General features: G+C 64.1%; 106 protein-coding genes (1 of these 106 only partly in view). 54 read left to right on the forward strand and 52 right to left on the reverse strand.

Annotation, left to right across the window (positions count from 1 at the left end):
- The first annotated feature begins 394 nt into the window (after positions 1 to 394).
- A complete protein-coding gene (locus ASE49_RS13060; protein ID WP_082456469.1) occupies positions 395 to 2,071 on the forward strand; it encodes a cryptochrome/photolyase family protein in 1,677 nt (558 codons plus the stop codon).
- On the opposite strand, the gene ASE49_RS17870 is transcribed toward ASE49_RS13060, so the two are convergent.
- Together ASE49_RS17870 and ASE49_RS13070 are read right to left on the reverse strand one after the other, a co-directional pair.
- A complete protein-coding gene (locus tag ASE49_RS17870; protein WP_082456470.1) occupies positions 1,955 to 2,866 on the reverse strand; it encodes a CPBP family intramembrane glutamic endopeptidase in 912 nt (303 codons plus the stop codon). The genes ASE49_RS13060 and ASE49_RS17870 overlap by 117 nt on opposite strands.
- 68 nt (positions 2,867 to 2,934) lie before the next feature.
- Positions 2,935 to 4,005: a bifunctional transcriptional activator/DNA repair enzyme AdaA gene (locus ASE49_RS13070; protein ID WP_056773285.1), complete on the reverse strand. Its 1,071-nt coding sequence runs from the start codon at positions 4,003 to 4,005 to the stop codon at positions 2,935 to 2,937.
- A gap of 226 nt (positions 4,006 to 4,231) precedes the next feature.
- Here ASE49_RS13070 and ASE49_RS13075 point away from each other — a divergent pair, with 226 nt between their 5' ends.
- The 5 genes from ASE49_RS13075 (at position 4,232) to ASE49_RS13095 (ending at position 9,213) form a co-directional block, all read left to right on the forward strand.
- Complete coding sequence (locus tag ASE49_RS13075; protein ID WP_056773289.1) at positions 4,232 to 4,786, forward strand: F0F1 ATP synthase subunit delta; 555 nt, start codon at positions 4,232 to 4,234, stop codon at positions 4,784 to 4,786.
- Between the two features lie 13 nt (positions 4,787 to 4,799).
- The gene (gene atpA, locus ASE49_RS13080; protein ID WP_056773292.1) at positions 4,800 to 6,329 is read left to right on the forward strand and encodes a F0F1 ATP synthase subunit alpha; all 1,530 of its coding nucleotides are present in this window, start codon (positions 4,800 to 4,802) and stop codon (positions 6,327 to 6,329) included.
- A gap of 234 nt (positions 6,330 to 6,563) precedes the next feature.
- Positions 6,564 to 7,439: a F0F1 ATP synthase subunit gamma gene (locus tag ASE49_RS13085; protein ID WP_056773295.1), complete on the forward strand. Its 876-nt coding sequence runs from the start codon at positions 6,564 to 6,566 to the stop codon at positions 7,437 to 7,439.
- Between the two features lie 57 nt (positions 7,440 to 7,496).
- A complete protein-coding gene (gene atpD / locus ASE49_RS13090) occupies positions 7,497 to 8,954 on the forward strand; it encodes a F0F1 ATP synthase subunit beta (RefSeq protein WP_056773298.1) in 1,458 nt (485 codons plus the stop codon).
- Position 8,955: 1 nt separating this feature from the next.
- Positions 8,956 to 9,213, forward strand: a complete 258-nt coding sequence (locus ASE49_RS13095) for an ATP synthase F1 subunit epsilon (protein ID WP_056773300.1) — start codon at positions 8,956 to 8,958, stop codon at positions 9,211 to 9,213.
- Positions 9,214 to 9,307: 94 nt separating this feature from the next.
- Here the strand turns inward: ASE49_RS13095 and ASE49_RS13100 are convergent, their stop codons facing one another.
- Positions 9,308 to 9,754, reverse strand: a complete 447-nt coding sequence (locus ASE49_RS13100) for a DUF6265 family protein (RefSeq protein ID WP_056773304.1) — start codon at positions 9,752 to 9,754, stop codon at positions 9,308 to 9,310.
- A gap of 140 nt (positions 9,755 to 9,894) precedes the next feature.
- Between ASE49_RS13100 and ASE49_RS13105 the strand changes: the two genes are divergently transcribed.
- A complete protein-coding gene (locus tag ASE49_RS13105; protein ID WP_056773307.1) occupies positions 9,895 to 11,382 on the forward strand; it encodes a hypothetical protein in 1,488 nt (495 codons plus the stop codon).
- A 214-nt stretch (positions 11,383 to 11,596) separates the two neighbouring features.
- Positions 11,597 to 13,264, forward strand: a complete 1,668-nt coding sequence (gene leuA, locus ASE49_RS13110) for a 2-isopropylmalate synthase (protein WP_056773310.1) — start codon at positions 11,597 to 11,599, stop codon at positions 13,262 to 13,264.
- 42 nt (positions 13,265 to 13,306) lie between these two features.
- Here the strand turns inward: leuA and ASE49_RS13115 are convergent, their stop codons facing one another.
- The gene (locus tag ASE49_RS13115) at positions 13,307 to 14,317 is read right to left on the reverse strand and encodes a glycosyltransferase family 4 protein (RefSeq protein WP_056773313.1); all 1,011 of its coding nucleotides are present in this window, start codon (positions 14,315 to 14,317) and stop codon (positions 13,307 to 13,309) included.
- A gap of 5 nt (positions 14,318 to 14,322) precedes the next feature.
- Entirely contained in the window at positions 14,323 to 15,930 is a 1,608-nt protein-coding gene (locus ASE49_RS13120) for an alpha-amylase family glycosyl hydrolase (RefSeq protein WP_056773316.1), read from the reverse strand.
- A 130-nt stretch (positions 15,931 to 16,060) separates the two neighbouring features.
- Between ASE49_RS13120 and ASE49_RS13125 the strand changes: the two genes are divergently transcribed.
- Entirely contained in the window at positions 16,061 to 18,121 is a 2,061-nt protein-coding gene (locus ASE49_RS13125; protein ID WP_056773319.1) for an AsmA family protein, read from the forward strand.
- A gap of 17 nt (positions 18,122 to 18,138) precedes the next feature.
- On the forward strand, positions 18,139 to 18,330 hold the full coding sequence (locus tag ASE49_RS13130) for a DUF3008 family protein (RefSeq protein WP_056773322.1): 192 nt from the start codon (positions 18,139 to 18,141) through the stop codon (positions 18,328 to 18,330).
- A gap of 2 nt (positions 18,331 to 18,332) precedes the next feature.
- Here the strand turns inward: ASE49_RS13130 and ASE49_RS13135 are convergent, their stop codons facing one another.
- Entirely contained in the window at positions 18,333 to 19,067 is a 735-nt protein-coding gene (locus ASE49_RS13135) for an extensin-like domain-containing protein (protein ID WP_056773326.1), read from the reverse strand.
- Between the two features lie 35 nt (positions 19,068 to 19,102).
- Positions 19,103 to 19,300: a hypothetical protein gene (locus ASE49_RS13140; RefSeq protein ID WP_056773899.1), complete on the reverse strand. Its 198-nt coding sequence runs from the start codon at positions 19,298 to 19,300 to the stop codon at positions 19,103 to 19,105.
- A gap of 187 nt (positions 19,301 to 19,487) precedes the next feature.
- Between ASE49_RS13140 and ASE49_RS13145 the strand changes: the two genes are divergently transcribed.
- Positions 19,488 to 20,381, forward strand: coding sequence for an alpha/beta fold hydrolase (locus ASE49_RS13145; RefSeq protein ID WP_056773329.1), 894 nt, complete (start codon positions 19,488 to 19,490; stop codon positions 20,379 to 20,381).
- Positions 20,382 to 20,501: 120 nt separating this feature from the next.
- Here ASE49_RS13145 and ASE49_RS13150 read toward each other — a convergent pair whose 3' ends face one another.
- Positions 20,502 to 22,019: an amino acid permease gene (locus tag ASE49_RS13150; protein ID WP_056773330.1), complete on the reverse strand. Its 1,518-nt coding sequence runs from the start codon at positions 22,017 to 22,019 to the stop codon at positions 20,502 to 20,504.
- A 161-nt stretch (positions 22,020 to 22,180) separates the two neighbouring features.
- Here ASE49_RS13150 and panB point away from each other — a divergent pair, with 161 nt between their 5' ends.
- On the forward strand, positions 22,181 to 23,050 hold the full coding sequence (gene panB, locus ASE49_RS13155) for a 3-methyl-2-oxobutanoate hydroxymethyltransferase (RefSeq protein ID WP_056773902.1): 870 nt from the start codon (positions 22,181 to 22,183) through the stop codon (positions 23,048 to 23,050).
- Positions 23,051 to 23,063: 13 nt separating this feature from the next.
- Here the strand turns inward: panB and ASE49_RS13160 are convergent, their stop codons facing one another.
- From ASE49_RS13160 to ASE49_RS13185, 6 genes are all read right to left on the reverse strand, one after another.
- A complete protein-coding gene (locus tag ASE49_RS13160; RefSeq protein ID WP_056773334.1) occupies positions 23,064 to 24,317 on the reverse strand; it encodes a class I SAM-dependent RNA methyltransferase in 1,254 nt (417 codons plus the stop codon).
- A gap of 32 nt (positions 24,318 to 24,349) precedes the next feature.
- Entirely contained in the window at positions 24,350 to 25,762 is a 1,413-nt protein-coding gene (locus tag ASE49_RS13165) for an NAD(P)H-hydrate epimerase (RefSeq protein ID WP_056773337.1), read from the reverse strand.
- 81 nt (positions 25,763 to 25,843) lie between these two features.
- A complete protein-coding gene (ilvD, locus tag ASE49_RS13170; RefSeq protein WP_056773339.1) occupies positions 25,844 to 27,700 on the reverse strand; it encodes a dihydroxy-acid dehydratase in 1,857 nt (618 codons plus the stop codon).
- A 104-nt stretch (positions 27,701 to 27,804) separates the two neighbouring features.
- A complete protein-coding gene (locus ASE49_RS13175; protein WP_056773342.1) occupies positions 27,805 to 28,539 on the reverse strand; it encodes an N-formylglutamate amidohydrolase in 735 nt (244 codons plus the stop codon).
- Between the two features lie 64 nt (positions 28,540 to 28,603).
- Entirely contained in the window at positions 28,604 to 29,413 is an 810-nt protein-coding gene (locus tag ASE49_RS13180; protein WP_056773345.1) for a 4-(cytidine 5'-diphospho)-2-C-methyl-D-erythritol kinase, read from the reverse strand.
- A 9-nt stretch (positions 29,414 to 29,422) separates the two neighbouring features.
- Entirely contained in the window at positions 29,423 to 31,075 is a 1,653-nt protein-coding gene (locus ASE49_RS13185; RefSeq protein ID WP_056773347.1) for an electron transfer flavoprotein-ubiquinone oxidoreductase, read from the reverse strand.
- A 90-nt stretch (positions 31,076 to 31,165) separates the two neighbouring features.
- On the opposite strand from ASE49_RS13185, the gene ASE49_RS13190 reads away from it, so the two are divergent.
- The 3 genes from ASE49_RS13190 (at position 31,166) to moaB (ending at position 34,273) form a co-directional block, all read left to right on the forward strand.
- Positions 31,166 to 31,915 (forward strand): uracil-DNA glycosylase family protein, encoded by a 750-nt coding sequence (locus tag ASE49_RS13190; RefSeq protein ID WP_056773349.1) that lies wholly within the window; start codon positions 31,166 to 31,168, stop codon positions 31,913 to 31,915.
- A 68-nt stretch (positions 31,916 to 31,983) separates the two neighbouring features.
- On the forward strand, positions 31,984 to 33,762 hold the full coding sequence (locus ASE49_RS13195; protein ID WP_235522999.1) for a lytic transglycosylase domain-containing protein: 1,779 nt from the start codon (positions 31,984 to 31,986) through the stop codon (positions 33,760 to 33,762).
- Entirely contained in the window at positions 33,746 to 34,273 is a 528-nt protein-coding gene (moaB, locus tag ASE49_RS13200) for a molybdenum cofactor biosynthesis protein B (RefSeq protein WP_056773355.1), read from the forward strand. The genes ASE49_RS13195 and moaB overlap by 17 nt, the downstream gene beginning before the upstream one ends.
- Positions 34,274 to 34,295: 22 nt before the next feature.
- Here the strand turns inward: moaB and ASE49_RS13205 are convergent, their stop codons facing one another.
- A complete protein-coding gene (locus ASE49_RS13205; protein ID WP_056773359.1) occupies positions 34,296 to 35,069 on the reverse strand; it encodes a helix-turn-helix transcriptional regulator in 774 nt (257 codons plus the stop codon).
- Between the two features lie 147 nt (positions 35,070 to 35,216).
- On the opposite strand from ASE49_RS13205, the gene ASE49_RS13210 reads away from it, so the two are divergent.
- Positions 35,217 to 36,338: an acyl-CoA dehydrogenase family protein gene (locus tag ASE49_RS13210; protein ID WP_056773364.1), complete on the forward strand. Its 1,122-nt coding sequence runs from the start codon at positions 35,217 to 35,219 to the stop codon at positions 36,336 to 36,338.
- A 37-nt stretch (positions 36,339 to 36,375) separates the two neighbouring features.
- Here ASE49_RS13210 and ASE49_RS13215 read toward each other — a convergent pair whose 3' ends face one another.
- Both ASE49_RS13215 and ASE49_RS13220 read right to left on the reverse strand, forming a co-directional pair.
- Positions 36,376 to 37,152, reverse strand: coding sequence for a ThuA domain-containing protein (locus ASE49_RS13215; RefSeq protein ID WP_056773367.1), 777 nt, complete (start codon positions 37,150 to 37,152; stop codon positions 36,376 to 36,378).
- Between the two features lie 4 nt (positions 37,153 to 37,156).
- Positions 37,157 to 38,590, reverse strand: coding sequence for an aromatic ring-hydroxylating oxygenase subunit alpha (locus tag ASE49_RS13220; protein WP_056773369.1), 1,434 nt, complete (start codon positions 38,588 to 38,590; stop codon positions 37,157 to 37,159).
- A 146-nt stretch (positions 38,591 to 38,736) separates the two neighbouring features.
- Here ASE49_RS13220 and ASE49_RS13225 point away from each other — a divergent pair, with 146 nt between their 5' ends.
- The 5 genes from ASE49_RS13225 (at position 38,737) to ASE49_RS18320 (ending at position 42,095) form a co-directional block, all read left to right on the forward strand.
- Positions 38,737 to 39,516, forward strand: coding sequence for an SDR family NAD(P)-dependent oxidoreductase (locus tag ASE49_RS13225; protein ID WP_056773905.1), 780 nt, complete (start codon positions 38,737 to 38,739; stop codon positions 39,514 to 39,516).
- The gene (locus ASE49_RS13230) at positions 39,513 to 40,331 is read left to right on the forward strand and encodes a glucose 1-dehydrogenase (protein ID WP_056773372.1); all 819 of its coding nucleotides are present in this window, start codon (positions 39,513 to 39,515) and stop codon (positions 40,329 to 40,331) included. The genes ASE49_RS13225 and ASE49_RS13230 overlap by 4 nt, the downstream gene beginning before the upstream one ends.
- Before the next feature lie 25 nt (positions 40,332 to 40,356).
- On the forward strand, positions 40,357 to 41,136 hold the full coding sequence (locus tag ASE49_RS13235) for an SDR family oxidoreductase (protein WP_056773375.1): 780 nt from the start codon (positions 40,357 to 40,359) through the stop codon (positions 41,134 to 41,136).
- Positions 41,137 to 41,158: 22 nt separating this feature from the next.
- Positions 41,159 to 41,659 carry a VOC family protein gene (locus tag ASE49_RS13240; RefSeq protein WP_056773380.1) on the forward strand — a complete coding sequence of 167 codons (501 nt, stop codon included), beginning with the start codon at positions 41,159 to 41,161 and terminating at the stop codon, positions 41,657 to 41,659.
- A 151-nt stretch (positions 41,660 to 41,810) separates the two neighbouring features.
- Entirely contained in the window at positions 41,811 to 42,095 is a 285-nt protein-coding gene (locus ASE49_RS18320; RefSeq protein WP_156370316.1) for a hypothetical protein, read from the forward strand.
- A gap of 19 nt (positions 42,096 to 42,114) precedes the next feature.
- Here ASE49_RS18320 and ASE49_RS13245 read toward each other — a convergent pair whose 3' ends face one another.
- Together ASE49_RS13245 and ASE49_RS13250 are read right to left on the reverse strand one after the other, a co-directional pair.
- Entirely contained in the window at positions 42,115 to 42,912 is a 798-nt protein-coding gene (locus ASE49_RS13245; protein ID WP_056773383.1) for a sugar phosphate isomerase/epimerase family protein, read from the reverse strand.
- Between the two features lie 6 nt (positions 42,913 to 42,918).
- The gene (locus ASE49_RS13250; RefSeq protein WP_082456472.1) at positions 42,919 to 44,097 is read right to left on the reverse strand and encodes an aromatic ring-hydroxylating oxygenase subunit alpha; all 1,179 of its coding nucleotides are present in this window, start codon (positions 44,095 to 44,097) and stop codon (positions 42,919 to 42,921) included.
- Between the two features lie 130 nt (positions 44,098 to 44,227).
- Here ASE49_RS13250 and ASE49_RS13255 point away from each other — a divergent pair, with 130 nt between their 5' ends.
- The 4 genes from ASE49_RS13255 (at position 44,228) to ASE49_RS13270 (ending at position 50,082) form a co-directional block, all read left to right on the forward strand.
- Positions 44,228 to 45,856 (forward strand): AMP-binding protein, encoded by a 1,629-nt coding sequence (locus ASE49_RS13255; RefSeq protein WP_056773385.1) that lies wholly within the window; start codon positions 44,228 to 44,230, stop codon positions 45,854 to 45,856.
- 125 nt (positions 45,857 to 45,981) lie between these two features.
- On the forward strand, positions 45,982 to 46,740 hold the full coding sequence (locus tag ASE49_RS13260; protein WP_056773388.1) for an SDR family NAD(P)-dependent oxidoreductase: 759 nt from the start codon (positions 45,982 to 45,984) through the stop codon (positions 46,738 to 46,740).
- A gap of 196 nt (positions 46,741 to 46,936) precedes the next feature.
- Positions 46,937 to 49,225 (forward strand): TonB-dependent receptor, encoded by a 2,289-nt coding sequence (locus ASE49_RS13265; RefSeq protein ID WP_056773391.1) that lies wholly within the window; start codon positions 46,937 to 46,939, stop codon positions 49,223 to 49,225.
- Between the two features lie 92 nt (positions 49,226 to 49,317).
- Positions 49,318 to 50,082, forward strand: coding sequence for an SDR family NAD(P)-dependent oxidoreductase (locus tag ASE49_RS13270; protein ID WP_056773393.1), 765 nt, complete (start codon positions 49,318 to 49,320; stop codon positions 50,080 to 50,082).
- A gap of 53 nt (positions 50,083 to 50,135) precedes the next feature.
- Here ASE49_RS13270 and ASE49_RS13275 read toward each other — a convergent pair whose 3' ends face one another.
- Entirely contained in the window at positions 50,136 to 51,143 is a 1,008-nt protein-coding gene (locus tag ASE49_RS13275; RefSeq protein WP_056773396.1) for an NADP-dependent oxidoreductase, read from the reverse strand.
- Between the two features lie 145 nt (positions 51,144 to 51,288).
- Between ASE49_RS13275 and ASE49_RS13280 the strand changes: the two genes are divergently transcribed.
- Together ASE49_RS13280 and ASE49_RS13285 are read left to right on the forward strand one after the other, a co-directional pair.
- On the forward strand, positions 51,289 to 53,742 hold the full coding sequence (locus ASE49_RS13280) for a TonB-dependent receptor (protein WP_056773398.1): 2,454 nt from the start codon (positions 51,289 to 51,291) through the stop codon (positions 53,740 to 53,742).
- Positions 53,743 to 53,889: 147 nt separating this feature from the next.
- Positions 53,890 to 55,962, forward strand: a complete 2,073-nt coding sequence (locus ASE49_RS13285; RefSeq protein ID WP_056773402.1) for a M13 family metallopeptidase — start codon at positions 53,890 to 53,892, stop codon at positions 55,960 to 55,962.
- A 65-nt stretch (positions 55,963 to 56,027) separates the two neighbouring features.
- Here the strand turns inward: ASE49_RS13285 and ASE49_RS13290 are convergent, their stop codons facing one another.
- Together ASE49_RS13290 and ASE49_RS13295 are read right to left on the reverse strand one after the other, a co-directional pair.
- Entirely contained in the window at positions 56,028 to 56,456 is a 429-nt protein-coding gene (locus tag ASE49_RS13290; protein ID WP_056773405.1) for a nuclear transport factor 2 family protein, read from the reverse strand.
- Between the two features lie 80 nt (positions 56,457 to 56,536).
- Positions 56,537 to 56,887 (reverse strand): Rieske (2Fe-2S) protein, encoded by a 351-nt coding sequence (locus ASE49_RS13295; RefSeq protein ID WP_056773409.1) that lies wholly within the window; start codon positions 56,885 to 56,887, stop codon positions 56,537 to 56,539.
- A gap of 111 nt (positions 56,888 to 56,998) precedes the next feature.
- On the opposite strand from ASE49_RS13295, the gene ASE49_RS13300 reads away from it, so the two are divergent.
- A complete protein-coding gene (locus ASE49_RS13300) occupies positions 56,999 to 57,418 on the forward strand; it encodes a nuclear transport factor 2 family protein (RefSeq protein ID WP_327195764.1) in 420 nt (139 codons plus the stop codon).
- An 86-nt stretch (positions 57,419 to 57,504) separates the two neighbouring features.
- Positions 57,505 to 58,455 (forward strand): NAD(P)H-dependent flavin oxidoreductase, encoded by a 951-nt coding sequence (locus ASE49_RS13305; RefSeq protein ID WP_056773412.1) that lies wholly within the window; start codon positions 57,505 to 57,507, stop codon positions 58,453 to 58,455.
- Between the two features lie 14 nt (positions 58,456 to 58,469).
- Here the strand turns inward: ASE49_RS13305 and ASE49_RS13310 are convergent, their stop codons facing one another.
- Positions 58,470 to 59,051 (reverse strand): ribonuclease HII, encoded by a 582-nt coding sequence (locus ASE49_RS13310; protein WP_442946029.1) that lies wholly within the window; start codon positions 59,049 to 59,051, stop codon positions 58,470 to 58,472.
- 178 nt (positions 59,052 to 59,229) lie between these two features.
- Between ASE49_RS13310 and ASE49_RS13315 the strand changes: the two genes are divergently transcribed.
- The 5 genes from ASE49_RS13315 (at position 59,230) to ASE49_RS13335 (ending at position 62,854) form a co-directional block, all read left to right on the forward strand.
- Entirely contained in the window at positions 59,230 to 59,760 is a 531-nt protein-coding gene (locus ASE49_RS13315) for a GNAT family N-acetyltransferase (protein WP_056773415.1), read from the forward strand.
- 64 nt (positions 59,761 to 59,824) lie between these two features.
- The gene (locus ASE49_RS13320; RefSeq protein ID WP_056773417.1) at positions 59,825 to 60,379 is read left to right on the forward strand and encodes a DUF1285 domain-containing protein; all 555 of its coding nucleotides are present in this window, start codon (positions 59,825 to 59,827) and stop codon (positions 60,377 to 60,379) included.
- Positions 60,376 to 60,981, forward strand: coding sequence for a CoA pyrophosphatase (locus tag ASE49_RS13325; RefSeq protein ID WP_056773419.1), 606 nt, complete (start codon positions 60,376 to 60,378; stop codon positions 60,979 to 60,981). Before ASE49_RS13320 ends, ASE49_RS13325 begins: the two co-directional genes overlap by 4 nt.
- Positions 60,974 to 62,146: a CCA tRNA nucleotidyltransferase gene (locus tag ASE49_RS13330; protein ID WP_056773422.1), complete on the forward strand. Its 1,173-nt coding sequence runs from the start codon at positions 60,974 to 60,976 to the stop codon at positions 62,144 to 62,146. Before ASE49_RS13325 ends, ASE49_RS13330 begins: the two co-directional genes overlap by 8 nt.
- 54 nt (positions 62,147 to 62,200) lie before the next feature.
- Positions 62,201 to 62,854 carry a retropepsin-like aspartic protease family protein gene (locus ASE49_RS13335; RefSeq protein ID WP_056773424.1) on the forward strand — a complete coding sequence of 218 codons (654 nt, stop codon included), beginning with the start codon at positions 62,201 to 62,203 and terminating at the stop codon, positions 62,852 to 62,854.
- A gap of 10 nt (positions 62,855 to 62,864) precedes the next feature.
- Here the strand turns inward: ASE49_RS13335 and parC are convergent, their stop codons facing one another.
- On the reverse strand, positions 62,865 to 65,174 hold the full coding sequence (gene parC, locus ASE49_RS13340) for a DNA topoisomerase IV subunit A (RefSeq protein ID WP_056773427.1): 2,310 nt from the start codon (positions 65,172 to 65,174) through the stop codon (positions 62,865 to 62,867).
- Between the two features lie 103 nt (positions 65,175 to 65,277).
- On the opposite strand from parC, the gene ASE49_RS13345 reads away from it, so the two are divergent.
- A complete protein-coding gene (locus tag ASE49_RS13345) occupies positions 65,278 to 65,823 on the forward strand; it encodes a type 1 glutamine amidotransferase domain-containing protein (RefSeq protein WP_056773429.1) in 546 nt (181 codons plus the stop codon).
- A 49-nt stretch (positions 65,824 to 65,872) separates the two neighbouring features.
- Here ASE49_RS13345 and ASE49_RS13350 read toward each other — a convergent pair whose 3' ends face one another.
- From ASE49_RS13350 to ASE49_RS13360, 3 genes are read right to left on the reverse strand one after another with little or no spacing between them, the layout of a single operon-like run.
- Positions 65,873 to 66,205 carry a 2Fe-2S iron-sulfur cluster-binding protein gene (locus tag ASE49_RS13350; protein WP_056773432.1) on the reverse strand — a complete coding sequence of 111 codons (333 nt, stop codon included), beginning with the start codon at positions 66,203 to 66,205 and terminating at the stop codon, positions 65,873 to 65,875.
- A 1-nt stretch (position 66,206) separates the two neighbouring features.
- Entirely contained in the window at positions 66,207 to 67,286 is a 1,080-nt protein-coding gene (locus tag ASE49_RS13355; RefSeq protein ID WP_056773434.1) for a cysteine desulfurase family protein, read from the reverse strand.
- Complete coding sequence (locus ASE49_RS13360; RefSeq protein WP_268778255.1) at positions 67,283 to 68,320, reverse strand: cysteine desulfurase family protein; 1,038 nt, start codon at positions 68,318 to 68,320, stop codon at positions 67,283 to 67,285. Before ASE49_RS13360 ends, ASE49_RS13355 begins: the two co-directional genes overlap by 4 nt.
- Positions 68,321 to 68,473: 153 nt before the next feature.
- Here ASE49_RS13360 and ASE49_RS13365 point away from each other — a divergent pair, with 153 nt between their 5' ends.
- Positions 68,474 to 69,130 (forward strand): alpha/beta hydrolase, encoded by a 657-nt coding sequence (locus tag ASE49_RS13365; RefSeq protein WP_056773439.1) that lies wholly within the window; start codon positions 68,474 to 68,476, stop codon positions 69,128 to 69,130.
- Positions 69,131 to 69,155: 25 nt separating this feature from the next.
- Here ASE49_RS13365 and ASE49_RS13370 read toward each other — a convergent pair whose 3' ends face one another.
- Entirely contained in the window at positions 69,156 to 69,359 is a 204-nt protein-coding gene (locus ASE49_RS13370) for a hypothetical protein (RefSeq protein WP_056773445.1), read from the reverse strand.
- A 99-nt stretch (positions 69,360 to 69,458) separates the two neighbouring features.
- Between ASE49_RS13370 and ASE49_RS13375 the strand changes: the two genes are divergently transcribed.
- Positions 69,459 to 71,291, forward strand: a complete 1,833-nt coding sequence (locus ASE49_RS13375) for a DUF885 domain-containing protein (RefSeq protein WP_056773447.1) — start codon at positions 69,459 to 69,461, stop codon at positions 71,289 to 71,291.
- A 49-nt stretch (positions 71,292 to 71,340) separates the two neighbouring features.
- Here ASE49_RS13375 and ASE49_RS13380 read toward each other — a convergent pair whose 3' ends face one another.
- Both ASE49_RS13380 and ASE49_RS13385 read right to left on the reverse strand, forming a co-directional pair.
- Positions 71,341 to 71,694 (reverse strand): hypothetical protein, encoded by a 354-nt coding sequence (locus ASE49_RS13380; RefSeq protein ID WP_056773449.1) that lies wholly within the window; start codon positions 71,692 to 71,694, stop codon positions 71,341 to 71,343.
- A gap of 276 nt (positions 71,695 to 71,970) precedes the next feature.
- Positions 71,971 to 73,572 carry a phosphoenolpyruvate carboxykinase gene (locus tag ASE49_RS13385; protein WP_442946009.1) on the reverse strand — a complete coding sequence of 534 codons (1,602 nt, stop codon included), beginning with the start codon at positions 73,570 to 73,572 and terminating at the stop codon, positions 71,971 to 71,973.
- Between the two features lie 246 nt (positions 73,573 to 73,818).
- Here ASE49_RS13385 and ASE49_RS13390 point away from each other — a divergent pair, with 246 nt between their 5' ends.
- The 7 genes from ASE49_RS13390 (at position 73,819) to ASE49_RS13420 (ending at position 79,164) form a co-directional block, all read left to right on the forward strand.
- A complete protein-coding gene (locus ASE49_RS13390; protein ID WP_056773452.1) occupies positions 73,819 to 74,586 on the forward strand; it encodes a response regulator transcription factor in 768 nt (255 codons plus the stop codon).
- Positions 74,576 to 76,141, forward strand: coding sequence for a sensor histidine kinase (locus ASE49_RS13395; protein ID WP_056773455.1), 1,566 nt, complete (start codon positions 74,576 to 74,578; stop codon positions 76,139 to 76,141). The genes ASE49_RS13390 and ASE49_RS13395 overlap by 11 nt, the downstream gene beginning before the upstream one ends.
- Positions 76,138 to 76,569: an HPr kinase/phosphorylase gene (locus ASE49_RS13400; protein WP_056773458.1), complete on the forward strand. Its 432-nt coding sequence runs from the start codon at positions 76,138 to 76,140 to the stop codon at positions 76,567 to 76,569. The genes ASE49_RS13395 and ASE49_RS13400 overlap by 4 nt, the downstream gene beginning before the upstream one ends.
- Before the next feature lie 73 nt (positions 76,570 to 76,642).
- Positions 76,643 to 77,641 carry an RNase adapter RapZ gene (rapZ, locus tag ASE49_RS13405; RefSeq protein WP_056773460.1) on the forward strand — a complete coding sequence of 333 codons (999 nt, stop codon included), beginning with the start codon at positions 76,643 to 76,645 and terminating at the stop codon, positions 77,639 to 77,641.
- On the forward strand, positions 77,638 to 78,042 hold the full coding sequence (locus ASE49_RS13410; protein ID WP_056773462.1) for a PTS sugar transporter subunit IIA: 405 nt from the start codon (positions 77,638 to 77,640) through the stop codon (positions 78,040 to 78,042). The genes rapZ and ASE49_RS13410 overlap by 4 nt, the downstream gene beginning before the upstream one ends.
- Positions 78,039 to 78,317: an HPr family phosphocarrier protein gene (locus ASE49_RS13415; RefSeq protein ID WP_056773465.1), complete on the forward strand. Its 279-nt coding sequence runs from the start codon at positions 78,039 to 78,041 to the stop codon at positions 78,315 to 78,317. Before ASE49_RS13410 ends, ASE49_RS13415 begins: the two co-directional genes overlap by 4 nt.
- A gap of 13 nt (positions 78,318 to 78,330) precedes the next feature.
- Positions 78,331 to 79,164 carry a TrmH family RNA methyltransferase gene (locus tag ASE49_RS13420; protein ID WP_056773469.1) on the forward strand — a complete coding sequence of 278 codons (834 nt, stop codon included), beginning with the start codon at positions 78,331 to 78,333 and terminating at the stop codon, positions 79,162 to 79,164.
- A 28-nt stretch (positions 79,165 to 79,192) separates the two neighbouring features.
- On the opposite strand, the gene rmuC is transcribed toward ASE49_RS13420, so the two are convergent.
- From rmuC to recR, 3 genes are all read right to left on the reverse strand, one after another.
- Complete coding sequence (rmuC, locus tag ASE49_RS13425) at positions 79,193 to 80,743, reverse strand: DNA recombination protein RmuC (RefSeq protein WP_056773471.1); 1,551 nt, start codon at positions 80,741 to 80,743, stop codon at positions 79,193 to 79,195.
- A gap of 70 nt (positions 80,744 to 80,813) precedes the next feature.
- The gene (locus ASE49_RS13430) at positions 80,814 to 81,383 is read right to left on the reverse strand and encodes a peptide deformylase (protein WP_056773475.1); all 570 of its coding nucleotides are present in this window, start codon (positions 81,381 to 81,383) and stop codon (positions 80,814 to 80,816) included.
- Positions 81,384 to 81,446: 63 nt separating this feature from the next.
- Entirely contained in the window at positions 81,447 to 82,043 is a 597-nt protein-coding gene (gene recR / locus ASE49_RS13435) for a recombination mediator RecR (protein WP_056773479.1), read from the reverse strand.
- Between the two features lie 91 nt (positions 82,044 to 82,134).
- On the opposite strand from recR, the gene fmt reads away from it, so the two are divergent.
- The 3 genes from fmt (at position 82,135) to ASE49_RS13450 (ending at position 85,210) form a co-directional block, all read left to right on the forward strand.
- The gene (gene fmt, locus ASE49_RS13440; protein WP_056773481.1) at positions 82,135 to 83,043 is read left to right on the forward strand and encodes a methionyl-tRNA formyltransferase; all 909 of its coding nucleotides are present in this window, start codon (positions 82,135 to 82,137) and stop codon (positions 83,041 to 83,043) included.
- Positions 83,040 to 83,786, forward strand: coding sequence for a tRNA pseudouridine(38-40) synthase TruA (gene truA / locus ASE49_RS13445; RefSeq protein WP_056773484.1), 747 nt, complete (start codon positions 83,040 to 83,042; stop codon positions 83,784 to 83,786). The genes fmt and truA overlap by 4 nt, the downstream gene beginning before the upstream one ends.
- Before the next feature lie 104 nt (positions 83,787 to 83,890).
- The gene (locus ASE49_RS13450) at positions 83,891 to 85,210 is read left to right on the forward strand and encodes a glycoside hydrolase family 130 protein (protein ID WP_056773922.1); all 1,320 of its coding nucleotides are present in this window, start codon (positions 83,891 to 83,893) and stop codon (positions 85,208 to 85,210) included.
- Positions 85,211 to 85,282: 72 nt separating this feature from the next.
- Here ASE49_RS13450 and cobS read toward each other — a convergent pair whose 3' ends face one another.
- On the reverse strand, positions 85,283 to 86,281 hold the full coding sequence (gene cobS / locus ASE49_RS13455; RefSeq protein ID WP_442946012.1) for a cobaltochelatase subunit CobS: 999 nt from the start codon (positions 86,279 to 86,281) through the stop codon (positions 85,283 to 85,285).
- A gap of 187 nt (positions 86,282 to 86,468) precedes the next feature.
- Between cobS and ASE49_RS13460 the strand changes: the two genes are divergently transcribed.
- From ASE49_RS13460 to ASE49_RS13470, 3 genes are read left to right on the forward strand one after another with little or no spacing between them, the layout of a single operon-like run.
- On the forward strand, positions 86,469 to 86,891 hold the full coding sequence (locus ASE49_RS13460; RefSeq protein WP_056773487.1) for a VOC family protein: 423 nt from the start codon (positions 86,469 to 86,471) through the stop codon (positions 86,889 to 86,891).
- Between the two features lie 21 nt (positions 86,892 to 86,912).
- Positions 86,913 to 87,593 (forward strand): glutathione S-transferase family protein, encoded by a 681-nt coding sequence (locus tag ASE49_RS13465; protein WP_056773927.1) that lies wholly within the window; start codon positions 86,913 to 86,915, stop codon positions 87,591 to 87,593.
- Positions 87,594 to 87,639: 46 nt separating this feature from the next.
- On the forward strand, positions 87,640 to 88,266 hold the full coding sequence (locus tag ASE49_RS13470) for a glutathione S-transferase family protein (protein WP_056773491.1): 627 nt from the start codon (positions 87,640 to 87,642) through the stop codon (positions 88,264 to 88,266).
- A gap of 37 nt (positions 88,267 to 88,303) precedes the next feature.
- Here ASE49_RS13470 and ASE49_RS13475 read toward each other — a convergent pair whose 3' ends face one another.
- Positions 88,304 to 90,460 carry a ComEC/Rec2 family competence protein gene (locus tag ASE49_RS13475; RefSeq protein ID WP_235522987.1) on the reverse strand — a complete coding sequence of 719 codons (2,157 nt, stop codon included), beginning with the start codon at positions 90,458 to 90,460 and terminating at the stop codon, positions 88,304 to 88,306.
- A 123-nt stretch (positions 90,461 to 90,583) separates the two neighbouring features.
- On the opposite strand from ASE49_RS13475, the gene gltX reads away from it, so the two are divergent.
- From gltX to ASE49_RS13490, 3 genes are all read left to right on the forward strand, one after another.
- On the forward strand, positions 90,584 to 92,026 hold the full coding sequence (gene gltX, locus ASE49_RS13480) for a glutamate--tRNA ligase (protein ID WP_056773497.1): 1,443 nt from the start codon (positions 90,584 to 90,586) through the stop codon (positions 92,024 to 92,026).
- A 15-nt stretch (positions 92,027 to 92,041) separates the two neighbouring features.
- Positions 92,042 to 93,325: a citrate synthase gene (locus ASE49_RS13485; protein ID WP_056773500.1), complete on the forward strand. Its 1,284-nt coding sequence runs from the start codon at positions 92,042 to 92,044 to the stop codon at positions 93,323 to 93,325.
- 190 nt (positions 93,326 to 93,515) lie between these two features.
- Positions 93,516 to 93,713 carry a hypothetical protein gene (locus ASE49_RS13490; protein ID WP_056773503.1) on the forward strand — a complete coding sequence of 66 codons (198 nt, stop codon included), beginning with the start codon at positions 93,516 to 93,518 and terminating at the stop codon, positions 93,711 to 93,713.
- Between the two features lie 2 nt (positions 93,714 to 93,715).
- Here the strand turns inward: ASE49_RS13490 and ASE49_RS13495 are convergent, their stop codons facing one another.
- The 4 genes from ASE49_RS13495 to ASE49_RS13510 all read right to left on the reverse strand — a co-directional run bounded on the left by ASE49_RS13495 (position 93,716) and on the right by ASE49_RS13510 (position 97,637).
- Complete coding sequence (locus ASE49_RS13495) at positions 93,716 to 95,092, reverse strand: sensor histidine kinase (protein ID WP_056773506.1); 1,377 nt, start codon at positions 95,090 to 95,092, stop codon at positions 93,716 to 93,718.
- On the reverse strand, positions 95,089 to 96,024 hold the full coding sequence (locus ASE49_RS13500) for a hypothetical protein (RefSeq protein WP_056773509.1): 936 nt from the start codon (positions 96,022 to 96,024) through the stop codon (positions 95,089 to 95,091). The genes ASE49_RS13495 and ASE49_RS13500 overlap by 4 nt, the downstream gene beginning before the upstream one ends.
- 35 nt (positions 96,025 to 96,059) lie before the next feature.
- On the reverse strand, positions 96,060 to 97,241 hold the full coding sequence (locus ASE49_RS13505) for a hypothetical protein (RefSeq protein WP_056773512.1): 1,182 nt from the start codon (positions 97,239 to 97,241) through the stop codon (positions 96,060 to 96,062).
- 93 nt (positions 97,242 to 97,334) lie between these two features.
- Entirely contained in the window at positions 97,335 to 97,637 is a 303-nt protein-coding gene (locus ASE49_RS13510) for a hypothetical protein (protein WP_056773516.1), read from the reverse strand.
- A gap of 68 nt (positions 97,638 to 97,705) precedes the next feature.
- Between ASE49_RS13510 and ASE49_RS13515 the strand changes: the two genes are divergently transcribed.
- Positions 97,706 to 100,345, forward strand: coding sequence for a hypothetical protein (locus ASE49_RS13515; RefSeq protein ID WP_056773519.1), 2,640 nt, complete (start codon positions 97,706 to 97,708; stop codon positions 100,343 to 100,345).
- Positions 100,346 to 100,394: 49 nt separating this feature from the next.
- Here ASE49_RS13515 and ASE49_RS13520 read toward each other — a convergent pair whose 3' ends face one another.
- The 13 genes in view from ASE49_RS13520 to ASE49_RS13580 are tightly spaced (at most 15 nt apart) and all read right to left on the reverse strand, a layout consistent with a single transcriptional unit that may run on beyond the window.
- Entirely contained in the window at positions 100,395 to 100,685 is a 291-nt protein-coding gene (locus ASE49_RS13520) for a DUF1467 family protein (protein WP_056773930.1), read from the reverse strand.
- An 11-nt stretch (positions 100,686 to 100,696) separates the two neighbouring features.
- Positions 100,697 to 102,322 (reverse strand): ribonuclease J, encoded by a 1,626-nt coding sequence (locus tag ASE49_RS13525; RefSeq protein ID WP_056773521.1) that lies wholly within the window; start codon positions 102,320 to 102,322, stop codon positions 100,697 to 100,699.
- Positions 102,319 to 103,098: a type III pantothenate kinase gene (locus tag ASE49_RS13530; protein WP_056773524.1), complete on the reverse strand. Its 780-nt coding sequence runs from the start codon at positions 103,096 to 103,098 to the stop codon at positions 102,319 to 102,321. The genes ASE49_RS13525 and ASE49_RS13530 overlap by 4 nt, the downstream gene beginning before the upstream one ends.
- 15 nt (positions 103,099 to 103,113) lie before the next feature.
- Positions 103,114 to 103,839, reverse strand: a complete 726-nt coding sequence (locus ASE49_RS13535) for a biotin--[acetyl-CoA-carboxylase] ligase (RefSeq protein WP_056773527.1) — start codon at positions 103,837 to 103,839, stop codon at positions 103,114 to 103,116.
- A 10-nt stretch (positions 103,840 to 103,849) separates the two neighbouring features.
- Positions 103,850 to 105,313: an NADH-quinone oxidoreductase subunit NuoN gene (gene nuoN / locus ASE49_RS13540; RefSeq protein ID WP_056773531.1), complete on the reverse strand. Its 1,464-nt coding sequence runs from the start codon at positions 105,311 to 105,313 to the stop codon at positions 103,850 to 103,852.
- Positions 105,313 to 106,845, reverse strand: a complete 1,533-nt coding sequence (locus ASE49_RS13545) for an NADH-quinone oxidoreductase subunit M (RefSeq protein ID WP_056773931.1) — start codon at positions 106,843 to 106,845, stop codon at positions 105,313 to 105,315. Before ASE49_RS13545 ends, nuoN begins: the two co-directional genes overlap by 1 nt.
- Before the next feature lie 4 nt (positions 106,846 to 106,849).
- Complete coding sequence (gene nuoL, locus ASE49_RS13550) at positions 106,850 to 108,901, reverse strand: NADH-quinone oxidoreductase subunit L (protein ID WP_056773533.1); 2,052 nt, start codon at positions 108,899 to 108,901, stop codon at positions 106,850 to 106,852.
- Between the two features lie 4 nt (positions 108,902 to 108,905).
- Entirely contained in the window at positions 108,906 to 109,211 is a 306-nt protein-coding gene (gene nuoK, locus ASE49_RS13555) for an NADH-quinone oxidoreductase subunit NuoK (protein WP_056773536.1), read from the reverse strand.
- A gap of 13 nt (positions 109,212 to 109,224) precedes the next feature.
- Complete coding sequence (locus tag ASE49_RS13560; protein WP_056773543.1) at positions 109,225 to 109,842, reverse strand: NADH-quinone oxidoreductase subunit J; 618 nt, start codon at positions 109,840 to 109,842, stop codon at positions 109,225 to 109,227.
- 13 nt (positions 109,843 to 109,855) lie between these two features.
- Positions 109,856 to 110,341 (reverse strand): NADH-quinone oxidoreductase subunit NuoI, encoded by a 486-nt coding sequence (nuoI, locus tag ASE49_RS13565; RefSeq protein WP_056773546.1) that lies wholly within the window; start codon positions 110,339 to 110,341, stop codon positions 109,856 to 109,858.
- The gene (gene nuoH / locus ASE49_RS13570; RefSeq protein WP_056773547.1) at positions 110,338 to 111,384 is read right to left on the reverse strand and encodes an NADH-quinone oxidoreductase subunit NuoH; all 1,047 of its coding nucleotides are present in this window, start codon (positions 111,382 to 111,384) and stop codon (positions 110,338 to 110,340) included. Before nuoH ends, nuoI begins: the two co-directional genes overlap by 4 nt.
- Positions 111,381 to 113,399: an NADH-quinone oxidoreductase subunit NuoG gene (nuoG, locus tag ASE49_RS13575; protein ID WP_056773550.1), complete on the reverse strand. Its 2,019-nt coding sequence runs from the start codon at positions 113,397 to 113,399 to the stop codon at positions 111,381 to 111,383. The genes nuoH and nuoG overlap by 4 nt, the downstream gene beginning before the upstream one ends.
- 3 nt (positions 113,400 to 113,402) lie before the next feature.
- Positions 113,403 to 113,565, reverse strand: the end of a protein-coding gene (locus tag ASE49_RS13580; RefSeq protein WP_162234252.1) for a hypothetical protein. 461 nt of this gene lie beyond the right edge of the window; only the last 163 of its 624 coding nucleotides appear in the window; its start codon lies off the right edge, out of view — the gene reads right to left on this strand; its stop codon occupies positions 113,403 to 113,405.

A 113,565-nucleotide genomic window follows, 5' to 3' on the forward strand; every position in this document is an offset into this window, starting at 1 on the left:
AAACCAGAAGAAATCCGCCATCCGCCATACCTCCTTGCTGGAGGATGGTGAATCATATCCCGGCGCTGCTGGGAATCCTGTTTATGGGTCCGGACCCTAGGATCATTTCACCGACCTCTTTGGTCTGAAGCCAGTTGTTGGCCCAAATCAAGTTTGCTTTGACTACTGTGCGCCGTCCCTGCCGTTTGTTGCGGGATGGATTGGCATCACTGCCTTTATCAGCGGGGTTATGGTACTAGCGTTCGCGTGGTGGCGACCGAAGCAATAATTGTTAGGCTCATCCGAAAGTCCGACTCTGGGCGCAACCGGACATCTGAAAATTTATCCGTTGCCCCCGCCCCCCCTGTCTTCGCATTTAACCGCATCTCCGCCGCGCTTCGCGCGTTCCACGCGGATGGCTGGAAAAACCCTTGTCCCGATCCTTGGCGATCAGCTGACTCATACGCTTGCCTCGCTGGAGGGCTTGGATAAGACCAAGGCGATCGTGTTGTTGATGGAGGTCTGGGACGAGACTCGGTACGTCAAGCATCACAAGCAGAAGATCGCGCTGATCTTTTCCGCGATGCGCCATTTCGCCGCCGAGATGGAGGAGCGGGGCTGGACGGTGGACTACGTCAAGCTGACCGACACAGCCAACACCGGCAGCTTCTCCGGTGAAGTGCAGCGCGCCGCCAAGCGCCACAAGGCTGGCGCGGTGCGCGTGGTGGAGCCGGGCGAGCTGCGGGTGCGCCAGATGATGGACGGCTGGGCGCAGGCGCTGGGCATCCCGGTCGACATTCTGCCCGATACCCGGTTCGTATGCGCCATCGACGAGTTCCGCGAATGGGCCGACGGGCGACGCGAACTGGTGATGGAGACGTTTTATCGCACCATGCGCCGCAAGACCGGGCTGCTGATGGCCGGCGATGGTCCCGAGGGCGGCGAATGGAACTACGATGCGCAAAACCGCGCCGCGCCTGACCGCCATCTGCGTCCCCCGCCTGTGCCCGACTTTGCGCCCGACGCCATGACGCAGGACGTCATCGCGCTGGTGGAGGAGCGCTTTGCCGACCATTTCGGCGATCTGGCGACGTTCAACTGGCCGGTCACCGCCGCGCAGGCCGATGCGGCGCTGACGGCCTTCATCGACGAGCGACTGGCGGGCTTCGGCAAGTATCAGGACGCGATGGTGTGGGGGCAGGACGACCTGTTCCACTCGCTGCTGTCCACCTCGATCAACCTGGGGCTGCTCGATCCGCTGGACTGCTGCCGCCGGGCGGAGGCGGCGTATCAGGCCGGGGACGCGCCGCTCAACGCGGTGGAGGGGTTCGTCCGCCAGATCATCGGCTGGCGCGAATATATCCGGGGCATGTACTGGCTGGAAATGCCGGCTTTGCGCGAGGCCAACGCGCTGGATGCCACCCGCCCCCTGCCCGAGTTCTACTGGACCGGCGAGACCGACATGCGCTGCATCGCCGATTGCGTGCGGTCAACGCGGGAAAATGCCCATGCCCACCACATCCAGCGGCTGATGGTGCTGGGCAATTTCGCGTTGATCGCCGGCATCGTACCTCAACAGGTCGAGGACTGGTTTCTGGTCGTCTATGCCGACGCGTACGAATGGGTGGAGCTGCCCAACGTGGCCGCCATGGCCTTGTGGGCGGACAAGGGCCGGCTGGCGTCCAAACCCTATGCGGCCAGCGGCAACTACATCAACAAGATGTCCGATTACTGCGGCGCGTGCGCGTACACCGTGTCGCGCAAGTTCGGCCCCGGCGCGTGCCCGTTCAATCCGCTGTACTGGCACTTCATGCACCGCCACCGCGCCCTGTTCGAACGCAACCGCCGGATCAGCCGGGTCTATGCCAACTGGGACCGGATGGGCCCGGAAAAGCAGCAGGCCTATCTCGACAGCGCCGAGGCATTCCTGGCGACTTTGAAGCCCGCCAGCTCCGGCTGGGCTACGGAATGCAGCTCATCGCATGATAGCAGCCTGCCGCTTCCAGCGCGGCGGCAGGAACTGGCCTTTGCGATGGACATACGCCAACAGCGCGATGCCCGCCGTGCTTGCTACCACCAGCGCGATGACTGACGCTTCGAGGCCGAACGCGCCGCCGGTCAGCCATTCCGGCCCGGTCAGGCGGGTGTCGAACAGGCCGAGCGGCGGCTTGCTGCCGGATACCGGGATTGACCAGATCCACCCTTGCGTGAAGTTCCAGCCCATGTGCAGGCCGATCGGCACCCACAGGCGGCGCGTCACCAGATAGGCCGCCCCCAACAGGATGCCCGCCTCGCACGCGATAGCGAAGGCCGCAAAGGGCGTGGCGTCCGGGTTCATCAGATGCGCCAGCCCGAAGAACGCGGACGTTGCGGCCAACGCGGCCCAGGTCCCGAACAGGGCCTCCAGCTGGCGCTGCACTACGCCACGAAACAACGCTTCTTCCATCATCCCGCTGGACAAGGCGATGCCCAGCCACACCCACAGCTGACCCTGACCGCGCACGCCGACGATAGTGAACCCGCCCAGCAGCGCGACAATGCCGGTGACCAGACTGAACAGCAGCACGCCCGCCAGGATACCCGCGCTTAGTTCTCCTGTAGCGCGCTCAGGGCGCATTGGCGTGGGCCGTATGCGCTCCACCCAGCGCGTGAATGCCAGATACCCTAGCAGGCTGCCGATCCCTATCAGGAGCCCGGCCACGGCCTTCATCGGCGAATCCCGATGCACCGGAAACGCATTGAATACGATCCCCGGCAGCACGCCGCCCAGAATCACCATTACCGCACCGATTGGGAGCAGTATCAAAGGATGGGCGATGAACCGCCGCAGCGGTGTCGGCCGTTCCGTTCCGATGAGCGCATTATCTTCGCTCGAAATGCTCGTCATCTGCCCGCACCCCTTATGTTCTGGACGCGCGTTGAACCCGATTTCGCCGGCGCTGTCGAGATCGACCGTTATTCGCGCTCGCGGCGCAGCAGTTCGCGCTTGATCGCATCGCCATAGGCATAGCCGCCAACCGTCCCGTCTGACCGGATCACCCGGTGACAGGGGATCAGCACCGCCACGGCGTTGGCGCCATTCGCGCTGCCTGCGGCGCGCACCGCGCCCGGCCTGCCGATCGCCGCCGCGATCTGGCCGTAGGTGCGGGTCTCACCGGGCGGGATACGCTGCAGCTCGCGCCAGACCGCTTCCTGAAAAGCGGTGCCCTGCACGTCCAGCGGAATGTCGGCCGCGTGGCCGGGACGCTCCACCGCGTCCACGACCTGGGCCACCAGCGCCGCGAACACCGCATCGCCTTCTACAAGCGTAGCGCGGGGAAAACGCGCTGCCAGATCGTCGCGCCATTCGCCAAAGGATACCCGGCATACGCCCTTGTCGGTCGCGGCCACCAGCATCGCCCCCAGCGAGGTTTCCACCACCGCCCAGCGGATGGTCACGCCCCTGCCCCCGTCAGCCCAGGCCGATGGCGCCATCCCCATTTTCCCCCTGGTCGCATCATAAAAGCGTGACGGCGCGCCGAACCCCGCCGCGTAGATCGCCTCGGTCACACTGCCCGTGTCACGCAACGCATCACGGGCACGCTCTTCCCGGCGGACGCGCGCATACTGTGCCGGGGAAAGACCCACCGCCTGCGTGAACACGCGCTGGAAATGCGTGGCGCTGTAGCCGGTGATCTGTGCAAGCGTTTCCAGCGACAGCACAAGGTCCGTGCCATCCAGCGCAGCCAAAGCCGTTGCAACAGCCTCCGCCTCACGCGAAACCTCGCCTGGGCGGCAGCGCAGGCAGGCCCGCAGCCCGAACCGCTCCGCATCCTCCACCGTATCGAAAAACCGCACGTTCTCGCGCAGGGGATGGCGGGCCGAGCAGGACGGGCGACAATATATCCCGGTGGACAACACCCCGGTGATGAAACGGCCATCGAAGCGCCGATCGCGCTCCAGCACTGCCTGCCAGGCCCACGCGTCATTCACACGCCCATTGGCGGCTTGCGGCCCATCCAGCGTCTGCGCGATTCGGTCGATCATCTGACATTCCCTTAGCCGACATTGATCGCGCTGTGCCCCATCGTTACCGATCGCGCATCCCGGACCTTGCGTTCAAACTAGATACTTCCCGCTTTGTCCTCAAGTTCATGGGCGCCTTGCATCATGACAGTATCGTCGCTATGCGCGCCTCGTCAGCGGGCTGGGGGAGCACGCTGTCGTGGTGCGCCCCCAGGTTCGACAAAACCGAAGTAAGGATAGGACGCGCGTGGAGAATTCCGGGGGCATCAAAGCCAGCCTGCAAGGCCGTTACGCCTCTGCGCTGTTCGATCTTGCCAGTGAAAACGGCACCGTCTCGGCGGTGGAGAACGATCTTGATGCCATCGGCCAGGCCCTTGGCGAAAGCGCCGAATTCGGCTCTCTGATTCGCAATCCGCAGGTCAGCCGCGAAGCCGCCACCCGCGCGATCGACGCCGTGGCGAACGTTCTGGGCACCTCCACGCTGACCCGCAATTTCCTGGGCGTTCTGGCTGGCAACCGCCGCCTGTCCGCATTGCCAGAGATCATCCGCGCGTTCGCCGCCATCGCCGCTGCCCAGCGCGGCGAGGCCACCGCGCAGGTTACCTCCGCACACGCACTGACCGACGAACAGGTCGAACAGCTCCGCCAGAAGCTGGAAGTGCGCGAAGGCCGCAAGGTCACGATCAAGACCAGCGTCGATCCGCAGATTTTGGGTGGCCTGGTCGTCACCATCGGCTCCAAGCGCATCGACAGCTCGATCCGCACCCGTCTCAATTCGCTCGCCCAGGCCATGAAGGGCTAAGAAAGGCAGAACAATGGATATCCGCGCAGCAGAAATCTCGAAGGTCATCAAGGACCAGATCGCCAGCTTCGGCACCGAAGCGCAGGTTTCGGAAGTCGGTTCGGTTCTGTCGGTCGGCGACGGCATCGCCCGCATCCACGGTCTCGACAAGGTCCAGGCCGGCGAGATGGTCGAATTCTCGAACGGCGTGCAGGGCATGGCCCTCAACCTCGAAGCCGACAACGTCGGCGTCGTGATCTTCGGCTCGGACGCCGAGATCAAGGAAGGCGATGTCGTCAAGCGCACCAACACCATCGTCGATGTGCCGGTTGGCAAGGGCCTCCTGGGCCGCGTGGTCGATGCGCTGGGCAACCCGATCGACGGCAAAGGCCCGATCGTGGCCGAAAAGCGTTCGCGCGTCGAAGCCAAGGCGCCCGGCATCATCCCGCGCAAGTCGGTGCATGAACCCGTGCAGACCGGCCTCAAAGCGATCGACGCGCTCGTGCCCGTGGGCCGCGGCCAGCGCGAACTGATCATCGGTGACCGCCAGACCGGAAAGACCGCCGTCGCCATCGACACCTTCATCAACCAGAAGGAAGCCAACGCCGGTACCGACGAGAGCAAGAAGCTGTATTGCATCTACGTCGCGATCGGCCAGAAGCGCTCGACCGTGGCGCAGATCGTGCGCCAGCTCGAAGAAAACGGCGCGATGGAATATTCCATCGTCGTGGCCGCCACCGCTTCGGAGCCTGCACCGCTGCAGTACCTCGCGCCCTACACCGGCGCCGCCATGGGCGAATTCTTCCGCGACAACGGCATGCACGCCGTCATCGTGTATGACGATCTTTCCAAGCAGGCCGTTGCCTATCGCCAGATGTCGCTGCTGCTGCGTCGTCCTCCCGGTCGCGAAGCCTATCCCGGCGACGTGTTCTATCTGCACAGCCGTTTGCTTGAGCGCGCCGCGAAGATGAACGACGAACAGGGTGCCGGCTCGCTCACTGCATTGCCGATAATCGAAACCCAGGCGGGCGACGTTTCGGCGTACATCCCGACCAACGTGATCTCGATCACCGACGGGCAGATCTTCCTGGAAACCGGCCTGTTCTATCAGGGCATCCGCCCGGCCATCAACGTCGGCCTCTCGGTGTCGCGCGTTGGCGGTGCGGCTCAGACCAAGGCGATGAAGAAGGTTGCCGGCTCGATCAAGCTGGAGCTGGCGCAGTACCGTGAAATGGCTGCCTTCGCGCAGTTCGGTTCCGACCTCGACGCCTCGACCCAGAAGCTGCTCAACCGCGGCGCGCGCCTGACCGAACTGCTCAAGCAGAAGCAGTTCTCGCCGCTCGCGTTCGAGGAACAGACCCTGTCGATCTTCGCGGGTACCAACGGCTATCTCGACAAGCTGCCGGTGTCGAAGGTCACCGAGTACGAGACCGAGATGCTGACGTACATGCACACCGAACATGCCGATGTGCTGGACCTGATCCGCACCACCAAGGACTTCGGTGACGAAGCCAAGAGCAAGGCCAAGGCCGCGCTCGACGCTTTCGCCAAGCAGTTCGCTTGAGATTTCACGAGAATCAACGCGTCAGGATAAACCCTCATTGGTTGTGGCCAGATGGTGGATCGGGACGCGTTGCTTCAAGTGATATCGTCAAGACTTTGAAGGGACCAGTGAGGCAGTACTGGGTGTGGTTTGACGAGGAGCTATCCGATGGCAGCGACGACGGCCCTTACGCCGCAGGAACTGTTGACGAAGAATTTCTCTCCGCTCTCAATGACTGACATTAGGGTAAACTAAATGGCCAGCCTTAAAGAACTCAAGGGCCGTATCAACTCGGTCAAGTCGACCCAGAAGATCACCAAGGCCAAGCAGATGGTCGCCGCGGCCAAGCTGCGCAAGGCGCAGGCCGCTGCCGAAGCCGCGCGTCCCTATGCCGCGCGTCTGGCCGAGGTGATGGCCTCGCTCGCCTCGAAGATCACCGTGACGGACAATAGTCCGAAACTGCTGGCCGGAACCGGCAGCGACAAGGTGCACCTGCTGGTGGTCGCCAACTCGGACAAGGGCTTGGCCGGCGCATTCAACGCCAACATCGTCAAGGCCGCCCGCGTCAAGGCGAAGGAACTGGAAGCGCAGGGCAAGACCGTCCTGTTCTACCTGATCGGCCGCAAGGGCCGCCCGGTGATCCGCCGCGAATATCCCGACCAGATCGCGCACATGTTCGACACCTCGGACGTGCGCTATCCCGGCTTCGACGAGGCCGAGCGCGTGGCGGACGAACTGGTGACGATGTACGAGGCCGGCAAGTTCGACGTGGCGCATCTGTTCTACTCGAAGTTCCGGTCCGCGCTGGTGCAGGAACCCACGCACCAGCAGATCATCCCGGTGCCGCCGCCCAAGGTCGCCGCCGTCAAGACCGACTCGGTAACCGAGTACGAGCCTGACGAAGAGGAAATCCTCGCCGCCCTGCTGCCGCGCTACCTCAAGACGCAACTGTTCGGCGCGCTGCTGGAAAACGCGGCATCCGAACAGGGCGCCTCGATGACCGCAATGGACAACGCCACACGCAATGCGGGTGACCTGATCCAGAAGCTGACCATCCAGTACAACCGCAGCCGCCAGGCCGCGATCACCACCGAACTCGTTGAAATCATCGCTGGCGCGGAAGCGCTGTAGCATAACCGTATTCGCTGGCGCGGAAGCGCTCTAAGAAACGCAGGCAAGGACACCATAATGGCCACCGCACCCGTGCTTAACCAGACCACTACCGGCAAGATCAGCCAGGTCATCGGCGCCGTCGTCGACGTGACTTTCGAAGGCGAACTGCCCGCTATTCTCTCCGCGCTGGAGACCAGCAACAACGGCCAGAAGCTGGTGCTCGAAGTGGCCCAGCACCTTGGCGAGAACACAGTTCGAACTATCGCCATGGACGGCACGGACGGCCTGACGCGCGGCCAGGACGTGCGCAGCACTGGCAAGCAGATCACCGTTCCGGTCGGCCCCAAGACGCTGGGCCGCATCATGAACGTTGTCGGCGATCCCATCGACGAGCGCGGCCCGGTCGGTTCGGACATGTTCGCGCCCATCCACGCGCAGGCCCCTGCCTTCGTTGATCAGTCCACCGAGGCGGCGATCCTGGTCACCGGCATCAAGGTCATCGACCTGCTCGCCCCCTACGCAAAGGGCGGCAAGATCGGCCTGTTCGGCGGCGCCGGCGTTGGCAAGACCGTGCTGATCCAGGAGTTGATCAACAACATCGCCAAGGGTCACGGCGGCGTGTCCGTGTTCGCCGGCGTGGGTGAACGCACCCGCGAAGGCAACGACCTGTATCACGAATTCCTCGACGCCGGCGTTATCGCCAAGGACGCCGAAGGCAACGCCACCTCGGAGGGCTCCAAGGTCGCGCTCGTGTTCGGCCAGATGAACGAGCCGCCGGGCGCCCGCGCCCGCGTCGCCCTGTCGGGCCTGACGATGGCCGAATACTTCCGCGACCAGGAAGGTCAGGACGTGCTGTTCTTCGTGGACAACATCTTCCGCTTCACCCAGGCTGGCGCCGAAGTGTCGGCGCTGCTGGGCCGTATTCCTTCGGCCGTGGGCTATCAGCCCACCTTGTCCACCGACATGGGCCAGTTGCAGGAGCGCATCACGTCCACCACCAAGGGTTCGATCACCTCGGTGCAGGCGATCTACGTTCCCGCGGACGACCTTACCGACCCCGCGCCTGCCGCCTCGTTCGCGCACCTTGACGCAACGACGACGCTGAACCGCGCGATCTCGGAACTGGGTATCTATCCGGCGGTCGATCCGCTCGACTCTACCTCACGCGTGCTGGAACCGCGCGTCGTGGGTGACGAGCATTACCAGACCGCGCGCCGCGTTCAGGAAACCCTGCAGAAGTACAAGTCGCTGCAGGACATCATCGCCATTCTGGGGATGGATGAACTGTCGGAAGAGGACAAGGTGACGGTCGCCCGCGCCCGCAAGATCCAGAAGTTCCTGTCGCAGCCGTTCCACGTGGCCGAAGTGTTCACCGGCATTTCCGGCAAGTTCGTGCAGTTGGAAGACACCGTGAAGTCGTTCAAGGCCGTCGTCGATGGTGAGTACGACCATCTGCCGGAAGCCGCGTTCTACATGGTCGGCGGCATCGATGAAGCCGTCGAAAAGGCCAAGAAGCTTGAGGCGGACGCCTGATATGCCGCTGCACTTCGAACTCGTCACGCCTGCGAAGCTGGTTCGGTCCGAGGACGTCCACATGGTGGTCGTGCCCGGCACCGAAGGCGAGTTCGGCGTGCTGCAGGGACATGCGCCCTTCATGTCGACTATCGCCGACGGCGCGTTGAAGGTCTACAAGACCGAGAACGGCGCGCCCGAAGAAATCCGCATCGTTGGCGGCTTTGCCGAAGTAGGCGATGCCGGGCTGACGGTGCTGGCCGAGCACGTCGAAGGCTGATCGGCTTTCACGCTGGTTGGCATTCACATGATAGAGAAAGGCGCTGCCGGGCAACCGGGGGCGCCTTTTTCGCCAGACGCGTTGGTAGCGTGATTCAGCGCGCTGCCCTGCTGAAAATCCAGTTCACGGCCTTGCTGCCGTCGGCCAGCGAAATCTGCGCGCGCAGCGTATCAGCGTCTCGCCAATAGCGGATGCGTTGGGGGTAATCGTGGCCGGTGTTGACGAACGTCACCTCGCTGCCTTTCGCAACGGTCGCCCGGAACGTGGTCCGTTCGCTGCCGCGCGGCGATGCCCGAAACACCAAACGACCGTTATCCCTAGCGATCTGCATCGTTTCCCAGCCGGCAGGTACGCGCGGTTTGCCGGTATCGCCACTGACGTTGGTGCCCATCATCACCCCGCCGCGTTCGGGCGACCAGCACTCCTCAGACCATTGCGTCCCGTTTTGGCTGAGCCAGCAGCCGGTCATCCATGTCGGCAGCGTGGAAGGCTCGGCTCCCGCAAGCGCAGCGCCTGAAGCCAGCAAAAACACCGCGATCATGACCTATCTCTCCACCCCTGGAACGCAGCAGCGTTGCATCCGGGATGCAGCAAGTCCAGCGCAAAGCGCTTTGCGAAATCGTAAGACCTCGTTGACTATGAAGCGACGTGCGTTTTCGGGGATCTTGGAAGGCAGGCGGGGTGCCTGAGGCTGGGGCTGGGGCTGAGGCTGGGGCCAATGCCATCACGCGCCGCCGCCTGGTGCAATTCGCATGCCTGCTGGCGTTCGCCGTCCTGATCCGGTGCCCCGCTTGGGGCGAATGGAATTTCGGCATCGACGACCAGTTCTATGCGCTGGTGGGCGAACGGCTGGCCAAGGGCGATCTGCTGTACGTCGATATCTGGGATCGCAAAGGGCCCCTGCTCTATCTGATCTTTGCGCTCATCGCGCTCGTCTCGCCAAGCATGCTGGCGTACCAGATAGTGGCGACAGTATCAGCCGCGCTGGGTGCCTACGGCATCAACCGCATCGCCCGCACCATCGCGACACCGGCGAGCGCGATGCTGTCCGGCCTGGTCTATCTCGCGCTGCTCAGCCGCTTCGAAGGCGACAATCTGGAAGCCGGCGTATTCTTCAACACCCTGACGATCGCGACCGTTTGGCTACTGATCGCACGCCTTGATCTGCTTCGGCAAGGTCGCATCGATGCCGGACTGGTCCTGGGTTTTTTCTGTGCCGGGCTTGCCATCGCGATCAAGCAGACGGTGGCGCTGGAAGGCGCGCTGTTCGGCCTGATCGCGAGCGTTCTTTTGGCCCGATCCGGGCGGGCGTGGCCGCACATCGCATGGCGGATCGGCGTGCTTGCGCTCGCCGGTGCCACACCGATGCTCGTGACGAGTGTGTTCTATTGGGCCGAAGGGCATTTCCCCGCCTTGTGGAACGCCATGGTCACCTCGAACTTCGCACGCGGCTATGCGGACCCGGCGATCCGGGTGAAGCGGATCTTCATAATGGCCGGCATGCTGGGCATCCCGCTGGTTTTTGCAGCGCTTGGGGGGCATGCGGCCTGGCGGGCGATGGCGCCAAGACTGGTCGTTGCGATCATCGTGTGCTGGGGGGCTGCGGCGCTGGCGCTGATATTCTCGTTTCCCAATATTTACGTGCATTATGCGCAGTCCGCCCTGCCGCCGCTGGCAATCCTGTGCGCGGCCTATTTCACGCATCGCCGCCCGGCATGGCCGGCACTGGCAGCGCTGATCGGCCTTAGCCTCGTGCTGTCCGGCACGTTTCATCGGGGGGACCGATGGCGCGCGCGGCCCGCCGCGCAGGCGCTGGTCGAATATGTGCGCACGGTAACCCCGGCCAGACGGCTGCTGGTATGGGGTGCGCCGAGCTATCTCTACGCCAAAGTCGGGGCCGTGCCCGTCAGTCCGCTCGCCTTCGCGCCGCATCTGTACGAAGGGCGCGAGTGGACCGGGCTGGACGAGCAGCGCGAAATGCGCCGCATCCTGGCCGCGCGGCCCGAAACGGTGGTGGCGCAAACCCCGCTTCCCTCCGCCCCCCTCAACGCAAGCACGGTGGCTATGGTCGACACGTATACCCGTGCTTGCGCCCACGCGCGGCGTTTCACGATCTATGACCACAACGGCGAACAGGTGCACACGGTATTCAGCGGCTGTGCGCCCTGACCAGCCTTGCGCGATCGGGCACCTTGGCCGCATTGCCTCTTTACATCGGCTTTCGCGCTGCCCATAGGCTTGGGGCATGACCTTTCGTCTCGGCCTAACCCTGCGACTTATCCGCCCTTGGGCGTGAGATGATGCGTCGTGCTGCGGCGCCTCGGCGCCCAAGGGACCTGATCGATATCCCTGCAGACGACATTACCCGAGCGAGAATACCCGTATGACCATGCTGAAAGACCCTTCGGTCAAGTATCGCCCGTTCCCGCAGATCGCCCTGGCGGATCGCCAGTGGCCATCGCGCACGATCACCCGCGCGCCGCGCTGGCTGTCCACCGACCTGCGCGATGGAAACCAGGCCCTCATCGACCCGATGGGTGCAGAAAAGAAGAACCGCTTCTTCGACCTGCTGGTGAAAATCGGCCTCAAGGAAATCGAGGTCGGCTTCCCAGCTGCCGGAGCCACCGAGTTCGATTTCATTCGCGGGCTGGTGGATCAGGATCGCATCCCGCAAGACGTGCTGGTGCAGGTGCTGACCCAGTCGCGTGAAGACCTGATCGAGCGGTCGTTCGAAAGCCTGATCGGCGCGCACTCGGCCATCGTCCATCTGTACAATGCGGTGTCGCCGCTGTGGCGCACGGTCGTGTTCGGGATGGAGCGCCATGAGATCCGCGCCATCGCCGAAAACGGAGCGAAAGTGCTGCGCGATCAGGCGGCGAAGTATCCGCAGACCCGCTGGCACTTCGAATACAGCCCCGAGACGTTTTCGACCGCCGAGCTCGATTTTTCGATCGAATGCTGCGAGGCGGTGATGGGCATTCTTCAGCCAACGCCGGAAAATCCGATCATCCTCAATCTGCCCGCCACGGTGGAAGCGGCAACGCCCAACATCTATGCCGATCAGATCGAGTATTTCTGCCGCAACCTGCCCAACCGGGATGCGGCGGTGATTTCGCTGCATACGCACAACGATCGCGGCACCGGCGTGGCGGCAGCGGAGCTTGGGTTGATGGCGGGCGCGGACCGCGTGGAAGGCTGCCTTTTCGGCAACGGCGAACGCACCGGCAACTGCTGTCTGGTGACCGTGGGCCTCAATCTCTACACGCAAGGCGTAGACCCGCAGTTGGACTTCTCGGATATCGACGAAGTGATCCAGACCGTGGAATACTGCAACCAGCTGAAGGTGGCGGAGCGGCATCCCTACGGCGGCGAACTGGTGTTCACCGCGTTCTCCGGCTCGCACCAGGATGCGATCAAGAAGGGCTTCGCGGCGCAGGAAAAGCGCAACGACGAGCTGTGGGCCGTGCCGTACCTGCCTATCGACCCGGCCGATCTGGGCCGCGATTACGAGGCAGTGATCCGCGTGAACTCGCAGTCCGGCAAGGGCGGTTTCGCCTGGGTGATCGAGCAGGACCAGGGCCTGAAGCTGCCCAAGCGGATGCAGGCGCACTTCTCCAAGCACGTGCAGGAACTGGCCGATACCCTGGGCCGCGAACTGCAGGCAGCGGATATCTGGGAGGTGTTCCGTAAGGCCTATCGCCTTGATGGGACGCAGCGCTTCCAGCTGATCGACTGGGACGAAGCCAAGGGGCCGGATGGCAGTCGCATCTTTGCCGGCAAGATCGGCGTCGACGGGCAGGAACAGTCCGTCTCGGGCCGGGGCAACGGGCTTATCTCGTCCGTCACCGCCACGCTCGCCGATAGCTTCGGCGTCCAGTTGGACGTGAAGGATTACGCTGAACATTCGATGGGCAAGAGCAGCGATGCGCGTGCTGCCGCTTATGTGGAATGCGTGCTGCCCGATGGCCGTACGGTGTGGGGCGTAGGCATCGACGAGGACGTAGCGACTGCCAGCGTCCGTGCGGTGCTCAGCGCCGCAAACGCAGCCTGATATAAACCACGGCGCTTCGGTGCGAACCCGGAGTGCCGTGGTTTATTGCTCCAAGATGCGCTTATAGAGCGCGAGGTATTCGTCCGCCATGCGTTCCACCGAGAAGCGCTCGGCGACCGTGCGGGCGATGGCGGCACGGTCCAGTGATCCGGCCTCGTTAACCGCCGCGATTGCTTCATCAAGGGTGTCGACCAAGTAGCCGGTGCGGCCATGGTCGATGATCTCGGGCATCGAGCCGCGCTGCACCGCGATCACTGGCGTGCCGCAGGCCATTGCCTCGATCACCGAAAGCCCGAACGGCTCGTCGAAATTGATCAGATGCAGCAGCGCGTGGGCCTGTTGCAGCGCCCTCACCCGCTCCGCGCCGCCAACGGTGCCGTGATAGACAACCTGGTCTCCGTCAATGTGCGGCAATACCGCGCGCTCGTAATACCCTTCGTCCTGCACCAGCCCGTAGATATGCAGCCGCCGTCCGCATTGACGTGCCACGGTAATGGCTTCGCGTGTGCCCTTGTGCGGGTGGATGCGGCCGAAATACAGCAGATCGGGCGTGCCGACCGGGTCGAGCGGAAAATCGTCCACCACGATACCGTGATGAATGGTCGCGGCATAGCGCAGGGCTGGATGGCGGTCCGATGCGCTGATCGCCACGTAATGCACCCGGTCCTGATAGGGCTGGTACATCGGCAGGATGCGGTCGGACGAAAAGCCGTGAATGGTGGTGACCATCGGTGTCTTTACAAGCGGCGCAAAGGCGTGGGCGGGGAAATCGGCCTGGTTGTGGATCAGGTCGAACCGGTCCGCCTGCGCGAACAGATGCGACAGGTGCCGATGCTCCCACACCTTTGCGTCGATCGCCGGATCTTCGTTGTAGGACGCGGGCACCACGCCATCCAGCGTCGCTGCGGTTTCGCTATCCAGCGTCGCGAACAGGGTCACGTCCACGCCGCGCGCCACCAGCGCTTCGGTGAGCAGGCTGGTGACCAGTTCCCACGGTCCGTAATGGCGTGGCGGGGTGCGCCACGCGATGGGAGCAAGCATGGCGATACGCATGGTTTTTACATGTTCTCCAGGCGCAGGATAACGCCTTCGTTGGGCGCCAAAGTGCCGGGCAGCGATGGACTGTCGAGCGTGGAAAGCAAGCGGTGCGCGCCGGCAAAATCCTCCGGGAGTGCGAACGATCGTGGCTGTTCGCACAGGTTGAGCGCGACCAGGATCCGCTCGCTCTCGTGGCCCCGCTCATACACGAGAACATCAGTATCGGAAGACAATACGCGAATATCGCCCACGCTCAGCGCCCGGTATTCGCGCCGCAGCGCCAATAGGGCGCGGTACAGGCTGAGCATCGAGCGGGCGTCCTGTGTCTGCACTGCAACGTTACGGACAAGCCAGTCGTCATTGAGCGGCAGCCACGGCTCGGTTGCGGAAAAGCCGGCGTGGGCGCTGTCGTCCCACGGCATGGGCGTGCGCCCGCCATCCCGGCCAAGGCCGAGACCCGGCTGGCGCAGATCCTGGGGATCACGCTCACGGCCCGGCGGGATGGTGACGCGCCCGATCCCCAGCTCATCGCCTTGGTACAGCGTGGGGGTGCCGCGCAAGGTTAGCAGCAGCATCGCCGCAACCCGCGCCTGCGCCTCGCCCAGCTTGCCGGCGATGCGCGGTGCATCGTGGCTGCCCAGCACCCAGTTGGGCCAGCCACCGTGCGGCAAGGCGGCCTCATAATCGGCGATGATGCGGGCCAGACTGTGTGCATTCCACGGTGCATCCAGCAGCAGAAAGTTGAAAGGCAGTTGCACGCCGGGCCGATCGGGCGTGCCGTAATACGTCATCAATTTGGGCAGAGGCAGGACGATCTCGCCCACGAGCAGCCGCTCGCCATACTGGTCCGCGATCTGCCGGAATGCGTGGGCGATGTCATGGATTTCGGGCTGATCGGCAGAGTTGGTCTGCAACACCAGGAACTTTTCGCCCATACCGGGGCGGTAATCCGGATTGGGGGGATTGTCAGGCAGGCCTTGCGCCTTGATGCAATGCCACAGCACGTCGATGCGAAAGCCATCGATGCCGCGACCGAACCAGAACCGCAGCACGTCCAGCATCGCGGCGCGCACATCCGGATTGCGCCAGTTGAGGTCCGCCTGCTCCTTCAGGAACGTATGCAGATAATACTGGCCGGTCAGCGCATCGAATTCCCACGCCGCACCGCCCATGTCGCTGGTCCAGTTGTTGGGCGGGCCGTCACCGGGCGCAGGATCGCGCCAGATATACCAGTCCCGCTTGGGATTATCGCGAGAGGACCGGCTTTCCACAAACCAGGGGTGCAGGGTCGAGCTGTGGTTGGGCACGAAGTCCAGCAACAGCTTCAGTCCGCGCGCGTGGATGTCCGCCAGCAGCGCATCGAAGCTGGCAAGATCGCCGAACATCGGCTCGATCCCGCAGTAATCCGACACGTCATAGCCGAAGTCGGCCATCGGCGAGGGAAATATCGGCGATAGCCAGATTGCATCGACGCCCAGTTTCTGGACATAATCCAGCCGGCAGCGAATGCCGTCCAGGTCGCCGATGCCATCGCCATCGCTATCCTGAAACGAGCGCGGATAGATCTGATAGATGACCGCGCTTTCCCACCACGGTCTGATCCCGTGCTCTTCCGCCTGAATACCCATGCGCTGCACAACGGGCCGGACGCGGTTAAGTTCACCGGCTCATCGCGCAAAAATGCGGCTTTTCTGCCGCCGCGCCTGCGATACCTTGGCATCACGGAACCCAAGCGCCTTTCGCGCGCTTGACCATACCATGGAAGAACCCCGGTCTATACAGTCTGAGGGCAATGTCCCTGAACACCACCGGCGGCGAATTTTGCGCATAGTTCGCAACGTCGCATTGGGATTGGTGGTTCTGATCTTTGCCATATGGCTGGTTCTGTTCATCACCAAGGGCCGCTTTCTGAAACACCCGTTCGAACGGATCGCCGGATCGCTGATGGAGCGGCAGGTGCGCGTCGGCGGTGACTTCCAACTCTATTTCGCGCCGCTGCGCATCAAGTTTGTGGCCGAGCGGCTGGACATCTCCAATCCGCAGTGGGCCGGCAAGCCTTCGCTTTTTGCGGCAGAGCGGGTGGATGCGCGCATTGCGCCGCTGTCGCTCCTGTTTGGCCGTCGGCACTTTTATTCGCTGGATCTGGTGAACGGCAACGTCGATCTCGAATGGGACAAGGCGCACCGCAACAACACGTGGACGTTCGGCAGCAAGACGGGCGGCAAGCCGCTCGAATTTCCCACCATCGACCGCGCTACGGTGCGCGGCACGCAGGTGCGGTATCTCGATCCGCGCATGCAGCTGCTGGCAGACCTGAAGATCGATCCGATCGTGTCGCAGCAGGCCAACATCGGTCAGGCCGTGGGATTGACCGGCACCGGCCGGTTCCGCGACACGCCGTTCCGCATGGAAGCAAGCCTGCTGTCGCCGGATGCCACCGTCAATCGGGGCAAGAACGCTCTCAAACTGCGGGCATGGGCCGCGGACAACATCATCGATGTCTCCGGCATTCTGCCATCGCTGGCGGACGTGGAGGACGTGCCGTTGCGGGTGAAAGCGCAGGGCAAGGACTTGTCGCAGTTGCTGTGGATCATCGACGTGGCGATCCCGCACACGCGCCGTTATGCGCTCACCGCGCAAATGGTGAAGGACAAGAGCGAATATCGCTTCACCAAGCTTGCCGGCACCTTCGGCCAGTCCGATCTGGCCGGGCAGCTTACGGTCAAAAACGAAGAGCGTTTGCGCCTGGATGCGGTGCTGACCACGCGGCGGCTGGATATCATCGATGCCGCCCCGTTCATCGGTTATAACCCCGACGTGGTCGCCGCCAAGGGGGCGGTTGCCGCTGCGGCCGCTACCGGCGCAGCGCCGCAGCGGATCATGCCGGACGCCGAACTGCCGGTGGCTACCATGCAGCGCTTTGATGCCACGCTGGACTGGAGGATCGCAGTCGTGCGTTCACGCCACGTGCCCATTTCCGATATCGGGATGAAACTGGCGCTGGACCGCGGGCGCCTCACCCTGTCGCCCCTGACGTTCTCGATGGCGCGTGGTGATGTGCGCTCCGATATCGTCATCAACACCCGCCAGCGCCCTTCCGCGATCAGCTACGACATTCGCATCGCGCCCACCCCGATGAGCCGGCTGCTGTCCGGGTTTGGCGTGGCAGAAGCAGGAACCACCGGCACCATGAAAGGACGCATCCGGCTGGAGGGTCGTGGAGATTCGATCCACGATTCGCTGGCTACTGCTTCGGGCCGGATCGCGTTCATCATGCCAAAAGGCACTTTGTCCACGCGCAACGCGCAGCTTGCCGAGCTTGATGTGGGCACGTTCGTGTCCAAGATGCTGGAAGACAAGCTGAACAAGCCGATCGAGATCAACTGCGGCTTGATCGCCTTCACCGTGCGGGGCGGCACCGCTGCGACCGACCCGATCCTGATCGACACCAGCAAAAATGTCATCACCGGGCGGGGCGGATTCAGCTTCGGCACCGAAGCGCTCGACATGGCCTTCAAGGCAGACGGCAAGAAGTTCAGCCTGTTCTCCGGCCAGTCCCCTGTGGGCATTGGCGGGCATTTCGCCGCTCCCAAACTGCAGGTGATCAGCCCGCAACTGCTGACCCGGGCCGGTGCGGGCATTGGCCTTGCAATTGTCGCCACGCCGATCGCCGGACTTCTCGCGTTCGTCGATGTGGGCGACGCCAAGTCCGCCGCCTGCGGACCGGTACTGACGGGTGCCAGCGCCGCTGCGCAGCGCACGTCGAAGGGCAAGCCGCGTAAGGACGTAGGCAACGGAACCGCGTCCAAAGCAGATTGACGCCAGGGAGAGCATCGATGCCAGCCAAATCCGCCGCACAACAAAAAGCCGCCGGTGCCGCCTTGTCCGCCAAGCGCGGTGATACGCCCAAGTCCAAGCTGCAAGGCGCCTCGCGCGACATGGAAAAGTCGATGTCCGAAAAGGAGCTGGAGGAACTGGCCTCCACCAAACGGAAGGGAAAGCCCGAGCATAAACGCAAGGACGGTTAGCGCTATCGGCAGGCGCTCCATCCGCCCGTGCGGCGTGCCTGATCCAGATGCAGGTGGTTGGCATGCGCGGCGTTGTAGTCCGGGGAAAGGACGGTGGAGAAACTGCGGCAGGCGGCGTCGCGGGCCATGTGCAAAAACGCCGCGTCGTCCGATGATTGGCCGGGCACGGTTTTCCAATCACGCAGCACGCTGATCCGCTGCCCGTCCGCCAGAACGAATGCGGCTATGTCGATGGCGTTGCCGCGCGAATGCTCGCTCCAGCGGCCCGTGCTGCCATTGCCGATGCGGCGGCAATGGTTGGTTCCCAGATGCTCGATGCGCACCACCTGCTGCCCGAAGATGGCCTTTGCCGCAGGTTGCACACCGTGGCGCAACCACCACGCCAGGCCACCGTCCACCGCGCACGTCGCCTGGGGCTGTGCGGGGACCAGCGATACGTCGAGAAACGCGGGCGCTGACAAGACCTTGCGGTCATCGCGCCTGCAGGTGCCCTGCCCTTGGGGAGCAAGCGCCTCGAAATCGATGCCACTGCGTTTCAGGAAATTACGGCACAAGCCACGGTCATCGCGCAAGGCAGCGATCTTGCGGGATGTCGCCCAGCCTTCGGGCTGATCGAGCGTCAACGGCGCCCAAGGGTCGTGCTGGGGGTGATCCGCCAGCCAGCCCCGGCCGGCCAGCAGCACGCCGCCCATCAGCAAGGTGGCAAGGGCGATGCGGTCGAAGGCGGAAAAAGCCATGGCACGGTAAACTGCGCGCCGGCCTTTTCGTTGCCTCAATCCATGATCGTGAACAGACCCCATGCCAGCCCGGTGGCGGCGATGAACAGCGACCAGGACCAGTAGAAGCTGTGGCCCGCCATCGTGATATGTTCGATCGTCAGCATGCCGCCGCTCGATCCACGCGAACCGATCACACCGGCGACGATCCATGTCAGCAGTGCGCCGGGAAACAGCGCCTTGATAAATGCCATTGTGACCCGTCCCTGCAGTTCGATGCGGGTGACCATCGCACAACCCAGGTTAAGCCCGCGTTAGCGCGCGATACGGCACTGCGCCGCTCCATCCGGCTTCCGGCCACCACGCCGTACCGCATGCCGCCACGCTGGCGGAACAAGCCTCCCTGCCTGTCGATTGATACCGGCGAAGGAGCACATTGCCATGACCATGATCGAAACCCGCGACGGAACCAGATTGCGCACCAAGACCCTTGGCGAAGGCCGCCCGGTCGTCCTCATCCACGGCTGGCCACTGTCCGCCGATTCGTGGGACCCGGTGATGATCGCCCTGGCACCCGGCGGCTATCGCGCCATCGCCTATGACCGCCGGGGCTTCGGTCGATCCGATCAGCCGCCCACGGGCTATGACTATGATACTTTCACCGACGATCTGGCCGATGTGATGCAAGCTACCGGGGCAACGCAGGACGTGGCGCTGGTCGGCTTCTCGATGGGTGGCGGCGAGATCGCGCGTTACATGTCGCGCCACGGCGGGCGCGGCGTGACGCAGGCGGTGCTGGTATCCTCGGTAGTGCCGTTCCTGCTACAGACTGACGACAATCCCAAGGGCGTGCCGGAAAAGACCATCGAAGAAATGACCGACGGCATGACGTCGGACTTTCGCAAGTTCTTCACCGGCTTCTTCAAGCAGTTCTACGGCGTGGGCCTGCTGCAGCACCCGGTGAGCGACGAAGAACTGCAATGGGCTTGGAACACCGCGATGCAGGCCGGGCAATATGCCACCCTGCAGTCCGCCGCAGCCTTTGCCTACACGGATTTTCGGCCCGACCTGCCGCATCTGACAGTGCCCACGCTGGTAATCCACGGCACCGCCGATGCGACCGTGCCGATCGAGGCGACCGGTCGTGCGGTAGCCGCGCAAGTCCCCTCGGCGGATCTTGTCGAATACGAAGGCGAGCCACATGGGGTGTTCGCCACCCAGACCCAGCGACTGGCCGAAGATATCCTGAGCTTCCTCGATGGCGAAAAGATCGAGGGCCGTCAGGGCATGATCGACGCCATGACGGCCGACACGTTGGCGATCGGCACCTTGTGACAAGGCTGTGGATAAGCCCGGCATAAACCGGGACAGCTGGTGGATAAAAAAAGGGGACCGCCGCGGCGGTCCCCTTTTTATTTCGTGAGGCGGCAGGAGATTATCCCGCCGCTGAAACTGTCACTGGTCCATGATGCCGCGTCCCACGTGGCTCTTGCGATAGCCATACAGGAAATAAAACGCGAGCCCGAACGCGCCCCAGATCGGCAAGACGAGCATCGCCTCGGTTGGCAGATTGAAGAACAGGCCCACGCAGCCGAGCGCGGCCACCGGCGCCACCACCCAGATCAGCGGCGTGCGGAACGGACGCACCCGGCCCGGATCGCGAACGCGCAGGATCATCACCGCAACCGAAACCATGAAGAACGCGAACAGCGTGCCCGAATTGGAGATGTCGGCAAGTTGCCCTACCGGCAGCAGCGCGGCAGCGATCGCCACGAAGACGCCGGTCATCAAGGTGACGATGTGCGGTGTTTTCCACTTGGGGTGGATGGTGGCGAGCTTGGCCGGCAACAGGCCGTCCCGCGCCATCACGAAGAAGATCCGCGTCTGGCCATACAGCATCATCAGGATGACGGAGGGCAGCGCCAGATTGGCGGCAAGCCCGATCAGATCGCCCGCGCGGGTATAATTGATCGAGCGCAGCACGTGCGCCAGCGCCTCGTTCGAGCAGACCAGTGGCGTGCTGCCTTTCGCGGCCAGCGCGGCGCACTGGGCGGTAAATTCAGCAGAGCCTGGCTGAACGCCCAGCGCGGTGGGCTGCGCACCGATCGCACCGATCGCGCCGGCTGCCACCAGCAGGTAGAAGACCGTACAGATCGCCAGAGAGCCGATCAAGCCGATCGGCACGTTGCGCTGCGGGTTCTTGGTTTCCTCCGCCGCAGTGGAAACCGCATCGAAGCCTACGTAGGCAAAGAAGATCGAGGCCGCTGCGCCGATGATGCCCATGCCGCTGGAGCCAGCAGGGCCGAACCAACCGTTGGGGGCGAACGGCGCGAAGTGTTCCGCGTTCATGCGCGGCAGCGCCAGCACCACGAACATCGTGAGCGCGGCGACCTTGATCGCCACCAGGACGGCGTTGAACGTGGCGCTTTCCTTGGTGCCGCGCATCAGCAGCAGCGTAACCCCAAGCGCGACGACCACAGCGGGCACGTTGATGATGCCGTGGCTGAAATCAACGCCGCTCAGCGTCCACGTTGGTCCTGCTGCCAATTGCGGTGGCAACGTGAACCCGGTCCAGCTTTTGACCAGCCCCATGAAGTAGCCCGACCAGCCGACCGACACCGCAGAGGCGGCAACCGCGTATTCCAGGATCAGCGCCCAGCCCACCATCCAGGCCAGCAATTCGCCCACAACCGCATAGGAGTAGGTGTAAGCCGAGCCCGACACCGGCACCATCGAGGCCAGTTCGGAATAACACAGCGCCGCCACCGCGCACACGAAGCCGGCGATGACGAAGCTCCACATCATGCCCGGTCCCGCCTTTTGCGCGGCGGCTGCGGTAAGCACGAAGATGCCGGTGCCGATGATCGCGCCCACGCCCAGCAGCGTCAGCTGCACCGGGCCAAGCGATCGATGAAGAGATTTCTTTTCCGCCGTCGCCAGGATGGCATCCAGCGGCTTTACCCGTCCGAACATTATGGACCCCTCAATTTTGATGAACGGAGGCTAACGACAAGCGCTCGCTTGGCAAGAGCGATTGGCAGGAGATTCCCCAATATCGTAATATTGTTGCAGCAACCGTGATGGATGGCCCTGCCGATTTGCGCAGCGCGGCGCGCGCGGCTAGAGGTTTGGCCATGTCAACGACCTTCCAGCTCGACACCGCGACCAGCCGCGCCAACCCCACGCCCGCGCCGATGAAGCGCCTGACGATCCCGGCCATCCGCCGCCGCAAGCGCGATGGCGTGACGGCAGAGCCGATCGTGATGCTCACCGCCTACACTGCCCGCCAGGCGCAGCTGCTCGATGCGCATTGCGACCTGCTGCTGGTGGGCGACAGTCTGGGCCAGGTGATCTACGGCCTGCCGTCCAGCGTGCCGGTCACCCTGGACCTGATGATCGCGCACGGCGCGGCGGTGGTGCGCGGCAGCTATCACGCCGCCGTGATCGTCGACATGCCGTTCGGCGCGTATGAACAGTCCCCCCAGCAGGCATTCGCCAGCGCCGCGCGGGTGCTGAAGGAAACCGGCTGCGCGGGCGTGAAGCTGGAAGGCGGCGCGGCGATGGCCGAAACCGTGCGCTTTTTGACAGAGCGCGGCATCCCGGTGATGGGCCATGTCGGCCTCACCCCGCAGGCGGTCAACATCCTGGGCGGCTACAACGCGCGCGGCCGCAGCGACGCGGAGGCGGACAAGATCGTTGCCGACACGCAGGCGCTGGATCAGGCCGGCGCATTCGCCGTCGTGATCGAAGGCGTGGTCGAGCCGATCGCCATCGCCGCAACCAAAGCGGTGTCCTGCCCTACCATCGGCATCGGTGCGTCTGCCCGGTGTGACGGTCAGGTGCTGGTCACCGAAGACATGCTGGGCATGTTCGAGCGGGTGCCGCGCTTCGTGAAGCGGTACGCCGACGTGGCGTCCGTGGTGACCGAGGCAGCGGCGCAATACGCTGCCGAGGTTCGGGATCGCAGCTTCCCCGGTACCGAACAGACCTACCAGCCGAAATGACCGGATGCGCGCGTCAGTCCGGGTCTCGCACGAAGTAGCTTGCCAGCTCGACATGGGTGGACCACCGGAACTGGCCCACGGGGCGCAGCTCCACCAGCCGGAATCCCGCCTCGACCAGTCGGGCGGCATCGCGCGACCAGCTCGACGGATTGCAGCTGATATACACCACGCGGCCCACGGCGGACGCGGCGATGCACTCCACCTGCTCGCGCGCGCCGGCACGGGGCGGATCGAGCACCACGGCGGCAAAGCGGCTGAGTTCGTCGGGTTGCAGCGGGTTGCGGAACAAGTCCCGGTGTGCGCAGAAGATCGGCAACTGCGCACGGTCCGCGCCCGCCTTGCAGGCAAGATGGGCATCGCGCGCGGCTTCGGCGGCCAGCACCTTGGTATCCGGCCCGGCCAGCGCGAACGCGAAGGTGCCAAGGCCGGAAAACAAGTCCGCAACGGTGGGCGCGCCGGCCAGCCAGGTGCGTGCAGCGTCCACCAGCGCCGCCTGCCCATCCAGCGTGGCCTGCAGGAAGCTGCCGGGCGGGAATGGCACTTTTACGCTGCCGAGCGTCACGGTGACCGGCACCGGCTCCCACACCGTTTCGAAGCCGTAGCCGCCGTCCATCGTCAGGCGGGCCAGCGCGTGATCGCGCGCGAAGTCCAGCATCGCTTCGGTTGCGGACAGACCTTCGGCGGTAAGACCCTTGATCCCCAGATCGACACCCTGATCGACCAGCGTCATCTCGATATCGGCGGCCATGCGCGGGGTTGCGGCCTTGCCGGGCCGGCCCTTCTTCGCCGGCGCGGCCTTGCCCATAGTGATCAGCAGCTTACGCAAAGGGCCCAGCAGCACGGTCAGTTCCGGCGCCAGCACCGGGCACTCCTCAAGCTCGACCACCCGGTGCGACTTGGCTTCGCGATACCCGATGACAACCCGCCCACCCGAACTTTCGGCGCGCAGCGACGCGCGGCGGCGTGAGGCCGGGGGTGACAGGTGTGGCGGCGCGATCTGTTCTGCCCCCAGCCCCTGCCCGGTGGAGGCGTTGGCCACCCGGCTTTCGACGAAATGCACCAGGCTCGGCTCGTCAAGCTGCTGCAACTGGCAGCCCCCGCAGCGCCCGAAATGGCGACACGGCGGGGCCACGTGATGCGGGCCCCATTCCAGCGTGCCGTCGGACTTCAGGATATCGCCGGGCGCCGCGCCCCAGGCGAAGCGGCCGGACGCTGTAACGCCATCGCCCTTTGAGGCGATACGCAGGATTTCTTCAGATTCGGTCATAGTGTCCACCCAGCCGCGCCTAGCAGCGATGCTCAACCCTGCCCAGCCTGCACACAGCGCGCAAAGGCTTGGGCAATCGCCGCTGCAAGCCGCCCGGCGGTGAACGCAGGCGGGCACAGCCGGGCCGCTTCGCCGTGCAGCCATACGCCGCGCTGCGCGGCTACGGCGGGATCGTCCCCACAGGCAAGGCGGCTGGCGATGGTGCCGGCCAGCACGTCACCGGTGCCGGCGGTGGAGAGCCACGCACTGGCACGCGGCGCGCAGGTGGCAACGCCGTCCGGGCTGGCGATGACGGTATCCGGCCCCTTGGCCACAACCACCATGCCGCTGCGCCGGGCGAGTGCCAGCGCACGGTCGATCTTGCTGCCGACAGCGCCCAGCCCGAAGGCCGTTTCCAGCGCCGCAAGTTCGCCTTCGTGGGGCGTGGCGATGGTGGTGCCGGGCATGCGGTGGGCGATGGCGTTAGGCGTCAGCAGCATGAGCGCGTCCGCGTCGATCACCAGCTTGGCTTTGGACGCCACCGCCGCTTGCAACCGCGCACGGGCGGTATCGTCCCGGCCCAGACCCGGCCCGATCAGCAGCGCGCCAATCCGGTTGTCGTCCAAAGCGTGGTCGAGCGGCCGGGCATCGCGCACAAGGTCCAGCGGCACGTCGGCGCTTTGGTCGCTCAGCAGCTTGACGTAGCCGGCCCCCGCCCCTTGCGCGGCCGTGCACGCCAGCAGGGCCGCGCCGGGCATCGCCCCGCCCACCACGGCAAGCAGTCCGCGCCGATACTTGTGCGCGTCCGGCCCCGGCGGCGTGATGACCGGCTTTGCCAATGCCGTCACGCATGAGCTTGCCGCGATGCCGATCGGCACCAGGCGCAGTGCGCCCATCCGCGCCGTGGCCGGCATCAGAAAGTGCGCGCGTTTCCATGCCCCCAGCGCCAGGGTGAGATCGAAGGCGGGGATACTGTCGCCCAGAATAGCCCCACCGTCCGCCTCCACTCCGCTGGGCAGATCCACGGCGATGCGCTTTTCGTGGGACGCCGCGAGGGCATTCAGCAGCCTGCCGTGGTGATCCGATAGACACCGGGTGAGCCCATTGCCGAACAGGCAATCGACCAGCACCGCGCCCGAAACGTCCGTGCCGCCTTGCATGACCGTGCTCTGGAACAGCGCGCGGGCCGTGCGGCAAGCCTCGCTTTTCGGAGCGTCGGGGGCTACGACTCGCACGTCGCCGCCACGTTCCTGCAGCACTTGCGCGATGACATAGCCATCGCCGCCGTTGTTGCCCGGCCCGCACAACACGGTGACGCGGTGCTTGCCCGCGATGCGCCATACCCACTCCGCCGCGCCGCGCCCAGCCTGCTGCATCAGCGCATCCACGCTGACGCCTTGCGCGACCAGCGCCTGCTCAGCGCTCCGCATCTGCGCCACGGTCAGGATCGGATCGGCAGGCGGCATCAATGGTTCTCCGGCGGTAAGGGACAGGCCTTTTACGTCCGGCAGCCGCTTTGGTTGCGCAGGTCTGGCCGCGCCGCCGGTTCAGGACCGGCGCAGCAGGCTCACGTCCCGGACCGCGCCGCGTGCCGCGCTGGTGGTCATCGCCGCGTAAGCCTGCAATGCGGCGGACACTTTGCGCTTGCGCGGGTGTAACGGCGACCAGGCATCGGCCCCGCGTGCTTCTTGTTGGGAGCGGCGATGGCTGAGGATCTCGTCCGAAACCATCAGGTTGATGGTGCGGTTCGGGATGTCGATTTCGATCGTATCGCCGTTTTCGACCAGGCCGATCTCGCCGCCTTCCGCCGCTTCCGGCGAGGCATGGCCGATCGACAAGCCCGAAGTGCCGCCCGAGAAACGCCCGTCGGTGAGCAGCGCGCACGCCTTGCCCAGCCCCTTCGATTTCAGATAGCTGGTGGGATACAGCATTTCCTGCATGCCCGGCCCGCCGCGCGGCCCTTCGTAGCGGATCACCACCACGTCGCCCGCGCCCACCTGACCGCCCAGAATGCCGGCCACGGCGGCGTCCTGGCTTTCATAGACCCGCGCGGTGCCGGTGAACTTCAGGATGCTGTCATCCACGCCGGCGGTCTTCACGATGCACCCATCGCGCGCGATGTTGCCATACAGCACGGCGAGCCCGCCGTCCTGGCTGAACGCATGTTCCTTGGACCGGATGACGCCGTTCTCACGGTCCAGGTCCAGTTCTTCCCAGCGGCGGGACTGGCTGAACGCGGTCTGGGTGGGCACGCCGCCCGGCGCCGCCTTGTAGAACTGCTGAACCGACGCATCGTTGGTGCGGCTGATGTCCCAGCGGTTAAGCGCATCGCGCATCGTGCGGCTGTGAACGGTCGGCAGGTCTGCATGCAGCAGGCCGGCGCGTTCCAGCTGGCCCAGAATCGCCATGATCCCGCCGGCGCGGTGCACGTCTTCCATGTGCACGTCGCTTTTGGCGGGCGCGACTTTCGACAGGCACGGCACTCGGCGCGAAAGCCGGTCGATGTCAGCCATAGTGAAATCGATGCCGGCTTCGGAAGCGGCGGCCAGCAGGTGCAGCACAGTGTTGGTCGATCCGCCCATGGCGATATCCAGGCTCATCGCATTTTCGAAAGCTTCGAAGCTTGCGACATTGCGCGGCAGCACGCTGTCATCGTCCTGATCGTAGTAGCGATGGCACAAGTCCACCGCCACGCGGCCCGCTTCCAGGAACAGGCGTTCGCGGTCCGAGTGCGTGGCCAGTGTCGATCCATTGCCGGGCAGCGACAGGCCCAGCGCCTCGGTCAGGCAGTTCATCGAATTGGCGGTGAACATGCCCGAACACGACCCGCAGGTAGGACAGGCCGAACGCTCGATTGCGGCCACTTCCTCGTCGGTGTAGCTTTCATCGGCGGCGGCGACCATGGCATCCACCAGATCGAGCGCCTGCTCTTTGCCCTTGATGACGACCTTGCCCGCTTCCATCGGTCCGCCGGATACGAACACCGCCGGAATGTTGATGCGCATCGCGGCCATCAGCATGCCGGGCGTGATCTTGTCGCAGTTGGAAATGCACACCATCGCATCGGCGCAGTGCGCGTTGACCATGTATTCCACGCTGTCAGCGATCAGTTCGCGGCTGGGCAGCGAATAGAGCATGCCGTCGTGGCCCATCGCGATGCCGTCATCCACCGCGATCGTGTTGAATTCCTTGGCCACGCCGCCCGCCGCCTCGATCTCGCGCGCGACCAGCTGGCCCAGATCCTTGAGGTGGACGTGGCCAGGCACGAACTGGGTGAACGAATTGACCACGGCGATGATCGGCTTGCCGAAATCACCATCCTTCATGCCGGTGGCGCGCCACAGCCCGCGCGCACCTGCCATGTTGCGACCGTGGGTCGAAGTGCGCGAGCGATAGGCGGGCATTTGTGAGAACTCCGGACAAGTAGAGCGGCGTGGGGCACCTTCAGATGAACTGGCCCCTACGCTGCAATCAATTACAATTCAACGGCGATTTGAGACATTTTATTTCACGGCGCCATTGCCGCCATTACCGCGCTGCACAGCCCCGTCATGGTTTTCGCCCAGGCCTCCTGCCCGGATGCATCGCCGATCAGGTCTTGCCGGATCTCGATCGAAACGTACGGGATGCCGCTACCTTCGGCGTGGCGGTTCATGGATGCGTTGAGGAGCTTGCCCGAATAGGGCTGCTGATCGCCCACCACCAGGCCCCGCTGCTCCAGCCAAGGGATGGCGACGTGCGCGGTGGTCTCGTCCTGGTTATACAGCACGCCCACCTCCCAAGGCCGGGCCTCGTCGCTGGTGGCAAGGGCGGGCGTGAAGCTGTGTAACGACAGGATCAGCGCGGGGCGGTGCTGGCGCAGCAGCGCGGCAAGGCCATCGTGATAGGGCGCGAAAAAGCGCGCGGTGCGGGCCTGCCGGCCAGCCGCGTCGAGCCGGTTGCCGGGGATTGGGTGACCGTCGCTGACGTCGGGGATCATGCCGGGGGCATCGGGCGGGCGGTTGAAATCGCACACCAGACGGCTGACGTTGGCCAGCCAGGCAGCGGTGGGAATGGTGCTGGCATCTGCCACCATGCGCTCGGCAATGGCGGCAACGCCGATGTCGATGGCGATATGCTGGTTCAGCAGCGCGGGATCGATGCCCAGGTCGATATCCGCCGGCACGCGGTTGGATGCATGGTCGGCCACCACCAGCAGTCCGCCTGTTTGCGGCGTGCCCAGCAGCCTGCGAACCTCGGCCATCTCATCCACGTGTGCCAAACCTGCCTCCGTTTCCTCAAACCGCCGGGTGATACGCGCGGTAAGCTTAACGCAGGCTTCCCGCCAATTGCCACCACTGCGGGTGATCGCGGGCCAGTTTTTCCGCCGCTGCGTGCAACGCCTCAACACTATCGTACAAAGCGAAGCACGTGGCTCCTGAACCGGACATGCGGGCCAGGAACGGCGCGGTATCCTCCAGCGCCTGTAGAACGTCGGCAACGGCCGGGCAGATGGCGATGGCTGGGCCTTGCAGATCGTTGCGCCCTGCCAGCGCGATCGCGCGCACCGAGCCACCGGGCATCGGGCCCCGGTCGATCCCGTCCCACGCCTTGAACACCGGGCCGGTCGGGACCGCTTCTCTCGGGTTGACGAGCAGCACCGGGGTTCCGGCAAGATCGCTGGGGACAGGCACAAGGTCCGTGCCGGTACCGGTGCCGATGCAGGTGGTGGACAGGACGCAGGCAGGCACGTCCGCGCCCAGCTTTGCCGCGCGCGTCCGCCAGTCGTCCGGCAGGCCGTGGGTCTGTTCCACCATGCGGAAGATCGCGCCCGCGTCGGCAGAGCCTCCGCCCAGCCCTGCGGCCACGGGGAGGCGCTTTTCGAGTTCCACCGCCCACCCGGCGCCGTGCGCCAATGCGCCCAGCGCCTTGGCGACGATGTTGCCGAACGGGTCGTCAATTTTGCCGGCAAACTCGCCACGCGTCGTCAGCCGATCCGCACTGGCGGGGGCGGCGACGAGCCTGTCGCCATCGTCCACGAAGGCGAACAGCGTTTCCAGGTCGTGGTAGCCATCCTGGCGCCGACGGCGGACGTGCAGCGCGAGGTTGATCTTGGCGTAGGCGGTTTCGTTCAGCATCCGCCCCGATTACATGTTCGGGTAATTGGGTCCACCACCACCTTCGGGCGCGGTCCACACGATCTGCTGGCCCGGATCCTTGATGTCGCACGTCTTGCAGTGGACGCAGTTTTGCGCGTTGATCTGGAAGCGCGCCTCGCCCGTGCCGTCGTTCATCACGTATTCGTAGACCCCCGCCGGGCAATAGCGGGTGGACGGACCGGCATAGACCGGCAGTTCCACACGGGTGGGATACGTGGGATCCTTCAGCTTGAGGTGGACCGGCTGGTCCTCCTCATGATTGGTGAAAGAATAGGACACGCTGGTCAGCCGGTCGAAGCTGATAACGCCATCGGGCTTGGGATAGGCGATCGGGCGATACAGGTCGGCGCGCCCGGTGGCGTCACTGTCGCGGTGATGCTTCATCGGCTTGGCGATGCCAAAGCCGAACAGCGTGCGCAGCCACATGTCGGCGCCGGCCAGGATCGTGCCCAGTTCGCCGCCCCACTTGGCCACCAGTGGCTCCGCGTTCTGGACCAGCTTCAGTTCCTTTGCGATCCAGCTGGCGCGCACCGCATCGTCGTAGTCCTGCAGCGTATCGTGCGCGCGGTCCGCCTTGATCGCGGCGGCGATGGCTTCAGCCGCCAGCATGCCGCTTTTCATCGCGGTGTGGGTGCCCTTGATGCGCGGCACGTTGACGAAACCGGCGGAGCAACCCGCCAGCACGCCGCCGGGGAACGCCAGTTGCGGTACGGACTGCCAGCCGCCTTCGTTGATGACGCGCGCGCCGTAAGCCACCCGCTTGCCACCTTCCAGGATCGCGCGGATTTCCGGGTGCTGCTTCCAGCGCTGGAATTCCTCGAATGGGTAAAGGTAGGGGTTCTTGTAATCCAGTGCGGCCACGAAGCCGAGCGCAACCTGGTTGTTGGCCTGGTGATACAGGAAGCCGCCGCCCCACGCGTCGTTTTCGCTCAGCGGCCAGCCTTGCGTGTGGATGACCCGGCCCGGCACGTGCTTGTCCGCCGGAATGTCCCACAATTCCTTCATGCCCAGCCCGTAGACCTGCGGTTCGCAGTTCGCCTCAAGGTCGAACTTGGCCTTAAGGCGCTTGGTCAGGTGGCCGCGCGCGCCTTCGCAGAATACGGTGTACTTGCCCGTCAGGTTCATGCCCGGCTGGAAATCGCCTTTGGGATTGCCTTCCCGGTCAACCCCCATGTCGCCGGTCTGCACGCCGATCACCGCGCCGGCATCGTCGTACAGAACCTCCGCAGCCGGGAAGCCGGGGAAGATTTCGATCTCCAGCGCTTCGGCCTGCTCGGCAAGCCAGCGGCACAAGTTGCCCAGAGAACCTGTGTAATTGCCGTGGTTGGACATGAAACGCGGCTGGATCAGGTGCGGCAGCGCGAACTTGCCCTTCTTGGTCAGGTGCCAGTGCCAGTTGTCCGTCACCGGAACGTCGGCCAGCGGGCATCCATCTTCGCGCCAGGTGGGCAGCAGTTCGTCAAGCGCCTTGGGATCGATGGTCGCGCCCGATAGAATGTGCGCGCCGATCTCGGAGCCTTTTTCCAGCACGCAGACCTGGAGTTCGGGGTCCACCTGCTTGAGGCGGATGGCGGTTGCCAGCCCTGCCGGTCCACCGCCAACGACGACGACGTCGTAAGGCATCTCTTCGCGTTCGATCATGGCAGCCCCGTGTTTTTATTGTGCGTTAGTCGCTCGATTAAATCTGCAAATGCCTTGATTGCTAAGGCGCGGCAGGTCAAGACCCGCGCAATGGATCAGCGGCCAAATACGCCTTTTCTGGACGATGTAACAGGTGCGCTGGACTGGTGGCGCAGCGCCGGGGTGGACTGCGACTACCTGGACGAGCCGGTCACATGGCTGGCGTCGGCAGAGCCCGAGGCGGCGGCAGTCCCTCTGCCATCGCCTCGAACGGCGCCTGCCGATGTGATCCCGGCGCCTGCAGAAGCGAAGATCGATCCCGCTTCCCTTCCTGCAGATCTTGCCGCCTTCACGCCGTGGTGGCTGACAGAGCCGCTGTTGTGCGAAGGTGGCCCCGCCGCGCGCGTCGCGCCGCAAGGCCAAGCGGGCGCCGATTTGATGGTGGTGGTCGAGGAACCCGAAGCCGGGGACACCGAAACGCTACTGGCCGGTCCACACGGCAAGCTACTCGATGCCATGCTCACTGCCTTCGGGACCAGCCGCGATGCGATCTACCTGGCCAGTGCCCTGCCCCGCCACACCCCCGGCGCGGACTGGCGCGCTATGGTGGCAAAAGGAATCGGCCAGGTGCTTGCCCGTCACATCGAATTGGCGGCTCCGAAACGCGTCATGATCCTCGGTGGCAACGTCCTGCCGCTCCTTGGCCACGAATCACCGCATCGCCCTGCCGTTTTACGAAGTTTAAACCATGAGGGTGGATCGATACCTATGCTCACGGCCTGGGCGCTGCCGGCTCTGCTCGCCCAACCGCGCGCAAAGCCGGTTTTGTGGAAGGCCTGGCTGGAGTGGACCGCTGACTGACGTGCGGACCTTCGGTGATGGGGTACACGCGGTATCGCGCAAGGATTTGGGGACAAGACTTGAGGACAATTGCCAGGGTGGGTTTAACGGTGGGCGCCTGTCTTGCCGCTACCGTTTGCAGTGCACCGGCCTTCGCCAACAGCGCCGCCGTCGATTATTTCCGCAGCCGGGCCGATCGCACCGCCGTGCCCACCCTGCTCAGCCAGGACGAGCGCGCGTACTACAAGCAGGTGTTCCAGGCGATCGACGCCAAGGACTGGGCCACCGTTCAAAAGATGCTGGCGGACCGGCCCGACGGCCCACTGCACCAGCAGGCCCGCGCCGAATATTACCTGGCTTCCGGCTCGCCGAAGATTCAGCTGGCCGATCTGCAAAACTGGCTGGCGCAAGGGGCCGAACTGCCGGGTGCGGATCAGATCAGCCGCCTGGCGCAAAAGCGCGGCGCCACCAGCGTGCCCCAACTGCCGGCCGAGCAAAGCTTCGCCCGCCTGCCCTCGATGTCCAAGCGCGTGCGCCCTGCCTCGATTGACGACGGTACGATGCCCGCCGCGATATCCGCCGGCATCAACGATCGCATCAAGAATGACGATCCGATGGGCGCGCGGCTGCTGCTGGACGGGATCGACGCGAACCTCAGCCCCTCGTCACAGGCCGAATGGCGCCAGAAGGTGGCCTGGAGCTTCTATATCGAGAACCAGGACGCGCAGGCCTATCAGATGGCGCAGATCGCCGCCTTGGGTCAGGGGCCGTGGGTCGGCGAAGCCTGGTGGACCGCCGGCCTTGCTGCCTGGCGGCTGGGCGATTGCGACGGGGCGTCCGATGCCTTCACCAAGGCAGCGCGTGCGTCTGAAAACGCAGAGCTGACCAGCGCTGCGCATTACTGGAACAGCCGCGCGCTGGTGCGCTGCCGTAAGCCCGAACAGGCGGGCGCCGCGCTGCGCCTTGCGGCTGCGCGCGATGAAACGCTGTATGGCATGCTGGCCGCCGAACAACTGGGCCTGAAGCTGTCCGAGCAGCACGCCGGGGCTGACTTCACGCAGGCGGATTGGCAGCAGCTGCGCGCCAGCACCAACGTGCGCACTGCCGTGGAACTGGCGGAAATCGGTGAGGACGGGCTGGCGGACGAAGTGCTGCGCCATCAGGCGCGCATCGGCGATGCCTCGCAATATGCACCGCTGACCCGCCTCGCCCGCGATCTCGGCCTGCCCGGCACGCAGCTGTGGATGGCCTACAACGCGCCTTATGGTGGCCGGCCGGAGCCCGCATCGCGCTTCCCTACGCCCAAGTGGACCCCGGTTGGCGGCTGGAAGGTGGACCCCGCGCTGGTCTATGCCCACGCCCTGCAGGAATCGGTGTTCCGCGCCACGGTCGTCAGCCCTGCCGGTGCGCGCGGGCTGATGCAGATCATGCCCGCCGCCGCGCAGGACCATGCTGGCGCGCTGGGCGTGTCCGGTTCGGCCACCGATCTCAACAACCCGGAAGTGAATCTAGCGTTCGGCCAGCGGCATCTGCAGACCCTGCAGGCCGATCCGGGCACGCAAGGGCTGCTGCCCAAGGTTATCGCCGCCTACAACGCCGGCCCGGTGCCGATCTCGCGCTGGAACGCCGAGATCAACTGCCAGGGCGATCCGCTGCTGTGGATCGAGTCCCTGCCGTACTGGGAAACGCGCGGTTACGTGAACATCGTCATGCGCAATTACTGGATGTATGAGCGGCAGGCGGGCGGTCCTTCGGAAAGCCGCATGCAGCTGGTGCAGGGTATGTGGCCTACCTTCCCCGGCCTGACCGGATCGAAGGGCGTGCGCATTGCCGCAAACGGAGTGAGTGTGCGTGGCAATCGACCCTGAGCGGACGTTCAAGCCCATCGCCATCGCGCTGCTGACCGTTTCCGATACCCGCACTGCCGCCAACGACACGTCGGGCGATATCCTGGCGCAGCGGATCGAAGCGGCGGGCCATCGCCTGGTACGGCGTTCGATCGAGCGTGACGATGCGGATGCGATCGCCGCGCTGTTCGACACCTGGATCGACGATCCGCACGTGGACGCCATCGTCTCCACCGGCGGCACCGGCCTCACCGGGCGCGACGTGACGCCTGAGGCGCTGGGCAAGCTGGGCGGGCGCGAGATTCCGGGCTTTGGCGAACTGTTCCGCTGGCTAAGCTACAAGACCATCGGCACGTCCACCGTGCAAAGCCGTGCGATGGCGGTGGTGGCGCGCGGCACGTATCTGTTCGCGCTGCCCGGCTCAAACGGCGCGGTGAAGGACGGGTGGGACGGAATCCTGGCCGAGCAGCTCGACAGCCGCAACCGGCCCTGCAACTTCGTGGAACTGATGCCGCGCCTGCAGGAAGTCTGACGCCGGCGTAGCCCGGCAGGCATCAATTCTGCAGCGAGATGTAACCCAGCTGCGCCGCCTTGAACACGGTCTGGCTGCGGTTGACCGCGTTCAGCTTGGTCGCCGCGTTGTGAATGTGAAATCGCACGGTGGCCCGGCTGCGCGACATGATCATGCTGATCTCAAGGTCGGTCTTGCCGATCGCGGCCCAGCGCAGGCACTCCACTTCGCGCTTCGACAGCCGGGTTTCGGGCGGCAGCGCCTGGGTGCGGCCCATCACCTGCACATACGTGGCGATAAAGGTGCGGGCATAAAGGCCGAACGCGTCCGAATAGATCGCGAATTCCTCTGACAAGTCGGTCTTTTCGCGGTCCAGCGGATTGAAGCTGACTGCGCCGATCTGCCCGAACGGCAGGTGGACCGGCACGCCGATAGCCGCGCGGGTCATCGCCCTGACCTCGAAGTTGCCGATGTCGATCGAAGCGAGATAGGCGTTGGGTTCACGGGTGCGGAACCCCTGCGCGTTGGCCCAGAACGGCTGGCCTTCGAACCGGCAGGCGGTGGTGAGCGGGCTATCCAGCGCGATGCGCGAATTGCGCCACCACACGCGCTCCTCATCGCCCCAGCCGAACACTTCGGTGGCCAGCATCTTGCCGTCGGCATCCACGGGCGTGCGCTTGTCGGCGATGTCGTGCGCGGGGGCGACGCGCATGCCGCAATCCATGGCGATGCGATGCAGCGCCTCGGCAGCGGGCCGGATCCCTTCCGGCGACGTCACGCGCACAGCGTCGATCTTATCCTGGGATAGCAGCTGCATCGTATTCCTCTCGCGCACGTCTTAGACTTGTCGGTCTGACGGCACAATCACCCGCGCCCCGTTTGCCCGGTTTATGTGACTAGCATTTTGCGCAGCGGTAAACCTTGGCCGCCTGGTGATAAGCATGACCGGAAACGGGAGTGGAACGTGAATTTCGACCTCAGCGAAGACGAGGAAATGCTCAAGGCCCTGGCCGAGCGTTTCGTTACCGACCACTACGACCATGACAGCCGCCGGGCGTTCCTGGCCGAACCGACAGGGTTTTCGGCGGCCAACTGGGCGCTGCTGGGCGAACTGGGATTGATTGCAGCGCCTTTTCCCGAAGACATGGGCGGGCTGGATCTGGACGCAACCGGCATCGCCACCGTGTTCGAGGCGCTGGGCCGCGGGCTGGTGGTGGAGCCCCTGGCCGAAGCCGCCGTGCTGGCCGGGCGGATTTTCGCGGCTGCCGCGCCGCAAGAATTGCGCGATGCCTGGGCCGATGCCCTGGTCTCCGGCGAGAAGCGGCTTGCCTTGGCGCACGCCGAAGCGCGCGGACGCGGCGGCTTGCCGTGGATCGAAACGCGCGCCGTGCAAAGCGGCGATGGCTGGACGCTGAGAGGCGCCAAGCCCTATTGCGCAGCCGGCGCCGGCGCGGACGGCTATATCGTCTCGGCCCGTCTGGAGGGTGAGCCGGGCGATGCGGCAGGGGTCGCGCTGTTCCTCGTTACCGCCGATGCGCCGGGCCTAACCGCCCGCGAATGGCATATGGCCGATGGCAGCGTGGCGGTAACGCTTCAACTGGACGGCGTTGCGGTGCCGGCGAACTGCCGGCTGGAAGGCGACGGGTTCGCCCATGTCGCATCGGCGCAAGTCATGGCCACGCTGGCCCGCTGCGCCGAGGCGCTGGGCATCATGGAGCGCATGTTCGCCGACACGATCGACTATTTGCGCACCCGTACCCAGTTCGGTGCGCCGCTGGGTTCCTTCCAGGCCATCCAGCACCGCATGGTGGCGCAGTATGCCGTGATCGAACAGAGCCGCGCTCTGCTGAACCTGGCGCTGGTGTCCTGGCAGAGCGACGACTTTGCCAACGCGGTCCACGGTGTGCGGGCGTTCATCGCGCCGGCGTGCGTGGAACTGGGGCATGAAATGATCCAGTTCCACGGCGGCATGGGCGTGACTGACGAACTGGCCGTCGGCGGCGGCCACAAGCGCCTGCTCGTGTTGTCACGCTGGCCCGAAGACCCGCTGGCGGCGCTGGATCGCTACGCCGGAGTGCTGCACTGATCGCTACCTGTGAGGGGGAGCGATCGGTGTCGCTCCCTCAACGCTCCCGCTGCTTGAGCCAGCCTATCCCGCGCTCCAGCAGTTCGTAGAACACCGGCAGGTCCCACGCGCAGCGATCCACTGTGGGCCACCAGTCCAGCATCGGCTGCAGATCGTAATGCCCGCGGCAATGGCCCAGCGTGTTGTACAGCACGCCACCTTTGCCGTGGTCCTTCAGGTACATTACCGGGTGCGTTCCCGGCGCAGCGGCAGCCTCGACGAAACCGGTGCCCGGCTCGGAACATTCCGTTTCCAGCAGGACATGCAAGCGCCCGTGCGTCTCCAGATGATACAGCTCGTCCGTCGTCTCGAACGGCGCGATCCCGGCCACCAGCGGATGGTCCGGATCGGCGACCGTCACCGTGTACGGCGCGATCGGCGGGTGCGAGATGAACTGCGATCCCACCATGTCCATGAACAGCGGTGCCCAGCGCGGCGCGTCCCACAGCCCCGCATCGGGTCCGTCTGCCAGCAGGCGCAGCACGGAGTTGGTGCCGTGCAGCGCGTACCAGCGCCCGCCTGCCGCCAGCCAGTCCCGCAAAGCTTCCTGCGCGGTCAGCGAGGGGGTGACGTCACACGTGTAGGTTATCAGAATATCGGCGCTGCGAATCGCCTCGATGTTCTCGTAATCCTCGAACACGCGGGTACGCACAGCCAGGTCCTTCGCCAGCAGTTTGAGCAGTTCGAGCCGGGCGAAGTCCATATCGTGCCACACACCGCCGCATATCAGCACACAGTCTATGCGGGGCGGGTGCGTCTGATCGGTTTCAGCCAAGGCCTCAGTCCTCCTTCCAGCCGCCAAGTTCGCCGTTGATGTATTTCATCAGCGTATCCTGGAACTGGCGGATGCGGATTTCCTGATAATTGCCCAGGTTGATCCGCCCGGTCTTGGAAGCATGCAGGCCTTGCTGCACGTATGGCAGGTTATCCATGTCCTGTTCGAACACGTCGCCCAGGATGCCCAGTTCCGGCGCTTCGGTCCACTTCTGGTCAAGCGTCAGGAACTTGAGCGGGGCGCCGCGCGGGATCGGCTCGCCTTTGGGGATACGGGCAAGAATGCGCACTTCCATGATACAAGTGTCCGGCGTCTTGCCCGGCAGCCAGTTGTAGACGATGTTGGGCATGAAGCCGCCCCACGGCCCGAAATTGGGGAACACGTTGTAGACCAGCGCGTCGAGCAGTTCGGCATCGGTGGCGTCTTCGTGGTCGTAGCCCGTGCTTTGCGTGTAAGCCTGACGCATCGCCGCCCCTAGCGCTTCGCGGGCGGTCATGCCTTCGGGCACTTTGACCGCCATCGGGTTGTCACGCGCGGCCTCTTCGTAATTGTCAGCAGAGCGGCCGTTATATTTGATGAACTCGTCAACGATCCACTGCTGGCCCTGCCCCTCCTGGATGTGCGGGCTCATCACCCCGAACGGCACCAGGTTGACGTTCACATTGTCGCCCCAGGTCCAATAGGCGGCGTTCGAATCGCCCGTGAAAGGTAGAAGCTGCGGATGCGTGACGATGGTGTGCCAGGCCTCCATGAAGGCCTCCATCACCACCTTCCAGTTGGCCGGCACTTCCTTGGCGACGCGCATCACGCTGGCGCATTCTTCGTGCCGCCAGCGCTTGAAGTGTTCGGGCAGCGGGGCAAGGAATTCCTCAAGGGTGGGGCCGCCCTTCTCCTCGCGGATGAAGACGTAGCCGGCCCAGCGGCCCACTTCGGCTTCCGGCAAGTGGAGGTTCTGTTCCTTCAGGTGGGGAAAGTCCCACTGGCACGGCATCGAATTGAAGCTGCCGTCCTTGTTCCACGCAAAGCCGTGGAAGGGGCACGTGAACGTATCGGCGGTGCCTTCGTGGGTGCGCAGCTTGCGGCCGCGATGCAGGCACACGTTGTGCATCGCGCGGATCGTGCCATCGTCCTGCCGGCTTACAAGGTAGGAGCGGCCTGCGTTTTCATAGACGATGAAGTCGCCAGGCTCGGGCAGATCTTCCTCGCGTCCGACGAACTGCCATACGTACGGCCACATGCGTTCACGCTCAAGCCGCGCGAAATCCTCGCTGATATAGCGTTCCGCCGGGATCGGGTCGGAGCCGCGATAGGCGTAGCTCTCCTGCGTCAGCATATCGGGAGCGGGGCGCGAATCCTGGGCCATCAATTCAGCCCAGGTTATGCCCTCGCTGCGATCTTCGCCCAGCGCGGCGGCGACTTGCGGATCGCGATCGGCCATTGTTTCAGTCTCCCAAGCACGGATTTTCCGGTTTGTCGTCCTGTCTGGACCTTTGGGCAGCGCAAGTCACCTTGCTCAAAATCATAGGTTGCCGCCCCTTGTGGATCGGCCATGCTGCGGCAAATTTCGATAATCGGGAGAATGCCGTGAAGCGGCTTGAAGGCAAGGTGGCGCTTATCACCGGCGGTACGTCCGGGATTGGCGCAGGCACCGTGGAGCGGCTGTGCGCCGAAGGCGCGCAGGTGATCTTCACCGGCTCCAACCAGGCGGCGGCGGACGCGTTGTGCTCGTCCACCGGCGCGCATTTTGTAAAGCACGACGTCACCGATGCCGCAGCATGGACGGCGCTGATGGAGCAGATCCACAGCGCGCACGGGCGACTGGACATCGCGTTTGCAAATGCCGGCACGGAATCGGGCGATGGCAGCATCGAGGATATCACCATCGAAGGCTGGAACACGGTGATCGGCGTGAACCAGACCGGCGCGATGCTCACCGTGCAGCATGCGATGCGGGCGATGGCCGCCAATCCGCATGGCGCGGAAGGTTCCATCATCGTCAACTCCTCGATGAACGCGCACCGGGCGATGGGCAACTTTCTGGCGTATTCGGTGTCGAAAGCGGCGGTCGTCGCGCTGGTAAAGTCTGCCGCCGTGCATGCGGGCAACCGCAAGTACAAGATCCGCGTCAACGCGGTGCTGCCGGGCGTGGTGGAAACGGCACTGATCCGCAACCTGATCGACAAGTCCGCGGACCCCGCCGCAACGCGCGGCGCCTACGAAGGCCTCTCGCCGATGGGGCGTATGGCCACGGTCGAGGAAGTGGCCGGCATGGTTGCCTGGCTGGCCAGCGATGAGGCGCGGTTCTGTTCGGGTGGCGAATTTATCATGGACGGCGCGTCCACAGCAGGGATGAACGGGGTATGAGCGATCTGGACGCACAGCGGCTGAAGGGCCGCGTTGCCCTCGTGTCCGGCGGTCTGCGAGGCATCGGCCTTGCTTGCGTGGAACGTTTCCTGGCCGAAGGCGCCGAAGTGGTGCTGACCGACCTGGAAGCGCCCGAAAGCGACCTTGCTACCGCCACGATGGCTAGGCTGGGCCAGGCGGCAAGCTATGTGCGCGCCAACGTGACGAGCGAGGACGACTGGGCTTCGGTCGTCGCCGCCGTGACCGAGCGGCACGGCGCGCTGCACATCCTGGTCAACAATGCCGGCACCGATCTTACCGGCCCGGTCGCCAGCACCTCGCTCGAAGCGTGGCGCCGGATCATGAGCATCAACGTCGATGGCGTTTTCCTGGGCGTGCGTGCGTGCGTGCCGCTGCTCGAAAAGGGCGGGGCCGATGTGAAGGGCGGTGCTTCGATCATCAACGTCAGCTCGATCATGGGCCTGGTCGGGATGAGCGAAGTGTCGGGCTACAATGCCAGCAAGGGCGCTGTGCGTTTGTTCACCAAGTCCATCGCGCTGGAATTTGCCGAAAAGAAGATGCCGATCCGTGCCAATTCGCTGCATCCCGGCTTCGTCATCACCCCGCTGCTGCAGGCTGGATTCCAGCGCTGGGTGGATAGCGGTGCGGCGCAAAAAACGCAGGACCTGATCGACGTGATGGCCAGCCGCACGCCGATGGGCCGGCTTGCCGATCCCGCCGAACTGGCCAGCGCCGCGTTCTTCCTGGCGAGCAGCGACAGCTCGTACATGACCGGCGCGGAACTGGTGATCGACGGCGGCTGGACCGCACAATAATTCCGACAAGACGGGACAAGACATCATGACCATAGCCCTCCCCGACGTCATCGCCGTCGTCACTGGTGCTGCTGGCGGTATCGGCCGCGAAATCGTTAAGGCGATGAAGGCGGCGGGCGCCACCGTGATCGCCACCGACCTCAAGGACGATGCGCAGATCGACGGCGCCGACCACTACCTGCGCCATGACGTGACGAGCGAGACAGACTGGCGCGCGGTGGAAGCGCTGGTGCGCGATACGTATGGCCGCCTCGATGTGCTGGTCAACAACGCCGGCTACTCGATCGTCACCAAGTTCGAGGACACTCCGCTGAGCGAATTTCACAAGGTCAACGCGATCAATGTGGACTCGGCCATTATCGGTACGCAAGTGCTGCTCGATCTGCTCAAGATCGGCGGCAAGGCCCGCAGCACCGGCGCCAGCATAGTCAACTTCTCCAGCGTCGGAGGCTTGCGCGGTGCGGCCTTTAACGCCGCGTACTGCACCAGCAAAGGTGCGATCAAAATCCTGAGCAAGTGCCTGGGCGCCGAATTCGCCGCGCTGGGGTATAACATTCGCGTCAACTCGGTTCACCCTGGCGGGATCGATACGCCGATGCTCGGCTCGATCATGGATCGCTACGTGGAACTGGGCGCGGTTCCATCGCGCGATGCCGCTATGGCGGGTGTAATGGCGACGCATCCGATCGGGCGGTTGGGGCGGGCGGAGGAAATGGCCGGCGGCGTCGTGTTCCTCGCCTCCACCGCGTCCAGTTTCATGACGTGCGACGAACTGGTGATGGACGGCGGCTTCAGCCAGGTCTGATCGCCCTAAAAGGGATACGCCAATGACTAAAAAGCTTCCCGGCGTCATCGGCGTCCACCACATCGGGGTTTCGGTTCCGGATATTGCCAAAGCGCGTGAATTCTACATCGACATTCTGGGCGGGGTTGAGGAAGTAGCGCCGCTGGAATGGGCAGACAACCCGATGATCGACGCGATCGTGGGGTTGCCCGGCAGCGCAGCGCGGCAGTTCTTCTGTCGTCTTGGAAACGTGCAGATCGAAGTGTTTGAATACAGCGCACCGCGCCAGGCACCGCAGGATGCGAATCGGGGCGTCAACGAATACGGGTACACGCACTTTGCCGTGCAAGTGGAAGACGTGGCCACCGTATACGAACGGATCGTGGCGGCCGGCCTGCCGGTGCACACGGCGCCCACGATGGAGAACATCACCATCGAAGATGGCATCAAACACGGTTACACCGGTACGTACTGCCGCGACTTTTTCGGTAACGTCTTCGAGATTCTGGAAATTCACGCAACCCCGGACATGCGCCCGATCTAGGATCGGCAGGAGCAGGATCAGAAGGTCAAAGGCCGATTAATCCATCTGATACAGTTAGATCGAGATCAAGATCGGCAACCCCAAAGCCTGTGGTGCGTTCTCCACAGTGCGCGCGACCCAAACGCCGGGGTCGTGACTTGGGAGTTGGGAATTGAAGACAGCCACGATCGACCGCGCCGCCTTGGCCGCTGTTTCAGCGCCGGTGAACACCGCGCGATCCACCACCACGCCAAATCGGCTGGTCGATATGGAAATATCAACAGGATTGCTGCGCAGCGCCGCATGCGAAGCTGGACTATTTCAGAGATCCGCCTTGGGCCACTTGGATCACAAGACATGGATGAGCCGTGTGATGGCCGATGGTCAGCGCCTCACCGATTTGCTTTGGGAAATGGGGTTTACCCCCGCCACAAGTGAACCAGAGCGCAAAGCCTGAATTTTGCTGCGCTACAACCTCAGGTGTCCTGACGTTGTAGCCACGCTTTGGTGCGATTGAACAGTTCTTGCGCCCGCGCTGTCGGATCGGGAAAACCGGCACGCAGCGCGGCAGAACGCATTTCCAGAGACAGCGTGATCTCGGCGGGAAGAGCCTGCAGCATGTCCTCCAGCGGCAAGGCGCCCTCTCCCACATGCTGGCGCAAATCTATCGCGTCGATGATCACCGCATCGAAGTCCGTCGGGTCTGGCCGCTGCGCCAAGGCATCGCAAAACTGCGCATAGGGCAGCAGTCTGGGATCGATCGCAGCTATCTGCGCTACCGTCGTCCCGGACCGATCGACATGGATTGGATCGATCAGCACTGCACCCAGGGGATGGTCGATCGCCGCCAGCACGGCCAAGGCATCGCTTAGCGTCTTTACCTCGGTGAAAATCCCGAATTCCAGGGCGACGCGCATGCCCGATCCTTCGGCATGGCGGCACAAGGCGCCCAGTTCGTCCACCGTGGCGGAACGATCGGGATGGGATGACACGCACAGCACATTCGCTGCGCCAAGCTGTGCGCCCACATCCAGCACCTTGCGGTGATCGTCCATCGCGCTGCCCGGTTTCAGCCAGACCACCTCGACATCGAGCACCGGCATCCCGGTGCGCGCCAGCGCCGCCGCAGCATCGCGGGTATGCTGCGCCGTCCATACCTGCGGATCGATCCACAGTCCGACGGCATCGAAGCCGGCCTGCGCGCCCGCTTCGATCACGTCCAAGGCGCCGAATTCGGGAAGCACCCCGGACGCCAGCGACAGCTTGTGCGCCATCTCCCGTTACAGCGTCGGCTGCGGCAGCGAGGCGTCGTCCTGCAGATACCAGTTCAGCCATTCGTGGAAGTACTGGTTGCCGCGCTCGTTACGACCGAAGGTAAGATCGTCATGCGCGCCGGATTCGACGCCCTTCTGGATTTCCAGCCCGATCAGGTAATCTTCCTTGTAGGTCACGTCGCGGAAGAAGTTCATTGCCCCTTCAACGGCCTCACGGTCCGCCTCGTCGCGAATCGGATCGCGGCGCAGGTAATTCAGCACCGTGCGATTGCGATCAGGTGTCGGTCCGGGGAACAGCTGTGCGACCTGGGTGATCTCCGGGGCGATGAAGATCGAGACGTTGGGAAAGAAGATGCGCACGAAATCGTAGCCATAATTCTCGCGCGTGCCCCACTCTTCGCGCGGCACGGTGCGCAGTTGCTCGCCGATCGAATGCTGCGGGAAGCCGATACGGATGTTCGGCCCGAACGCCTCGTAATGCGTGCAGTTGGATGGCGTGCGCGGAAAGATCGTTTCGGGGTGCAGCGACTTGAAGTGATAGCCTTCCAGATAGCCATCGAACGCTATCTTCCAGTTCGCGCCCTCGATCGTGCGATTGCCCAGATACGTCCAGTTGGCAAAGTCCAACGCTTCGAAATCCGCGAGGTAGCCTTGGAAATAGGTGTCGAGATCAATCGGCGCATTAGGCGTCAGGCACACGAAGATCATGCCGGCGCGCTCCTCGCACGGCAGTTCGCGCAGGCCCATGCTGCCCTTGTCAACATCGCCGAACGTGCCAGGTTCCGAAATGCCGATCAGCTTGCCATCCGCGCCATAGGTCCATGAGTGATACTTGCAGGTGAAGCGCGAACAATTGCCCCGGCCTTCCTCCGCCACCGGCGCGCCGCGATGCGAACACACGTTGAGGAACGCGCGCACTTTGCCCTGCTTGTCACGGTTGATGAGGATGGGCAGGCCCATCGCGTCCATCGCCTTGTAATCGCCGGGATTGGGCATCTCTGCGGTAAACGCCAGCATCAGCGGCACCCGCTTGAACACCAGTTCCAGCTCGGCCTTGAACTGGTCCTTGTCAGTATAGCTGGCGGTGGGCACCTTCAGCGGTTTCGCTGTCTGGAAAGTCTTCTTGTTCTCGACATAGTCGAGCATGATTTCGGCGACGTCACCTATTTGCTGGACGCGGTCCACAAGTCTCTCCCGAATGTTATGCCGCTGATCTTGCGCGCCCGGCGCATGGGCGGCAAGCTGCTCAAGGTGATAGGCCCGCTTGGCACTTTCGCCAGTTGGCCTGCGCGCAAGGCAAGGGCACTCAACACACATGACGGAGAGGAAAAGCCCTACGTGGGCATGGCTGGATCGCATCCCCGCCCACCTGGCGCGGTACGCAGACGCAGGTCTGTGGGACGAGCGCACGATCGCGCAGCAGGCAATCGCTTTGGCGCAGGCCGATCCCGGCTTCGTGGCGCTGTACGAAGGCGATGTGCAAGTCACCCGCGAGCAGGCTGTTGGCGATGCCCAGGCGCTCAGCGCGGCCCTGTTCGCGCGCGGCCTGCGGCCTGGTGATGTGCTGGCTTTCCAAGTGCCCAACTGGCGTGAGGCAATGGTGATAAACCTGGCCGCGGCGATGTCGGGCCTGGTGATCAACCCGATCGTGCCGATCTATCGCGACCATGAAGTCTCGCTCATGCTGGCGGACTGCAAAGCGAAGGCGGTTTTCGTGGCCGCCAGTTTCCGCAAGTTCGATTATGCCGCCATGGCACGCCGGCTTGCCCCGCAGCTGCCCGACCTTGACCATGTGTTCACCGTGCGCGGCGAAGGCGCTGATGACTACGCGGCCTTGATCGCGGAAGGACGCGATCTGCCGTTCGCGCAGCCCACCGTCGATCCGCTGGGCGTAAAGATGGTGCTTTACACCTCGGGCACCACCGGGCGGCCCAAAGGCGTTTTGCATAGCCACGTTTCGATCGCGCGTATCGTGCGCGAAAGCGGCGCGCATTGGGGGCTGGCGGCGGGTGAGGCGACCTTGATGCCCTCCCCCGTCACGCATGTGTCTGGCTATGCCAACGGACTGGAAGCGCCATTCCTGTGCGGCACGCGCACGGTGCTGATGGAAAGCTGGGATGCGCAGGCCGCCCTGGCGTTGATCGATCGGCATCAGGCGGTAGGCACTGTGGCCGCCACCCCGTTTCTCGTCGAGCTTGCATCAGCGGCCCGGCACAGCGGCAACCGCTTGCCCTCCTTCCGCTTCTTCGCGTGCGGCGGGGCGGCGGTGCCGGCCGATCTTATCCCCGCCGCCAATGCCGCGTTCGAGCACTGCCGCGCGTTTCGGGTATTCGGCGCATCCGAAGTCCCGCTGGTGACGTTCGGTTGGCCGCACGACGAGCAGCGTGCCGCTACCACGGACGGGAAGGTGGTGGACTATGACGTGCGCATCGTCGATGCCGACGATCGCGATTTGCCGGACGGCGCGGAGGGCGAAATCTTGGCGCGGGGCCCTGGCATGATGCTGGGCTACGCCGACGCGGATCAGACCCGAGAGGCGATAACACCGGACGGCTTTTTCCGCACGGGCGACCTTGGCGTGCGCAGCGCCGAGGGTGCGCTTACCGTGACGGGCCGCAAGAAGGATCTGATCATTCGCGGCGGTGAGAACATCTCCGCCAAGGAGATAGAGGATGTGCTGCACGCCCATCCCGCCGTGCGCGAATCTGCCGTGGTGGCAATGCCGCACGACCGGCTGGGTGAAGGCGTATGCGCTTACATCATTGCCGCAGGCCCAGCGCCGGCCAGCGCGGATCTGGCAGCGCACGTGCAAGCCAGTGGCCTTGCCAAGCAGAAGATACCGGAACGCTTCGAATTTCGCGACGACTTTCCGCGCACCGCTTCCGGAAAAGTGCGCAAGGACATGCTGCGCGCAGAGATCAAGACCTTGCTGGCCGCAACCTGACGGCGCGGGGCGGCAATCGTGTGGCATCCGCGGTCCTGACCAAAAACATAGTGGCCACACACTGCCCCAGCGCCGACACACGGGGCGCGTAGAGGCTTATATTCGCGTGCAAGAGGAATAACGATATGGATCTGGGATTGAAGGGCAAGAAGGTCATCCTGACCGGCGGCAGCCGGGGGATCGGCCGCGCGGCACTGGAAATCTTTGCCGAGGAAGGTGCCGACATCGCCTTTTTCTCCCGCAATGCAGAGCAGGTCGCGCAAACGGTCGAATCGCTGTCCCGCCACGGCGGCAAAGTGATCGGCGAGCCTTTGGACATGCTTGACCATGACGGCTACGTGGCCTGGCTCAAATCTGCCGCCGAACGACTGGGTGGCGTCGACATTTTCGTGCCGGGCGCCAGCGCGTCCGGATCGGGCACCACCGGTGACTGGGATGCCTGTTTCGCCGCAGATATCAAGGGCACCGTTTTGGGCTGCGAAACCTTGCAGCCGTATCTCGCGGAATCGGGTTCGAGCGCCATCGTCATCATGGCCTCCACGGCAGGCACCGAAACCTTCATCGTGCCCCAAGCCTACAATGCTATGAAGGCAGCCCTGATCGCCTATTCCGGCCAGTTCGGACAGATGGTGGGACCGCAGGGCATTCGCGTCAATTGCGTATCGCCCGGCCCGATCAAGTTTCCCGGCGGCAACTGGGAGGCGATCAAGGATCTCGCGCCCGAACTGTATCAGGCCACAGAAGCGACTTTCGCGCTGGGCCGCTGGGGCGGCCCTGAGGAAGTGGCGCGCACCATCGTGTTCCTGGCGAGCCCGGCCTCATCCTACACCACGGGCACCAACGTCGTGATCGATGGCGGGTACACCAAGCGCATCCAGTTCTGACGACGACGTAATTCACTCTTACAAGTGCTGGCGGCGGTCCTTCCCCAAGGACTGCCGCCTTTGTCTTTTTGGCAACAGTCGAACGGCAACGCGCCTGACCTGTGCTATTCGACAGGTAGTGGCCCCGGCAATCCGATGCATAGTGATCACGGAAAGACGGCCTGTTGGATTGATGGCCGCACCGGGAGGATTACTGATGGCATCCGCACATGTTCGCGGAGCGCGGCACACCGCGCTCATCAAACTTGCACTCGCATCGAGCGCGCTGACGTGCCTGTCGGTGCCCGCCTTCGCGCAGCAGGCGCCTGCCGCAGACAGCGCCGCTGTCGACCCTAATGAGATTATTGTTTCGGCACGCCGCCGTTCGGAAACGCTGCAGGATACGCCGGTGGCGATCACCGCGGTCAGCGCCGCGATGCTGGAAAACAAGGCCTCGGCCAACATCGGCGATCTTCAAGGTGCCGCGCCTGGCCTGCTGATCACGCAGCAGAACTCGGGCGCGCAGGCGGCCAACATCTCGATCCGCGGCCTGACATATGCTGACATCGAAAAGTCACAGACGCCGACCGTCGGCGTCGTGGTGGACGGTGTGACGATCGGCACCAGCACTGGCCAGTTGCAGGACGCGTTCGACATCGCCCAGATCGAAGTGCTGCGTGGGCCCCAGGGCACGCTGTTCGGCGCCAACACCATCGGCGGCGTGATCAACATCACCCGCACCCTGCCCACCATGGAGCCGGGCGTGAAGGCCGAAGTCACCTATGGCCGCTGGAACACCTGGGCCGCCAAGGCGATCGCCAACTACGGCAACGGCGAAACCTGGGGCGTCAAGGCCTGGTACTTCCACGGCGCATCCGACGGGTTCTATTACAACCCCATCCGTGACGAGCGTTCGGGCGGCAGCAAGAGCGACAGCTACGGCGCCAGCCTGCTGTTCAAGCCGACCGGCTCGGGCTTCGATGCGCACTTCACCATCGAAAACGTAACGCAAAGCTTCGAACCGGTGGTGGCCAACATCACCAAGACCGGCGAACTGTTCTGCGGCTTCGAGCCCGCCAACCAGTGCAACCGCAACACCACGACCGACCTGTACACCACGTTCACAGAGCCTGCACACAGCACGTACAAGGCGCCCGACGCCACGCTGGAAATGAACTACGATGCCGGCGCGGTTAAGCTGACCTCGATCACCGGCTGGCGCCACACCAAGGAAAAGCAGACGCAGGACTTCGACGGGTCTAGCACCGACCTGTATTATGCCCAGCGTTTCCAGAGCTACACCCAGTGGAGCCAGGAACTGCGTGCCTCCGGCAAGGTGTTCGACGGTCTCGACTACGTTGTGGGTGGGTATTACTTCCACTCGAAGTACGACCTGACCCAGTGGACCCGCCTGCTGGCCTTCGACTCGTCGATCTCGCCGATGGATTTCGACAAGAACCCGCAGCAGGTTGCCGGCAAGACCACCAGCTATGCTTTCTTTGGTGACTTCAACTGGGCGTTCGCCGACAAATGGCGCCTGTCGTTCGGCGGCCGCTGGTCGCATGACAACAAGCAGCTGACCAACAGCTTCGCCCAGTCCGGCCTGATCGGTTCGGGCGATGCGAACTTCACCAAGTTCACCCCCAAGGTGGGCATCGACTATCGCCCCAGCAGCGATGTCATGCTCTACGCCAGCTGGTCGCGCGGCTACCGTTCGGGCGGCTTCAGCCCGCGCGCTGCGACTGCGGACACCGCCAGCACCCCGTTCCAGCCGGAAACAGTCGACGCCTACGAAATCGGCGCGAAGCTGGCGGCGTTCAACCGCAAGCTGGAGATCAACCTGGCCGGCTACGTGTCCGACTACAAGAACATGCAGCAGAACCTGACGCTGCCTGGCGGCCCCACCGGCAACCAGACGATCACCGGCAACGTTCCGGGCGGTGCGATCATCAAGGGCATCGAGATGGACGGCACGTTGCGCATCACGCCGCAGCTGCGCCTGACCACGTCTGCCGCCTACATGAAGTCGCACTTCCGCAACTTCATTGCCAACGGTGTGCTGGGCACCGCGATCGTGCCGTTCGACTATTCGGCCAACAACCTGATCTATGCGCCCAAGTTCACCGCGTCGCTGGGTGCGGAATACGAAGTGCCCACCAGCTTCGGCAAGATCGTGGCCACCGGCGGCTGGCGCCATATCAGCCCGTATGACGAGCAGATCTCGACCGCCTCGCTCACTCCGGTGGTCAACGGCTCGGGCGCGGTCACCAGCGTAATCGTCAACGGCAACGATCCGCGCGTGCGCACCACCACGCAGGATCTGCTGGACGCCAGCCTGACCTTCAACTTCGATATCAACGACAAGGACGTGTACCTGCGCTTCTTCGGTCGTAATCTCGCCAACGAGAAGACCACGACGCACGCCTTCACGGTGGCAGGCCTGTTCTCGTTCGCCACCGCGCTTGAGCCGCGCACGTATGGCGCAACGATCGGCGTGAAGTTCTGATCTAGGCGCGCCTGGCACCAGGGCGGACAACGGGGGTGCCGGGACGCATGCGCCAGGCACCCCTTTTTTTTGATTGAAAAGGAGCACACACAATGGGTCGTCTCGAAGGCAAGATCACGCTGGTTACGGGCGCGGGAAATCCGCGCGGTCTAGGCGCCGCCACGGCACATCGCTTCGCGCAGGAAGGCGCGTTCGTTTATATTACCGACCTGGATGCAGCGGGCGCAGAAGCCGTCGCCGCTGAAATCCGCAGCGCTGGCGGACACGCTGAAGCCCAGGGCCATGACGTGACGAGCGAGGAATCGTGGGACGCCGTGATGACCGCCGTCGAGCAGGGCCACGGCCGGCTCGACGTGCTGGTGAACAACGCCGGTATCGCCATCCTCAAGCCGCTGGAGCAACTGACGGCGGCGGACTGGAAGAAGCAGAACCTAGTCAACCTAGACAGCGTGTTCTTCGGCACGCAGCGCGCGGTGGCCCTGATGCGCAAGGTCGGCAAAGGCGGCTCGATCGTGAACCTGTCGTCCATTGCCGGCCAAGTGGGCGTGCCGATGTGCGGCGCTTATGCTGCAGCCAAAAGCGGCGTGCGCACGTTCTCCAAGGTGGTCGCGATGGAATGCGCCGCCGATGGCATCCGCTGCAATTCAGTGCATCCCGGCATGATCGAAACGGCGATGCAGGACGTGGCGCGGCAGGACAATCCCGAGGGCTTCAAGCAGATCGTAGCCGCGATCCCGATGAAGCGCATGGGGGCCCCTGTCGATATCGCGAACATGAACCTGTTCCTGGCCAGCGACGAATCCAACTACGTCACCGGGTGCGAACTGGTGGTGGACGGCGGCGTCACCGCGATGTGAGGTGCTGCGCGCATCGTCCCGGTTCAGGCCGGGACGAGGCGCGCATTCTCCGGCTAAAGCTTCACCACGACTTTGCCGATGTTCTTGCCGGTCAACATCCGCTCGTAGGCGACCAGCACGTTCTCCAGCCCCTGCGTTTCATCGAAGCGCATCGTCAGCTTTCCGGCATCCATCCAGGCGCGAAGTTGCGGCAGGAACTGTGCGCCGCGCTCCAGGAAATCGGGGATGAAGAACCCCTCGATCCGCAGCCGCCTCATCAGCACCTGATCGAAGCTGGCAGGGCCTGGCAGCGCGACATCGCTGTCATATCCGGCCACCATGCCGCAGATGGCGACGCGCCCGTAATGCGCCATGTTGCGCAGCACCGCGTCCAGCACCGGCCCGCCGACATTGTCGAAAAAGGCATTCAGTCCCCCGGGCACTTGCGCCAGCCGCGCGGATACGTCTTCGGCCCGGTAATCGATCGCCATGTCCACGCCCAGGTCATCGAGCAGGTAGCGGCATTTTTCCGCGCCGCCGGCGATACCCACCACCTTGGCGCCAAGATTGCGCCCGACCTGGCAGGCGAGGCTGCCGGTGGCGCCAGCGGCTGCAGAGACGGCCAGCCATTCGCCGGGCTTCACCGCCGCCACCTCCTGCACGCCGACGTAGGCCGTCCACGCGTTCATGCCCAAAGCGCCGAAATGCTGCAGCGGATCGGCGATGGAGTCGTCCACCACCTCAAGCCCGGACAGCGCTGGCACCAGCGTGGCGATATCGGCCCACTGCCCAAAGCCGCGCACCAGCGCGCCGGGTGCGAAAGCGGGATCGTTGCTCTCGATGACCCGGCCCAGAACCAGCCCCACCATCTTCGCGCCCAGCGGCAAGGGCGGCTGGTAGCCATCGGTGCGCGGGGTCATCCACATGCGGGTGCCAGCGTCCATCGACAGATATTCAACGGCCACCCGCACTTCGCCGGCAGCAAGAGGGGATAGCGTCTCCTCCTCCAGGCTCAGGAAGCGATCGAACCCGGTATTCCCCTCAGGGTGGCGATTAAGTCGCCAGAAACGGCATGTCGGCACATCAGGTCTCCTCTACGCCGACCCTTGCGCGGGGCGCCTCCAACGCAACCTGTGCAAACAACTAGGACTAGCCGTTTGCACAGGGTTCCACTCGCATGCAGACAGCTACAGCGGGCGCAATAAAACATCGGGGAGATAATCTGAAATGCGTGTCGTAAAAACCGTGCTGCTTGCCTCCAGCATGCTTGCCACCACCGCGATGCCGGCATTTGCGCAAAGCGCGGACACGCAGGCGGCCCCTGCCCCGGTTACAACACCCGCCGCCGGTGGCCTGAACGAAATCATCGTCACCGCCCGCAAACGCCAGGAAAGCGTGCAGGATGTGCCGGTTGCGGTTACCGCGATCACCGCGGAGCAGATCGCCAACCGCGATGTGACGAGCATCGAAAAGATCACCGCCATCGCCCCGCAGTTCAGCGTCGGACGCGCGTCCAACGGGTCGGGCGCCCAGCTTACGCTGCGCGGCATCGGCTCGTCCTCCACCTCGATCGGTATCGAGCAGTCCGTCGCCGTGGTGGTTGACGGCGCGTATTACGGCCAGGGCCGCGTCATCAACGAAGGCTTCTTCGACCTGTCGCGCGTCGAAGTGCTCAAAGGTCCGCAGGCGCTGTTCTTCGGCAAGAACGCGACCGCCGGCGTGATCTCGATCACCACCGCCGATCCTACCGACAAGCCTGAATTCATGATCAAGGGCGGGTATGAATTCAAAAGCCAGCAGTACCGCATCGAAGGCTATGCGTCCGGCCCGCTGACCGACACGCTGGGCCTGCGCGTTGCCGCCCGCTACACCAAGATGGACGGCGGCTACTATCGCAACGAAGCGAAGGACGTTCTCTACAACGATTTCGACATCGCCACCGGCACCGCCTCCACCCACCTGGCTACCCCTGCTGCCCGCAAGGCGCCGGGCGAGGAAGAACTGCTGGCGCGCGCCACGTTGAAGTGGGAGCCGACCGACAACCTGACCGTCAGCCTCAAGGGCAGCGTGGACGGCAGCAACGTCAACAACAACTCGTGGAACTACGTGGCATTTCGCTGCGGCAACGGATCGACATCGCAGCTGACCGGCGAGGCCTGCGGCGATCACTTCGTGACGTACCAGAACAACATCCCGGCCGACATCGCCGCCAATTTCCCGTACGCCAAGAGCGACGGCTCGCTCTACAACCGCTACCGCTCCGCCGGCGGCACGTTGAACATCACGTACAACGCGGCGGATCAGCTGCAGGTGTCGTCCGTCACCAACTACCAGTGGAACAACAACCGCTGGGCCTGCGCCTGCGATTTCCAGTCGAATTCGGCCAGCAACTGGGCAACCGAGAATTCATCCTGGAAGGCGTTCAGCCAGGAACTGCGCGCGCTGACCCAGTTCGACGGTCCGTTCAACATGATGGTCGGTACGCTGTACCAGCACACCCAGCGCGATTTCCAGCAGTACGTGATCGTGGGCGCAGTATCCAATTCCGCCGCGCCTCCGGGCCTGAACTACGTGGGCACCGCCAAGACCAGCTACACCAAGGGTGACACGATGGCCGTGTTCGGCCAGCTGACTTACAAGATCACCCCCACCCTCGAAGCGGCGGGCGGCGTGCGCTACACCGACGAGACAAAGAACAGCTTCTTCACGCAGTTCTACAACAACCCCGCGCTGACCGGCATCTTCCGCGACCAGAACGATCCCGATGGCCTGGGCGTAGTCACCGCGCGCCAGCACTTTACCAACTGGTCGCCCGAGGCCACGCTGACCTGGAAGCCTACCCGCGACCTGATGGTCTACGGCGCGTACAAGACCGCCTACAAGTCCGGCGGCTTTTCCAACGGCGGCATCAACTCCAAGTTGAGCGCCGATCCTTCCGCCGACCTGACCTTCAATCCGGAGCGTTCGGAAGGCTTCGAGATCGGCTTCAAGTCCACCCTGCTGGCCAACCAGCTGCGTTTCAACGTCACTGCGTTCAACTACAAGTACAAGGACCTGCAGGTAGACTTCTTCAACTCGCCGATTTTCGCGTTCCAGACGCTGACTGCCGATGCGCGCACCAAGGGCGTGGAGGTCGAGTTCGAATTCGCGCCTAACGGCATTCCCGGCCTCGATTTCCACGGCTCGGTCAACTACGACAAGGCGCGTTACATCAGCTTCCCGATCGCGCCGTGCTATGCCGGTGAAACCCCGGCGGAAGGCTGCAACCTGGTGGGCAACACCCGCCAGGATCTGACCGGCGCGCCGCTGTCGGTCGCGCCGAAGTGGACCGGCAACCTTGGCGTGAACTACGAAACCGCCATGGGCGAGGCCTACAAGGTGGGCTTCAACGTCGACTCCAAGTATTCGGGCAGCTACCTGGCGTCCGGATTCGGCAACCCGCTGTCGCGCCAGAGCCGGTATGTGACGCTGGACGCGGGTCTGCGCTTCGGTGCCCAGGATGACAACTGGCAGCTGGCGGTGATCGGCAAGAACCTGACCAACCGCTTCTACGTCAGCGGTGTGGTGGATGGTCCCTCCACCGGTGGTGGCACCGGCACGGCAGCAGGCTTCAAGGCCGACCAGCTCGGCTTCGGCAACCTGCCGCGCACGGTCATGGTGGAACTCAGCAAGAAGTTCTGATCGGCTTGCTACGTAGCGTGCGGGTGTTTGTTGCGCCCGCGCGCAACATTTTGCTGGGATGGCGGGTTGTGAACAGCTAGGCGGATGGTACGCACCGGATAAGGCAACGGCCAACGCGCCCTGCCACCGCCAGAGGAGCCGCCCGATATGCACAAGACCTGCCTGATTACCGCGCTGCTGCTCGGTGCCGCCGCTCCCTTAGCCATATCCGCCGCGCCCGCGCCTGCTGGAACGCAAGCGCCCACCGCTGCCGGGATCGACGAGACGGCGATGGACCGCAGCGTCAGGCCGGGCGATGAATTCTATCAGTTCTCCGCCGGCGCCTGGCAGCAGCGTGCGCAGATCCCGGCAGATCGCAGCAGCATCGGCGCGCACACCATCGCCGCGGACGAAACGGACCGTCAACAAATGGCGCTGATCCGCAAGGTGCTGGCCTCCAGCCCCGCCGCCGGGTCCGACGAGGCGCGCATCCGCGATTACTGGCAAGCGTACCTGGATACCGCCGCGATCGAGCGGGCCGGGCTTACCCCACTCAAGGCCGATCTCGCCCGTTATGCCGCGATCACGGACAACGCGCAGTTGACGCGCGTGCTGGGCGACCAGACCGAGGCGGACGTCGATCTGTTCAACAACAACAACGATATGTCGACGGAAAATCTGTTCGGCCTGTTCATCACCAAGGCGCTGAAAAGCGATGCCGTGGTGCCGTATATCTTCCAAGGCGGCCTCGGCCTGCCGGACCGCGAATACTATGTGTCCACGCAGCCGCGCATGGTCACCATCCGGGACCAGTACCGCACCTATATCGCCAGCCTGCTGCGCCTGTCCGGCGTGAGCGATCCCGAAGGCCGGGCCGGGCGCATCCTCGATCTGGAAACCCGCATCGCCGCCGCCACGCCCGCCAAGGCGGACACGGCAGACTTCACCAAGGGCGGCACGCTATGGAGCCGGGCGGACTTTGCCCGCAATGCACCGGGCATGGACTGGGATGCCTACTTCACCGCCGCGCGCATGCCCGCCCAGCAGACCTTCGACGTCTATAGCCCGTCCGCGATCACCGGGCTTGCCGCGCTGGTCGGCTCGCAATCGCTGGAGGCCTGGAAGGACTGGCTGGCCTTCCACCGCATCAACGCGCAGACAGACGTGCTGCCCGCCAAGCTGGACGCGCTGCACTTCGCCTTTTTCGACACCACCTTGTCGGGTACCCCGCAGCAGAAGGTGCGCGAAAAGCGGGCACTGGCGGCGGTGAACGACGATCTGGGCATGCCGTTCGGGCGGCTTTACGTCGCCGCCTATTTCCCGGCGCAAGCCAAGGCGCAAGTGTCCGACATGGCCACGCGCATCAAGCACGCGTTCGATCGCCGCATCGATGCGCTGGACTGGATGGCCCCCGCCACGCGCACCGAAGCACAGGCGAAGCTGGCCGGCATGGTGGTCAGCGTCGGCTATCCCGATACCTGGCCCGACAGTTCGCTGATCGTGATCAAGCCGGGCGCGGCATACGCCAATCGCATGGCAGCGATCCGCGGCAAGACGCTGCAGGAACTGGCGAAGCTGGGCAAGCCGCAGGATCGCGGCGAATGGTGGATGACACCGCAGATGGTGAACGCGGTGAACCTGCCGGTGCAGAACGCACTGAATTTCCCGGCGGCAATCCTGCAAAAGCCGTTCTTCGACCCTGCCGCCGATCTTGCCAGCAATTACGGCGCGATCGGCGCGGTGATCGGGCACGAGATCAGCCACAGCTTCGACACCAGCGGCGCGGCGGTGGATGGCACCGGCACCTTGCGCAACTGGTGGACCGCGCAGGACCTTGCTCACTTCGAAGCGCAGAGCCAGGCGCTGGTGGCGCAGTATGACGCCTATGCCCCCTTCCCCGACCTGCATCTAAACGGCAAGCTGGAGCTGGGCGAAAACGGCGCTGACGTGGCCGGCCTTGCTGCCGCCTATGATGCCTACCGCGAGGCGCTGGGCGGCAAGGAATTGCCCGTGATCGACGGCTATACCGGCGATCAGCGCTTCTTCATCGCATATGCGCAAGGCTGGGCCACCAAGACGCGGGACGGTGCGCTGCGCCGCCAGGTCATCGGCAATGCCCACGCGCCCGGGCCATACCGCGCGCTGACGGTGCGCAATGTGGATGCGTGGTACAAAGCGTTCGACGTGAAGCCGGGCGACAAGCTCTATCTCGATCCCGCCAAGCGCGTGCACTTGTGGTAGCCTGATCCGGCGTATCGAGACCGGGGGGCGCGGACGATAAACCCCGCGCCCCGCCGTGATTGGCCTTAGACCCCGCGCGGGGCGTGCTGGCGATGGATGTTGCGGAAGGAGCGGCTGGCGAACAGCCACTTGCCGTCGATCTTGACACAGGTGTCCTCGTACACGCCGCGATCGCGCATGGTCACACCGTCCTGGTCGTAGACCTCGGACGTATAGCTGCGCATCGTTGCGCGGTCACCGTCCACCTCGATGGAACCGGGCCATGCTTCGAACATGATGCCGGGATACCCCTTCATAGCCTCGTTCCACATCGCCACGATCGCATCGCGCCCGATGGTGGTGCCAAGCTGCGGATAGTCCGGCAAGGACCACTGCGCATCGCTGGCCCACGTTGCACCCCACGCCGCCGCATCGTTGCGGGTTACCGCATCAGCATACGTCTCCAGCAGCTCACGAATGGCGAGGCGGTCCTCGAACGGTCCGGTGAAAGGCATTTCGGCATTCTCCCAATGTTTGGGAGCGATGCTACCCCCACATGCGAAGCGCCGAACCTATGCCTTGTGCGAGGCTGGCGTCAGACGGAAACGGGGCGTTCCTGCGGGCCGGGTGCCTCGTCGGGCACGGCCACCGCAATGCGGCCTTCCGAAACCCGCACCGGGAACGTGCGCAGGTTGGCGTAAGCGCCGCCGATGCAGTGGCCCGTCGCAGCTTCAAAACGCGCGCCATGCAGGGGGCACATGATCGCCCCGCGCCGGATGCGTCCGGTCGAGAGCGGCGATGCGGCGTGGGTGCACCGGTCGTTGACGGCATTGTAGCCGCCATCGGTCTTGACGACGAGGACGCTCCAGCCGCCAAGCACCGCGGCCAGCTTGCCATCTTCGGGAAAGTCATTTTCGGCTACAAGGTCGTGATACGTTTCGCTCATGGCATCCCTGCTAGCGGGGTCTACCCGCATCTGGCGGCTGATCTAAACGCTAGGTTATCGCATACGCCAAGTCACCCCATACTCGCCGGCAAAACACATGGAGAGTGACGCATGAGCATGACCCCAGAACAGATGGCCGACATGGTCGACCGCCTCTATGCTGCAGCCGGTGCCGGGGACTGGGACACGGCCGAAGCCATGCTCACGGACGACTTCGTGGCGTACGAATCCGACGCACTGCCCATGGCCGGCGAATTTCGCGGCAAGGGCGGCCTGCGCGAACTTTTCGGCGTAGCGCTGGGCATGGTGGATGTGACCGGGCTGGAACGCACCGACCTGCTGACCGGCAAGGACGTCGCGATTGCGGTTCTGACCATGCGCTTTGCCGATCCCGCCAAGCCAGCGCACTTGTGCGAGATGTTCCGGTTCCGCGATGGCCAGTGCTGCGAGATCAGGCCGTATTATTATGACCCGGCAGTTTTCCATGCCGCCGTCGCCGCGAAAGCCGCATCGGCGCTTCCTGCTACGTGAAGACCTGCATCCGGTGATCCGCCTCGACAAGGTGGAGCGTGGTCGGTAAAGCCCCGCGTTTAATCGAACGATTAAACGGAGACCCGATGCCCCTTCCCGCCTTGTTCGACGGCCTGCGCCTGCCGGTCATCGCCTCGCCAATGTTCATCGTGTCGAACCCGGAGCTGGTGATAGCGCAAGTGCGCAGCGGCATCGTAGGCAGTTTTCCCAGCCTGAACGCGCGGCCCCTAAGCCAGCTTGACGAATGGTTGCAGCGCATCGGCGAGGAAACACGCGATTGCGCGGTGCCGTTCGCCGTCAACCTGATCATTCACCGCAGCAATTCGCGCCTGCACGACGATCTGGCGATGCTGGAAAAGTGGAAGGTGCCGCTTGTCATCACCTCGCTGGGGGCGAACCCGGAAATCAACGATGCCGTTCACAACTGGGGCGGGATCGTGATGCACGATGTGATCGACGACAGGTTCGCCCGCAAGGCGGTGGAAAAGGGGGCGGACGGCCTGATCGCGGTAGCCGCCGGTGCCGGGGGCCATGCCGGGGTACAATCGCCCTTCGCGCTGGTGCAGGAAATCCGCAGCTGGTTCGATGGACCGCTGGCGCTGTCCGGCGCAATTGCTTCGGGCCGCGCGATCCTGGCGGCGCAGGCGATGGGCGCGGACTTTGCGTATATCGGCTCACCCTGGATCGCCACCACCGAAGCCAACGCGGTGGAGGCGTACAAGCAGGCCATCGTTTCGGCCCGCGCGGCGGACATCGTCAATTCCAGTCTGTTTACAGGGGTTCACGGCAACTACCTGCGCGCCTCCATCGAAGCGGCGGGCATGGACCCCGACAACCTGCCCGAGGGCGACAAGAGCACGATGGATTTCGGATCGGGCGGCACCAGCGCCACCAAGGCCTGGAAGGACATCTGGGGCGCAGGCCAAGGGATCGGCGTGATCGATGCGGTGGAGCCGGTTGCCAGCCGGGTCGATGCGCTGGCCGCCCAGTATCTCGCCGCCAAAGCAGACCTGCGCGCCCGCACCGCCTTCGGCTGAAGACAGGCCTGCCTTTAGAGCGCCATTTCCAGCTGCGCCACGGGCGCGAAGCTGCGGCGATGGTGGGGCGTGGGGCCATGCAGGCGCAGCGCTGACAAGTGCTCGGGCGTACCGTAACCGGCATTGCGCTCCCACCCGTAATGCGGATGGGCTTCGGCCAGCGTGCGCATCAGGCGGTCGCGGTGTTCCTTGGCGATGATGGAGGCGGCGGAAATGCACGGTTCGATAGCATCGCCGCCCACGATCGCGCGCGCGTTCCAGCGCCATTCCGCGCGCCGTCCGTACGGCGTCAGATTGCCGTCCACCAGCACCTCGCACGGGTCCTCGTCCAGCGCCTCGCACAAGGCGGCTACCGCGCGGGTCATCGCCAGCATGGTCGCGCCGAAAATGTTGAGCCGGTCGATGTCCTCCACCTCGGCAACGCCCACCGCCCAGTGGCACCGGCGCTTGATCGCGGCTTCCAGCGCACCGCGCCGGGCCGCGGACAGCTTCTTGGAATCGTCCAGACCGGCAGGACGCGGCTTGCACAGCATCACCGCACCGGCCACCACCGGCCCGGCCAGCGGACCGCGCCCGGCCTCGTCCACGCCAATGATGGTGCGCCTGCTGGCAATGACGCCGCCTGACGGCAAGACGATGGATGCAGGTATGATCGCGGCGCCGCTCATGATTGCCGTATCGCGCTTCAACCGCTGCTTCGCAAGCTGCTGAGAAAGGCCAGTGCGCCGATTTTGATCGACAAGACGGCAGCAGCGCCCCTATGGCGCCGGCGCCATGAACCCTGCTGACACATCCGCCGCCACGATCATCCCGCTCGACAATGTCGATCCCGCGCTCGTCGAAGATTTGCTCGACGCTGCGTTCGGGGCTGACCGTCATGGCCGCACCGCGTACAAGGTGCGCGGGCAGACCGACTGGCTGCCCGGGCTGAGCTTCGCCGCGCTGGACGCACAGGAAATGCTGGTCGGCTCCATCCAGTGCTGGCCGGTCGCGCTCAACGATCCTGACGGGCGCGCGCATCCGATGATCATGGTGGGCCCGGTGGCGGTGCTGCCCGATCATCAGGGCCTGGGCTATGGCAAGGCGCTGATGTCCGCCAGCATGGCCGGGATTGACGACCGTGCGCCGCTGCCGCAGGTCATGATCGGCGATCCGGAATATTACGGTCGGTTCTGGGGCTTTACCAGCGAAAGCACCGGCGGATGGGATCTGCCCGGACCGTTTGAGCGCCATCGCCTGCTGGTGCGCGCGGCGAACCCCGCCGTCCTGCCCAAGGCGGGGATGCTGGGACCTTGGCTGCGCTGATCGGGCGAACTGCTCTGCGCCTCTTGGCCTTGGCGCGCGCGTTCCTATCTGGCATCGCAGACCGATGCCATATGACCCCCCACCCGAACTTGCTTCCCTGAGCCTTGGCGAAATCGCCGGGCTGGTCGCCGCGCGCAAACTGCCGCCGGTGGATCAATGGTCCCCCGCCGATGAGGGCGACAGCGAAATGCGCATCGCCGCTGACGGGCGGTGGTATCATCAGGGCGGCGAAATCCGCCGGCCCGCGATGGTGCGCGCTTTCGCCTCGCTGCTGATGTGCGATGGGCAAGGGCAGCACTGGCTGGTGACGCCCACGCAAAAGCTGTCCATCGCGGTGGAGGACGCCGCGTTCATGGCGATCGACGTGACGCGGCAGGACGATACGCTGACCTTCAGGCTCAACACCGACGATTTCGTGATCGCCGGGCCGGATCATCCCATCACCGCGCAGGGCGATGCGGAAACGCCAGCGTTGTACTTGGCTGTGCGCCACGGCACTCGCGCCCGGCTGAACCGCAGCACGTATGCGCAGGTGATCGACATGGCGCTGGATAACGAGGACGGCCCGCAGCTGGCAGTGATGAGCGGCGGGTTGCGGTTTGCGCTGATCCCGGAATGAGCAGCGTATTTGACGATCTGTCGCGCCGGTTCGCCGCCGGGCATGGGCAACGTGCGCCGCAATTGTGGAACGATCCGCGGCTTGACCGGGTCACTACGTTCAAGCCCGCCGCCGTGCTGTTCGCCGTCACCGACCGGCCCCGTCCCGGCTTGCTGCTGATCCACCGTCCGTCCTCGATGCGCGCGCATCCGGGTCAGGTTGCGCTTCCCGGTGGGAAAATCGATCCGGGCGAAACGGTGATCGAAGCGGCGCTGCGCGAGGCGGACGAAGAACTGGGCATTGCGCCCGGAAACGTGCAGGTGATCGGCGCAAGCGACCTGTATCGTACCGGCACCGGGTATGAGATTACTCCGGTGCTTGGCGTCATTCCTGCGGACATCGTCATCCGGCCAAACCCGGCAGAGGTGGCGCAATGGTTTGAAGCACCGCTGGATTTCGTGCTGAACCCGGCCAACCAGCGCACCCGGACGGCCACGTTCAATGACCGGACAGTCAACTTCATCGAGATCGTGTGGAACGACGGCGCGCGGAATCACGTGATCTGGGGTGTGACGGGCGCGATCCTGCACAATCTTGCGCTGCGGCTGAACGAACATGCCTGATGTGCTGCAAGCCGCATGGATGGCGCGCGATGACCTGCGTGATCTCGTCTCCGCGCTGGGGCCGGACAATGCCCGCTACGTAGGCGGAGCGGTGCGTGATACGCTGCTGGGCCTGCCGGTGAAGGACATCGACATGGCCACGGTGCTGACGCCGGACCAGGTGATCGCGCAATTGGACGCGGCCGGCATTCGCACCGTTCCCACCGGCATCGCGCATGGCACCGTCACCGCCGTGCTGCCGGGCGGCCCGGTGGAGATCACCACCCTGCGCCATGACGTGTCCACCGACGGCCGGCGCGCCACTGTCGCCTTCGCGCAGGATTGGCGCGAGGACGCCGCACGGCGCGATTTTACTATCAACGCCCTGTATGCCGACCCGCTGACGGGCGAAATCTTCGACTGGTTCGGCGGTCTCGACGATCTGGCCGCGCGGCGGGTCAGGTTCATCGGCGATGCCCGCCAGCGCATCCGCGAGGATCATTTGCGGATCCTGCGCTACTTCCGGTTCCAGGCGCGGTTCGGCTCAAGCCCGGCGGATGCGGAGGCGGAAAGCGCCTGCGCCGATCTCGCCGCGACGCTCAAAGGCCTGTCGCGCGAACGGGTGGGCATGGAGACGATGAACCTGCTGGGCCTGCCCGATCCTGCCCCCACCATAGATCGCATGGCCCAACTGGGCGTGCTGGCGGTGATCCTGCCCGAAGCCAAAGTCACTGGCCTTGCCGCACTGGTGGCACAGGAACGCGCGCAGGGCATCGCGCCTGATCCCGTGCGCCGGCTGGCCGCGCTGCTGCCCTGCCGGCCCGCCGTGGCCGAGCAGGTCGCCGCGCGTTTTCGCCTGCCCAACGCTCAGAAAAAGCGGCTGGCGCTGGCGGCCGGGCGTGAGGATGGGCCGCACGATCCGCGCGCACTGGCTTATCGGCTGGGCCGGGACGCTGCGCTCGATCGGCTGTTGCTGGCCGGGCACGATGCGTCTGCGATCCTCGACTGGACCCCGCCTGCACTGCCCCTTTCCGGCGGGCAGATCGTGGCGCGCGGAGTCAGCGCCGGGCCGGAGGTGGCCCGCATCCTGCGCGCGGTGGAGGCGCGCTGGATCGCCGAAGGGTTTCCGGATGCGCCGCGGGTCGCGGCTTTGCTGGACGAAGAACTGGGCGGCGCATGTCCATGATCCGCACCGCCACAGTCAGCCTTGCGAAAGCTGCGGTCGGCTAGGATGGCGGACATGAACCTTTCCGAAATCCTGCGCTTCCTGGCCGGCCAGCCGCTGCTGGCGCTGGCGATGGCAAGCATCGTCGTGTGCATCGTGGGCGGCATGCTGCGCGGGGTGCTGCCGCTGCTGGGCGGGTTCGTGCGCGGGATCGGCAACCTTGGCCTGCTGGCGGCCATGCTGCTGACCATCGCGCAGGCAGCCCGCCTCACCACCAGCGCTGACTTCGCGTTCCCGCCGCTGGGCATGAACCGGCAAAGCGTGGCGGGCGGCGAAACGCGCGTGCCGATGGACTCGGACGGTCACTTCTGGATCAGGGCGACGATGAATGGCGTGCCCAGCCGGTTTCTGGTGGACACCGGCGCCACGCTGACGGCGGTGTCCCCGGCCGCCGCGCAGGCCGCGCAGCTGCGCGCCAATGCACTCAACCGCTCGGTGCTGATGAAGACCGCGAACGGCACGGTGGAGGCACAGCTTGCCACCATCGACGAACTGCGCATGGGCAGCGTGGTGGCGCGCGGGATCGACGCGGTGGTGGCGCCGGGGATCGGCGATACCAACGTGATCGGGATGAACCTGCTGTCGCGCCTCGCCAGCTGGCGGGTGGAAGACAACACGCTGATCCTGGTGCCGCACCACCCCCAAGCAGCAGACACCAGCGAAACCTGAAGCGGGGCGCTCAGCCCTGGAACTTGTTGTCGCGCGGGAAGCCGTTGGGCGGCAAACGCCCCGCAGCGCCGCGCGCCACTTTCCACAGCCCCATGTCCTTTTCGGTGCGGGTGCGGCCACTATCGCCGCCCATCGCCCAGGACAGGCCATCCTCCAGCCGCAGGGTGATGGCATCGGCCATGCCGCCATCGCGATACCGCTGCAGGGTCACGCCCTGCCCCTTGGCCATCACCGGCAGTTCCTCAAGGCTGAAGATCACCAGCTTGCGATTGTCGCCCACCACCGCCACGTGATCGTGCTCTGCCGGGATTTCCCGCACGATCGCCAGGCGCACGCCCGGCTTGGTGGACATCACGGCGCGCCCCTTGCGGGTTTCAGCAAGCAGTTCGTCCGTCTCTGCCGCAAAGCCGCGCCCGGCGTTGGAGGCCAGCAGCAACTGCGCCTTGGGCTTGTAGGGAATGGCCGACACCACGTGCGCTTCGGTGTCGATATCCACCATCGTGCGGATCGGCTCGCCAAAGCCGCGAGCGCCCGGCAGCTTGTCGGCGCCCAGCGTGTAGAAGCGCCCGTTATCCAGCGCGATCAGGATCTTGTCCGTGGTCTGCGCGTGGAAGGCGAAAGCGGGGCCATCCCCTTCCTTGAACTTGAAATCAGCCCCCTTGTCTCCTTGGCCAAGCGGCACATGCCCGCGCGCCGCGCGAATCCAGCCGCGCGCCGACAGGATCACCGTGACCGGCTCCTTCTCGATCATCGCGTCCATGCTGAACTCCACCGTCTTCGCCGCTTGGGCGATGGTGGTGCGGCGGCGGCCCAGCAGCGTATCGGGGGCGTAGTCCTTGCGCAGATTCGCCAGGTCGCGCTTGATCCGCGTGCGCTGGCGGGCCGGGCTTTCCAGCAGAGTATTGAGCTCGGCCTGCTCCTTGAGCAGTTCGGCGTGTTCCTTGCGCAGCTCCATTTCCTCAAGCTTGCGCAAGGAGCGCAGCCGCATGTTGAGGATGGCTTCGGCCTGCCGGTCGGTCAGTTCGAACTCGGCCATCATCACCGCCTTGGGCTCATCCTCGGTGCGGATGATCTCGATGATCCGGTCGAGGTTGAGGTAGGCGATGATATAGCCCGACACCAGTTCGAGCCGCGCGGCGATTTTTTCCAGCCGATGCCGGGTGCGCCGCAGCAGGATGTCGATCTGGCTGTAGATCCACTCCTGCAACAGCAACCGCAGCCCCAGCACGCCCGGCGTGCGGTGCGCATCCAGCACGTTGAGATTGAGGCTGAAGCGGCTTTCCAGATCGGTCAGCCGGTACAGGCTTTCCTTCAGCAGTTCGGGATCGACGTTGCGGCTTTTGGGGATGAGGACGATGCGGATTTCCTCGTCGCTCTCGTCACGCACGTCTTCAAGGATGGGCAGCTTGCGATCGCCGATCAGCGTGGCGATCTGCTCGATCAGTTTGCCCTTCGCCAGCATGTAGGGGATTTCGCTGATGACCAGCTGCCACTGGCCGGCGCCCAGCTTTTCGATGCCGGTCTCTTCCCAGTTGCCTGCATCGTCACGCCCGGTGGAAAAGCGGCCGCGCACGCGAAACGCGCCCTTGCCGGTTTCATAGGCGTGGCTGATCGCCTCCGGACTGTCGACCACGAAGCCGCCGGTGGCAAAGTCCGGCCCGTGGAACACTTCCATCAATTGCGCGTGTTCGGCCTGCGGATTGTCGATCAGCAGCAGCGTGGCATCGATGATCTCGGCCACGTTGTGGCTGGGAATCGAGGTGGCCATGCCCACCGCGATGCCGATCGCGCCATTGGCCAGCAGGTTGGGGAACAGGCCCGGAAATATCTCCGGCTCGCTTTCCTCACCGTTATACGTGGGGATGAAGTCCACCGTCCCGTCGTCCAGCCCGGCCATCAGCTGGATCGCAGTCTTGGTCAGCCGCGCTTCGGTGTAGCGGTAGGCGGCGGCGTTATCGCCGTCGATATTGCCGAAGTTGCCCTGCCCTTCCACCAGCGGATAGCGCAGCGAAAAGTCCTGCGCCAGGCGGACCATGGCGTCGTAGACCGCCACGTCGCCATGCGGGTGATACTTGCCGATCACGTCACCGACCACGCGGGCGGACTTTTTATAGGCGCTGCCCGGATCCAGCTTGAGCAGGCGCATCGCCCACAGCAGGCGGCGGTGGACCGGTTTCAGCCCATCCCGCAAATCCGGCAGCGAGCGCGCGGTGATGGTGGAAAGCGCATAGACGAGATAGCGCTGCGACAGCGCGGCATCGAACGGGGCGTCGACGATAGCGTCGAACGGATCGGATTCGTCGTCTTTCGTGGTCACCATGGCCGGAACGCACTAGCAACACGATGATCTGAACGAAACAGGCGGAACCTAAGTTTTCCGCGATTGATTACTCCTGCAAACCCCAAACGCAGGAGATTATCACATGGGTCGCGTACTCATCATCGCTACCAATGGTTTCGAGCAGAGCGAACTGACCGGTCCGCGCGACGCGCTGAACGAAGCAGGCATCGAAACCGTCGTCGCCAGCCCCGAAGCCGGCGAGATCAAGGGCTGGCAGCATACCGACTGGGGCGATCCGGTGAAGGTCGACAAGACGCTGGATCAGGTCAACGCCGACGAGTTCGACGCCATCGTGCTGCCCGGCGGTCAGATGAACCCGGACGTACTGCGGATGGACGAAACCGCCGTCGGGCTGGTCAAGAGCTTTTTCGATGCAGGCAAGCCGGTCGCGGCGATCTGCCACGGTCCGTGGTTGCTCGCCGAGGCGGACATCGTGCGCGGGCGCACGGTCACCAGCTGGCCCTCGATCCGCACGGATTTGCGCAATGCCGGCGCCAACGTGGTGGACGAGGAGGTGTCGGTTGACGGCAATCTCATCACAAGCCGCAAGCCGGACGACATTCCAGCATTTTCCAAAGCGATCATCACGGCGATTAAGGACGCTACGGCGTCCGTAGCAGCCGCCTGAACGTAGGATTGGGATGGCGTCGCGTGCGGGCAAAGCCCCGCAGGCGGCGTCAGCCTATCTGCATGTTCCGGACGACGGCCGGGATGCGCACCGCAATGCCATCAAGCTCCGGGGTCAATTCAATCTGGCAAGACAGGCGGCTGGTGCTGGTGACGCCGGCTGCAAGATCGAGCAAGTCTTCCTCGTCCTCGGAAGCCGGGGCCAACTTGTCGAACCAGTCCGGCGAGATGATCACGTGGCAGGTGGAACACGCCATCTGGCCTTCACACGTGCCTTCGAGCGGCATGCCGGCATTCTGCGCCACTTCCAGCAGACGCGATCCGGCCTCGGCCTGTGCCGTGACCCGTGATCCGTCCAGATTTACGAACTGCACGTTAACCAAGTCATACTCCCTGCGCCGCTGCCGCGGTTTCTATCTGTGCGCAGGCATCCTCGATTTCCCGACTGTCACTATACCGACCAAATCCGAGACGGATAGAGGCTTTGGCATCCGCGTCCGACAGCCCCAGCGCGCGCAGGACGTGGCTGGGCCGGCCCGATCCGCTGGCACAGGCGGAGCCGGCAGAGAACGCTATGGTCCGCAAATCCGACATCAGCCGCGCCACGTCCAGTCCCGGCAGCCGCACGTTGAGATTGCCGTGCCAGCGCTGGGTGTCGGACCCGTTGAGCGTCCATCGGGACAGGACCGCACGGGCGCGATCCCACAGCATAGCTACATGCGCCCCGTCCTCCTCCACGCGCGACGCGGCGAGCGCGGCGGCGGCACCGAAACCGGCGCACAGCATCGGGCTCAGCGTGCCTGAGCGCAGGCCCTGCTCCTGCCCGCCGCCATGAATGACCGGCGCAAGGTCCAGCCCGTCGCGCATCCACAGCGCGCCGATGCCCTTGGGGCCGTAGAGCTTGTGCGCGCTGATCGCGATCAGGTCTGCATTCGCCGGCGGCGCGATCTTGCCGGCGCCCTGCACCGCATCGCACAGGAACAGCGCGCCCGCATCGTGCGCGCGGGCGGCAAGCTGCGCCACCGGCTGGATGGTCCCGATCTCGTTGTTGACCTGCATCACCGCGGCGATCCCGGTGCCCACCGGGATCGCCGCGTCCGCCGCTACCAGTCCTTGCCCATCGACCGGCAAAACGGTGAGCGCAGAATCCGTCGCCCGCGCAGTATCCAGCACCGCCGCATGCTCGATCGCAGAGACGGCGAGCGTGCGCGCCCGGCTGCCAAGGATCGCCAGGTTGATCGCCTCGGTCGCGCCGGAGGTGAAGATCACCCGGCCCCCGGTCGGCAGCAGCGCGGCGACGTGCGCTCGCGCCACCTCGACCGCAGCCGCCGCCGCCCGGCCCGGACGATGCGGGCTGTGGGGATTGGCAAAGCCGGCAGTGCCCGGTCCGCCCAGCCACGGCAGCATCGCCTCGCGCGCTTCGGGGGCAAGCGGCGTGGTCGCCTGATAATCGAGATAGATCATGCGTTTGCCGCAACCCATGCCTGTGCGAAAGCATCGAGATCGGCGGGCGTGGTGTTCCACCCGATCGAAACCCGCACCGTGCGCTTCGCGACGTCCGGGGCGATGCCGAAACCCTGCAGCACCCGGCTTGGCTTCAGCGTGCCGGACGAACAGGCGCTGCCTGCGGAAATCGCGAACCCCTGCGCGTCCATGCGGATCAGCATCGCCGTGGCCGAAATGCTGCGCGCCGCGACCGCCACGATGTGCGAGCATTGCGCCCCCAGCCGCAACACATCGCCGCCCGCGCCCAACTGCGCGCCAAAAGCCAGCCGCTGGCTTTCGGTGGTTGTCCAGGCCTCCATTGCGCCAGCATCCAGCGCTGCAGCAAAGGCCAGAGCGCCGGGGAGGTTTTCCGTGCCCGCGCGATAGCCGCGCTCCTGCCCGCCGCTCGGCTCCAGCATAGCGAAATCGCGCACCAGCAGCGCGCCGATCCCCACCGGGCCGCCCAGCTTGTGGGCTGAAACCACGACCATGTCCGCATCGGGCAAGGCAGTCTTGCCCGCCGATTGCGAGCAGTCCGCCAGCAGCACCCCGCCCGCCGCGCGAACCTGATCAGCCAAGGTATCGCCGGGGGCCAGCAGCACCGTCCCCGTTTCCGAATTGATCGACTGCACTGCCACTACCGCCCGGCCTGGCAGGGCGAGCGCGGCGGCCAGCGCCTGCGGATCGAGCGCGCCGTCCGTCATCGGCATCGCCGCAGCGTCCGGCGCGGCCCGCCACACCGCATCATGCTCCACCGCAGAGGCCAGCCGACGCACCGCCTTGGCGCGGCCCAGCCCGATCGCCAGCGCCTCGCTCGCGCCGGAGGTGAAGATGACCTCGCCCTGCCAGCCCAGCGCCGCCTTCACCCGCGCCCGCGCATCCTCCAGCGCGCTGCGTGCCGCGCGCCCTGCCGCGTGCGGGCTCGATGGATTGGCCCAAAGCCGTGCGCCATCGATCCACGCATCGCGCGCGGCCGGCAGCATCGGCGTGGTCGCGGCATGATCGAGGTAAATGGTAATTGTCGAAGCTCCGAAACGGCAGGTGCGTGGGAAAGTTGTCTTTGCGCGCAAGCTTTCTATATAGCGAGCCTTCCGTTTTTCCACTCCTGCCACACGCGGCCCGCGCGCCGCCTGCGCAGGGGTTCCAAAGGTCAGGCCGCAACAGACATGCCCGCAGTCATTTTTCCCGGCCCCGAAGGTCGCCTCGAAGGCCGTTTCCAACCCGCATCGCGTCCCCGTGCGCCGGTGGCGATGATCCTGCACCCGCACCCGCAGGCCGGCGGCACGATGAACGATCGCATCACCCAGAACCTGTACAAGACGTTCGTGAACCGTGGTTTCGCCACGCTGCGTTTCAACTTTCGCGGCGTGGGCCGCAGCCAGGGCAGCTTTGACAACGGCATCGGCGAACTGTCCGATGCCGCCGCCGCGCTGGACTGGGTACAGTCGATCCATCCCGAAGCGTCCACCACCTGGATCGCGGGCGTATCCTTCGGGGCGCTGATCGGCATGCAGTTGCTGATGCGCCGCCCGGAAATTCGCGGTTTCATCTCGGTCGCCCCGCCGGCCAACATGTATGATTTCAGCTTCCTGGCGCCCTGCCCGGCTTCCGGCATCATCATCCAGGGCACCGGCGATACGGTGGTAACGCCCAACGCGGTGCAGAAGCTGGTCGACAAGCTGCGCACGCAAAAGCACATCACCATCCACCACGACGAGATCCCGCGCGCCAATCACTTCTTCGAAAACGAAGGCCCGGAGCTGATGCGCTCGGTCGACAATTACCTCGACATGCGCCTCTCGCCGGATTGCCCGATCAAGTAAGCGGTGCCGCCGGGCTAAGCGTGGTTCAGCCCGGTTTGCCCGCTTCGGCGGACAAGGTGCGGCCATCGGGGGTGGGCAATGTCCAGATCACGATGTTGACGATCATCACCGCCGCCAGCCCCAGCATCAACAGGGCCTGGCGGCGACGGCCACCCCGCCGCAACAGGAGGATCGCGCCGATAATCAGCGCGGCGGCGGTCAGTACGAGAAGCGATAGCGCGATATCCATGCCCGCGATCTAGCACGACCTGCGCAGACGACGCGAGAGGGTCTGCACAACCGGCAACGCGGTTTGACACCCGCTGCAAGCCCCGGCATCCTCCCGCCCATGACCCACGATTTTGCGCCCCTGACGCGCCGCCACGCCCTCAACGTCCTGGCTGCCGGAACCGCCCTGCTGTCCTTGCCCGCCCGCGCCGCCGTAAAAAGCGGCTCTGTCAACGTCGACGCCGTGCTGGACGATATCGCCTGGCGCCTGCTGGATCATACTCCCGAAGGCGCGACCAGCCTTGGCGTCGATACCGGCACCCATGCCGGGCTGCGCGCGCGCCTTGAAGATCGCTCGCAGGCGGGGCGCGATGCCTATGCAGCCACCTTGCGCCGTAGCCTGGTGGCGGTGAACGCGATAGACGCCGCGCCACTCGATCACGCGACACGCACCAGCGTTGCTGTCGTCAAAAGCGCGTTCACCACCGCGCTCGATGGGTTTGCGCTGCCGTATGGTGATGTGGCGGTGGGCGGCTGGCGCAACACGCCCTACGTCGTGATCCAGAACGTGGGCGCGTACCTCGACACCCCCAAGTTCCTCGATGCGGATCATCCGGTGCACACCCGTGAAGATGCGGACGCCTACATCGCCCGCCTTTCGAAGTTCGATGGCCAGCTTGACGGTGAACTGGGGCGGGTGAAGGCGGCGGCGGCCTACGGGCTGGTGCCGCCCGATTTCCTGCTCGATCGCGCGATCGCGCAGATGACCAGCACGATCGCAGAAGCGCGCGCCGATGGCGGCGGCATGGTCACCTCGATCGCCCAGCGCACCACGCAGATGCGAGGCACGTGGGCTGCAGATGCCAAGCGCATCGTTTCAGGCAACGTGGTCCCCGCGCTGGAGCGGCAACTGGCGGAACTGCAGCGCCAGCGACCTTTGGCCAAAAGCGATCCTGGGATGCGTGAGCGCCCCGATGGCCCCGCGTTCTACGCCTGGGCTTTGCGCGCCAGCACCACCACGCAAGTTCCGCCTGACGAGATCCACCAGCGCGGACTGCAGGAACTTGCCGCACTACACGCGCGTATGGAGCCGATCCTGCAGTCGCTGGGCTACACCACCGGCACGGTGGGCGCGCGCATGGCGGCGTTGGGGCAGGACAAGCGCTTCATGTTCCCGGCCGGCGACCCGGGCCGGGAGGAGATTCTGGCCTTCATCCGCAAGCGGATAGACTGGATCCGCGCGCAGATGCCGCGCGCGTTCCGGGTTCTGGTGTCCGGCAACGTGGAAGTGCGCCGGCTGCCTCTGTCCGAAGAACCCGGCGCACCGGGCGCGTATGGCGGGGCGGGGTCCAAGGACGGCACGGTGCCGGGCAAGATGTGGATCAACCTTGGCACCACCGATCTTCACCGCAAATACGACCTTCCCACCCTTGTCCATCATGAGGCTATTCCCGGGCATGTGTGGCAAGGCGAATATGCCAACAAGCTGCCGCTGATCCGCTCGATCCTGGCGTTCAACGCCTATTCCGAAGGCTGGGCGCTGTATGGCGAACAGCTGGCAGACGAACTGGGCGCCTACGATACGGATCCGGTTGGCCGCTTGGGGTATCTGCAATCGCTGGCCTTCCGCGCCTGCCGTATGGTCGTGGATACGGGCCTGCACGCCAAGGGCTGGACGCGGGATCAGGCAGTACGGTTCTTCATGGAGAAGAACGGCAACAAGCGTGAGGAAGTGGCCAGCGAGGTCGATCGCTATTGCTCATGGCCCGGGCAGGCCTGCGGCTACAAGATGGGCCATTCGCAAATCGTGGCGCAGCGCGCCCGCGCGCAGCAGGCGTTAAGGACAGCGTACGACCTGCGCGATTACGATCAGGCGGTGGTAGACGGCGGCAACGTTCCGCTCGACGTGCTGGCCCAGAATGTCAGCGAATATATCGCCGCCAAGCGGACCTGACGACTGATCGGCATGGAGCCACCAAAACGTTACCCCATGCCGCATGCCATCAGCTTTTGCCGAACAGGCCCTTGGCCATGCCGGTCAGGTCGTCCATCACGCTGCCATCGCCGTCCTTGTCGAACAGGCTGGCGACCTTGCCGGGGTCTGCCGCCAGGGCGCTGGCGAACTGGCCTAGCGAGCCCTCGCCGCCGATCTGCTGAATGATCTGCTGCACGGTGCCCACGTCCAGCCCGCTGCGTTCGGACGCGAGCTGTGCGGTGTCACCGTCCTGCTGATGGGCGATGCCCAGCGCGGCGATGGCCTTTTCCGCCACGGCGGGATCGAGGCCCAGCTTGCCGGCAAGGTTGGAAACATCGGGATGGCCGCTGACCTGGCTGATGATGCCGTCGAAAATGCCCATGATAGTCGAACCTCCTACGTAATGCGGACCCTTGATATGGGGGCAAGGCGTGACCGGCGAAAGGCGCTTGCCCTGCGATGCCAGGATTTTCCTACATCGCTGCAGCCTGCTACGATCCGTTCGGTTCTTTGTCAGCGTCAGACAGCGTCCATCGCGATCGCACTTCGCACACGCGCCTCACGCATGACTTTCATCAACAAAAGCCTTCGCCCCATACGCAAAAGGCTCCGGAGCCGATGCTCCGAAGCCCTTTCACGAATTTAATCCGGCTGCGGATCAGGCGGCGACCGGGGCTGCCTTGCGCACACCTTCGTCGACGTGATCTTCGAACTGCTCGAAGTTGTCGATGAACTTGCGCACCAGTTCCTGCGCGGTCTTGTCGTACTCGGCCGGGTCGGCCCAGGCGCCGCGTGGATCGAGCAGCTTGCTGTCCACACCCTGCACGGCCACCGGAACCTCGAAGCCGAAGTTCGGATCTTCGCGGAACTGCGCGGCATTCAGGCTACCGTCGAGCGCGGCGTTGAGCAGAGCGCGCGTGGCCTTGATCGGCATGCGCTTGATGCCTTCCATCGTGGCCTTGCCGCCGGACCAGCCGGTGTTGACCAGCCAGCACTTCACGCCGCCCTTGGCGATCCGCTCTTTCAGCAAGTTGCCGTAAACCGACGGATGGCGCGGCATGAACGGCGCGCCAAAGCAGGTGGAGAATGTGGCTTCCGGTTCGGTAACGCCGATTTCCGTGCCCGCAACCCGCGCGGTGTAGCCGGACAGGAAGTGGTACATCGCCTGGTCAGGGGTCAGCCGCGCGATCGGCGGCAACACGCCGTATGCGTCTGCGGTAAGGAAAATGATGTTCTGCGGCACCGGCCCCAGGTTCTTTTCCGAACAGTTCGGGATGAAGTCGATCGGATAAGAGCCCCGGCTGTTTTCGGCCAGCGAGGCATCGTCCAGATCGATCTCGCGCGTGACGGGGTCGATAACGACGTTTTCCAGCACCGTGCCGAAACGGCGGGTGACGGCGTAGATTTCCGGCTCGGCCTCTTCCGAAAGGCGGATCATCTTGGCGTAGCAGCCGCCTTCGAAGTTGAACACGGCGGTGTCCGACCAGCCATGCTCGTCATCGCCGATCAGCGTGCGGCTGGCATCGGCGGACAGCGTGGTCTTGCCGGTGCCCGAAAGGCCGAAGAACACGGCGGTATCGCCATCCGGCCCGATGTTGGCCGAACAGTGCATCGGCATCACGCCGCGCGGCGGCAGCAGATAGTTGAGGATGCCGAAGACCGACTTCTTCATTTCGCCGGCATAGGCAGTGCCGCCGATCAGGATCAGCTTTTCCGAGAAGTTGACCGCAACCACCGTTTCCGACCGAGAACCGTGACGGGCCGGGTCTGCCCGGAAGCTGGGCAGGTCGATGATCGTATATTCCGGCGCGAAGTCTGCCAGTTCCTGCTCCGTCGGGCGGACCAGCAGCGTGCGGATGAACAGGTTATGCCAGGCGAATTCGTTGATGACGCGCACTTTGACGCGATGCTCGGGCTGCGATCCGCCGAACAGGTCCGCAACGTACAGCGTGTCCTTTTGCGCCAGCGCGGCCATGAAATCGTCCTTGAGCGCGGCAAAATGCTCGGGCGTCATGGGCACGTTGGTCTTGCCCCACCAGACGGTATCTTCCGTCTCGGCATCGCGCACGATGAACTTGTCCTTGGCCGAACGGCCGGTGTGCTTGCCGGTTGCGACCACAAAAGGACCGCCTGCGGACAACACGCCTTCCCCGTTCTTCACCGCGTGTTCGACAAGGGGGGCGGTACCCAGGTTCGCAAACACGTGGGCTTTGGTTTCAATACCCTGTTTTGCCAGTGGGTAGCTAAGCGAAGCAGTCAAAGTCATCTCCTCCAAGATGGCGCCGACAGGTGTTCCTGTTTGCGCAAACCGACTCGTGCGCAAGAATCGGGCCGCAAGAAAGCGGCAGCATCTATGTCGGTCAAAACGCAACAAAATGAAACCTCGAACGCAACCGTTCAGGCAATCCTAGGTATTCCCGGCCCGAAGGTTCTCGCGATTGCGTACCTTGCGCCCAGCGGGTAGGCAGCATGGTTCGATGCCCAATCAAGGATCCTGCTGACGCCCATGGCCGATGCATCAAGTCTCCCAGTCCCGGCGGAAGAGCCGCCCCCTACCGCCCGCCAGCAGACGATCGCGCTGGTAGACGACGACCGCAATATCCTGACCACGCTATCCATCGGGCTGCACGCCGAAGGTTTCGCCACCCGGCTTTACGCCGACGGTGAAACGGCGTTGAAAGCCCTGCTCGAAAACCCGCCTGACCTTGCCATCTTCGATGTCAAGATGCCGCGCATGGATGGCCTGGACCTGCTGCAGGCCTTGCGTGCCCACTCTCGGCTCCCGGTGATCTTCCTTACCTCCAAGGACGAGGAACTGGACGAGGCGCTGGGCTTGGCGATGGGCGCGGACGATTACATCGCCAAGCCGTTCAGCCAGCGCCTGCTCGTGGCGCGGATCCGGGCCATCCTGCGGCGCAGCGATCTGGCTCGCGCACAACCCGACGCCCCGTCACAGGCGAACTTGCCCGAACCGGTGGTCCGGGGAAGGCTTCGGCTGGATCCCGCCCGTCATCAGGTGACCTGGGACGGCAAGCCGGTATCGCTGACCGTGACCGAGTTCCTTATCCTGGAGGCGCTGGCGCAAAGGCCCGGCGTAGTGAAAAGCCGCAACCAGTTGATGGACGCGGCCTATTCCGATGACGTCTACGTCGATGATCGCACCATCGACAGCCACATCAAGCGCCTGCGCCGCAAGCTGCGCGCCGTCGATTCCGAGTTTTCGGCCATCGATACGCTTTACGGCGCCGGTTACTCGTTCTTCGATGCGACGTAACAACCGCCGCCTGCCGATGCGGCTTGCCATGTCGTGGAGCGGGTCGCTCACAGCGCGCATCCTGGCGGTAAACGTGATCGCCCTCGCCCTGATGGCCGGCAGTCTGTTCTATATCGACAGCTACCGCAACGAACTGCTGGCCGAACGCTATCGCCTGGCCAAATCCGAAGCGGAGATTACCGCTGACGCCCTGGCCGGCCAGCCCCCTGCAAAACGGTTGAGCCTGATCGCGCGGATCGGGGCGGAGCAGTCCTTGCGCCTGCGGGTATTCGATCCATCCGGGCGCCTCACGGCTGACAGCTTTGCCTTGTCCGGCCCATCTTATACCCTGATCGATCCGGCATCGGAGCCTTTGCTGCAGGACGCCGCCCGCATGCTCGATCGCGCGATGGACTTCGTGCTGGGCGCCCCCCGCCTGCCTGAGTATCGCGACCCAGCCGACACCAGCGCGCGCGCCTGGCCCGAAGTCGCGGCAGCCTTGGCGGAGCGCAAGACCTGGATCAGCCACAAGGCCGCGCCGGATCGCACCCCGGTCATCATCGCGGCCACCCACGTGGGCGATGACGGTTCGGCGCTGCTCATCACCCGCAACGCGCGCGACATTACCGAAAACGTGCGCATGGCGCGCCAGACCCTGGCGATCATCCTGGGCGGCGCCCTGGGTATCTCTATCCTCCTATCGCTGTTTCTGGCCCGAACGATCGTGGAACCGCTGCGCAAGCTGGTGCGCGCCGCCGTGCGGGTGCGGCTGGGCCGCGATCGCAGCGTGGTGGTGCCCCGCCTGCCCGACCGCCGGGACGAGATCGGCCTCCTGGCCCGCGCGATTTCCGACATGAGCGGGGCCTTGCGCCAGCGGATCGACGCCGTCGAAAGCTTTGCGGCTGACGTGGCGCACGAAATCAAGAACCCGCTGACATCACTGCGCAGCGCGCTCGAAACGCTCGACCGGGTGGAACAGCCCGACTTGCGCGAACAATTGCTCCGCATTGCCCGCGATGACGTGCGCCGCATCGATTTTCTTGTCACCGAGATCGCCGACGCCAGTCGCATCGACGCGCAGCTTAGCCGCACGATCTTCGAACCGGTAGACATGGGCCGTCTTGTCGTGGCCCTGGTGGGGGAGCGCGAGCAGCGCGCGGTCAACGGCGGCTGCGCGGTTTCCATCACCCGTGATTCGAACAGTGACCTCACCGTGGCCGGCGACGCGCCGCGCCTTGAACGCGTGCTGCAGAACCTGCTGGACAATGCGGTGTCTTTCTCGCCGCCCGGCAGCGCCATCGAGATCGCGCTGTGGACAGAAGACAACCGGGTAAAGATCGCCATTGCAGACCACGGCCCGGGCATCCCTGAAGCCGCGCGCGAACGGGTTTTCGAGCGTTTCCATTCGCTGCGCCCCGATCGCGAGGAATTCGGCACGCATAGCGGCCTCGGCCTCGCCATCGCCAGAACCATCGTCGAAGCGCACTATGGCCGCTTGGTCGCCACCGACCGCACGGACGGCGCGCCTGGTGCAAGACTGGTCATCGCGCTGCCGCGATGGGAGCAGGAGCGATGACGCCTGCACCATCCCCGCGCCAGTCGACATGCGTTGCGATCGACGGGCGCGCAGTCCTGATCGAAGGCGCGCCCGGCGTCGGCAAGTCGGACCTTGCGCTGCACCTGATCGATCGCGGCGCGGTGCTGGTCGGCGACGATTCCATCTCACTTGAACGGGTTGGAAATCGACTCGTCGCCCGCCCGCATCCCGCCACCCATGGTTTGCTGGAAGTACGAAACCTCGGGCTGCTGCGTTTCGCGTGTCTGGAGGCTGCCCCGGTCTGCCTGCTGCTCACGCTCGACCACGACGCCCCTCGCTTTATCGAAACGCCGGAAACGATAACGGTCAACGGCGTCGCCTTGCCGCACGTCCGGCTTTGGCCCGCTGCCGGCGCGATAGCCATCAAGGCGGAACTTGCGCTGAGGCGGATGGGCCTCGCCATTTAGCTAGGCGTCCTTTGCAATTACCGTGAGCGCTCCTCTTCCATTTCCATCCCGCATGGCGCACATAGGTTTAACCATGGGGAACGCACCGGCCCACCGGCCTGAATCCAACGACAGTCCCACCCAGCGACAGCGCGTGCTGCTGGTCACCGGAATGCTGGGTGCCGGCAAGACCACTGCATTGCGGGTGCTTGAAGATCTGGGCTGGGAAATCGTAGACAATTTTCCTGTCCGCATGCTCGAAGCCATGATCGATGGTGCACGCGATGGCGATCCAACGCCGCTGGCTATCGGGTTTGATTCCCGCACGCGCGGCTTCGATCCGACCCGCGTCATCAACCAGGTAAAAGGCCTGACCCAGCGCACCGACATCGAGTTGACCACGTTGTTCCTCGATTGCGCAAGCGGAGAACTGGAACGGCGCTACAACGAAACCCGCCGCCGCCACGCACTTGCTGCCGACGCGCCGGTCTCCACCGGCATCCGTGCCGAGCGGGATCTGCTGGCTCCGCTGCGGCGATGGGCAGACCTGCTGATCGACACCAGCGATTTCACCTCCAACGACCTGCAGCGCGCGATTCGCGAGCAGTTCAGCGGCAGTGGACCGGACGAACTGACGGTCACGGTGTCCAGTTTCGGCTTTTCGCGCGGGATGCCGCCCGTGGCCGATCTGGTGTTTGACATGCGATTTCTGGACAATCCCCACTGGGACCCTGAGCTGCGCCCACAGACCGGAAAGGACGCTCCGGTTGGTGAATACATCCGCACCGATCCGGCCTGGGACGAGGCGTTTACGCGGATTCGCGATCTTATCCTGATGCTGCTCCCGCGCTATCGCGCCCAGGGTAAGGCGTATGTGCATATCGCTTTCGGGTGTACCGGAGGGAAACACCGTTCGGTTTTTACCGCCGAGCAAATGGCAGCGGCCTTGCGCCGGGCCGGATTTTCGCTCACATTGCTGCACCGCAACCTGGGCTCTCGCGCGGCTGACTTTCTGGAAGGAGGGCAGCGGCGTGGGAATGAGGGCAATGTCCCGGGGCAATTGCAGCAAATTCGGAGCGCACCCCCGGCATGATCGGCTTGATTCTGGTTACTCACGGCAATCTGGCCGAGGAGTTCGTACATGCGATGGAGCATGTGGTGGGCGATCAGCCCGACGTGGCGACCGTGTGTATCGGACCCAACGATGACATGGAACGCCGCCGCGCGGAAATCGCCGAGGGCATCGCCCGCGTCGACAGCGGCCAGGGTGTGATCGTGCTGACGGACCTGTTCGGCGGCACCCCGTCCAACCTCGCGATTTCCCTGATGCAGGCTGGCAAGGTCGAAGTGATTGCCGGGATCAACCTGCCGATGCTGATCCGCCTCGCCAAGGCGCGCGCCTGCATGCCGGTGCGCGAAGCGGTGGCAGCCGCGCGCGATGCCGGGCGCAATTACATCACGATCGCCAGCGAATACCTGGGGCAGGATGCATGAGCGAATGCCGCGACTCGGTTGAGATCGTCAACAAGCGCGGTCTCCATGCGCGGGCCAGCGCAAAGTTCGTGGGCCATGTCGCCGAGTTGCCTTCCTCGGTCAAAGTCACCGTCAGCAAGGACGGCATGTCCGCGGAAGGCGGCTCGATCCTGGGCCTGATGATGCTGGGCGCCGCCAAGGGCGATACCGTTGAAATCGCCTGCTCCGGCGAAGGTGCGCAAGACGCGCTGGCGGCCTTGGGCGATCTGGTGCGCGGCGGCTTCGGGGAAGAATGACGGGCAGCGCGTAGTGTCGTTTCAACACGAAAACAGCGGTGCTGAACGCCGCACCATCACCGGCTTTTCCAATCCTGTCGTGAAGTTCCTGCGTTCACTGCGGGACAAAAAGCACCGCAAGCGCGAACAGCGTTTCCTGGCGGAAGGGCTGCGGCTGCTCACCGATGCGCGGGAGGCCGGAATCTTGCCGGAAACGCTGGTGATGGCGATCGGCCGTGATCCGCACCCGCTGCTGTCTGAACTGGAAGCGGCGGTCCATGCCGCTGGTGGCGACATCATCGAAATGGATGTCGACATTCTCGCCAAAGTGACCGGCAAGGATAACCCCCAGGCAGTGGCCGGCGTTTTCGCCGAATTCGATACGCGGCTTTCCAACCTGAACCGCAACGCCGCCCCGATCTGGCTGGTGGCGCAGGCGCTGCGCGATCCGGGTAACCTGGGCACGATGCTGCGCACCGGCGACGCGGTCGGTGCCGGTGGGCTCATCCTGATCGACGATTGCGCGGACCCGTTCTCCGTTGAGGCGGTGCGCGCCAGCATGGGGGCGATCTTCACGCAGAAACTGGCGATCGCCCGGTGGGACGAATTCCATGACTGGCTGCGTACCGGCACCGGGCAACTGGTTGCCGCGTCCCTGCGCGATCCTACCGATTACCGGCAGGCACCGTACGCCGCACCGTGCTTCCTGATGGTCGGCAACGAGTCGCAAGGGCTGCCCGCAGCCTACGAACAGGCTTGCGACTTGCGGGTAACCATCCCGATGTTGGGGCGCGCTGACAGTCTCAACGCCGCCGTGGCCGGCGCGGTGTTGGCATACGAGGCGCTCGCGCACTTACGTAAACCGTAGCAGCCCAGAGCGGGCGATTGCCGCCCGCCTATTCCGCAGCTTCGGCGATGTCGTTCGATCCATGCGCCAGGCTCACCGGCGCTTCAGCAAAACGGGGCGCTGCTTCGACGAGCGGCACGTCCTCCGAAATCTCGCGCTTGCCGATCTTGATGTGCTTTTCGCTGAGCCGCCGAGCGCGGCTGAGGACGTTACCCTCGTACGTGCGCGCAAAATCGTTGAAGCTGTTGACGGCACGGCCAAGGTGCGTGCCCACTTTGCCAAGATCGTCCTGTGTCTTGGCAAGGCTATCGTACAAATCGGCGCCCAGCCTGCCGATTTCCCGCGCTTCGCGCGCCAGACCTTCTTGCTGCCAGACTTGCGCGATCGTGCGGGCAATGGCGACAAGATTGGTAGGGCTGGCGAGCAGCACCTTGCGATCGAAGGCAAAATCCCACAGCCCGGAATCGTTATCCAGTGCCGCGGCAATGAAATGTTCGCCCGGCACGAACATGATGACGTAATCGGGCGCATTCTCGAACTGGCTTTGGTAGCTTTTGGCACCCAGAGCCTGGATGTGATTGCGCATCGACGCGGTATGCTGGGTGAGGCAGGCAAGCCGCGTCGCCTCGTCCTCGGCCTCGAACGCGTCCTGGTATGCGTTCAGGGAAACCTTAGCGTCTATCACCAGTTGCTTGTTACCGGGGATGCGCACGATAGCATCGGGGCGCAGGCGCCCTTCTTCGGTGTTGATGGACTGTTCGGTTTCAAAGTCGGTGTGTTCGGTAAGCCCGCACTGCTCTAGAACATTCTTGAGTTGCTGTTCGCCCCACCGCCCACGCGCCTTGGGCGCATTGCGCAGGGAATTGCCCAGCCGCAGCGCTTCGGCCCGCACCAGTTCCTGCCCCACGCGCAGCGCCTCGATCTGTCCGGTCAACTGCCCGAAGGCATCGACGCGCTTGGCTTCCAGCGCGGCAACCTGCTCCTCGTAACTTTTCAGGCGCTGGCCGACGGGTGCGAGAATGGCGTTGATCCGCTCGGCGCTGGATTTTTCGCTCTGCTCGAACCGCTCACCGGCCCGGCGCAGGAACGCTTCCTGCGCGCCCGCCAGCACTTTGGCCCCGGCGTTCTCGAATTCCTTGCGCAAGGCTTCCTGCGCTTCGATGAGCAGGCGCTTCTGTTCGTCAAAGTTGGCCGACTTTTCCCGCAGCGTGAAAAGCTCGTCGGACAAATCCCGCTGTTCGCGCAACAGCGCGTCCTGCCGTGCGGTATGTTCGGCGCGCACTTTGTCCAAACCTTGCGTCAGTTCGGCGCGCGTGCGCTCCAGCATTTCGGATGCTTCGCTGCGAAGCCGCGCGGTAGCCGCTTCGTGTTCGCCGCGCGCCCGTTCGAGCGCCTGTTCCAGCGCATCCGCCCTTCCCGCGCGCTCCCGCGCCGCTTCCAGATCAGCGAACGTGCGCAAGTATTTGGCATCGCCTTCACGTGCCTCGCGCTCACGATTTTCCGCTTGCTGGCGCCACTGTGCGACGGGGCGAGATCCGAAAATCCAACCGGCAATCAGGCCGACAACGACGGCAAGAATCGAGACGATTACGAGTTCCATCCGCTCCACATACACGGAACATTACAGGAACGCCAGATCCCTCTCGAAGTTTTCCACGCTCGCCGTATTGTCAGGCGGCCTTGCGCAGCTTGTCGAGCTTTTTCAGCGCCATCTGCCGTTTCAGACGCGACAAGTGATCGATGAAAAGCACACCTTCGAGGTGGTCCATCTCATGCTGCAGGCAGATCGCCATCAGCCCTGCCATGGCTTCTTCGTGGACGGTGCCGTCCAGATCCTGCCAGCGCGCGCGGATGCTAGAAGGGCGTTCCACGTCCGCGAAAATCTCCGGGACCGAAAGGCATCCCTCCTGATAGACGATGTGATCGTCGGACGGATCAAGGATTTCCGGGTTGATGAAGATCCGCGGTTCGCGCTTGGTGGGCTGATGGGTGTGATGATGGTCGCCGTGCGAATGGCACACTTCCGGCTCCGCATCCTCGTCCTCAGGCTGCAGGTCGATCACCAGCACGCGCAGCGGTACGCCTACCTGGATCGCGGCCAGACCGATGCCGGGGGCATCGTACATCGTCTCGAACATGTCCGCGACGAGCGTCTTGAGCGAATCGTCGAACGTTTCGACACGGGCCGAGACCTGCTTCAGACGCGGGTCGGGAACTTCCAGGATTTCACGAATAGCCATGTCCGCCAGATAATCGCCATGCGCACTTTTCGCAAGGTGGGGCCCGCGATCACGGTAATCGGTTCAAGCCACCGGGCGTCTGGCCCTGATCGCCTGGGCCAGCGTGCCTTCATCGAGGTAATCCAGTTCGCCGCCCACCGGTAGACCGTGGGCCAGCTGGGTGATGCGCACCGGCAGCCCTTCCAGCCGTTCGGCAATATAGTGCGCGGTGGTCTGCCCCTCCAGCGTAGCGTTCATGGCCAGCAGCACTTCATCCACGCCGCCCTCCTCCACCCGGCGCAGCAGGGTGTCGATCGCGAGGTCTTCGGGCCGCACGCCATCAAGCGCGGACAAGCGCCCGCCCAGCACGTGGTAGCGGCCGGTGAACAGGTGCGCGCGGTCAAGCGCCCACAAGTCGGCCACGTCCTCCACCACGCACAGCGCGCGCGGGTCACGGCGCGAATCGCGACAGATCGCGCACGGGTCTGTGGTGTCGACGTTGCCGCAAGTGCCGCATTCGACCAGCGCGCCGCGCACCGCCTCAAGTGCATCGACCAGTTGTACCAGCGCCGTTTCGCGCCGCTTGACCAGCCACAGCACGGCCCGCCGTGCCGAACGTGGGCCGAGCCCGGGCAGGCGCGCCAGGGCGGCGGTCAACGTCTCGATCTCTTGCGATGCCATGGATCGGGAGATAGGGGCTGCGCTTCGGGTTAGAAAGCCCGATTGCACGCCAGCCGCCGATTGCACGCTACACTAAGGAGTTTTCCCAAGGATGCGCATCGTTTTCATGGGAACGCCGGATTTCGCGGTGCCTACGCTGGTGGCGCTGCTGGAAGCCGGACACACGTTGCTGGCCGCCTACACCCAGCCGCCGCGCCCCGGTGGCCGGCGCGGCAAGGACCTGACGCCGTCGCCCGTACACCTGGAGGCGGAGCGGCGCGGCGTTCCCGTGCGGCATCCCGCATCGCTGAAAGGCGCCGACGCGCAGGCCGCATTTGCGGCGCTTGAGGCCGACATCGCGGTGGTGGCGGCCTATGGGCTGATACTGCCGCAGCCGGTGCTGGGCGCGCCGCAGCTGGGGTGCCTCAACGTCCACGCCTCGATCCTGCCGCGCTGGCGCGGTGCCGCGCCGATCCAGCGGGCGATCCTAGCCGGGGACCCGACAACCGGGATCACGATCATGCAAATGGAAGCGGGGCTCGACACGGGGCCGATGCTTTCCACCCTGCGCACCACGATCGGTCGCAAGACCGCTGGCGAGCTGACCGCCGAACTGGCCGACAAGGGCGCACGGCTGCTGGTCGGCACGCTTGAAGACCTTGCCGTCCACCGCGCCGTGCGTCAGCCGGAGGACGGCGTGACATATGCGAGGAAGATCGAGAAGAGCGAGGCGCGGCTCGACTTTGCGCAAGAGCCCGAGCAAGTGGAACGGCAGATCCGTGCATTCACGCCGACGCCGGGCGCATTTTTCGAACTCGAGGGCGAACGCTACAAGGTGCTCGCGGCGGACATCGTACCGGGCGATGGCACTGCTGGCACAGTGCTGGACGATGCGCTGACCATTGCCTGCAAAGGCGGTGCGATCCGGATCACGCGGATCCAGCGCGCCGGCAAGCCCGCGATGGCCGCGCAAGACCTGCTGCGTGGTCGGCCGATACCGCCCGGAACGGTGCTCGCTTGACGCGCTTTGCGCTGACCCTTGAGTTCGATGGCGCGCCGTTCATGGGGCTGCAGCGGCAGGCGCACGGCCCCTCCGTCCAGCAGGCGATCGAAGAGGCGGCGTTTGCGGTGACCGGCGAGGCGGCAAGCCTGCATGCCGCCGGGCGCACCGATGCGGGTGTCCATGCGCTGGGGATGCGCGCGCATATTGATATCGCCAAGCCGCTGTCTCCGTTCCGGCTGATGGAGGCGCTAAACGCGCGGCTGCGCCCGGCGCCAATTGCGGTGCTGGCGTGCGACGTGGTCAGCGAGGACTGGCATGCGCGGTTTTCCTGCGTCGGGCGCGCGTACGTCTACCGGATCGTCAACCGTCGTGCGCCGCTGACGCTGGAGCGCGGCAAGGCCTGGCAGGTGGGCAAGCCGCTTGAGGTAGCCGCGATGCAGCGCGCCGCACAGACGCTGACCGGGCTGCATGATTTCACCACATTCCGATCGACTCATTGCCAGTCGCGCTCGCCGCTGAAGACGCTGGACCGGCTGGCGGTGGAACGCGATGGCGATACGGTACTGATCGAGGCAGAGGCGCGCAGCTTCCTGCATCACCAAGTGCGTTCGATGGTGGGCTGCCTGGTGCTTGTGGGGCTGGGACGTTGGCGTGAGGAGCAGGTGGCACAGGCTTTGGCGGCACGCAATCGTCAGGCGCTGGGCCTTAACGCTCCGCCCGATGGGCTGTATTTCGCTAGGGCCATCTACCCCGGCGATTAGACTGTCCGGTTTTTGTGCAATTTGTCACAGAACCTGCGCGCGTTCCCGGCGTTCACCCCCGCAGAGCATCCGGGTGCCGGTTGCCTGGCAAGGTGTCGAAAAGCATGGAAGCCAAGGACGTATTTACCAAGCTGGACCTCGAACTGCGACCTGATCCCGCACGAACCGTGATCCGCCCCTTCAATTTTGAATACCCTGAACCGTATGCCAAAGAACGCCCGCCCCGCCCACGGGTGGTGTTGGAGCGGCTGATGGCTACCGACGACGAAACCCGCAACAGGATGATGGCGGTCGTCGCCGGCCCGATGCGCGAGCGCCATCGCAATGCCGACGCCACGTTTCTGCGGCAGATATCTGCCGTTTCGACGGATATTTGCGACGTGTCCCAACTGAACGAGCGCGACCGCGTGTTACTGGGCGCGTATTTCAGCCAGGAATATGCGTTCGAATCCGCCGCGTTGTTCAATCCCAGCATCGTCCTGATGCCAGCCGAGGACTCGTCCGACCAAGACCCGGAATTGAAAGTCAGGCAAGACGAAGGCGACGTGCGGTTCCTGCTGTCATTGCGCGGCATCGGCGAAGGACACGTATCGTCTGTCACGTTTCGCACCGGAACCTGGGATGGCAAGGAGGCCGTGAGCATAGACCCGGTCAGCTGCTACAGCGTGCCTCCGCGTATTGAGAGCGACAATGAAGGCTGGGTGCGGCTGCGTTGTGACGATAGCGAGGATGCGTCGGAAACGGTCATCTTCCCTGTCCTCCCATCCCAGCATCAGGGGGTCGAGGACTTGCGCATGGTCATCTTCACTGAGGATGACGGGCGCCAGTTCCTGATCGGCACCTATACGGCGTTCGACGGCAAGAGCGCCCGACAGGAACTGCTGCGCGGGGTGAACCGGCAGACTTTCGAGATGCGTGCGCTGGAAGGGGCGATGACGGCCACCAAGGGCATGGCCCTGTTTCCCCGGCGGATCGACGGCAAGTACGTGATGCTAGGGCGGCAGGACAACGAAAACATCTGGCTGCTGCGCTCGGACGATCTGTTCACCTGGGAGGAAGGGGAGCCGATTCTAGGCCCGCGCTACCCCTGGGAATTCGTGCAGATGGGCAATTGCGGATCGCCCACCGAAATCGACGAAGGCTGGCTGGTGTTCACCCACGGGGTCGGGCTGGTGCGCGGATACTGCATAGGTGCCTGCCTGCTGGACAAGGCGGACCCTTCCAAGGTGCTTGCCCGTACGGCGTCTCCGCTGATTTTCCCAAGTGCGGAACAGCGGGGCGGCTATGTGCCGAACGTGACGTATACCTGCGGCGTACTCGTGCAAGGCCGGCGTATCCTGCTACCCTATGCGATTGGGGACGAGATCACCGGCTTTTCCGTCGGCAATGTCGATGACCTGCTTAGCGCAATGGTGCCAGCGTAAACGACCTTCCACGAAAAACGGCGCGCCGTGCAAAACGGTGCGCCCTTTTTTCTGCGTCGATGCCCCGGTAGCTCAGCCTTTGCCGACGATGCTTTCCGGCAACTCCTGCCCGAACACGCGCTGGTAGTATTCCGCCACCAGCATACGCTCGGTTTCGTCGCACTTGTTGAGGAACGACAAGCGGAACGCAAAACCCACGTCCTTGAAAATCGTGGCGTTCTGCGCCCAGGTAATCACGGTGCGCGGGCTCATCACGGTGGAAATATCGCCGTTCATGAAGCCCTGGCGCGAAAAGTCCGCTACCTTCACCATGTTGGCGATCACGCTTTTCTCGATCGCGGGAACCTTGGCGGAAACGATGCCCACTTCGGTGTCCGCCGAAAGATAGTTCAGCGCCACCACCAGGTTCCAGCGGTCCATCTGGCCTTGGTTGATCTGCTGCGTGCCGTGATACAGGCCGGACGTGTCGCCAAGACCCACCGTATTGGCAGTGGCGAACAACCGGAAGCCTGCATGAGGCCGGATGACCCGGTTCTGGTCCAGCAAGGTCAGCTTGCCTTCGGTTTCCAGGATACGCTGGATCACGAACATGACATCGGGCCTGCCCGCGTCATACTCGTCGAACACCAGCGCTACGGGGTGTTGCAGAGCCCATGGCAGCAGGCCTTCGCGAAATTCGGTAACCTGCATGCCGCCGCGCAGCACGATGGCATCGCGGCCGATCAGGTCGATCCTGCTGATGTGCGCATCCAGGTTGATGCGGATGCACGGCCACTTGAGCCGGGCGGCCACCTGCTCGATATGGGTGGACTTGCCGGTGCCGTGATAGCCCTGCACCATCACCCGGCGGTTGTAGGCAAAGCCTGCAAGGATCGCCAGCGTGGTGTCCGGGTCGAACACGTAGGTCTCGTCAAGATCGGGGACGCGTTCGTCGGCCACGGAGAACGCCGGAACCTTCATGTCGATATCGATCCCGAACGTTTCGCGCACGTCAAGTTCGATGTCAGGTGCGGCCAGCACGGTGGCGTCGCGGTTTTCGGTCTGGATAGAGGTGTCAGTCATCGCATGCATCGCCTAAAGGACGCAAGGCCATGCCGCAATAACGTTTGATAGGGTTGACTGCCCAGGTTGTCGCTTTGTCCAGCCCATCGCGAAATGCCGAAGCGGCGCAATAACGCCTTGTAAGGTTGTGCGAACCAGCGGCACTCTGGCTGGCAAGGCGATTCGGACAAGGCGCCTGCGACCAGGAGAGATCACAATGACGCGCATGCTGTTCGTGAACTTGCCCGTCTCCGATCTGACGCGCGCCAAGGCTTTCTACACGGCGCTGGGATTTGTGAACGAGCCGCGGTTTTCCGACGATACGGCAGCATGCATGGTCTGGTCCGAAGCGATCTTCGTGATGGTGCTGACCCACGACAAATGGAAGACTTTCACAACCAGGCCCATTCCTGACGCCGGCAGCAGCGAGGTGATGCTGTGCCTGTCTTGCGATGACCGGGGCGCGGTGGACACGCTCAACACCGCAGCGGGCGCGAACGGCGGCACGCCGGACATCAACCCAGCGCAAGATCATGGCTTCATGACCAGCCGCGCGTTCGCGGACCCGGACGGGCACGTGTGGGAAGTCATGTGGATGGACCCGGCGGCCATGGCCGGCGACACCGCGTCGGGGGCGTAAAGGGCAATGGGAGACAAAAATATGCTGATCGATCCGAACGCGGACATCGAAATCACCGCTTTCGAATGGGTGCCGTCCTTCGCCCAGGGGCAGGTTCGCGACCTTCGCCCCCGCTGGGCCTGCGAAGAATATGGCATTGCCTACGAGGTCAGGCTGATCAGCGCCTTGGAACGCCCAGAATGGTATTACGATGAGCAGCCCTGGGGCCAGGTACCTTACGTGCGAGACGGGCAATGGGGGCTGTTCGAAAGCGGCGCCATCCTGGTCCACCTTGCCGAGCGGGTCGGCGTTTTGCCGCCGCCTACCTTGCAGGCCCGCGCCGATATCCTGAGCTGGCTGTTCGCCGCGTTCAGTTCGGTCGAACCCTTCATTCAGGAATTCGTGAACTGCACCGTGTTCAACCGCAAGGAGGAATGGGCAAAGCTACGCCTGCCCTCACTCGAGCAGGTGGTGGACAAGCGGCTGGAGCGATTGCAGCAGGCGCTCGGCGAAAAGGAATGGCTGGCCGGAGAGTTCTCGATCGCTGACATTGCGATGGTCTCGGTCCTGCGGCCCATCAAAGACGCCGCGCAATTTCAGGAGCGGCCGGCGCTGTGGGATTATGTGGCGCGGGCTGAGGGCCGCCCCGCCTTCGCACGGGCGCTGGAGGCGCAACTCGCCGTGTTCGCCCAGCACGAACCTGCACCCCAAACGGCTCGTTGATCCATAATCGCCCGCCCGTTTCCGCCCCACCTTCGGGAGAATGCACATGGCCGACTATACTTTCTTCACCAACCCCATGTCGCGCGGGCAGATCGCCCGGTGGGCCCTTCACGAAGTGGGCGCGGAGTACGAACAGGTCCTGATTGACTGGAACGACAAGCCCGAGGCGTTCCTGAAAGCCAATCCGATGGGCAAAGTGCCCACCATCGTCCATCACACCGAGGGCGGCGACCGGGTCGTCACAGAAGGCGCTGCGATCTGCCTCTACCTTGCCGAGATGCACCCGGAGGCCGGGCTGCTGCCCAACGATGCCGAGATGGCGGACTACTACCGTTGGACGTTCTTCGCCTCCGGCCCGATCGAGCAGGCCGTCACCGCGCGGGCGCTGAAATTCGAGCCTACGAAGCAGCAGGAAATGATGGCGGGATGGGGCAACCTGGACCGCACCGTTCACACGATCGAGGAGAAATTCTCCCGATCGAACTGGGTTTGCGGCGATCGCTTCACGATGGCGGACGTCTATGTCGGCAGTGCGGTGGACTGGGGGCTGACGTTCGGTACCATGCCGCCACAGCCTTCGCTGGTCGCTTACGCCGAACGATGCCAGGCACGCGCGGCGTACAAGGCGGCCAAGGCCATCGATGGGAAGCTGATCGCTGAATCGAAGAAATAGGGTTCCCGCGATAGCCCGTCACCAGGCGCATGCCGGGTCATGGCGGGCTGCCGGTTTCCTGCCCGGTGGTGACCGGTTTGCGACGCTCCAGAACGCGGGGCTGCCACCAGCCGTGCTCCCCTTGGGTATCCGCCACCGTATTGACGCGCCCCTTATCCAGATAGATCGCCAGCCCGCCGCTTTTGTCCAGATACGCCCGGTCTGCCTTGAACCAGCGCGGGCGGCAACTGCGCGGCAGCCAGCGTTCGGACACCACGATATCGACACGCTCGCACGCCGCTGCCAAGGCCCGCTCCGGCACGGCGTCCTTGCCGCGTGACACCAGCACATCCCAGCGGCGGCCGCCGCGCGTGATGCCCATCACGCAAAAGTCGGCGTTGCATCGCGCGCCCGGCCATTGCGTCAGCGCCACCGGCTCCCCCTCCATGCCGGACAGTTCCATCAGGTTGTCGCGCGCATAGCCTTTGCCGCCATCACGAAGCACGAACAGGCGCTGCCCGCCCGCCTCCACAAGCCCCAGATGCCTGCCCTCGCCCGACACCAGAATGTCAGCCGGTGTGGCAGTAGCCAGCAGCACCGCGCCAGCCACCGCAGGAATGAGGCCAAGCAAGCGCACCCGTCCGCTCCACAGGCCCAGCCACAGGCCGCCCACCACGAACAGCAGGAACGCGCCCGTGCCCGCAGCCGGCAGGATCGTCATCGCGCCGGGCCGGCTGGCGAACCAGTGCGCGATGCCGGTCAACAGGTCGATCGAAATGTTGGCCAGCCACCACACCGGACCGCCCAGCCCTACCATGTCCAACACCAGCGCGCCGGCCAGCAGCGGCATCACCACGAAGGTGGACAAGGGGATCGCCAACACGTTGGCCAGCGCACCATAGACCCCGGCGCGGTGAAAATGGTGAAGCCCGATCGGCATCAGGGCCAGGTCGATAACTGCCCCGGTCAGCAGCAGCAGCGCCAGATGGCGCAGCCCGGTTGCCGCCATGGACTCCTCGCGCGGGGACAGAAAGTGGCGCACCGGCGCGCTGCCGCCCAGCGCGACAAGCGCCAGCACTGCACCGAAACTCATCTGAAAGCTGGGCCCGGTCACCGCTTCGGGCCACAGGAGCATGACGCAGAACGCCGCGAATGCCAGCATGCGCAGCGACAGCGGCTCGCGCCCCAGCGCCAGCGCGGCTAGCACCAGCAAAGCGCCGATGCACGAGCGGACGGTTGGCACCTCGGCCCCTGACAGCAGGGTATACCCGACACCCGCAAGCGCGCCGGCCCCGGCGGCCACCACCGGCAACCGCACCCTGAGCGCCAGCCATGGCCACAGCGCGAGAAGGCGGATCACCAGCACGTAGACCGCCCCAACCATCGCGCTGACATGCAGCCCGCTGATCGACAGAAGATGCGCCAGACCGGAATCGCGCATCGCCTGGTCGTCCGCCTCGCTGATCGCGCCCCGGTCTCCTGTGACGAACGCGGCGGCCATGCCGGCATTGCGCGGCCCGATCCGCTCGGCAATGTGGTCGGTCAGGGACTGGCGCACGCCGGCCAACCAGCCCGCCCGCGCCCGGCCCCGCTCGATGATTTCGACCTGCCGCAATACCGTGCCGGTCCCGGCAATCCCGGCGAACCAGGCGGTACGCGCAAAGTTGTACGCGCCCGGCAGCATCGGCGGGGCGGGCGGCATTAGCCTGCCGCGAAACCGCACCAGGTCACCCGGGGCAGCTTGCCCGGCAGCGATCGGCTTGCCCTCCGGGGCATCGGGCACATTGATCCTAACCTTGATCGCCCGTCCGGTAGTGGGTTCGCGCATCGCCACGATCAGACGCTGCCGATCGCGCGCCGGCTGCTGTTCCACCGCCAAGACCCGCGCAGTGAAGGTGCCCGCGATAGGTCGTCCCAGCGGTGCTTCTCCGACTAGCACCGAACGCGTCCAGACGGTAAGGCATCCGGCGAGGATCAGTATGGGCAGGACCAGCACTGCCTGGCGCAAGCGCGGGTTTGCGGTATCACGTTTCCAACCGATCAGGGCTGCTGTAAAAACCAGCACGCTACCAACACACAGCGCAGTCCAGGCCGGGACCGACGGAAGCGCAAACCAGGCCAGAATGCCCGTCGCAAACGCCACTGCAAGCCACGGCCCACGCTCGAAGCCAGCACGCGAAAGAAATTGCTCGATACCCTCCAAAACCCTCGACAAGCGACTATCTCCAGTCCATTGCCGATGCTGCAATGCAGCGCCTTGGGCGTCTGCCGAAGGCTGAATTTCATACTGCGCGCTACTGGTCCCCATAGCCGCCAATAGGACAGGAAGGTTGGGTTGATGGCAAGCGGCAGTGCATCGGGCGGTTCGGCGGACAGCAAGCCCGTCGTCACCCGCTTTGCGCCTTCGCCCACCGGCTATCTTCACATCGGCGGTGCCCGCACGGCGCTTTTCAACTGGCTGTTCGCGCGCCACCACGGCGGCAAATACCTGCTGCGCATCGAGGATACGGACCGCGCCCGCTCCACCGAGCCGGCGATCGACGCTATTTTCGACGGGCTGTCGTGGCTGGGCCTGGAAGGTGACGAACCGCCGGTATTTCAGTTTGCCAGGTCCGAACGACATGCGCAGGTGGCAGCACAACTGCTTGAGAGCGGCAATGCCTATCGCTGTTATCTGACGAGCGAGGAACTGGCGCAGCGCCGTCAGCAGGCCCAGGAAGAGCGCCGCCCTTTCCGCATCGAAAGCGAGTGGCGCGATGCCGATCCGGCAAACTGGCCGGCGGACCGTTCCTGGGTGGTGCGGGTCAAGGCACCTCGCGATGGCGAGACCACGATCGATGATATCGTGCAAGGGGCGGTCACCGTCCAGAACGTCGAGATCGACGATTTCGTGATCCTGCGCAGCGACGGAACGCCTACGTACATGCTGGCCGTCGTGGTCGACGATCATGACATGGGAGTCACGCATGTGCTGCGCGGGGATGATCATCTAAACAACGCCTTCCGCCAGCTTGTCATCATCAATGGCATGGGCTGGGACGTACCGATCTACGGCCACGTGCCTCTCATCCACGGGTCGGACGGCGCGAAACTATCCAAGCGTCACGGTGCGCTGGGCGTCGATGCTTATCGCGACGAAATGGGCATCCTGCCCGAGGCTTTGTTCAACTACCTGCTGCGCCTGGGCTGGGGCCACGGCGACGAGGAATTCATCAACCGCGATCAGGCGATCGCCTGGTTCGACATGGCGGACGTCGGCAAATCGCCCTCGCGCTTCGACTTGGCGAAATTGCACAACCTCAACGGCCACTACGTGCGCGAAGCGGACGACGCACGGCTGGCACAATTGGTGCTGCCGCGCCTAGAGGGGCCCGCAGACATCGATCTGCTGACCCGTGCAATGCCGGTGCTCAAGGTTCGCGCCAAAGATCTTAACGAAATTGCGGAAGGTGCAGCCTTCCTGTTCGCCACGCGTCCTCTCTCGATGAACGAGAAGGCGTTGGCTCTTTTGACGGACGAAGGGCGCGCGCGCCTGGCGACCATTCACGAGAGCCTGTCCGGTTCGATGGATTGGACTTTGGAAGCCCTGGAAACCCGTCTGAAGGCCATGGCCGAAGATATGGGCCTGGGTCTCGGAAAGCTCGCGCAACCGTTGCGGGCAGCCCTGACGGGTCAGACGACCTCGCCGGGGATTTTCGACGTACTGGTACTTCTCGGCCGGGACGAGAGCCTCGCGCGCATCGCCGCGCAGGCAGACGTTCCCGCCGGGTCGCAAGCATAACAAGGAGAAATTTTCGTGGGTGATCAGGCAAAACTGAGCGCTGGTGGCGCGGACTACGACTACCCGATCCTGAAGGGCAGTGTCGGTCCCGACGTGATCGACATCCGCAAGCTGTACGGCCAGACCGGGATGTTCACGTTCGATCCCGGCTTTACGTCTACCGCAAGCTGCGAATCGGCGTTGACGTATATCGATGGCGATGAAGGCGTGCTGCTGCATCGCGGTTACCCGATCGGCCAGCTGGCCGAAAACTCCTCATTCATGGAAGTCAGCCACCTGCTGCTGAACGGCGAATTGCCGACCAAAGATGAGCTCGAAAAGTTCGAGTACACGATCAGCCGCCACACGATGCTGCACGAACAGCTGCGCCAGTTCTATCAGGGCTTCCGCCGCGATGCGCACCCAATGGCGATCATGTGCGGCGTGGTAGGTGCACTTTCGGCATTCTACCACGATTCAACCGACATCGCGGACCCCGAGCATCGCATGATCAGCTCGCACCGCCTGATCGCAAAGATGCCCACGATCGCGGCAGCCGCATACAAGTATTCGGTCGGCCAGCCTATGCTGTATCCGGATAACAATCTGAGCTACACCGGCAACTTCCTGCGCATGACCTTCGGCGTCCCCGCCGAAGAATACGAAGTGATCCCTGAGGTCGAAAAGGCGATGGACCGGATCTTCATCCTCCATGCCGACCATGAACAGAACGCGTCCACCTCCACGGTGCGCCTTGCCGGGTCTTCCGGCGCCAACCCGTTTGCCTGTATCGCCGCTGGTATCGCCTGCCTGTGGGGCCCCGCCCACGGCGGCGCGAACGAAGCCGCGCTGAACATGCTTAAGGAAATCGGCACGCCCGACAAGATCCCGCACTACATCGAGCGGGCCAAGGACAAGAACGATCCGTTCCGCCTGATGGGCTTCGGCCACCGCGTGTACAAGAACTACGACCCACGAGCGACGGTCATGCAGTCCACCGTGCGCGAAGTGTTCGACGCTTTGAAGGTGGACGATCCGCTGTTCGAAACCGCGCTTCGCCTGGAAGAAATCGCTCTCAACGATCCCTACTTCGTGGAGAAGAAGCTGTTCCCGAACGTCGATTTCTACTCCGGCATCATCCTTTCGGCCATCGGCTTCCCGACCACCATGTTCACCGTGCTGTTCGCATTGGCGCGCACTGTGGGCTGGGTGGCGCAATGGAACGAAATGATCTCCGATCCCGGCCAGAAGATCGGTCGCCCGCGCCAGCTGTACACCGGCCCAACGCAGCGCGACTACGTTCCGCTCGACAAGCGCTGATCGCGCACCATTCTTTTGAACCACGACAATCGTGGTTTGCGATCAAGACCCTCGTGGAAACGGGGGTCTTTTCGTATCTGCGGGACAACTGCCTCGACCAATCGAGGATGCAGTGGCTATTTGCGGCCAAGTGAGTCATGATGGCCCCTGATCCTGGGATCATCCTGCGGTGAAACGGGGCACGTACAGTATGCTGTTCATTCGAATTGCCGCCATGATCATTGGCATATTCGCCATCGTGATCGGCCTTTTGTGGGTTGGGCAAGGCACCGGGGTAGTGCTGTGGCCGGCGGACAGTTTCATGCTGTCAGACCGGGGATGGGCCGTACGCGGCGCCATCCTGGCCGTCGTCGGCGGCATCGTGGTTTGGTTGTCACGCCGCGGATGACGTCAGGCGTCGGTGTCCGGCGGTAGAGCGAGAAGGAAAGCGGCCCCCTCGCCCGGCGCGCTCTCCACGGTCAAGGCGCCGCCCATGGCTTCTGCCAGCCGCCGGGATATGTACAGCCCCAGCCCAGAGCCGCCATCTCCGCTGCGGCCAAGCCGCTCGAACTTCTCGAAAATGCGATGCTGGTCGTCCGCACTGAGCCCCGGTCCTTGATCGGACACGACCACACCCACGCGATCCCCGGATGATCTCAGCGTAATCCCGATCCGCGAACTGGCCGGTGCATAACGGATCGCATTGCCGATCAGATTGAGCAGGATCTGCAGCACCCGCCGAAATTCCGCGCGCGCCAAGACCGGATGCTCCGGCATATCCAGATCGATAGCGATGGCCTTCTCCCGCGCCCTGACCCCCAGAATGCCAGCGGCTTGTTGGGCAACCTCTGCCAGATCGATGGAATCGGGGTGCGTAGTAAAACCTTCAGCCTCCACTACCTCCAGATCGGACATATCCTCCAGCAGGTCCAGCAGCAGCTTGCCCGCGCTGGCGATTTCGCCAGCGTAATCGGCATAGGCATCCGGCAGCGGACCGGCCAGGCGCGTGCGGATCGTTTCCGCATTTGCAACGATGCGTGCGATCGGCTGGCGCAGCACCGGCGCCAGATCGCCGCCGATAAGATTGGCGCGGGGTGGCAATGGGTTTGGGGGAGCCGCTTGGCTGAAAAGCTGCGGCGGATCGTCGGACAGCAACAGCAGTTCAAACCCAGACGCGTCGTGCCCGGGCTGCATCTGCGGCAGCAACGCGACACGCCAGCTGCGAGCCGATCCGGGCACTGACACGCGTGTGTCGTCCAGCAGACGCCAGTGCAAGGGTTGGTGATGATGGACGTTTTCAGGCGGCAGGAAATCGGTCCACAGCGTGCCTGCACCGGCGTTCATCGCGGCGCACAGATTGGCCAGTTCCGTGCTGTCGGTGATGGCCGCCAGTACCCTCTGGCCGCCATCCAGATACGCCTGCAGTTCGGCCATGCCGCGATCGATCACCCTGCGCCGAGCCGCTGCGCTGCTGTCGTCGGCGAGCACCGGGGATGTCTGCCAGCTTCTGACCCGGATGGTACATCCGCCATCCGGGGCGCCGGGTTCCACGTTCATCCACGCAACCACTGCGTCCGCACCGTCTTGCGCGTTCACCGCTTTGGTCAGCGCAAGGCCGGATTGGCGCACAGCTCGCACCAGATCGCGGAGTTCAGGTATCGCGATCGCACCGGGCAATTCGCCTCCGCAGGCGGTCTGCAAACCGGCCAATGGCTCGTCCGCAGCCGTCAGGCGATCTTGCCCGTCGGTTGATGCGTGGGCAAGGATGGTGCCGACCAGCGACGTCATGTCATATCTGCAAGCATGTCGGATGCCTGCTGAGGCGCTATCTGTGCCAATCCTTCCGCCAGCGCATCGTCGAAGTGCAAGGCGAGCAACTGCTGTCGAATGTCGCCCGGGTCTGTCCCGGCGGCGCGTAGCGATACCGCCAAGCGCGCTGCCTGCGCTTCGTCAGTCCATCCTGCGACCGCAGTTCGCGACTGCATCGTCCTGCGGGCCAGCGCGGTCAGAAAGAGGGCGACGCCCGCCTCCTGCACTCGCAACGCAGCAGGCGCATCAAGGCCTAGAAGCTCAAGCACCTTCGCGCTGCACCGTTCGCGGTCTGCAGCCGGATCGGAGGCGCTTCGCACATCGGCGCACACTATGTTAGCACGGTCAGCAAGATCGGGCTCGCTGGCCCCCAACGCCTGTATCACGCCGCAAACCTGATTTTGAACCGCATAAGGCAGATTGCCCAGCGTCATGTTCATGCGTGCGTGAGCCCGGCACCAATACATCTGCGCGGTCAAAAACGCGGTCGCGGCCGCCCGATGATCGGGCTGGGCTACCAACTGCTGCAGGAGCGGCGGGGCAACCGGATCAAGGGCGAGCGTATCGTGCAAGCGCTGCGTAAGCTGCCATTCGATCACGTCGGCCCGAAGGTGCTCCAGCAACGCTGGGCACTCCGAAAGGACGCGTATCACAACGTCCACTTCCGCAGGCTGATGGCGCGCACCAGCAGCGCCCACCAGCCCATCCAGCACCGCCACGGCAAGCGAGGCCAGGGCGGCATAAGTGCGCACCCTGGTTTCCTCTGAAACGTCGTCCGACGCCGGCGACCGGGCGGCCTGTGCAAGAAACGATCGCGCCGCGCCGGATGCGCGCTCGGCATTCGCCAAGGCATCGAGCAGCACCGCCTCAGCGTCGTTCAGGTTCGCGGCATGCGAGGCGGTGTCGATCATCCGGTGGCTTTACCCCACATCTGGTTAACCCGCCGTTATCCCGCGCGGCGGGTAGGAAGGCCGAGCGCTGCCAGCACCAGCAGGACTGACAGCAGGCGGACGACAAGCAGAACCTGCCCAAAGCCAGAGGCGAAAGCGAGGACAAGCCCCAGCAGCGCGCGATCACACCCCCATCCCGCCAGCCGGCCCGTTGCCCGCTTGGGCAAAAGCACGAGAAGCAGCATCAGGATCACCGGCGTGCACAGCCACGCGATGATCGGCTCGCCGGCGAAGCGTGGCATGTCGAGCAGGATGAGTACGGCGAAAACGCAATCCACCAGCCACCCCAAGGCGTCAGCGCGGGGGATTGCGGGTACGGACTGCCCCAGCGCATGTCGCTCAGCCGAGCGCAACAGCCGACTGGCTTCCACCAACAACCACGACACGGCCACCAGCACGAAGCCGGCAGCGACAAAGCCGAGCCATCCCACGCCGATCGCGATTGCCAGCACCGCAAGCGCGGCGGCGGACACGACGTTGCTGGCATTGCCGGCGTGCAGCAGAGAGGACCCGAAGCTCAGAACGCCGAAACGCGCGATGCTGCGACCGGGTGATGTCACCCGATCATCGGCAAACCGTGCGCGCATCCACTCGTCTTCCAGCGCGTAAGCTTCCGCCTCGCTACGGACCATACGCCAGCCGGACCCGACACGGGCGGATGCTGGCAATTCGCGCAGCGCCACACCCGATTGCAGCGCGATGCGCGTCAGCGACGAGACCACGTTCACATCGACAGGCAGTTCATGCAGGCGCTCAACGATACTGCCGGGCAAGCGCATCAGCCCCGCGTCGGCGCGATTGATGTCGATACGCTCGAAACCGGCTGCCAACGCACCTTCCACCGGCTGGGCAAGCACCACCGGCGCACGACCCTCAAGCAGTTCCGCAGCATGGGCGGTATCGGCAAACAGACCCTCGGACACGACGATGATCTCGTCGCCGGCAGTGACCAGCCCGGCCAGCTGCGCGGGACCGGTGGCGATCGCGAACTGTAGCCCGGCATCCTCGGCGTCATGCTGGAGAGCGATCAGTTCGGGCGACGTCATCCGGGAAAGGCACACCACGCGCTGGCAATCCAGCGCCAGCGCCAGGCCAAGCTGATGCTGCGCCACGCTTGCACCGGCAACCCGCAGGAAAGCACGCGCAAACGGCTGGCCTGCGCCGGCAGGCTCCGTCATGGACAGCAAGGCTATGCGCAAAACGTGGTAATCTCCAGCACCCCGCCCTTGATGTAGGCAGGCGCGGGCCGGGTGCCAAGCGAAAGCCGCAGATCAGTGCGCGGAAAACTCTGCCAGGTAAGCTTTGAGCCGGCGCACGACCGTGGGTTCGCCTGGCGCTGCGTCCAGCGTCGCTTCCGCCAAGGCCAGCAAGGCGCTCGAATGGAAACTTGCGGCCAGCCCCTTGAGCCGCATCGCCGCAACCACCCAGTTGCCGTCACACCGGGACCGTTCGAGCAGATCCACCTGCCGCGCCACGCCATCCACGAAAGCCGCGCGCAGTTCCGCGATCAGTTCCGGATCGCCGCCCGCAGCGGCAGCGAGTGTCGCTTCAAGGGCGCCTGCTTCATAAGCCATTTCCCCAGCTTAATCGCATAAGCGTTAAGCTGGGGTTTATTGCCGCGCGCGGCGTGGTATCCTTGCTCATGGCCGGGGAAAACAGGATCATCGCTTTCGGAGCCGGAGACGGCGAGAACACGGGCGCAGGCGCTGAGAATGAGCGCGCTGCGGAAGGTTTCACCGCGTTGCCCGCACAAGAAAGCTGGGACGACGCGTGGGTTGCCACAGAAACGCAGCCCGACGATCTCGCCCGTACGCGCGGCTGGCTGGTTCCTGCCCTCGCCGTCCTCGTAATCGTGGCATGGACGGGGCTTTTTGTTGCAGGCCAATTGCCGGCGATGCGCGATGGCGCTTCGCTGCAGCAGGTGTCCACGGTGATTGCGCAATGGTGTGGTCCTGTCCTTCTGGTCGGCATCTGCTGGTTGCTGGCGATGCGCACCAGCACACGCGAGTCCGACCGGTTTGGCGACATCGCCCGCACGCTCTCCAACGAAGCGGCCTTGCTGGAAACGCGACTGACCAAGGTCAACCGCGAGCTCAGCTTGGCGCGGGAATTCGTGGCAGCGCAGTCCCGCGATCTGGAAACGCTGGGCCGACTGGCGACCGAGCGGCTTTCGCACAACGCAGAGCGGCTGGAAAAGCTGGTGCAGGATAACGGCGCACGCGTCGAATCGATAAGCACCGTCAGCACCGCCGCGCTCGACAACATGGAGAAACTGCGCGGGCAACTGCCGGTGATCGCAAGCTCCGCCAAGGACGTCACGAACACCATCGCCAACGCCGGGCGCACCGCCCATGCCCAGTTGGATGACATGATCCACGGCTTCAACCGGTTGAACGAATTCGGCACCGCCAGCACACGGCAGGTCGCCGCCTTGGGCGAACAGGTGAACGACACGCTCGACGGGTTCAACCAGCGCTGCGAACAGATGGAACAGATCGCCGCCGCTCGCTTCGCGGCGCTGGCGGAACGCGGCGATGAATTTCGCGCGCAGCTGGACCATCACGAAGTGGCGGCGCTGGCAGGCGTGCGTAACCGCGCCAAGGCGCTCGCCGAAGAGATCGACGATACCCGCCGGGAACTGGACCGGCATGAGGCGGAAAGCCTGACATCGCTGCGTGCCCGTCTGGTGGCCTTGCGAGACGAAAGCGAAGTCGTCTCGCGCACCCTTCGCACGAGCGAGAGCCGCGCTGCCGAGACATTGAGATCGTCGCTGGCCACCTTGGCGCACGAGCAGGCGGAACTGGCGGAGACGATCTCCGACACCCAGCATGCCGCGCTCGACGCGCTGGCCGGACGGCTCGCCACGATCGCCGCCGAAGCGCAGCAGATCGACGAATCAATCGGCCTGCGGGCGGAGCGGCTTGCGATGGAAGCGCAAGAGCGCCAGTCCCGCCAGGTCGAGCAGGAACGCCATGCGATCGCGCGGATCGATCATATGCTGGGCGAGTTGGACGGCACCATCGCCGAGCGGCTGGAGCGGCACCGCATTCAGGCCGCGGCGCTGGCGGACAGGGCAGCGGCGGTCACCGCCGAACTGGGTGATTTCGAATCTACCCTGTCTGCGATTGCCGAGCATACCGGCAGATCCGAAACGCGCCTGTTGGGCAGCCTGGCTGCGCTCACGGACCGCCTGACGGCTGCCCGCTCCACGCTTGCCGCCACCGACGACGATCTGGGCACGTTGACGGAGAATAGCGTGCGGCTGCTCGAACTGGTCCAAGCCAGTGCCAAACAGACTCACAACGTCCTGCCCGAAGCGCTCGCGGTTTCGGAAGATCGCCTGCTCCGGTTGCAGCACGGCGTCGGCGCCTTGCTCGCGCAATTTGACGAGGCTGCACATGGAGGCGGCACGGTCGCGTCCACTATAGACGCATCAAGCCAGCATCTGGGCAGCCTGCTGTCCGAACTCGCGCACGCACAGGCTCAGATCAGCGCGCATGGTAACGATCACGCAGCGCTGCTCACGCGCATGCAGTTCAACCTTGCCGAAATCGACGCCGGAATTCAGGCCAGCGCCGCACGCGCCAATGGCGAATTGTCTGCCGCCATCGCTGCCCTTGGTGCAACCCTTCGCGATGCCGTGCAGGCGATCGAGAGCGAGAGCGCCACGCGCATTGCCCATGTCGCGCAGACTTTGGGCGATGAAAGCGCCGCCGCGATCGACAAGTCCATGCGCACCCGCGTCGCCGAAATTTCCGGCCAGCTGGAGCAGGCCGTTGCTCACGCATCGGGCGTCACGCGCGAAACGGCCGGGCAATTGCGCCAGCAACTGGAACAGGTCGGCAATCTCGTCGACAACCTCGAAGCGCGGCTCAGCGCAGCGCAGGAACAGGCGCAGGAACAGGTCAACAACGACTTTGCCCGCCGGGCTGCGGTGATCACCGAATCGCTCAATTCCAACGCGATAGACATTGCCACCGCGCTCTCCAGCGACATTGCCGACACGGCCTGGGCCGCGTATTTGCGCGGCGATCGTGGCATCTTCACCCGCCGTGCCGTCAGCCTTCTGGACGCAAGCGAAGCCAAAGCCATCCAGCAGATCTTCGAGCGCGACGATGCCTTCAAGGCCAACGTCAGCCGCTACATCCACGATTTTGAAGCGATCTTGCGTCAGGTTCTTTCAACCCGGGACGGCAACGCTCTGGGGGTTACACTGCTCTCGTCCGATATGGGCAAGTTGTATGTCGCGCTGGCGCAGGCGATCGAACGCCTGAGAAGCTGATCACCGCGTAAGGCCGTTTTCGCAACTGCCCCCGCCGTTCTTGCCGCCGTCAGTAGCCCAGATTGTCTACCGGGGGTTTGCCCATGATGTTCAGGTCCTGCACCTTGATCCACTGGTGATCGTAATTGACGTAATACAGGCCGAACAGAACGAGCGCCAGCACCGTGGCGCGGCGGGTTATCCGCCGCGCGTTGAAGTTCACGGGCGCGCTGTCGGCATGCCCCTTCGGCACTTTGTGGCCATCGACCTCGTCTGGCGTGCGCAATCCGAAAGGCATCACCAGAAAGGCGCTGAGCACCCAGAACAGCGAATAGATCGCGATCATCGAGGTCCAGTTCATCGCCATCAGCGTCAATCCTCCAGCAACAGCACCTGCACCTGCGGCTTCTTGCCCGACCATCGCGTGGCCGCACGGCGGGCCGCAAGCCGGGCGGCTTCCTTGCGCACCTCCGGCTCAGCTTTCCTGGCGCGGCCCAAAGCCTGCGCAATGTCGCGCTTGGCCTCTTCCACGAACGCGTCGTAGTCCTCGTCGAGCGGCAAGCCGACTGCGGAGATTTCAACGCGACCGCGCCGATCCGCCGCCACCGAAACGATGCCGTTGAAAGCAATCCGGCGGCGCATGATCATCGCCTCGCCGTCTGCGGGCGCGATGATGTCGCCATCCAGGATCAACCTGCCCGCGCGCACTTCGCCGAACTTGCCTGGACGATCGGGCGCAAGCCGCACCAGATCGCCGTTCTTCTGGAAGATCGCCTTAGGAATGCCACAGGCGGCGCCAAGATGCGCCTGTTCCTTCATATGGCGGATCTCTCCGTGCACCGGCACCAAGATCTGCGGACGGATCCATCCGTAAAGCGCCTCAAGCTCGGGGCGACCCGGATGGCCCGAGACGTGGATCGGGCTCTGGCGATCGGTGACGACGATCACGCCGGCGCTCGCCAGACGGTTCTGGATGCGGCCGATCTGGATTTCGTTGCCGGGGATCTGGCGGCTCGAAAACAACACCACGTCGCCCTTGTCCAGCTTGATCGGATGACTGCCATCGGCAATGCGGGCCAGCGCCGCACGTGGCTCACCCTGCCCGCCTGTGGCCACGATCAGGAGTTCGCCGCGCGGCACGTCCATCGCGGTGTCCGCATCGATGATCTCTGGCAGATCACGCAGATAACCACACGATTTTGCCGTCTCGATGATCCGGTCAAGCGAGCGCCCGGACACACACAACTGCCGCCCGGTCTTCTTCGCCACATCGCCCAACGTCTGCAAACGCGCCACGTTCGATGCAAAAGTGGTGACCATCACTCGGCGCCCACGGTGCCTGGATACCTCTGCCAGCAAGCCGCGATAGACTTCGCCTTCCGAACCCGATGCTTCGGGATTGAAAACGTTGGTGGAATCGCAAACCAGCGCCAGCACACCCTCGTCACCGATAGCGGTCAGTTCAGCCTGGGTGGTGGGTATGCCAACCTGCGGCTCGTCATCCAGCTTCCAGTCACCGGTGTGGAAAATCCGACCGTACGGGGTTTCGATCAGCAGCCCGTTACCCTCTGCAATCGAATGCGCCAGCGGAATGTAGCGGATGCCGAACGGTCCAAGCTGGAATGTTTCGAGGTCGTGGACCACATTAAGTTCGACCTTGTCGAGAATGCCCGCTTCTTCCAGCTTGCCCGCGATCAGTTTGGCGGTGAACGGCGTGGCATACAGCGGAACGCCCAGTTCCTCCGCGAAATACGGGATCGCGCCGATGTGATCCTCATGCGCGTGGGTCAGCACGATACCCAGCAGGTTTCGCCGCTCGTTCTCGATAAATTCCAGGTCCGCAAATACCAGGTCCACCCCTGGATATTCGTTGCCGGAAAACGTCATGCCAAGATCGACCATCAGCCACTTGCCATGGCAACCGTAGAGATTGACGTTCATGCCGATTTCGCCCGAACCGCCGAGCGCACAAAATAGAAGTTCCTTACCGGGAATCACTTAGATACTGCCCTTTCGGCGAGAATAGCGAGGCCATCGATCGTAAGATCAGCGTCGACGGCATCAAAAATTTGCGTGGCTTCATCGAAAAGCACGGCCAGGCCACCTGTCGCGATGACTTTGGCGGGCCGACCTATTTCCGCACGAATGCGCGCGATCAGGCCTTCCATCATCGCCACATACCCCCAGAACACCCCGATCAACATCTGATCTTCGGTGTTGCGTCCGATCACGCTGGTGCCTTTGGGTATTTCGATGGCGATGCGCGGCAGTTTGGCCGTGTTGCCGACCAAGGCATCGAGCGACAGGTTGATCCCCGGCGCGATGATGCCGCCTTTGTACGCGCCGTTGAAATCCACCACATCGAATGTTGTGGCGGTGCCGAAATCGACGACGATCAGATCACCGCTATGCTTTTCATGCGCGGCAATCGCGTTGACCGCGCGGTCTGCTCCAAGGGAGCGTGGTTCGTCGACGTCGATGTCGATGCCAAACGCGGCCCGGCCCTGCCCGGCGATCAGAGGCTCCACATCGAAATAATGCCGAGCCAGGATTTCAAGGTTGTGCAAGGCGCGCGGCACGACCGTGGAAATGATGATCTGGTCGACCTGGTTGGGGGTAACCCCGCGAATAGCAAGCAACTGCAACAGCCAGACGGCATATTCGTCACCCGTCCGACGCGGGTCGGTCGCGATGCGCCACCGCCCGCGCAGGACATGGCCGTCCATCAGCGCGAAAACGACATTGGTGTTGCCGGCATCAATGGCGAGCAGCATGGCTTCGGGGCTTCCTCAAACGAGAACGACGTCGCCGGCGTTAATCAACCGGACCGTACCATCTGCCAGCTTAAGCTGGAGATTACCATTGCCGGAGAGGCCGGCAAATGCACCTTCCACCGCATCTTCGCCCGGCGGATGGATCTGCAAGCGCGTTCCCAAGGGATGCGCCGTCGCCTCCCACCGCCGCAGCAATGGCGGGAGACCGGCCTTGCGCCAGCGATCTAATTCGGCGGCAAAGGTTTGCGCCATCCGCTCGGCAAAGCCGTCACGATTGGGTGCAACGCCGGCATCGCGCAATGCCATCACCGTGCGGCCGGGCACCGCAGGCGCGTAGGCCAAGTTCACGCCGATCCCCACCACAACAGCGCCGGCGACCATTTCCAGCAGGATGCCGGCAACCTTACCATGCTCGGATGAGCCGGGGGTGCACCGAAGCAAGACATCATTGGGCCACTTCAGGCTGAGGCCATCGGGCACGTAGGTCGCGAGCGCGTCATGAACGGCAAGCCCGGTGGCCAAAGCCAGCGTGGCCGCAGCAGGATCGCCGGGTCTCAGGCGCACTACCGTCGATCCCATGAAATTGCCGGCGCCATCGTTCCAGACGCGCCCTAACCTCCCCTTGCCCGCGACCTGACGATCGGCGACCAGCCAGTGCCCTTCCACCGCAGGGCTACCGGTTGCGATCCGGCTGGCAAGGTCCGCATTGGTAGAGCCGGTTTCGGCGACAACTTCGATCAAAACGCGCCGATCAAAGAGCGTGGAACAGCGCCGCTGCGGCCGTGTCCGTGAGGCCTTGCAGCCAGCCACTCAGAAGATAGCCCAGCGGCGAGATGAACAGGCACGTCACGACCAGGATCGCCTTGTGCCAGATGTCGCTCTCACCCTTGATGACATCAACTGGCTCGTCGAAATAGACGACCTTGACGATCTTCAGGTAATAGAAGGCTCCGATCACCGACGCGGCGAAACCGATGGCAGCCAGCGGCATCATGCCCGCATCCACGGCGGCCCGGAAAACCAGGAACTTGCCCCAGAAGCCGAACAGCGGCGGAATGCCCGCCAGGCTGAACATCACCAAGCCCAGCCCGAGAGCGAGGCCCGGCCGCGTTCGCGACAAGCCGGCAAAGCTGGCGATGTCTTCAACCGGGTTTCCGGCTTCGTCCTTGAGCATCAGCACAGTGACGAAACCGGCGACGGTCATCGCGACATAGATCACCAGATAAAACAGCATCGCCGAAGCGCCCTGCACGTTGGCAGCGGCCAGACCGACCAGGATGAAACCCACGTTATTGATCGACGAATAGGCCATCAGGCGCTTGATGTTCTTCTGACCGATCGCGCCAAGTGCGCCCACGACGATCGATGCAAGCGCGATAAACACGATGATCTGGCGCCAAGCATCCGCCTGGTCAGCGAACGCTTCAAGCATCACCCGCATCGTCAGACCAACCGCGGCTACCTTGCCGGAGGTGGCGAAGAACTTCGTCACCGGCGTCGGCGCACCTTCGTAGACATCGGGCGTCCACATGTGGAACGGCACCGCGCTCATCTTGAAGGCCAGGCCGGCCAGCATGAACACCACGCCGAACAGCGCGCCGTGGGACAGCCCCCCGGAAAGCGCCGCGTTGATGCCTTCGAATGACGTCGTGCCGGAAAAGCCGTATGTCAGGCTCATACCGAACAGCAGAATGCCAGATGCCAACGCGCCGAGAACGAAGTACTTGAGGCCCGCCTCTGCAGAGCGCCCGTCGGTCCGCACGAACGCCGCCAGCACGTAGGCAGCCAGCGAGTTCATCTCCAGGCCGATATACAGCGCAACCAGATCTCCGGCAGAAACCATCAGCCCGCTACCAAGCGCCGCAAACAGCACCAGGATAGGAAATTCGGCCCGCATAGCACCGAAACGATCGAAGAAAGTCGGCGCGACCACCAGCGTGGCGGCTGCGGACAGGTAGATCAGGATCTTGCCAAAGCTGGAGAAGGCGTCAGCATGGATCTGCCCGAAGAACGCGGACGTATCCGGCCCCATCGCGCCGCTGCACAACGCAGGCGCTACCAGCGCAGTGGCACCGATCAACGCGGCCACGGCCAGGATCGAAATCAGACGGCTTGCCTTGTCGCCACCCCAGGCAGCGATCAACAGCAGGATCAGGCCTGCGATGCTCAGCGTTTCTTCCGGCGCAATGAGGCGCAGGGAGTGCGACCAGTCCATTAGTGTGATCCCCCGTGCGCAGCCGCTTGGGCTTGCGCAGGCATAGCTTTTCCGAGTGTGACCGCGCTGTCGCCGGCAGGCTTCGCACGCGCCAGACGAGCGTCAAGGGCGGCAATATCGGCGCGCATCGGCGCAATGAAGCTCTCCGGGTAAATACCCATCCACAACACCGCAAGAGCGAGCGGCACGACCATCAGCAGCTCACGCACGTAAAGGTCGGGCATTGCGGCAGCGTCAGCGTTCTTCTGCTCACCGAATACGACCCGGCGATAAAGGTAGAGCATGTATGCCGCGCCCAGAATGATGCCGGTAGTTCCGACAAAGGCCGCCCAGGTCGATATCTGATACACGCCGCCAAGGCTCAGGAACTCGCCCACAAAGCCGCTGGTCCCCGGCAGACCGATGGATGCCATCGTGAACAGCAAAAAGAAGAGCGCATAGCGGGGCATATTGATCGCCAGACCGCCATACCGGCTGATCTCACGGGTATGCAGCCGGTCATAAATGACGCCGACGCACAAGAACAGCGCGCCCGATACCAGGCCGTGGCTCAGCATGACCATCATTGAGCCTTCCAGGCCCTGCACGTTGAATGCGAAAAGCCCCAAGGTAACGATGGCCATGTGCGCCACGGAAGAATAGGCGATCAGCTTTTTCATGTCGCTTTGCACCAGCGCGATCAGCGATGTGATGACGACCGCCGCCATCGACAGTCCCCAGATCAGCGGCGCGAAGTAGGCTGAGGCTTCCGGGAACATCGGCAGCGCATAGCGGATGAAGCCGTAGCCACCCATCTTCAGCAAGACGCCTGCCAAGATGACCGAACCCGCCGTCGGCGCCTGAACGTGCGCGGCCGGCAGCCAGGTGTGGACCGGCCACATCGGCATCTTCACCGCAAAGCTGGCAAAGAAGGCAAGCCACAGCCACGTCTGCGCCTTCGAATCGAAATTATATGCCATCAAGGTGGGAACGTCTGTCGTTCCCGCCGTGTGAACCATCCACAACATCGCGACGAGCATCAGCACCGAGCCGAGCAGCGTGTACAGGAAGAACTTGTAGCTGGCGTAAATGCGATCCGCGCCGCCCCAGATGCCGATGATGAGGTACATCGGGATCAGGCCGGCTTCGAAGAACATGTAAAACAGGTAGATGTCCTGCGCCATGAACACGCCGAGCATCAACGTTTCGACCAGCAGGAACGCGGCCATATATTCGCCGACGCGCTTTTCGATTGCATGGCTGGCGCCGATGCAGATCGGCATCAGGAAAACCGACAGCATGATCAGCAACAAGGCGATGCCATCGATGCCCAGCGCCCACGAGAAGCCGGAAAAGATCTCCAGACGCTCGGTGAACTGCCATTGAGCACCGCCGATATCGTAGTTCATCCATAGAACCACGCCGAGCGCAAGGTTTACCAGCGTGGCGATCAGCGCGACCGAGCGGGCCGCTTTGGCTTGAAGGAACAGGCAGGCCAGCGCCGCGATCAGCGGCACGGCGAGCATCAGGCTGAGGATCGGAAAACCACTCATCATCTTATCCCGCGATCACCCAGCTGATGGCGCCGACAAGGCCCAGCAGCATGACAAGTGCGTAGCTGTACAAATAGCCCGACTGGACCTTCTGCGCGTAAGTCGAACCCTTGGCCACGACTGCAGCGGCGCCGTCAGGGCCGAAACGGTCAATCACGCCAATATCCAGCACCTTCCAGAACACCTTGCCAAGCCAAAACGCGGGTTTGACGAAGATGGCGTTGTACAGTTCGTCAAACATCCACTTGCGATAGACGAACGTGTAGATCGGCCCGAGCTGTTCGGCGACGGCCTTGGGCAAGTTCAAGTTCCGGATGTAGCCGTACCAGGCAATCAGGAAACCGAGGGCCATGACGGTGAATGGCGCCCACTTCGCCCAAAGAGGTACGCCGTGCATCGCATGGAGCAGATGCTCTGAGAACACCAGCGATCCGCGCCAGAACGGCCCTTCACCTTCGGAAACGAAGTAATGTTCGAACACGAAGCCCGCGAATACGGCACCCAGCGACAGGACCAGCAACGGCAGCAGCATGACCAGCGGGCTTTCGTGCGGATGGTAACCACCCGTGCCGTCGCCATGATCATGACCGTGCGGATGATGATCCGTTTTGTTGCCCGCACCTTCGTGTGCCGCGTGATCATCGTGCCCGTGTGCATGCAGCGCGTGCTGGATGTGCTCGGACTGGATCCACCGCGGCTTTCCAAAGAACGTCAGGAACACCAGGCGCCAGGAATAGAAGCTGGTCATCAGCGCAGCGAAGATGCCCATCCAGAAGGCAAAACTGCCCGCCGGCGTGCCTGCTCCGAACGCTGCTTCCAGGATCGCGTCCTTGGAATAGAACCCGGCGAAACCGGCGACCCCCGCAATGCCCACGCCGGTGATGGCCAGCGTCCCTGCCGTCATCGTCCAAAACGTAATCGGAATGCGCTTACGCAAGCCGCCGTAGAACCGCATGTCCTGCTCGTGGTGCATAGAATGGATCACCGAGCCGGCACCGAGGAACAGCAGCGCCTTGAAGAAGGCGTGGGTGAACAAGTGGAACATAGCCGCGCCATATGCGCCAACGCCGGTGGCGAAGAACATGTAGCCGAGTTGCGAACACGTCGAATAGGCGATGACCCGCTTGATGTCCCACTGCGTGCAGCCGATCGTGGCGGCAAAGAAGCAGGTCGCCGCCCCAATCACCGCAATGAAATTCATCGCCGTCGTGCTCTGCTCGAACATCGGCGACAGGCGGCACACCATGAACACGCCAGCAGTGACCATCGTTGCGGCGTGGATCAGCGCGGACACCGGCGTCGGGCCTTCCATCGCGTCCGGCAACCAGGTGTGCAAGCCCAACTGGGCGGACTTGCCCATCGCGCCAACGAACAGAAGCAGGCACAGCACCGTCATGGTGTCGAACCGATGCCCCAGAAAGCCGATCGTAGAACCCGCCATCGAGGGCGCCGCATGGAGAATCTCTGGGATCGAAACCGTGCCGAACACCAGGAACGTGCCGAAGATACCGAGCATGAAGCCAAGGTCGCCAACGCGGTTAACGACGAAGGCTTTGATGGCGGCGGCACCGGCCGACGGCTTGCGAAACCAGAACCCGATCAGGAGATACGAGGCGAGCCCCACGCCTTCCCAGCCGAAGAACATCTGCACCAGGTTATCGGCGGTCACCAGCATCAGCATCGCAAAGGTGAACAGCGACAGATACGCGAAAAAGCGCGGCTGGTCGGCCTCTTCGCTCATGTACCCCCATGAATAAAGGTGCACGAGCGAAGATACTGACGTGATGACGACAAGCATCACAGCCGTCAGGGTATCGACCCGCAATGCCCAGTCGAACGTGAATGCGCCTGAGGCTACCCACTTCAGCACGGGTACCACATGGGCCTCGCCGGTACCGGCCAGGAAGCTGATGAAGATCGGCCACGACAAGGCACAAGCCACGAACAGCGCGCCGGTTGTCAGCACCTTTGGCACCAGCATGCCGAGTGACTTGTTGCCGAGCCCGGCGATGATTGCTGCCAGAAGCGGCAAGAAGACGATGACGAGGATCGACACTGTCTTAGCCCTTCATCCGGTTGACGTCGTCAACGGCAATCGTGCCGCGTGCACGGAAGTAGATCACCAGGATGGCAAGCCCCACTGCAGCCTCACCGGCTGCCACCGTCAGCACGAACATGGCGAAGATCTGGCCCGTCAGGTCATGCAGGAAGGCACTGAACGCAACCAGGTTGATGTTCACCGCAAGCAGGATCAACTCGATCGCCATCAGGATGACAATCACGTTCTTACGGTTCAGAAAGATTCCGAGGACGCCTAGCACGAAGAGGATCGAGCTTACGACGACATAGTGTTCGACGCCGATCACAGCGAAACCCCTGTCATATCTGAACCCCTTGGCCGATTTCCGGCTTGACGTTGAACGTAGCGTCCTGCGGACGGCGCTGGTTCTGTTTGCTGATGTTCTGCCCGCGCGTGTCGGAGCGCTGGCGATGTGTAAGGACGATGGCACCGATCATGGCCACCAGAAGGATCACACCCGCCGCCTCGAACAGGAACAGGTAGCGGCTGTACAGCAGCGTACCGATCGCCTGGATGTTGGAGGTGCCGGCTGGCGTCGCCGCAGTACCGTCAGGCGTTCCCAGCACGATCGCGCCGGCCTTGTAGGCGCCGATACCCAGCACCATTTCGGCCAGCAGTACGATCGCGACCAGCGCGCCGAACGGAAAATATCGTACGAAACCGGCCCGAAGCTCGGCAAAGTCGATGTCCAGCATCATCACGACGAACAGGAACAGCACCGCGACCGCGCCGACGTACACGATGACCAGCAGCATCGCGATGAATTCCGCGCCCACCAGCACCATCAGGCCAGCGGCGTTGAAAAACGCCAAAATCAGCCACAGCACGGAATGCACCGGGTTACGGGACAGAATGGTGATCGCGCCGGACGCGACGGTCATCACCGCGAAAAGGTAGAAGGCGATTACGTGGATCATGTGCCGGCGGCCCTTATCGGTAAGGCGCGTCGGCTTCAAGGTTCGCGGCCAAGGCCCGCTCCCACTTGTCCCCGTTCGCCAGCAGCTTGGCCTTGTCATAGAGCAGTTCTTCGCGCGTTTCCGTCGCGTATTCGAAGTTCGGCCCTTCGACGATGGCATCAACCGGGCAGGCTTCCTGGCAGAAACCGCAGAAGATGCATTTGGTCATGTCGATGTCGTAGCGCGTAGTGCGGCGCGAACCGTCCTCGCGCGGGCTGGCCTCGATCGTGATCGCCTGTGCAGGGCAGACCGCTTCACACAGCTTGCACGCGATGCACCGTTCCTCACCGTTGGGATACCGGCGCAGGGCATGCTCGCCGCGAAAGCGCGGAGACAGCGGGTTTTTCTCGAAGGGGTAGTTGATCGTCGCCTTGGGCTTGAAGAAATACTTCAACGTCAGCCAATGCGCCTTCACGAACTCCCAGAGCGTGAAGCTCTTGATGAGATATGCGACGGTCATGCAAAGTGTCCGGTGGCCATGAGGTAACCGCTGACGATCACGACGAACGACAGCGAAACAGGAAGAAAGACTTTCCAGCCCAGACGCATCAGCTGGTCATAGCGGTAACGGGGAACCGTCGCCTTTACCCAGCTGAACACGAAGAAGAAGAACAGGACCTTGAGCACGAACCAGATGAAGCCGGGCACCAGGTAAAGGATGGGAATGTCCAGCGGCGGCAGCCACCCACCCCAGAACAGCGTGGCGTTGAGCGCGCACATCAAAAGCACGTTGGCGTATTCACCCAGCCAGTAGGCAGCGAACGCCATCGAGGAATATTCGGTCTGATAACCAGCGACCAGTTCGGATTCCGCCTCGGTAAGATCGAACGGGGCGCGGCCCGTTTCCGCCATGCCGGAGATGAGGAACATGACCCACATGGGAAACAGCAGCGGGTTGAACACAAAGCCGTTGAAGATACCGAATACATGACCCTTTTGCGCCAGCACGATGTCGTTCAGGTTGAACGTGCCGGCCCACAGGACGACGCAGATCAGGATGAAGCCGATCGACACTTCGTACGAGATCATCTGCGCGGAGGCACGCATCGCGGCAAAGAACGGGTATTTCGAGTTGGAGGCCCAACCCGCCATGATCGTGCCGTAAACGCCCAGCGAACTAATCGCCAGCACGTACAGCAGGCCGACGTTGATGTTGGCCAGAACCGCGCCGCCATTGAACGGGATCACCGCCCAAGCCATCAGCGCCACGGTGAACGTGACCACCGGCGCGATCAGGAAAATGCCTTTGTTCGATGCCGAGGGGATGATGGTTTCCTGCAGGAACACCTTCAGGCCATCAGCAAAGGACTGGAGCAGACCGAACGGACCGACCACGTTCGGCCCGCGGCGCAGCGCCATCGCCGCCCAGATCTTGCGATCGGCATAGATGATCATCGCCACGCTGAGCATCAGCGGCAGCGCAATCAGCAGCACGCCGCAGATGGTCGCGAGCAACCACGCCGCCTCATACGTCATGCCCAGGGACTGGAAGAACGACGTCATTCAGCCGCCTCCGCGAATTCCTCGCCATGCAGCAGCTCGGCCGAGCAACGCTGCATCGTCGCGCTGGCGCGGGCGATCGGGTTGGTCATGTAGAAGTCCTTGATCGGGTAGGCGATCGCCCCGGAAGCGGAAAGCCCCCCGGATGGCAAGGCCGTGCCGTAATCCGCGAGCCCCTCTACGCCCAGAGCCGGCACTTGTGCAACCATTGCAGCGCGAAGTTGATCGAAACTGTCAAAGCCCACCGAAACACCAAAAGCGTCGGCGAGTGCGCGCAGGATCGTCCAGTCTTCCCGCGCGTCCCCCGGTGCGAACACGGCCTTGTCCGAGAACTGCACCCGGCCTTCCGTGTTCACGTACGTGCCCGCTTTCTCGGTGTACGCCGATGCTGGCAGGATCACGTCCGCCGCGTGCGCACCCTTGTCGCCGTGATGGCCGATGTAGACGATCATCGAGTCGGCAAAGCGGGTGTAATCCACCTCATCCGCGCCCAAGGACAGCAGCACCTTCGGCTTGGCGGCGGCGATGTCGGCGATGCCGCCCTTCTGCGCGTAGCCAAGCATCAACCCACCCATGCGGGAGGCTGCCATATGCAGCACGTTGAATCCGTTCCACGCGCTGCCATCTTCGAGGTTGCGCACCAGATTGAACTGGCCGGCCAATGAGAGTGCCGCTTCAAGGCCGCCTCGGCCAAGCGCCGCGCCGCCCACGATCATCGCGGGGCGTTTGGCCGCGCCGAACGCTTCTGTCACCTGTTGCGGCAGGCTGCCGAGAACGGAAAGGTCTTCGCTCAGAAATTCGCCGCCAAATGTGGTTTCCCATTCCGGCCCGACCAGGAAAACCTTGGCGCCCCTCTTTACCGCCTTGCGCAAGCGAACGTTCACGACGGGGGCTTCCCAGCGCACGTTCGATCCCACGATCAGGATGACGTCAGCGGTTTCGATGCCGGCAAACGTGGTGTTGAAATTGACCCCCGCCAGACTGGACGTATCATAGTCCATCCCGGTCTGACGGCCTTCCAGAAGCGTCGAGCCCAATGTGCCCACCAGCGCCTTGGCTGCGAACATCGTCTCGCAGTCCACCATGTCACCAGCCACGGCAGCGATCGACGCACCGGGATTGAGGGTGGCGACGGCGGCGAATGCCTCGTTCCAGGATGCCGGAGCCAGCTTGCCGTCCCGACGCAGATAGGGCTTGTCGAGCCGGCGCTTCACCAGGCCATCGACCTGGAAGCGTGCCTTGTCGCTCAGCCATTCCTCGTTCACGTCATCGTTGTTGCGCGGAAGCACACGCAGAACTTCGCGACCGCGCGCATCGATGCGGATGTTCGAGCCAGTGGCGTCGGACACGTCGATGCCGAGCGTCTTTTTCAGCTCCCAAGGACGGGCTTCGAACGCATAGGGCCGGCTGGTGAGCGCGCCGACGGGACACAAGTCGATCACGTTGGCGCTCATCTCGTGCTTGGCGGCATGTTCGAGATACGTGGTGATCTGCATGGATTCGCCGCGATAGAGCGCGCCGATTTCATCGACGCCGGCGATCTCTTCGGAGAAGCGGACGCAGCGGGTGCAATGGATGCACCGCGTCATCTGCGTCTTGATCAGCGGCCCCATGTACTTCTCGGTGACTGCGCGCTTGTTCTCGTGATAGCGCGAACCGCCGCGGCCATAGGCAACCGACTGGTCCTGCAGGTCGCACTCGCCGCCCTGATCGCAGATCGGACAGTCCAGCGGGTGGTTGATGAGGAGAAACTCCATCACCCCTTCCCGTGCCTTCTTCACCATTTCGGAATCGGTACGGATTTCCTGACCGTCAGCGGCAGGAAGCGCACACGAAGCCTGCGGCTTGGGGGGGCCGGGCTTCACTTCGACCAGGCACATGCGGCAGTTTCCAGCGATGCTAAGCCGTTCGTGGTAGCAAAACCGCGGGATTTCCTTGCCGGCAAGTTCGGCTGCCTGCAGCACGGTCGCGCCGGCAGGAACCTCGATTTCAACGCCGTCTACTTTAACCTTCGGCATGCCTTAGCCTTCCAGGTGTTCGGGATTGCCGGCCAGCAGACGATACGCACCCAACGCATAGATCGCGCGGGCCGCCGGCCGGTTCAGCTTGATGGTCTTGCCCGGTGGAACGCAGCCGGGAAGCAAGGATGCAGTGGAGTTCAGCGCAACACGCTCGGCATCGGAT

The sequence above is a fragment of the Novosphingobium sp. Leaf2 genome, assembly GCF_001421325.1.
GTDB lineage: Bacteria > Pseudomonadota > Alphaproteobacteria > Sphingomonadales > Sphingomonadaceae > Novosphingobium.

What these genes read in the sequence shown, in the direction of transcription:
- ASE49_RS13265 (WP_056773391.1), top strand. Translation starts at nt 46,937, where the DNA reads ATGGCATCCGCACATGTTCGCGGAGCGCGGCACACCGCGCTCATCAAA.
- ASE49_RS13460 (WP_056773487.1), top strand. Translation starts at nt 86,469, where the DNA reads ATGACGCGCATGCTGTTCGTGAACTTGCCCGTCTCCGATCTGACGCGC.
- ASE49_RS13175 (WP_056773342.1), bottom strand. Translation starts at nt 28,539, where the DNA reads ATGGCCGAGGTTCGCAGGCTGCTGGGCACGCCGCAAACAGGCGGACTG.
- ASE49_RS13270 (WP_056773393.1), top strand. Translation starts at nt 49,318, where the DNA reads ATGGGTCGTCTCGAAGGCAAGATCACGCTGGTTACGGGCGCGGGAAAT.
- ASE49_RS13400 (WP_056773458.1), top strand. Translation starts at nt 76,138, where the DNA reads ATGACGCCTGCACCATCCCCGCGCCAGTCGACATGCGTTGCGATCGAC.
- ilvD (WP_056773339.1), bottom strand. Translation starts at nt 27,700, where the DNA reads ATGCCCGCCTATCGCTCGCGCACTTCGACCCACGGTCGCAACATGGCA.
- ASE49_RS13205 (WP_056773359.1), bottom strand. Translation starts at nt 35,069, where the DNA reads ATGCAGCTGCTATCCCAGGATAAGATCGACGCTGTGCGCGTGACGTCG.
- ASE49_RS13115 (WP_056773313.1), bottom strand. Translation starts at nt 14,317, where the DNA reads ATGCGTATCGCCATGCTTGCTCCCATCGCGTGGCGCACCCCGCCACGC.
- ASE49_RS13510 (WP_056773516.1), bottom strand. Translation starts at nt 97,637, where the DNA reads ATGGCTTATGAAGCAGGCGCCCTTGAAGCGACACTCGCTGCCGCTGCG.
- nuoH (WP_056773547.1), bottom strand. Translation starts at nt 111,384, where the DNA reads ATGACGTCGTTCTTCCAGTCCCTGGGCATGACGTATGAGGCGGCGTGG.
- ASE49_RS17870 (WP_082456470.1), bottom strand. Translation starts at nt 2,866, where the DNA reads ATGACGAGCATTTCGAGCGAAGATAATGCGCTCATCGGAACGGAACGG.
- ASE49_RS13230 (WP_056773372.1), top strand. Translation starts at nt 39,513, where the DNA reads ATGAGCGATCTGGACGCACAGCGGCTGAAGGGCCGCGTTGCCCTCGTG.
- ASE49_RS13245 (WP_056773383.1), bottom strand. Translation starts at nt 42,912, where the DNA reads ATGGCGCACAAGCTGTCGCTGGCGTCCGGGGTGCTTCCCGAATTCGGC.
- atpD (WP_056773298.1), top strand. Translation starts at nt 7,497, where the DNA reads ATGGCCACCGCACCCGTGCTTAACCAGACCACTACCGGCAAGATCAGC.
- atpA (WP_056773292.1), top strand. Translation starts at nt 4,800, where the DNA reads ATGGATATCCGCGCAGCAGAAATCTCGAAGGTCATCAAGGACCAGATC.
- ASE49_RS13095 (WP_056773300.1), top strand. Translation starts at nt 8,956, where the DNA reads ATGCCGCTGCACTTCGAACTCGTCACGCCTGCGAAGCTGGTTCGGTCC.
- ASE49_RS13465 (WP_056773927.1), top strand. Translation starts at nt 86,913, where the DNA reads ATGCTGATCGATCCGAACGCGGACATCGAAATCACCGCTTTCGAATGG.
- ASE49_RS13335 (WP_056773424.1), top strand. Translation starts at nt 62,201, where the DNA reads ATGAACCTTTCCGAAATCCTGCGCTTCCTGGCCGGCCAGCCGCTGCTG.
- ASE49_RS13295 (WP_056773409.1), bottom strand. Translation starts at nt 56,887, where the DNA reads ATGAGCGAAACGTATCACGACCTTGTAGCCGAAAATGACTTTCCCGAA.
- rapZ (WP_056773460.1), top strand. Translation starts at nt 76,643, where the DNA reads ATGGGGAACGCACCGGCCCACCGGCCTGAATCCAACGACAGTCCCACC.
- ASE49_RS13220 (WP_056773369.1), bottom strand. Translation starts at nt 38,590, where the DNA reads ATGGCCGATCGCGATCCGCAAGTCGCCGCCGCGCTGGGCGAAGATCGC.
- ASE49_RS13395 (WP_056773455.1), top strand. Translation starts at nt 74,576, where the DNA reads ATGCGACGTAACAACCGCCGCCTGCCGATGCGGCTTGCCATGTCGTGG.
- ASE49_RS13315 (WP_056773415.1), top strand. Translation starts at nt 59,230, where the DNA reads ATGAACCCTGCTGACACATCCGCCGCCACGATCATCCCGCTCGACAAT.
- ASE49_RS13500 (WP_056773509.1), bottom strand. Translation starts at nt 96,024, where the DNA reads ATGATCGACACCGCCTCGCATGCCGCGAACCTGAACGACGCTGAGGCG.
- nuoN (WP_056773531.1), bottom strand. Translation starts at nt 105,313, where the DNA reads ATGGACTGGTCGCACTCCCTGCGCCTCATTGCGCCGGAAGAAACGCTG.
- ASE49_RS13560 (WP_056773543.1), bottom strand. Translation starts at nt 109,842, where the DNA reads ATGATCCACGTAATCGCCTTCTACCTTTTCGCGGTGATGACCGTCGCG.
- ASE49_RS13515 (WP_056773519.1), top strand. Translation starts at nt 97,706, where the DNA reads ATGGCCGGGGAAAACAGGATCATCGCTTTCGGAGCCGGAGACGGCGAG.
- ASE49_RS13320 (WP_056773417.1), top strand. Translation starts at nt 59,825, where the DNA reads ATGCCATATGACCCCCCACCCGAACTTGCTTCCCTGAGCCTTGGCGAA.
- ASE49_RS13060 (WP_082456469.1), top strand. Translation starts at nt 395, where the DNA reads ATGGCTGGAAAAACCCTTGTCCCGATCCTTGGCGATCAGCTGACTCAT.
- ASE49_RS13520 (WP_056773930.1), bottom strand. Translation starts at nt 100,685, where the DNA reads ATGAACTGGACCTCGATGATCGCGATCTATTCGCTGTTCTGGGTGCTC.
- ASE49_RS13165 (WP_056773337.1), bottom strand. Translation starts at nt 25,762, where the DNA reads ATGCCGCCTGCCGATCCGATCCTGACCGTGGCGCAGATGCGGAGCGCT.
- rmuC (WP_056773471.1), bottom strand. Translation starts at nt 80,743, where the DNA reads ATGGAACTCGTAATCGTCTCGATTCTTGCCGTCGTTGTCGGCCTGATT.
- ASE49_RS13070 (WP_056773285.1), bottom strand. Translation starts at nt 4,005, where the DNA reads ATGATCGACCGAATCGCGCAGACGCTGGATGGGCCGCAAGCCGCCAAT.
- parC (WP_056773427.1), bottom strand. Translation starts at nt 65,174, where the DNA reads ATGGTGACCACGAAAGACGACGAATCCGATCCGTTCGACGCTATCGTC.
- ASE49_RS13505 (WP_056773512.1), bottom strand. Translation starts at nt 97,241, where the DNA reads ATGACGGAGCCTGCCGGCGCAGGCCAGCCGTTTGCGCGTGCTTTCCTG.
- ASE49_RS13345 (WP_056773429.1), top strand. Translation starts at nt 65,278, where the DNA reads ATGGGTCGCGTACTCATCATCGCTACCAATGGTTTCGAGCAGAGCGAA.
- ASE49_RS13235 (WP_056773375.1), top strand. Translation starts at nt 40,357, where the DNA reads ATGACCATAGCCCTCCCCGACGTCATCGCCGTCGTCACTGGTGCTGCT.
- ASE49_RS13120 (WP_056773316.1), bottom strand. Translation starts at nt 15,930, where the DNA reads ATGGGTATTCAGGCGGAAGAGCACGGGATCAGACCGTGGTGGGAAAGC.
- nuoG (WP_056773550.1), bottom strand. Translation starts at nt 113,399, where the DNA reads ATGCCGAAGGTTAAAGTAGACGGCGTTGAAATCGAGGTTCCTGCCGGC.
- ASE49_RS13255 (WP_056773385.1), top strand. Translation starts at nt 44,228, where the DNA reads ATGACGGAGAGGAAAAGCCCTACGTGGGCATGGCTGGATCGCATCCCC.
- ASE49_RS13450 (WP_056773922.1), top strand. Translation starts at nt 83,891, where the DNA reads ATGGAAGCCAAGGACGTATTTACCAAGCTGGACCTCGAACTGCGACCT.
- fmt (WP_056773481.1), top strand. Translation starts at nt 82,135, where the DNA reads ATGCGCATCGTTTTCATGGGAACGCCGGATTTCGCGGTGCCTACGCTG.
- ASE49_RS13240 (WP_056773380.1), top strand. Translation starts at nt 41,159, where the DNA reads ATGACTAAAAAGCTTCCCGGCGTCATCGGCGTCCACCACATCGGGGTT.
- recR (WP_056773479.1), bottom strand. Translation starts at nt 82,043, where the DNA reads ATGGCATCGCAAGAGATCGAGACGTTGACCGCCGCCCTGGCGCGCCTG.
- ASE49_RS13190 (WP_056773349.1), top strand. Translation starts at nt 31,166, where the DNA reads ATGGATCAGCGGCCAAATACGCCTTTTCTGGACGATGTAACAGGTGCG.
- ASE49_RS13365 (WP_056773439.1), top strand. Translation starts at nt 68,474, where the DNA reads ATGCCCGCAGTCATTTTTCCCGGCCCCGAAGGTCGCCTCGAAGGCCGT.
- ASE49_RS13180 (WP_056773345.1), bottom strand. Translation starts at nt 29,413, where the DNA reads ATGCTGAACGAAACCGCCTACGCCAAGATCAACCTCGCGCTGCACGTC.
- ASE49_RS13325 (WP_056773419.1), top strand. Translation starts at nt 60,376, where the DNA reads ATGAGCAGCGTATTTGACGATCTGTCGCGCCGGTTCGCCGCCGGGCAT.
- ASE49_RS13305 (WP_056773412.1), top strand. Translation starts at nt 57,505, where the DNA reads ATGCCCCTTCCCGCCTTGTTCGACGGCCTGCGCCTGCCGGTCATCGCC.
- ASE49_RS13150 (WP_056773330.1), bottom strand. Translation starts at nt 22,019, where the DNA reads ATGTTCGGACGGGTAAAGCCGCTGGATGCCATCCTGGCGACGGCGGAA.
- ASE49_RS13490 (WP_056773503.1), top strand. Translation starts at nt 93,516, where the DNA reads ATGCTGTTCATTCGAATTGCCGCCATGATCATTGGCATATTCGCCATC.
- ASE49_RS13285 (WP_056773402.1), top strand. Translation starts at nt 53,890, where the DNA reads ATGCACAAGACCTGCCTGATTACCGCGCTGCTGCTCGGTGCCGCCGCT.
- ASE49_RS13430 (WP_056773475.1), bottom strand. Translation starts at nt 81,383, where the DNA reads ATGGCTATTCGTGAAATCCTGGAAGTTCCCGACCCGCGTCTGAAGCAG.
- leuA (WP_056773310.1), top strand. Translation starts at nt 11,597, where the DNA reads ATGACCATGCTGAAAGACCCTTCGGTCAAGTATCGCCCGTTCCCGCAG.
- ASE49_RS13375 (WP_056773447.1), top strand. Translation starts at nt 69,459, where the DNA reads ATGACCCACGATTTTGCGCCCCTGACGCGCCGCCACGCCCTCAACGTC.
- ASE49_RS13085 (WP_056773295.1), top strand. Translation starts at nt 6,564, where the DNA reads ATGGCCAGCCTTAAAGAACTCAAGGGCCGTATCAACTCGGTCAAGTCG.
- ASE49_RS13530 (WP_056773524.1), bottom strand. Translation starts at nt 103,098, where the DNA reads ATGCTGCTCGCCATTGATGCCGGCAACACCAATGTCGTTTTCGCGCTG.
- ASE49_RS13260 (WP_056773388.1), top strand. Translation starts at nt 45,982, where the DNA reads ATGGATCTGGGATTGAAGGGCAAGAAGGTCATCCTGACCGGCGGCAGC.
- ASE49_RS13140 (WP_056773899.1), bottom strand. Translation starts at nt 19,300, where the DNA reads ATGGCATTTATCAAGGCGCTGTTTCCCGGCGCACTGCTGACATGGATC.
- ASE49_RS13470 (WP_056773491.1), top strand. Translation starts at nt 87,640, where the DNA reads ATGGCCGACTATACTTTCTTCACCAACCCCATGTCGCGCGGGCAGATC.
- ASE49_RS13415 (WP_056773465.1), top strand. Translation starts at nt 78,039, where the DNA reads ATGAGCGAATGCCGCGACTCGGTTGAGATCGTCAACAAGCGCGGTCTC.
- ASE49_RS13390 (WP_056773452.1), top strand. Translation starts at nt 73,819, where the DNA reads ATGGCCGATGCATCAAGTCTCCCAGTCCCGGCGGAAGAGCCGCCCCCT.
- ASE49_RS13380 (WP_056773449.1), bottom strand. Translation starts at nt 71,694, where the DNA reads ATGGGCATTTTCGACGGCATCATCAGCCAGGTCAGCGGCCATCCCGAT.
- ASE49_RS13280 (WP_056773398.1), top strand. Translation starts at nt 51,289, where the DNA reads ATGCGTGTCGTAAAAACCGTGCTGCTTGCCTCCAGCATGCTTGCCACC.
- ASE49_RS13300 (WP_327195764.1), top strand. Translation starts at nt 56,999, where the DNA reads ATGAGCATGACCCCAGAACAGATGGCCGACATGGTCGACCGCCTCTAT.
- nuoI (WP_056773546.1), bottom strand. Translation starts at nt 110,341, where the DNA reads ATGACCGTCGCATATCTCATCAAGAGCTTCACGCTCTGGGAGTTCGTG.
- ASE49_RS13185 (WP_056773347.1), bottom strand. Translation starts at nt 31,075, where the DNA reads ATGATCGAACGCGAAGAGATGCCTTACGACGTCGTCGTCGTTGGCGGT.
- ASE49_RS13370 (WP_056773445.1), bottom strand. Translation starts at nt 69,359, where the DNA reads ATGGATATCGCGCTATCGCTTCTCGTACTGACCGCCGCCGCGCTGATT.
- ASE49_RS13135 (WP_056773326.1), bottom strand. Translation starts at nt 19,067, where the DNA reads ATGGCTTTTTCCGCCTTCGACCGCATCGCCCTTGCCACCTTGCTGATG.
- ASE49_RS13160 (WP_056773334.1), bottom strand. Translation starts at nt 24,317, where the DNA reads ATGACCGAATCTGAAGAAATCCTGCGTATCGCCTCAAAGGGCGATGGC.
- ASE49_RS13355 (WP_056773434.1), bottom strand. Translation starts at nt 67,286, where the DNA reads ATGATCTATCTCGATTATCAGGCGACCACGCCGCTTGCCCCCGAAGCG.
- ASE49_RS13290 (WP_056773405.1), bottom strand. Translation starts at nt 56,456, where the DNA reads ATGCCTTTCACCGGACCGTTCGAGGACCGCCTCGCCATTCGTGAGCTG.
- panB (WP_056773902.1), top strand. Translation starts at nt 22,181, where the DNA reads ATGTCAACGACCTTCCAGCTCGACACCGCGACCAGCCGCGCCAACCCC.
- cobS (WP_442946012.1), bottom strand. Translation starts at nt 86,281, where the DNA reads ATGCATGCGATGACTGACACCTCTATCCAGACCGAAAACCGCGACGCC.
- ASE49_RS13410 (WP_056773462.1), top strand. Translation starts at nt 77,638, where the DNA reads ATGATCGGCTTGATTCTGGTTACTCACGGCAATCTGGCCGAGGAGTTC.
- ASE49_RS13330 (WP_056773422.1), top strand. Translation starts at nt 60,974, where the DNA reads ATGCCTGATGTGCTGCAAGCCGCATGGATGGCGCGCGATGACCTGCGT.
- ASE49_RS13495 (WP_056773506.1), bottom strand. Translation starts at nt 95,092, where the DNA reads ATGACGTCGCTGGTCGGCACCATCCTTGCCCACGCATCAACCGACGGG.
- ASE49_RS13145 (WP_056773329.1), top strand. Translation starts at nt 19,488, where the DNA reads ATGACCATGATCGAAACCCGCGACGGAACCAGATTGCGCACCAAGACC.
- gltX (WP_056773497.1), top strand. Translation starts at nt 90,584, where the DNA reads ATGGCAAGCGGCAGTGCATCGGGCGGTTCGGCGGACAGCAAGCCCGTC.
- ASE49_RS13130 (WP_056773322.1), top strand. Translation starts at nt 18,139, where the DNA reads ATGCCAGCCAAATCCGCCGCACAACAAAAAGCCGCCGGTGCCGCCTTG.
- ASE49_RS13100 (WP_056773304.1), bottom strand. Translation starts at nt 9,754, where the DNA reads ATGATCGCGGTGTTTTTGCTGGCTTCAGGCGCTGCGCTTGCGGGAGCC.
- ASE49_RS13545 (WP_056773931.1), bottom strand. Translation starts at nt 106,845, where the DNA reads ATGAGTGGTTTTCCGATCCTCAGCCTGATGCTCGCCGTGCCGCTGATC.
- ASE49_RS13125 (WP_056773319.1), top strand. Translation starts at nt 16,061, where the DNA reads ATGGAAGAACCCCGGTCTATACAGTCTGAGGGCAATGTCCCTGAACAC.